Genomic DNA, 114,255 nt, shown 5'->3' with positions numbered 1-114,255 from the left:
GTGCGGGCTTTTCCGCAGCAGTTCCGCCAGGCGGCCGCCGGCCGCGGCCAGCGCGTCGAGGTCATGCCCGCGCAGCTCGATCTCCAGCGGGCTGGAAAAACTGAAGAGCGCCGGCCGGCTGAAGTCGACCTGGACGCCGGCCTGGCCCTGCATCGTCGCCCGCAGGCCTTCGGTAAGGCGTGCCTCCACCTCTTCGCTGCCGCCGCCTTCCATCACCACCGAGAGCTTGCCGATGTTCTCGCCGCTGTCGGTCGGGTTCGCATCCAGGCGGGTGCCGGTGCCGCTGACGCCGAACAGCACGGACACGCCCTCGTCACCGGCATGTGCCTGCTGCACGCGGCGCATCATCGCGTCGGTCTCGCGCAGCGGCGTGCCGGGCGGCAGCCGCATCGTCATCTCGAAGCGGTCCTGGGCGAGCTGCGGGATCAGGTCGGTACCGAGCGTTGGCACGATCGCCATGCTCAGCACGAAGGCCGCCGCGGCCACGCACAGCACGAGGCGCGGACGCGCCAGCGCGCCGGGCAGCAGGCGCAGGTAGCCGCGCTCGGCACGGTCGTAGGGCGCCATCGCGATGCGGCTGGCCATGCCCATCGGCTTGCCGACCGCCGTCGACAGCAGCCTGCCGACGCGCACCACCAGCCAGGAGATGCCGAAGGCCACGCCGCGCACGGCCGCGCCGATCCAGCGCGCGACGGCCGCGAACGGGCGCTGCCAGCGTGATGCCGGCCGCCACTGCGGATGCGGCGCTTCTTCCGGGAACGCCATCGGCGCCGGCGACTTCAGCCCGCTCAGCATCGGGATCAGCGTCATCGCCACCACCAGCGAGATGCCCACCGCCAGCGCGATGGTCAGCGCCTGGTCGCGGAACAGCTGCCCGGCGATGCCCTCGACGAAGACCAGCGGCAGGAACACCGCGATGATCGTCAGCGTGGACGCCACCACGGCCATGCCCACCTCCCGGGTGCCGGCGATGGCGGCATCGATGATGCCCAGTCCGCGCTCGCGCGCCTTGGCGATGCTTTCCAGCACCACGATCGAATCGTCGACCACCAGGCCCGTCGCCAGCGCCAGGCCGCCCAGCGACATGACGTTGAGGCTCAGCCCCAGCTGGTCCATGAAAAAGAACGTGGTGATGATCGAGACCGGCAGCGAGATGCCGACCACGAAGGTGCTCCAGCCGCTGCGCAGGAACAGGAAGATCACCAGGATCGCCAGCGTGCCGCCGAACACCGCGTCGGTGCGCACGTCGGAAATCGCGGCGCGGATGAAGCGCGCCTGGTCGTCGACCACGTCCAGGCGCACGCCAGGCGGCAGCTCCTTGCGGATCCGCTGCAGCCGCTCCTCGACCGCGGCCGCGGTGGCCACGGTGTTGGCGTCGCCTTCCTTGTAGATCGCCAGCTCCACGGCCTCGCGGCCGTCGAGGCGGATGATCGCCTCGCGCTCCTTCCAGCCCTTGCGCACTTCGGCGACGTCGCCAAGGCGCACCGCGCGGCCATCGGCCACGGCCCGGTTGGACGAGGCGGCGGCGCTCTGCGCCGACATCGCCGCGGCCATGACCGTGGCGTCGCCCGAGGCCGCGGCGATGCGCGCGACCTCGTCGGCACCGCCACTGCCGCTGCCGCCGGTCTGGGTCGCGACCAGCATCCCGCGGATCTCGTCGACGGTTTCGAACTGGTTGATCGTGCGCACCAGGTAGCGCTGGGTGCCCTGCTCCAGGCGCCCGCCGGACAGGTTGATGTTCTCCTCGCGCAGGCGCTGCACGACGGCCTCCGGCGCGAGGCCGATGCGCGCGAGCGCCTGCAGGTCGAGCTCGACCTGGATTTCGTCCTCGAGGCCGCCGCCGACCTTGATCGCGGCGACGCCGCTCACCGGCTCCAGCTTCTTCTTCAGGTCGTCGTCGGCATAGCGGCGCAGGAGGGTGAGCTGGCGCGCGGCGTCGCCCTCGCCCTCGTCCGCGCTCAGGGCGAGGCGCAGGATCGGCTCGGTGGAAGGATTGAAGCGCAGCAGCACCGGCGGCTCGACTTCCAGCGGCAGCGCCAGCGTGTCGAGCTTGTCGCGCACCTCCAGGCTGGCCTGGTCCATGTCGGTGCCCCAGGCGAATTCGAGCACGACGTCGCTCTGCCCGGTCCGCGACACCGAGCGCAGCTTGCGCACGCCCTTGACCACGCCCAGCGCCTCTTCCACGGGCTCGCTGACGAGGGTCTCGATCTCCTGCGGCGCCGCGCCGGTGTACTCGGTGCGCACGGTCAGCGTCGGATAGCTGATGTCCGGCAGCAGGTTGACCTTGAGGTTGCCCAGCGCGATCAGGCCGAACAGCAGCATGCTGACCGTCACCATCGCCACCGTCACCCGTCGCCGCACCGAAAACCCGACCAGGCCATCGGCGCGCACGGTGCCGTCGACGCCGCTGTCGTCCTGGTGCATCCCCGTCCCCTGGTGGTCGCTCATTGCCGTTCGCCGTCCGCCTTCGCGTCGGCATCGGCATCGGCGGCGGCGACCGCCACCGGCGCGTCGCCGATCACCTGCACCGCGCTGCCGTCGCGCAGCGCGACCTTGCCGGCGGTGACCACGCGCTCGCCCTCGGCCAGTCCGTCACGCACCTCGATGAAGCCGCCGTCGACGTAGCCGGTGGTGATCGCCGTGCGCACGGCCTTGCCGTCGCGGACCACGTACACCGCCGGTTCGCCGTCGTCCTCCAGCAGCGCCGTGCGCGGGATCGCCAGCGCCGCGCCGCGGCTGTCGTAGTCGATGCCGATGCGCGCGAACATGCCCGGCTGCAGGGCCCCGTCGTCCGGGTCGAAGGCGCAGACCACGCGGAAGGTGCCGCTGCCGGCATCGACCACCGGTGCGATCCGGTCGACCACGCCCTCGAAGGTCTTCCCTGCCAGCGCATCGACCTGCATGCGCACCGGCAGCCCCTCGCGCAGCGTGGTCAGGTCGCGCTCGGGCACGTTGAGCGTGGCCTCCAGGCGCGAGTTGTCGACGATGCGGATGATCGGCGTGTTGATCTGCACGAAGTTGCCGGGCTTGATCGAGCGCGAGGCGACCACGCCCGCGATCGGCGCGGTGACGCTGGTATAGGACAGTTCGAGCTGGGCCATGCGCAGCATGGCGCGGGCATTCTCGAGGTCGAAGCGCAGCTGGTCGTGGTCGCCCACGCTCACCATCTGCTGCTTGACCAGCTCGCTGGCGCGGCGGAAGTTGGCCTCGAGCTTCTTCACCTGCACGTCCGCCTGGGCGAGGTTGAGGCGCGCGCGGTCGGCGTCGATCCGCACCAGCACCTGGCCCGCGCGCACCACGTCGCCTTCCTCCACCAGCACCTGCAGCGCGACGCCGGAAGTCTTGGCCACCACCTGGGCTTCCGCACGCGCCTCCAGCGACGCGCTACCGGTGTAGCTGGCGGCCATCGACCTCGGCGTGGCGGGCACGGCCTCGACCGTCACCGGCGGCGGCGCCTCGTCCTCCTTCGCGCCTTCGTCTCCGGCGCTGCGCCCGCAGCCCGCGAGCAGGAACAGCGAGGCCAGGAACACGGTGGCGGGACCGGCGGTATGGCGTCGGGCAACAGGGCGGATAGCGTGCATGTGGAGGCGAGCCAGAATGGTGTGGTAGCAAGGTACATCACCGCCCCACCTTCGCCCATGCGCCGAAGGTCATGCCCCCCTCCCCGGGAAACCGTGGCCGGCGGTCCCGGCCGCACCCATGCACGCCACCGTTAACAGGTTCCCGGGCGCTCGCTATACTCCGGCGACGGTCTGCGACGGGGAGAGATGTCGTGGGCACCAGCCAACCACAGACACAGGAAGCGGAACCCGACATGATGCGACCGTTGCAGATCGCCGCCTGCCTTGCCCTCGCCATTGCCGCCCATTCGCCCGCCGCCTCGGCGCAGCAGGCCGCCGGCAACGCCGAGACGGGCCGCGGACTCACCTATACCTGCGTGGGCTGCCACGGCATCGAGGGCTACAAGAACGCCTACCCGCACTACCACGTGCCCAGGATCGGCGGCCAGTCGACCGAGTACCTGGTCAATGCCCTCACCGAATACCGCAACGGCACCCGCAAGCATCCGACGATGGAAGTCCAGGCGCAGAGCTTCTCCGACCAGGACATCGCCGACATCGCCGCCTTCCTTTCGGGCCTGACGAAGTGAGCCGCTCCATGAAGACGTCCGCATTCCGCCTGGCCGCGGCACTCGCCGCCGGCCTCGTCCTGTCCGCCTGCGGCGGCGCGCCCGCCGAGCCTGGCGTCGCGCGCGCGACCACGGTCAACGCGCTGCCCGAAGGCCGGCTCGCCGAGGGCGAAGCCCGCGCGAACACCAAGGGCGCGGCGACCGGTCAGTCCTGCGTCGACTGCCACGGCGCCGACGGCAACACGCCGCTCGACCCCACCTATCCGAAGATCGGCGGGCAGTACCGCGACTACCTGGCGCACGCGCTGCAGGCCTACCGCTCCGGCGACCGCGAGCACGCGCTGATGTCCAACCAGGCCGCCGACCTCGACGACCAGCAGATCGCCGACCTGGCCGCGTGGTTCGCCTCGCGTCCGACCGAGCTCCGCGACCTGCACGGCGTGCACAGCATCAACTGACGGCGCCGCCGGCGCCCGGTCGACCCACGAAGCCCGCCATGCGCGGGCTTCGTGCCGTCTGGACCCTGGACCGGTGCCGGATGCACCGCACCTGGAGGGCTCAGGATCCCGGCGGAACGCCGAGGGCGTCCTGGTCTTCCATCAGTTCGGGCTTGAACGGCAGGTCCGGCGGCTTGCGCGCGCGCGCCGGCTGTTCCTGCAGGTTGGGATCGACGATGTCGCAGGCACCGCCCAGCGCGAGCATCACCGTCACGCAGCGGATCGTCTTGGTGGTGCCGGGGATCGGAATGCGCACTTCGGTGACGCTCTTGCGCACCCACTCCTCGAGCAGCGTCTCGCTGGGCATCCAGAAGCGGTCGAACGAGGTCGGCTCGTAGTCGTACGGCGGGCGCTTGAGCCAGGTGCCGTGGCGGTCGATGTTCTCGAAGTCCTCGGTGATGGTGCCCGGCGGCAATCCGCCGCCGACCCGTCCCCCGTCGGCCAGGCGCGGTCGCCCATCGCCGTCGAACAGGCCCGATCCGCCGGGCGTGCCGGCCTGGCGCCCGGGCACCTCGCGCGTGGAGCCACCCCAATCATCGGCCGCGGTCCGTGCCGGCGGCGCGCCAGGCGGCTGGCCGGCCTGCGCTCCCGCGCCGGGCGCCGGCGTCGAAGCGCGCGCGCCGTCGTTCGCAGCGGGCTGGCCGCCGGCCGCCGGTGCCCGCGGCGCGTCCGCCCTGGCGCTGCTCGCGTCCGTCGCGGCCGCCTGCGCCGTGCCCTGGTCCGTCGGAGCCGCGCGCCCGGCGGGCATCGGCACGTCGCGGGAGGGCGCGGCGGGCGTGCGCGCCCGCACCGTGGGGCTGGCCACCGTGGGCGCGGCGGTCACGGGACGAAGGCGGACATCCGGCGCCTCCGCCAGCTCGATGGCACGTTCCTCCACCGCCACCCCGGGCGACGAGGCCGTCGGGACCGGCACGTCCACCTGTCGCGGCGCGCGCACGGCAGGCGCGGCCACTTCGACCGGATCGGCGATCTCGACCTCGCGCCTGCGCACCGCGACCTCCGTGGCCTGGAGGGACGGCGCGGTCACCTCCAGCTCGCGCGGCGGCGGCACCACGTGGCGGCTGTCGGGGACCTCGACCTCGGTGACCTGGAGTTCCTGCGGAGCGGGCAGCACAGGTGCGGGCAGCTCGGGCACCTCGATCGCCACCTCGCGGACCGGCGGCGGCGGCGTGGCGTCGGCAGGCGGCGGCGCGGCGTCCGGGTCCATGTCCACCTCCGCGCCCGGCTCCGGTTCCGCGGGCGCGGGCGTGGCCACCGCTTCCGCCGGCCGCGGCTCGCTCGCGTCCGCCGGCGCCTCGCGAGTCCCTCCGCCGGCGTCATCCGCCCGCGTGCCCTCACCGATGTACTCGACCTGCAGCACGTGCTCCTCGCCGTCGCGCGCCGCGTCTTCGCCGCTGTCCACGAAGGGCATGCGGAACACCATCAGCCAGACCAGCGCCAGCACGAACAACAGGTGCAGCAGCAGGCTGCCCGAGATCGACGCCACCCGCGTCCAGCGTTCGTCGCGGCTGGCCGGCTGCCAGTCCTGGCGCCACAGCGCGGCGAAGGCCCGCCAGCGGCCGAGCTGTTCGACGATGCCCGAAGGCGGCAGCGGCGCACGCGCGGCGACAACCGCGACCATCTCCTCCGGGCCCGCGCCGGTCACGCGTCCCGGACGCGCCGACATCATGGCGAACCAGTCACGCCATCCCGGCGGGAACTCGCCCGGGGGCGGCAGCGGGCGCAGGGACCGCCGCATGCGGCGGCGGAGGGCTTCGATCAGTTCGGCGGAAGAGAACATCCGTCGGCGTCGAAGCGGGCCGGAGGATCAGGCCGTCGCGCGCGGGATGTACGGCGCCGCACCGGTATCGTGGTCGGTGGCGTCGCGCACCGCGGTCACGCCCGGCACCTGTTCCATCAGGGTCTTCTCGATGCCCTGCTTCAGGGTGACGTCGGCCATGCCGCAGCCGTGGCAGCCACCGCCGAAGCGCAGCAGCACCACGCCCTCGGCGCTGACCTCCTCCACCGCGACGTGGCCGCCGTGCGAGGCCAGTTGCGGGTTGACCACGTGCTGGATCGTCCACCGCACGCGTTCCACCAGCGAAGCCTCGTCGTCGGGCTTCACGCCCTTGATGCGCGGCGCGCGGATCTGCAGCTGTCCACCGGTGGCGGCGGTCGCGTAGTCGATCTCCGCGCCTTCCAGGAACGGCACGCTCGCGGCGTCGAGCCACAGCGTGAAGCCGTTGCAGTCCACGGCCCATTCGTCGCCGCCGAGCTCGTCGGGCGCCGCGAACTCGAGGCGGACATCGGCCTGCGGCGTGCCGGCGTGGGTGGCGGCCAGGCGCACGCCCATGCCGGGGACGCCCTCGCGCTCCACCAGCTTGCGGAAGTGGGCCTGCGCGGAATCTGAGATCTGGATCATCCGGCTATTCTATCCATCCCGCCGGGGTTTGCCCTGCCGCAGCCGCGGCACGAACCCGAGCGACACGCAGCGTTCAGCCGCTCGCCACCAGGAGCCGACCATGTCCGACCTCGTTCCCCTCGCCCGCGCCCACTGCCTGCCGCGCCGCGGCGACGAGCATCGCCTGCCGGAAGCGCGCGTGCGCGAACTGCTGCCCGAAGTGCCCGAGTGGACCCTGGCCGAGGACGGCAAGGCGCTGGTGCGCAGCTTCCGCTTCCCGGACTACCACCACACGATGTCGTTCGTGAACGCGCTGGCGCACATGGCCAACCGCGAGGACCACCATCCCGACCTGGGCGTGCACTACGACCGCTGCGAGGTCCGCTGGTCCACCCACGACGTCGGTGGCCTGAGCGAGAACGACTTCATCTGCGCCGCGCGCACCGACGAGCTGGCGTCCTGAGCCATTCATCCCCCTGTAGGAGCAGCTATAGCTGCGACCCGTAACGGGTGGTCGCAGCTATAGCTGCTCCTACAGGAGATGATGTCCGCCCCGCAGACCCGCCTCAGGCGAGCCGGTCCAGCGCCTCGACCAGGTCCGGCGCCAGCGGCGCCGTGAGCACATAGGGCGCCCGCCCGCCGTCGAGGGCGAACTCCAGCGAGGTCGCGTGCAGGAACAGCCGGCGCAGTCCGATGCGCTCGCGCAGGCGGCGGTTGGCTTCGGCGTCCCCGTACTTGTCGTCGCCGGCGACGGCATGGCCGATGTGGCGGGCGTGGACGCGGATCTGGTGGGTGCGGCCGGTCTCGATCCGGACCTCGCAGTACGACTGCCCGCCGCGGCGCTCGAGCACGCGGAAGTGGCTGAGCGAAGGCTTGCCCGCCGGATCGACCTGCACATGGCGCTCGCCGCCCTGGCGCAGGCCGACGTGCAGCGGCGCGTCGACGCTCATCACGCCGTCGGGCATCCGCCCCAGCAGCAGGGCCAGGTAGCGCTTGCGCAGCCCGGCGCCGGCGTCCTCGCGCATCAGCGCCTGCAGCTCGGACAGCGCCGAGCGCTTCTTGGCGACCACCATCAGGCCCGAGGTGTCCCGGTCCAGGCGGTGCACCAGCTCCAGCTCCTGGTTGGGGCGGAGCGCCCGCAGGGTCTCGATCACCCCGAAGCTGATGCCGCTGCCGCCATGGCTGGCGATCCCCGAGGGCTTGTTGATGGCCAGCAGGCGGGCGTCCTCGAACACGATGCTCGCCGCCATGGCCTCGAGCAAGCCCGGCGAAGGGCTTCCCTTCGCGGCCGGGTCCTCGATCCGGACCGGCGGGATCCGGACCTCGTCGCCGCCCTCCAGGCGCCGGTCGGCGCGGACGCGGCCCCCGTTCACGCGGACCTGGCCGCTGCGCACGATCTTGTAGACCAGCGAGCGCGGGGCCCCCTTCAGGTAGCCGAGCAGGAAGTTGTCCAGCCGCTGGCCGTCGCGATCCTCGGCGATCCGGACCGTGCGTACGCCGCCACCGGCGGGAGTCTTGCCTGCATCGCTCATCGTGTACTCCTGGGGCTGCGGCGGGTGCCTTCCGGGGCATCCGACCTGAATTCTTTTTCTGCTACACTCGGCGAGCGAGATAAGGTCCTGATTTCGCTGGAAGTTCCCCGGCCAAAAGCCGGCCTTCCGCGGGTCCCTCCAGAGCGCGGCCACTGCCCCCGGGGCAGCCATGTTAGCGGCTGGGCGGCAGGTCCTGTGATCGCCCGGCGCCACGGCGCCGGCGCTGAACATGTCCCGCGCGGCGCGCAGGCCTGTCCTTCCGGACGTGCCTGCGCGGCCGCCGGCCCGAAACAGACTGCAACATGGAACAAGCGCTCCCGCGGTCCGCCGTGGTGTGCAGCGCTGGAAGCAACCAGGGCCGCCTGGCGCTCGCGCGCCGGCGGCGGGCCACATCCAGGCGAAACGCCCCGGCGTTCCGCGTGCGAGAGCGCGCGAGGACGCAACAATGAAGCGAATGCTGATCAACGCGACGCAGGCAGAGGAACTGCGCGTCGCCATCGTCGACGGCCAGAACCTGTACGACATCGACATCGAGCAACCGTCGAAGGAACAGAAGAAGTCCAACATCTACAAGGGCCGGATCATCCGCATCGAGCCCTCGCTGGAAGCCGCCTTCGTCGAATACGGCGGCGAGCGCCACGGCTTCCTGCCGCTGAAGGAAATCTCCCGCGACTACTTCGCCTCCGGCGTCGACCACAACAAGGCCGGCATCAAGGAGCTCCTGCGCGAGGGCCAGGAAGTCGTGGTCCAGGTCGACAAGGACGAGCGCGGCAACAAGGGCGCTGCCCTGACCACGTTCATCTCGCTGGCCGGCCGTTACATGGTGCTGATGCCGAACTCGCCCACCGCCGGCGGCGTCTCGCGCCGGATCGAGGGCGAGGACCGCGCCGAGCTCAAGCGCGCGATGGACGCGCTGCAGATCCCCGACGACATGGGCGTGATCATCCGCACCGCCGGCGTCGGCCGCGACGCCGAAGAGCTGCAGTGGGACCTCGACTACCTGCTGTCGGTGTGGAAGGCCGTGGCCGAGGCCGCGCTGTCGAAGCCCGCGCCGTTCCTGATCTACCAGGAGTCGCGCCTGATCATCCGCGCGCTGCGCGACTACATGCGCGCCGACATCGGCGAGATCCTGGTCGACACGCCGGAGATGTACGCCGAGGCCAAGGAGTTCGTCGAGCAGGTGATGCCGCACAACCTGCGCAAGCTCAAGCACTACACCGACGACGTCCCGCTGTTCAACCGCTTCCAGATCGAATCGCAGATCGAGAACGCCTACGAGCGCACCATCCGCCTGCCCTCGGGCGGCGCGCTGGTGATCGACCAGACCGAGGCCCTGACCGCGGTGGACGTGAACTCGGCGCGCGCCACCAAGGGCGGCGACATCGAGGAAACCGCGTTCCACACCAATCTTGAAGCGGCCGAGGAAGTGGCCCGCCAGCTGCGCCTGCGCGACCTCGGCGGCCTGGTGGTGATCGACTTCATCGACATGTCGTCGAACAAGCACCAGCGCGAGGTCGAGAACCGCCTGCAGAACGCGCTCAAGTACGACCGCGCGCGCGTGCAGCTGGGCCGCATCTCGCGCTTCGGCCTGCTGGAGATGAGCCGGCAGCGCCTGCGCGCGAGCCTGGGCGAGTCCAGCCAGATCGTCTGCCCGCGCTGCGAGGGCCATGGCCGCATGCGCAGCGTCGAGTCGCTGGCGCTGGCGATCATCCGCCTGGCCGAAGAGCACGCGATGAAGGACAACACCGGGCAGGTGCTGGTGCAGGCCCCGGTGGAGATCGCCAACTACCTGCTCAACGAGAAGCGCAGCGCCCTGCGCGAGATCGAGACCCGCCACAAGGCGCCGATCGTGATCGTGGCCGACGAGCAGCTGCACACGCCGCACTACGAAGTGACGCGCCTGCGCGCCAACGAACTCGACGAGGAGTCGGCGAAGCCGAGCTACCGCCGCGGCACGCCGCGCAAGGTGGCGACGATCGCGCTGACCAAGGCCAACCTCAACGTGCCCGCGGCCGCGGTCACCAAGGTGCAGCACGCCCGCCCGGCGCCCGTGCGCGAACCGCGCCCCGAGCCGGTGGCCGCTCCGGAACCGGCTCCCGCCCCGGCACCCGCGCCCGTCGCGGCCCCGCTGGCGGCCAGCGGCGGCATCGTCGGCTGGCTGAAGGCGCTGTTCGTCGGCCAGCCCGCCGCCGAAGCGCCGAAGCCGGCCGCCCGCACGCAGGGGCAGCGCCGGGGTGAACGTGATGGCGAGCGTGGCGACGAGCGCGGTCCCCGCCAGGAGCGCGAGGGTCGTGGCAACCGCAATGGCGGCAGTGACCGTCGCGAAGGCGGACGTCGCGACGGTCGCCGTGGAGGTTCCGAACAGGGCCAGGGCGGCAAGCAGAAGGCGTCCGGCCAGAACGGCCAGAACGGCCAGGGCGCATCCCAGGCCCCGGGTGGCCAGAACGCCGCGGCGGCGCAGAAGCCGCCCCGCGAGAAGCCGGCGCGCGACAAGCGCGAGCGCGGCGAAGGCGAGCGCAGCGCCCACGGCCGCCAGCGTCGCGGCGACCAGTCCCAGGGCAAGGCGGGCGAAACCGCCCAGCAGGATGCCGTCGACACCTCGCTGACGACCGCGACGGCGGCGACTGCGGCGACGGTGGTTCCCGCCACCGTGGCCGCGGCCGGCCAGTCCGCCGACGAGCGCGTGCGCGAGCAGCCTGCCCAGGCCGCTGCGGATTCCGTGAAGCAGGCGATCGCGCAGGCCGAGGCCGGTGACGCCAGCACGACCCCGGTCGACGCCACCGGCGTCGGCGCGGATGCGGACGGCAGCAGCGGACAGACGGGCGACATGGACGACGAGTCCGGCGATGGCGCGCAGAAGCGCCGCCGCGGCCGCCGCGGTGGCCGTCGCCGTCGCCGCGGGAACGCGGAGGGCGTCGCCGCCGACGCCGCGTCCATGGTCGAGGGCGAGTCGCCCGAAGAGGCCGCCGAAGTGCCGGTTGCACGCAGTTCGCAGCCCGAGTTCGACTTCTCCGAAGACGAAGGCGGTGCCAGGCCGTCGACGGGCGCCGCCGCCCGACACACGCCGGCCGCCACCGCGGCCGCGGCCGTGGCTACGGTCGCCGCCGCTCCGGCGCCCCAGGCGGCATCGGACGGGGCAGCCAGCGAGGTGCCGTCCAGCAGGCCGGCCGCAGCGCCGGTCGAAGAGGTCGTCGAAGCGGCGGCTACCGCGCAGGTCGAGCCCCCGCCCGCTCCGGGGCCGGCCGATGCCGCGGCGGTCGCCGACACGAAGGCGGATGGCGTCTTCGCGGACGACGTGACCGCGTCGCCTGCGGGCCAGCCGCAGCCGGTCGCGAACGCGGAGCCGGAACCGGTCCAGGCCGGGCTGCAGGCGCCCACCGGCGATGCATCGTCGATCGATGCAACGTCGGCCGAAGCACCGCGTATCAAGGCGTCGGATGCCAGCACGATGTCGCCCGACGTGGACGCCATGTCTGCCGGCACCACCGGGGCGGCAGATGCCGCGGCCCCTGCGCCCGGCTTCAGCGACGAGGCCGCCTCCGAAGTCGAGTCCACTCCGGACATCGACGCCCCGCGCGAGGCCTCTTCCGTGGACGTGCCGCCGCCTGCACCGCAGCCGCGTGGCCTGTTCGATGGCCTCGAAGCGCAGGCCCCCACGGCCAACGGCGGTGGCTCCGATGGCCACGACGTGGCGGCAGACGCGTCCGATGCAGTGGACTCGCCCACGAACGCCGCGCAGGACGACAGCGACAACAAGAACGACCAGGCGCCCACCGGCGCCTGATCCAAGGCCCCGCCCCGCGTACGCTAGATGGCGTGCGCGGGGTCGGTCATGCCGTACTGGCTGGCCAGGCGCGCGAGCGCGATGCTGTCGTGCACCTGCAGCTTTTCGAACAGCCGCGTCTTGTGCGTGTTGATGGTCTTCGCGCTCAGGCTGAGCCGGCGCGCGATTTCCTCCTGCCGCATGCCCTGGACCAGCAGCATCGCGACTTCGGTCTCGCGCGGCGAGAGCGAGTCGAACGGCGATTCGGACGCATCCAGTCCCGACAGCGCCAGCGACTGCGCCACCCTGCTGGCCAGGAACCTGCGCCCGCCCGCGACCTCGCGGACCGCACGCAGCAGCTCGCGCGCGTCCCCGCCCTTGCCGACGTAGCCCGCCGCGCCCGCCGCGATCATCCGTTTGGGCATGGGCCCGTCCTCGAGCACCGACACCACGATCACCTTCGGCCCGTACTCGCCGCGGACGATGCGCTCGGTGACCTCCAGCCCGCTGACGCCGGGCAGGTGCAGGTCGCAGAGCACGATGTCGGGCTTGAGCGCGCGGATCTCCGGCAGGGCGTCCTCGCCGCTCTCCGCTTCGCCCACCACTTCGATGTCGGCCTCGGCCGACAGGATCATGCGCATCCCTGCGCGTACCAGTGCGTGGTCATCCACCACGTAGACCCTGATGGTCATCCTTGTCCCCTCATGACGCGTTTCTGGATCCCCGGGGGCGAGGCTAACCGTGGTGCCGCGGCGTCGCAAGCGCAGTGCGTACGCCGTCGTGGATGCACTGTGACCATGTGGACATCCTGCGATCTGGGTGACCGGCGCGCTGTATCCGTGGTGGAAGAGGTGGGATTCGAACCCACGAAAGGTTGCCCTTTGCCGGTTTTCAAGACCGGTGCCTTCAACCGCTCGGCCACTCTTCCGGGAACATGCCGCGGCGTTGCCCTACGTCCTGGTGGACGTCGGTCCGACAGGCACGGGCAGCGCGGGCGCGATTGTCGCACGAGCGGCGACGTTCATCGCGCCCCGCGTCCGCCGCCGGCCGCGCGCACTGCGCGGCGCGCCCATCTGCCGTCACGCGGCCCGCGCGGGACCTTCGCCCGACTCGTCGCGCCCGCAGGACTGGCAGTCCAGGCGCGAGCCCTCGATCAGCGGCGGCAGCCTCTCGGCCAGGAAATCGATGAATACGCGCACCGCCGGCAGCAGCCCGCGGCGCGAGGCGAACACCAGGTGCGCGATGCCCTGCGGCAGGCGCCACTCGGGCAGCACGACCTCGAGCTCGCCATTGCGGACGGCCTCGGCGCACAGCGTCTCCGGCAGCATGGTGATGCCGAGTCCCTGGCGCGCCAGCGCCATCAGCATCGGGAAGTCGCCGCCGGCGACTCGTGGCTTCAGCTCGATGCGGCGCACCTCCCCGTCCGCACCCTGCAGGTCCCAGCGCTGGCGCACTTCGTCCTCGCCCATGGTCATGGTGGTGTGGTCGTTGAGCTCTTCCGGCGTCTTCGGCCGGCCCGCGCGATCAAGATAGGTCGGACTGGCGACCAACAGCTCCTGGATCTGGCCGAAGCTGCGCATCACCAGGCTGCCGTCGTCGTCGAGCTTGTTGCGCACGCGGATGGCGACGTCGAAGCCCTCGTTGATGACGTCGACGCGGCGGTTGGAGACGTGCATCTGCACGCGCACCTGCGGATAGCGCGCCAGGAACTCCGGCAGCAGCTGCGGCATCTGCTGCTGCGCGAGCCCGACGGGCACGCTGGCGCGCACGATGCCGCGCGGCTCGGCGCTGAGCCGGTCGACCACCTCGCGCGCCGCAGTGGCTTCCGCAAGCATCGACTGCGCATGCCGGTAGACGCTCTGGCCGACGTCGGTCACCGCGAAGCGGCGGGTCGAACGCTGCAGCAGGCGTACGCCGAGTTCGGTCTCCAGCTGGCTGATGCGGCGCGACAGGCGCGACTTGGGGATGCCGAGCGCGCGCTCCGCTGCTGCAAAACCGCCGTGGTCGACGACCATGGCGAAGTAGTAGAGATCGTTCAGATCCTGCATCGCACGAGCTCCCAATAGAACAATTGGGGCCTATTTGATCACCGCAGCGCACTCAATGCAACGAAATTGGACCAAATTGGTCCGATCATCGCCACCTATCGCCGGAATCGCAATGCAGGCGGGCGGTCGCCCGCCTCCGCGGAGACGTCAGGAAATCACCGCCTGGCCGCCCATGTAGGGCCGCAGCACCTCGGGCACGCTGATCGAGCCATCGGCCTGCTGGCCGTTCTCCATCACCGCCACCAGCGCACGGCCGACCGCCACGCCGGACCCGTTGAGGGTGTGCACCAGCTCCGGTTTGGCGCCGGCCTCGGCGCGCCAGCGCGCGAGCATCCGGCGCGCCTGGAAGTCGCCGCAGTTGGAGCACGAGGAGATCTCGCGATAGGTCCGCTGCGACGGCAGCCAGACCTCGAGGTCGTAGGTCTTGCGCGCGGCGAAGCCCATGTCACCGGTGCACAGCAGCATCCGCCGGTACGGCAGGCCGAGCCGTTCGAGCACGGTTTCCGCGCAGCGCGTCATCCGCTCATGCTCGGCGTCGCTGTCCTCGGGACGCGTCACCGAGACCAGCTCGACCTTCTCGAACTGGTGCTGGCGGATCATGCCGCGGGTGTCGCGGCCGTAGGCGCCGGCCTCGGCGCGGAAGCACATCGAATGCGCCGCCATGCGCATCGGCAGCTGTTCCGCATCGACGATCGAATCGGCGACCAGGTTGGTCAGCGGCACTTCGGCGGTCGGGATGAGATAGCGCTTGGACGCCGCCTCGCCCTCGCCCACCACGGTCGAGAACAGGTCGTCCTCGAACTTCGGCAGCTGCCCGGTGCCGCGCATCGCGCCGGCGTTGACCAGCACGGGAACGCTGGTTTCGGCATAGCCGTGTTCGTCCACGTGCAGGTCGAGCATGAACTGCGCGAGCGCGCGATGCAGGCGCGCGAGCTGGCCGCGCAGCACGGTGAAGCGGGCGCCGGACAGCCGGGCCGCGGCCTCGCCGTCGAGCCAGCCGTTGCGGGCGCCGAGGTCGACGTGGTCGCGCACTTCGAAGTCGAAGTCGCGCGGCGTGCCCCAGCGGTGCTGCTCGACGTTGCCGGACTCGTCCGCACCGGGCGGCACGCTGGCGTCGGGCAGGTTGGGCAGGCCCAGCGCGATCGCCTCCAGCTCGCCACGGATGCGGTCGAGCGCCGCCTCCGAGGTCTCGAGCTCCTCGCCGAACCCCGCCACTTCCGCCTTGATCCTCTCGACCTCGGCAAGATTGGCATCGGCCTGCCCCTGCTCCCCGGCCGCCCGGAGCCGGGCCACCTGGCCCATGAGCTGGCCGATCGCCTTGCTGCGGGTGTTACGCAGGTTCTGCAGCTCCTGGGTGCGGACCTGCAGCGCCTTGCGCTCCGACTCCAGGCGTCCGATCGCGTCGGCGTCGAGCGCGAAGCCGCGGGTCTCGCGCAGGCGCCCGGCGAGGGCGGCGGGGTCTTGGCGCAGCAGGATCGGATCAAGCATCGCGTGGCTTCGGCAGTGTCGGGCCGGCCATTATCGCGTGTCGCCGCGGGGTTTGCTCCGCGAGGCCGTGGCAGAATCGGGCGAACGCGATCCGAGGCCTCCCATGTCCGACACGCCCCCGCGCAGGTCCCTGCCCCTTCCGACCCACCGCGGGTGGTGGCTCGTCGCCGCGGGACTCGCCGCCGGCCTGCTGGTCTTCCTCGCGCTGTGGCTGGGCCAGCGCGACGGGACCCCCTACCGTCCCGACGAACAGCCGCCCGCCGCCGCCGCGCCGGTGTTCCGGCCGCTGCCGGCGCCCCCGGCTTCCGGCACGGCCGCCACCCCCGGCATGCCCGAAGCGCCCGCGGGCGAGGCCTGGATCGAGGAGACTGCGCCCCAGCCGGCCGTGGCCAGCGCCGCCGACGCGGACGCGGATGCGGACGCGCCTCCCGCGATCGCCCCGGTCGAGCTGTCGGCAAGTTCTCCGGTGCCCATCGAGTCCCCGAGCCCCCGCTATCCCCGCAGCGCGCTGCGCCGCGGCGAGTCGGGAGAGGTGCTGCTGCGCATCGAAGTCGACCCGCGCGGCGTGCCGTCACAGGTCGACGTGGCCGCCAGCAGCGGATCGCGTGACCTTGATCGCGCCGCCGTGTCCGCCGCCCGCCGCTGGCGCTTCAGGCCCGCGATGCGCGACGGCGTGCCGGTCTCCGGCGTGGTCAACGTCCCGATCGCGTTCAGCAGCCCGCGCTGATTCCCGGCGGCGCACACGCGCCGTCAACCCGGGCTGTGGAAGGCTCCGCGCACCGACGCAGAGCCCAGGAGAGCGCCATGGATCCGAACCCCGACATCCCGCCGCCGCCGGCTCCGCCCCCGCCGCCGCCGCAGGAGGCCCCCGAGCGCAGGACCGCGGCCCCCCTGCTCTGGATCGTGCTGCTGCTGGCGCTCCTCGCCTTCGGCTGGTTCATCTACAGCCAGCGCGCCGGCGTCGCACCCGCGCCCGAGGCGGTGCCGCCCCCGCCCGTGGCGATCGGTGATGAACAGGACGCCGCCGCCGAGCGCGAACGCGCGGCCGATGACGCCCGCCGTGCCGAACGCGCGGACCGGGAGCGCCCGTCGCCAGCGCCCGCGGCCGCAGGCCCCGACCGCGACGCGACCCCGCTGGCCCGGGTCGAGCCCGACTATCCCGTGGAGGCGTATCGCAGGCGCGAGGAAGGCACCGTCCTGGTCGGCGCGACCGTCGGCGCGGATGGCCGGCCCGCCAGGGTCGAGGTGGTCCGCCGCAGCGGCTCGCGCGACCTCGACCAGGCCGCGGTGGACGCGGTCCGCCAGTGGACCTTCGAGCCGGCGGTGCGCGGCGGCCGCCAGGTGGAGGCCGAGGTGCAGGTCCCGGTGACGTTCCGGATCGATCGCTGAGTCAGCGGGTTCGCTAGCCGGAGCCCAGCCCGAAGCCTGCGTCCAGGGCCAGCGCCTCGAAGCCGGGGAACGAGGTCGCGACGTTGGCGACGTCGTCGATCACGACCTCGCCCCCGGCCCGCTGCGCGGCCACCGCGAAGGCCATCGCGATGCGATGGTCGCCCAGGCTGTCCACGCGCCCGCCGCGTAGCGGGCCACCTTCGATCACCATGCCGTCCGCGGTCTCGCTCACCCGCACGCCCAGCGCATCCAGCCCCGTCGCCATCGCGCTGATCCGGTCGGACTCCTTGACCCTGAGTTCGCCGGCACCGGTCACGCGCGTGGTGCCGCTGGCGCAGGCCGCGGCCACCGCGAACGCCGGGAACTCGTCGATCATGTCCGCGACCAGGGCTTCGGGCAGGTCGATCCCGCGCAGCGGCGCGTGCCGCACGGCGATGTCCGCCACCGCTCCGCAGACGCCGTTGCGGCGGTCGAGCTCGCGGATGTCGGCGCCCATCGCGCGCAGGGCCTGGAGCAGGCCGGTGCGGCGCGGATCGACGCCCACCGAGCGCAGCAGCAGCTCCGAGCCCGGCACGAGGCAGGCGGCGACGATGAAGAACGCGGCCGAGGAGAAGTCGCCTGGCACTTCGATGTCGCGCGCCGACAGGCGGTGCCCGCCCGACAGCCGCGCACGGCCCGGCGCATGGTCCACCGGCCAGCCGAACGCGGCCAGCATGCGTTCGGTGTAGTCACGCGTGGGATGCGGCTCGCGGACGCCGGTTTCGCCCTGCGCATACAGTCCGGCAAGCAGCACCGCCGACTTCACCTGCGCACTGGCCACCGGCGAATCGAACCCGATGCCGTCCAGCCGGCGCCCGCCGGCGATCCGCAGCGGCGGCCGCTCGCCGTCCTCCGAGGTGATCGACGCGCCCATGCGGCGCAGCGGCGCCATCACCCGCAGCATCGGCCGCCGGGACAGCGACGCATCGCCGACGAGTACGCTATCGAACGCCTGCCCCGCCAGGAGCCCGGCGAGCAGGCGCATCGCGGTGCCCGAGTTGCCGCAGTCGAGCTCCCCGTCGGGCGCACGCAGTCCGTCGATGCCCACGCCGCGGACGATGCGGCAGGACGGCGACGGCGCTTCGATGTCCACGCCCATCCGCGCGAAGATCGCCGCGGTGGCGCGCGTGTCCTCGCCCTCGAGGAAGCCGTCGATGCGCGAGCTGCCGTCGGCCAGCGCGGCGAACATCACCGCACGGTGCGAGATCGACTTGTCGCCGGGCACCGCGAAGTCGCCCGACAGCGCGCGACCCTGCGAAGCGACCCAGGCCTCCCGCGCCGATGGCGCCGATGTTCCCTCCAGGCCGGCGCTCAAGGCACGGCCACCGGATACGAGCCCAGCACCCGCACGTCGCCCGCGAAGGCATCGATCTCGGCCAGGGCGTCCTTCAGCGGCGACTCCTCGACGTGGCCCGTGACCTCGATGAAGAACGCGTACTGCCACAGCGCCCCGTGCGCCGGCCGCGACTCGATCCGGTCCATGCTGATGCCGTGCCGCGCCAGCGGCTCGAGGATCCGATACAGCGCGCCGGGCTGGTCGTGGATCGACACCAGCAGCGAGGTGCGGTCATGGCCCGACGGCGGGAACGCGGCGCGGCCGATCACCAGGAAGCGCGTGGTGTTGTCGCCGCGGTCCTCGATCGGGCCGGCGACCACCTTCAGGCCATAGACACGGCCCGCGCTCTCGCCGGCGATGGCGGCCGCGTCGTCGGCGTTGCGTGCGCGGCGGGCGCCCTCGGCGTTGCTCGCCACCGGCAGCTTCTCCGCCAGCGGCAGGTGCTGGCGCAGCCAGTTCTTGCACTGGGCCAGCGACAGCCCGTGCGAATAGATGCGCTCGATGTCCTCGATGCGGCCGGTGCGCGACATCAGGTACTGGTGCACGCGCAGCTCGACCTCGCCGCAGATCATCAGCGGCGAGGTCAGGAACAGGTCCAGCGTGGACTGGATGGTGCCCTGGCTGGAGTTCTCAACCGGCACCACGCCGAAATCGGCGGCCCCGGACGCCACCTCGTCGAACACCTCCTCCACGCTCGCCAGCGGCAGGCCGTGGGCGGAGTGCCCGAAGTGCTTGTGCACCGCCTGCTGCGAGAAGGTGCCCTCCGGACCCAGGTAGCCGACCTTCAGCGGCTCCTGCTGCGCCAGGCAGGCCGACATGATCTCGCGGAACAGGCGCACCAGCACGTCGTCCGACAGCGGACCGTCGTTGCGGTCGACCACGCGCCGCAGCACCTGCGCCTCGCGCTCGGGCCGGTAATAGTCGATGGCCGCGGCCAGCTTGCCCTTGGCGCGCCCGACCTGGCGGGCGAACAGCGCGCGCTCGGTGATCAGCGCCTGGATCTCGCGGTCGATGCCGTCGATCTGCGCGCGCACCGCGGCGAGGTCCGGCTTCGTCGGCTTGCCCTCAGCCATGGCGGCGCTTGAACTCCTGCATGTAATCGACCAGCGCCTGCACGCCGGCCAGCGGCATCGGGTTGTAGATCGAGGCGCGCATGCCGCCGGTCACGCGGTGGCCCTTGAGGCCGATCAGCCCGGCTTCGCGCGCGCCGGCCAGGAAGGCCGCGTCAAGCGCCGCGTCGGGCAGGAAGAACGGCACGTTCATGCGCGAGCGCGCGGCGACCTCGACCTCGTTGCGGTAGAAGCCGCCGGAACCGTCGATGGCGGCGTACAGCAGCTTCGCCTTCGCGTCGCTGCGGCGCGCGAACTCCTCCACCCCGCCCTCGTCGAGCATCCAGCGGAAGGTCAGGCCGGCGACGTACCAGTTCCAGGTCGGCGGCGTGTTGAGCATCGAGTCCGCGGCCAGCTGCAGGCGGTAGTCGAAGATGTCGGCGCGCGGCTGGCCGGCGCGCTCGAGCAGGTCCCGGCGCACGATCACCACGCCGATGCCCACCGGCCCCAGGTTCTTCTGCGCGCCGGCGTAGATGGCGCCGAAGCGCGCGACGTCGATCGGCTCGGAGGCGATGCTGGAGCTGAAGTCGGCGAACAGCGGCACGTCGCCGGTGTCGGGGAACGCGTGGCCACCAGGCGCTGCCGGGCGGAACTCGACGCCGTGGATGGTCTCGTTGGCGGTGACGTGGACGTAGGCCGCATCGTCCGACAGCCGCCACGACGCCACCGGCGGGATGCTGCGGTAGCCGTCGGCCTCGCTGCTGGCGGCGACGTTGAGATCGACGTAGGGCGCCGCCTGCCGGGTCGCGGTCGCGCCCCAGTGGCCGGTGAGCACGTAGTCGGCGCGCTGGCCCGGCGCCGCGAAGTTCAGCGGCAGCAGCGCCTGCTGCGTGGTCGCGCCGCCCGGCAGGAACAACACCGCGTAGTCGTCCGGGATCGACAGCAGGGTGCGCAGGTCGGCCTCGGCGCGGGCGGCGATGTCCATGAACTCGGCGCCGCGGTGGCTGATCTCGACGATCGAGGCGCCGGCGTCGCCGTACTCCAGCAGGGTGCCGCGCGCTTCGAGCAGCACGGATTCCGGCAGCATGGCTGGGCCGGGGCTGAAATTGTAGGCGCGCGACATCTCGGATCCTCGAAATCAGGGACGATCCAGTATGCCGCAATGCAACACCGCGCATGCACGGACGCGCGCGTAGGATGGACACCCGCTTCCCCGCGAGGACTTCACGATGGCCCGATGCCGCCTGCCGCCGGTGCCAGGTTCGGAGATCACCGGCGAAACCGTCTACCGCGACCGCCGCCGGCTGCTGAAGGCCTTCGCGCTGGCGCCCGCGCTCACGGTCGCCGGTTGCCGCGGCGAGCCGCCGCCGCCCGTGGACGTACCGCGGGCTGCCGCCCGCAAGCCCGGGGCCGGTTTCGGGGCCGATGAACCACTCACCCGCTACGAGGACGCCACCTCGTACAACAACTTCTACGAGTTCGGCAGCGGCAAGGCCGACCCCTCCCGCGCCGCGAAGACGCTGGTGACCTCGCCCTGGTCGGTGGCCGTCGGCGGCGAATGCGCGAAGCCCGGCACCGTGCCGCTGGAGACCCTGCTCAGGGGCCTGGCCCCGGAGGAGCGCGTCTACCGCATGCGCTGCGTCGAAGGCTGGTCGATGGTGATCCCCTGGCTGGGCGTTCCCCTGGGCGAGGTGCTGAAGCGCTTCGAGCCGACCGCGGACGCGAAGTTCGTCGCCTTCACCACCCTCGCCGACCCGCGCCAGATGCCCGGCATCCGCGCGCCGATCCTCGACTGGCCCTATCGCGAGGGCCTGCGCATCGACGAGGCCATGCATCCCCTCGCGCTGCTGGCCACCGGCATGTACGGCAAGCCGCTGCCGCAGCAGAACGGCGCGCCGCTGCGGCTGGTGGTGCCGTGGAAGTACGGCTTCAAGGGCATCAAGTCGATCGTGGCCATCGACTTCCTGCGCAAGGCCCCGCGCACGTCGTGGAACGACATGCAGCCGCGCGAGTACGGCTTCTTCGCCAACGTGAACCCCGCGGTGGACCATCCGCGCTGGAGCCAGGCCACCGAACGCCGCATCGCCGGCGACGGCAACCGGCTGTTCGCCGACCGCATCCCTACCCGGCCTTTCAACGGCTACGCCGACCAGGTCGCCTCCCTGTACCAGGGCATGGACCTTGCGCGCTGGTACTGAGCGCAAGGCGTCCGGCGATGGCGCGGTCGTGGCGGCGAAGACGTTGTTGCACGCCGCGGCGCTGCTGCCGCTGGCGCTGCTGGGCTGGAAGGCCTGGCTGGTGGGCGGCGGCGGCGACATCGACGCGCTGGGCGCGGACCCGGTCGCGGCCATCGAACACGAACTCGGGCTCTGGGCGCTGCGCCTGCTGCTGGTGACGCTGGCAGTCACGCCGCTGCGCCAGCTGCTGGGGCAGCCGGCGCTGCTGCGCTTCCGCCGCATGCTCGGGCTCTGGGCGTTCGCCTATGCCAGCTTGCACTTCTGCGCCTGGCTGGTGCTCGACCTGCGCGGCTGGTGGAGCCAGGTCTTCGTCGAGATCGCCGAGCGGCCCTACATCACCGTGGGCTTCGTCGCCTGGCTGCTGCTGGTGCCGCTGGCAGTGACCTCGACCCGCGGCTGGATGCGGCGGCTGGGGCGGAACTGGGGCCGGCTGCACCGCCTGGTGTACGCCATCGCGGCGCTGGCGGTGCTGCACTTCTGGTGGGTGGTGAAGTCCGACGTCCGCGAGCCGCTGCTGTACGCGTCGATCCTCGCCGTCCTGCTGGGATGGCGGCTGGTGCGACGGCGCCAGCGAAGTGCGCGGGCGCCCGCCCGGGCCTCAGCCGGTGCCGAACAGCAGTAGCAGCGCCAGCAGTCCCGCCAGCACGGCCGCGGCCAGCACCAGCCATGGGAGGTGCATCACGCTGCGGCCGCGCCCGGGCACGGCCTCCCCGGCGTGGTCGCCGTCATCGCGCGCGACCCGGTCGACGATCCCCACCGGCGCCTCGAGCACGAACCGGTGGTGGGCGTCGAACACGACCTGGTCGCCCGGCTGCAGCACCGCATCGCGCACCGGCTCGCCGTTGACCAGGCTGCCGTCGGCCGAACCGAGGTCGCGCAGCACGACATCGCCGCGCAGAAGTTCAAGGCGCGCATGGCGCTCGGCGAACGCGGGCTCGTCGATGCGGATGTCGGCCTCGGGCGCGCGCCCGACCAGGCGCGGCCGCTCGAGCGTCAGGCAGCGACCGTGGTAGCGGCCGCCGACGCCGCGCAGCACGATGCGCACGTCGCCGGACTCGCCGGTGCTGTCGCCGAAGCCGCCCGCCGGCTGCGTTGGCGGACGCGACGCGACCACGCGGATGCCACTGCCGTCGACGAAGATGGAATCGCCCACGCGCAGCATCGCCATCCGCAGGACCGGCCTGCCGTTGACGTGCACGCCGCGCGTGCCCTCGGGCACCGTCAGCCACACGCCGCGCCGGTCGACGCAGAAGTTCACGAGCGGCGACGATTCGACCGGGCCGAGGCCGGCGCCGTCGCGCGGCCGCCCCACGCCGTGCACGCCGACGGTCAGCGGGTGGTCGTTGCCGGCGGAGTCGAAGCGCAGCCTGAGGGTATCCATGCGCGGTGGAATCTATCACGCACGGCCCCTTGGATCGCCGCCTGCGCGGCTCCAGAATGGAGTCCCACCTCTTGCGGACCCAGCATGGCCGGCATCGACATCCAGCACGCACACGCGCTGCCCCCTCCCCGCGCGCGCGACGCCGTGCAGCACGTGGCCGACAAGCTGGTGGAGCGTTTCGGCGTGGAGTGCCGATGGCAGGACGATGCGCTGCACTTCAGCCGGGCCGGCGTCGACGGCCGCATCGCGCTGCTGCCCGGCGCGGTGCGCGTGCAGGCCGAGCTGGGCTTCCTGCTGTCGGCGATGCAGGGACCGATCGAGTCCGAGATCCGGCGGGTGCTGGACAAGCACTTCGCCTGAGCCTCCGCGCGCGCAGGGCGCCGCCTTGCGTCTATATTCCCGGCAAGGTCCGACGACAGGGGTACGGAATGCTGCAGTGGCTGTTGGCGATCGTCGCCGCGCTGGCGGTAGGAGGCGCCGCGACCTGGTTCGCGCACGGACCGCTGCGGCGGCGACACGACACCGACGCCGGGATCGCCGCGCTGTCGGCCATGTCCTGGCGCGCCTTCATCCACCTCGTGCTCGAGGCGCTGGACCGCCGCGGATACCACCGCCTGGTGGACCGCGAGACCCCGGCCGGCGACGACGACTACACCCTGGTCCGCGACGGCGGGCACTGGCTGCTGTCGGCGAAGCACGGCAGCTCCTTCGTGCTCGGCCGGCCGGCGGTGGCGGCGCTGTCGGAGGCCATGCGGCTCGCCGGCGCCGCGGGCGGGCTGCTGGTCACCCAGGGACGCATCGACGGCGAAGCACGCAGCGCCGCGCACCGCCAGCCGATCGAGCTGCTCGACGGGGCCACCCTGTGGCCCGAGCTGCGCCCGCTGCTGCCGGCGACGGTCCTGGATCCGATCACCGAAGCTTCGGGCAGGCGCGCGCGCGAGCGCAGCCTGGCGGGATGGCTGCTGGCGCTGATCGTGGGCGTCGCCGTGTTCGCGCTGTTGCCCACGCCGGACGTCGCCTCCCGTTCAGGCCCGGCGGACACCCGGCCCCCTGCAGCCGGCCCCACTGCAGCCGGCGCGCCCGTTGACGGAGCCAGCGGCGACACCGCCACCGCCGGGCCCGTGGCCGACCCGGATGCCGCCACCCTGGAACGGCAGCGCCGCGAGCTCGCGGCGGCGATCACCACCCTGCCGATGGTGGCGACCACGCTGTGGACCACCGCCTCCACCCTGGAAGTGATCCTCGCCGACACCCGCGAGGATCCCGTGGCGAAGATCTGCCCGCTGGTCGAACGCTACCCCGCCCTGGCCGCCTCCAGGATCCAGCTGACGCCGCCGCCCGGCAGCGACCGGCCGGTGCGGTTCCGGCAGTGCCGCAGCTACTGAGGGCAGCCCGGACCGCCTGTCATGCAGGCGTCACCGGACCGACATCATCGGGTCACCGCCAGAGCGTGAAATGCCCCGCGTGGCCCGCCGGGGAGCGTTCCGGCCCGCGGCGGCCCCAGGTCATCCTCCTCGTCTCCTGACTGTAGAACGCTTCATTTTGCGGGCCCTCCGGGGCCCGTCTTTTTGCGTGCGCACGGCCGCCCGGCCCAACTGCGACACGACTCGTCATGAAGCTGTCATAAAAACATCATCCAATGTGCGCAAGCCGCTTACGGCTCCTCGCCCACAACGGAATCCGCCATGACCACCTTCCCCAAGCTGCGAATCGCTTCGCTCGCCCTCGCCTCGGCGCTGTTCGTCGCGGCCTGCCAGCCCTCGGGCGACCCTTCGGCCACGGCCGGCGCGGATGCCGCGGGCGAGCGCGTCGCCACCCAGGTGTCCGGCGCGGGCGCCTCGTTCATCTACCCGCTGGTCTCGAAGTGGTCGGCCGACTACAACGCCGCCACCGGCCGCCAGGTCAACTACCAGTCCATCGGCTCCGGCGGCGGCATCGCCCAGGTCAAGGCCGGCACCGTCGATTTCGGCTCCAGCGACAAGCCGCTGTCGAGCGAGGAGCTCGCGGAGGCCAACCTCGGCCAGTTCCCGTCGGCCATCGGCGGCGTGGTGCCCGTGGTGAACATCGAAGGCCTGGCGCCCGGTGCGCTGAAGCTCACCGGGCCACTGCTGGCCGACATCTTCCTGGGCAAGGTCACGACCTGGAACGCGCCCGAGATCGCCGGCCTGAACCCCGGTCTGGCCCTGCCCGACGGCAAGATCAGCATCGTCCACCGCTCCGACGGCTCCGGCACCAGCTTCAACTTCACCAACTACCTGTCCAAGGTCAGCGCCGACTGGAAGGCGCAGGTCGGCGAAGGCACCTCGGTGTCGTGGCCGCTTGGCGTCGGCGGCAAGGGCAACGAGGGCGTGGCCTCCTACGTGCAGCAGATCCAGGGCGCGATCGGCTACGTCGAGCTGGCCTATGCGCTGCAGAACACCATGCCCTACGCCTCGCTGCAGAACGCCGAGGGCAACTTCGTCGAACCCAGCGCCGAAAGCTTCGCCGCCGCCGCGCGCACCGCGGACTGGGCCTCGGCCAGCGACTTCAACCTCGTCATCACCAACGCCCCGGGCGCCGAGTCCTGGCCGATCACCGCGACCAACTTCATGCTGATGCCGAAGCAGCCGAAGGACCCGTCGCGCAGCAAGGCCGCGCTGGAGTTCTTCAAGTGGGCCTTCGAAGAGGGCCAGGCCCAGGCCAGCGAGCTGCACTACGTGCCGCTGCCCGCCGAGCTCGTGCAGCAGATCGAGGCGTACTGGGCCGCCGAGTTCCAGCAGGGCCAGTAAGGCGACCGTGCCCGCCGCACCCGCGGCGGGCATCCTCCAGTCCCCGGGACACCGATGAACGCCACCGCCCTGACCGCCTCCGCGCCCGGCCGCCGCGACCTCCGCGACGCACGCGCCGACCGCTGGTTCCGCTACGCCCTCTTCGGCACCGTCGTGTTCGTGCTGCTGGCCCTGGCCAGCGCCATGCTCTCGATGCTCTGGGGCGGCCGCGAGGCCCTGCAGTCGCAGGGCCTGTCGTTCTTCTTCTCCGCGGAATGGAATCCGGTGGAGAACCGGTACGGCGCGCTGGCGCCGATCTACGGCACCGTGGTCACCGCCGTCATCGCCATGTTGCTCGCGGTGCCGGTGAGCTTCGGCATCGCGGTGTTCCTGACCGAAGTGGCGCCGCGCTGGCTGCGCGGACCGGTGAGCGCGGCGATCGAGCTGCTGGCCGGCATCCCGTCGATCATCTACGGCATGTGGGGCCTGTTCGTGCTGGTGCCGGTGATGACCCGCCACGTGACGCCCTGGCTCAACGAGCACCTCGGGACGATCCCCGGCGTCGGCATCCTGTTCCAGGGCCCGCCGCTGGGCATCGGCGTGCTGACCGCCGGCCTGGTGCTGGCGATCATGGTGGTGCCCTTCATCACCTCCGTGATGCGCGAGGTCTTCCTGACCGTGCCCACGCGGCTGAAGGAATCCGCCTACGCGCTCGGCGCCACGCGCTGGGAGGTGTGCTGGGACATCGTCCTGCCCTACACCCGCTCGGCGGTCATCGGCGGCGTGTTCCTCGGCCTCGGCCGCGCGCTGGGCGAGACCATGGCCGTGGCCTTCGTGGTCGGCAACAGCGTGCGCCTGACCCCCTCGCTGCTCGAACCCGGCACCACCATCGCCGCGCTGATCGCCAACGACTTCGGCGAAGCCACCGAGACCTACCGGTCGGCGCTGCTGCTGCTCGGCTTCGTCCTCTTCATCGTGACCTTCGTGGTGCTGGCGCTGGCGCGGCTGATGCTCGCGCGGCTGGCGCGCCGGGAGGGCAACTGATGTCCGCCCTGGTCTCCGAGCGGCTGTACCTGCGCCGCCGCATCACCAATGTCCTGGCGCTCACGCTGTCCTGCGTGGCCGCGGTCGTCGGCCTGCTGTTCCTGGGCTGGATCCTGTGGACCCTGGTGTCCAAGGGCATCACCGGGATCAACTGGGAACTGTTCACGAAGGACACCCCGCCGCCGATGGCCGAAGGCGGCCTGCGCAACGCGCTGTTCGGCTCGGCGGTGATGTGCGGACTGGCGATCGTGATCGGCGCGCCGCTGGGCGTGGCAGCGGGTACCTGGCTGGCCGAGTACGGCGCGGCGAGCCGCGCGGCCACGGTCGTGCGCTTCGTCAACGACATCCTGCTGTCGGCACCCTCGATCGTACTCGGCCTGTTCGTCTACACCCTGCTGGTGATGAACACCGGCGGCAGCTTCTCCGCCTTCGCCGGCGCCGTGGCGCTCGCCTTCATCGTGCTGCCGGTGGTACTGCGCACCACCGACGAGATGCTGCGGCTGGTGCCGGCGCAGATGCGCGAGGCGGCGCTGTCGCTGGGCGTGCCGCAGTGGAAGGTGATCGTCCAGGTGCTCTACCGCAGCGCCTCGGCCGGCATCGTCACCGGCATCCTGCTGTCGCTGGCGCGCATCAGCGGCGAGACCGCGCCGCTGCTGTTCACCGCCTTCGGCAACCTGTACTGGAACAGCAACGTCATGCAGCCGATGGCCAGCGTGCCGGTGGTGATGTACCAGTTCGCCGGCAGCCCCTACGAGACCTGGCAGCAGCTGGCCTGGGCCGGCGCCCTGGTGCTCACCACCTTCGTGCTCCTCATCAGCCTCGGCGCGCGCGCCCTGCTGCTCCGCAAGCGCGTCACCCATGACTGATCCGACCCAATCCTGGACCCTTCCGATGAACGACGCTCCCGCCGCCGCCGCCACCGAATATGGACGCGCCCGGCTTGCCACGCCCACGCCGCGCAGGCCTGCGGGCGAAACCGCGCCGGTGAAGCTCTCGGTGCGCGGCCTGGACTTCCACTACGGCAGGTTCCACGCGATCAAGGGCGTGGCGATGCAGATCCCGGAGAAGCGCGTGACCGCGCTGATCGGGCCGTCGGGCTGCGGAAAGTCGACGCTGCTGCGCGTGTTCAACCGCATCTACGCCCTGTACCCGGGCCAGGTGGCCAGCGGCAGCATCCTGCTCGACGGCGAGGACATCCTGTCGCCGAAATACCCGATGAACCGCCTGCGCTCGAAGGTCGGCATGGTGTTCCAGAAGCCGGTGCCGTTCCCGATGACGATCTACGAGAACATCGCCTACGCCATCCGCCACCACGAGAAGCTGTCGAAGAGCGAGATGGACGCGCGCGTGGAATCGGCGCTGCGCCAGGGCGCGCTCTGGGATGAGGTCAAGGACAAGCTGGGCCAGAGCGCGCTGGGCCTGTCGGGCGGGCAGCAGCAGCGCCTGTGCATCGCCCGCGCGGTGGCGCTGAAGCCCGAGGTGCTGCTTCTCGACGAGCCGACCTCGGCGCTGGACCCGATCTCGACAAGCCGCATCGAGCAGCTGATCGAGGAACTCAAGGTCGACTACACGATCGTGATCGTGACCCACAACATGCAGCAGGCCGCGCGCGTCTCGGATTACACCGCCTTCATGTACCTCGGCGACCTGATCGAGCACGATACGACCGAGACCATCTTCTCCAATCCCTCGAAGCAGCAGACCGAGGACTACATCACCGGACGGTTCGGATGAACAACACCCCCAACGACCACATCGTCCGCAGCCACGACGAGGAGCGCCAGCGCCTGATCGGCGAGATCCTGCGCATGGGCGAGCTTGCCGTCGCCCAGCTCGAGGCCGCGCTGGACGTGGTGGAACGCCGCGACGACCGCGCCGCCGGCCACATCGTCGCCAACGACGAGGCGATCGACGCGCTCGAGCGCGAGGTCAGCCACGACGCCATGAAGCTCTCGCTGCGCGGGCCGCTGGCGCGCGACCTGCGCGAGATCCTGGCCGCGCTGCGCATCGTGTCCGACATCGAGCGCATCGGCGACTACGCCGCCAACATCGCCAAGCGCTCGATCGCGCTGAACCAGGCGCCGGCGCTGCCCGTTGCCAGCGGCCTGAAGCACGTCGGCGCGCTGGCCGTGCGCCAAGTGCGCGACGTGCTCGAGGCCTACGTCAACCACGATCCCGAGGCCGCGCAGGCGGTCCGCGACCGCGACGCCGCGCTCGACGCCGAGTACACGCGCCTGTTCCGCGAACTCCTGACCTACATGATGGAGGACGCGCGCGCGATCACCGGCTGCACCCACCTGCTGTTCATGGCCAAGAACCTCGAGCGCATCGGCGACCACGCCACCAACATCGCCGAGAACATCTGGTTCATGGTGCGCGGCGAGGACAACCTGCCGCCTCGCGAGAAGGCCGACGACACCAATACGACGACCTGACGGCGCTCCCTGCGGCGTCGACGCGGCGTGAACGGGGCTGCTGCATACTGGCGTCCCCGCGGCCGTCCGCCGCCCTCCGAGGAACGCCAAGATGTCGAAGTCAACCGCCAAGCCCGTTGCCCTGGCCATGGCCACCGCCCTCGGCGGCATCGCGCTGTCGGGCGCCGCGTTCTCGATGGCGCCGCTCGCGGGCGGCTACATGCTCGCCGCCCAGGATGCGCCCGTCGCGGACACGCCGGCCGTGGCCAAGGACGGGGAAGGCCGCTGCGGCATGGATCGCAGCGACAGCGACGGCGACGGCCGGATCTCGGCCGCCGAGTTCGGCGCCGCCCATCCCGAGAAGGATCCGTCCTATTTCGCCGGCATCGATGTCAACGGCGATGGGTTCATCGACAAGGCCGAGCACGACGCGCACCACGCTGCCCCCAAAGCCTCCAGCGACCAGACCGACGAGGCCGACAAGGCCGCCCACGAGGGCAAGTGCGGCGAAGGCAAGTGCGGTGGCTCCGGCGCCTGCGGCGGCGCGGCCTGAGTCCCTGATGGATCCCGGGCGCGGCGTGCCGCGCTTCGCGTGGCCATGACCGTCGCCCCGCTGCCCACCCGCGCCGTCGGCCTCGGCCTGCGGCGCGCGCTGCTGCAGGACCTGCTCGCGGCGCCCGCCGGCAGCTTCGATTTCCTCGAGGCCGCCCCGGAGAACTGGATCGGCGTCGGCGGCGCGCCGGGCGAGGCCTTCGCCCGGCTGGCATCGGAGCATCCGCTGGCCTGCCACGGCCTCTCGCTGTCGCTGGGCGGTCCCGCCCCCCTCGACGACACCTTCCTGCACACGCTGCGCCGCTTCCTCGACGCGCACCGCGCCGCGCTCTACAGCGAGCACCTCAGCGCCTGCGGCGACAGCTTCGGCCAGCTCTACGACCTGCTGCCCCTGCCCTTCAGCGACGAAGCCGTGCACCACGTGTCGGCGCGCATCCGCCGCGCGCAGGACGTGCTCGGACGCAGGATCGCGGTGGAGAACATCTCCTACTACGCGACGGTCCCGGCGACCGGCACGGACGCGAGGCCGCTGACCGAACTCGAGTTCATCAACGCCGTGCTCGCCGAGGCCGACTGCGACCTGCTGCTGGACGTCAACAACATCATCGTCAACGCCACCAATCACGGCTACGACGCCAGCGCGTTCCTGCGCGGCCTGCCGGGCGCGCGCGTGGCCTGCATCCACGTCGCCGGGCACCGCGACGAAGCCCCCGGCCTCAAGATCGACACCCACGGCGCCGCGGTGGCCGATCCGGTCTGGCAGCTGCTGGCCGAAGCCTATGCGCTGGTCGGGCCGCGCCCGACCCTGCTCGAGCGCGACTTCGACTTCCCGCCCTTCGAAGAACTGCTGGGCGAGCTCGCGGTCGTGCGCGGCCACCTCGCCGGCGCGCCGGCGCGCAGCCGGGCGGCCTGACGTGCAGGACACGCTGGCGGCCGGTAACGCCCTGCGCGCGCAGCAGGACGCGTTCAGCGCGCACATCCGCGACCCCGACCGGCATCCGCCGCCGCCCGGCATCGACCCGCGGCGCATGCAGGTCTACCGCGACCTCTTCTTCAACAACGTCTCGCGCCTGCTCGCCGGCAACTTCCCGGTGATCCGCCGCATCCGCGGCGACGCCTGGCCGGCGATGGTGCGCGCCTTCTACCGCGACCACGGCTGCCGCACGCCGCTGTTTCCCGAGCTCCCGCGCGAGTTCCTGCGCTGGGTGGAGGACAGCGACGGCCATGAGCCCTGGCTGCCCGAGCTGGCGCACTACGAATGGATCGAACTGGCGCTGCAGATCAGCGAAGCGACGGTGGACGACATCGCGCACGACCGGCTCGACGCCCCCGGCATCGACGCCGCCGCCGCGCTGCTGGACGGCCGGCCGCTGCTGTCGCCGCTGGCCTGGCCGCTGGCCTACGCCTGGCCCGTGCACCGGATCGGCCCGGGATTCCTGCCGGCTGCGCCGCCTCCGGCGCCGACCCTGCTCCTGCTGCACCGCGACGCTGGCGGCCGGGTGCGCTTCCATTCGCCCAGCCCCCTGGCCTGGCGACTGCTGCAACGCCTGGACGAAGCGCCGACCCTCGGCGGCCGTGCGCAGCTGGAGGCGCTCGCCGCCGAAGCCGGCGCAGCCGCCGATGCGGGCTTCCTCCGGGAGGGGACCGCCATGCTGCTGCGCTGGCACCACGAAGGCATCGTGGCCGGCGTCCGGTGCGACAGCGACGATGGCGGGGCCGGCGCCGTGCTCGGCTAGACTAGCGCCGGTGACCAGCCCGCTCCCGCCCCAGGCCCCCGAGGCCACGCCCGCCTTCGCGCCCATGTCCGCCCGCTTCCGCGGCTACCTGCCGGTGGTGGTGGACGTGGAGACCGGTGGCTTCGACTGGAACCGTCACGCGCTGCTGGAGATCGCGGTGCTGCCCATCGACCTCGACGCAAACGGCCGCTACGTCCCTGGCGAAGGCGCCAGCGCGCACCTGGTGCCCGCGCCGGGCACCGAGATCGACCCGAAGTCGCTGCAGGTCACCGGCATCGACCTCGACCATCCCTTCCGCTTCGCCAAGCCGGAGAAGGACGCGCTGGAGCACGTGTTTACCGCCGTGCGGGCCGCGGTGAAGAAGCACGGTTGCCAGCGCGCGATCCTGGTCGGGCACAACGCCCACTTCGACCTCAACTTCCTCAACGCCGCGGTCGCCCGCAGCGGCCACAAGCGCAACCCCTTCCATCCCTTCAGCGTGTTCGACACCGTAACCATGGCCGGCCTGGCCTACGGGCAAACGGTGCTCGCGCGCGCCGTGCAGGCGGCCGGCCTGGACTGGAACAGCGAAGACGCGCACTCGGCCGTCTACGACACCGAACGCACCGCCCAGCTCTTCTGCACCATCGCCAACGCCATGGGCCGCTTCGCGACGCCCGCAACCTGAGGGTTGTTCCGGCTCCGGGTTGGGGTGCGGGAAAAGCTTTTTGCCACGGATTACGCGGATAACGCGGATTTACACGGATAAAGCAAAGGCAGGAGAAAAAGCTTTTTTGCCACGGATTTGCGCGGATTACGCGGATCTGGCCGAGGCAAGATTGACGCCAGAAAGCCCTTCTGAATGAAGAACAGGTGCAGTGCGTGGCGCAGGCACCGGCCTCAGCCAGATCCGCGTAATCCGCGCAAATCCGTGGCTGAAGAAAGCTTTCCGCCTTTTCCGCTTTTTCTGCCTTTCCGCTCTATCCGTGTAAATCCGCGTTATCCGCGTAATCCGTGGCAAAAAAAGCTTTCCCGGCAAACCACCTAGAGCCGCTGCCGGACGGCTTCGAAGAGGCAGACCCCGGCAGCCACGGAGACGTTCAGGCTTTCGACGCCGGCATCGGCGGCGCCCGGCATCGGAAGGGCGACCAGCTGGTCGCAGTGCTCGCGGGTCAGGCGGCGCAGGCCCTCGCCCTCGCCGCCCAGCACCAGGGCGACGTTGCCGCGCAGATCGATGCCGTACAGCGACGCTTCCGATTCGCCGGCCAGTCCGTAGATCCACACGCCCTGCTTCTGCAGGTCGCGCAGGCTGCGCGAGAGGTTGGTGACGCGCACCACCGGGATCGCGTCCGCGGCGCCGGCGGACGTCTTGCGCACGGTGGCGTTGACCTGCACGGCCTTGTCCTTGGGGATCACCACCGCGGTCACGCCCGCGGCCGCGGCGCTGCGCAGGCAGGCGCCGAGATTGTGCGGGTCCTGCACGCCGTCGAGCACCAGCAGCAGCGCGCGCCCTCCAGCGGCCTCGACCAGGCCCGGCAGGTCGTCCTCGTCGTGCGTCCTTGCCGCCGCATAGCGCGCGACGGCGCCCTGGTGGCGCAGGCCTCCGGCGACGCCGTCCAGCGCCTGCTGCGCCACGCGACGCACCTCGATCCCGCGCCGGCGCGCGTCCTCCTCGATCGCCGCGATGCGCGGATTCTTCGCGCCCGCCTCCAGCAGCACTTCGCGCACGTTGTCGGCGTCGTGGTCCACGGCCGAGGCGACGGCGTTGATGCCGACGATCCACTGGTTCTGCTTGTTGCCCATCGGGCCCTCTTGGTCAGTACTGCTGCTTGGTGCGCTTCGCGGGTTTTCCGCGCGGCGGCGGTGTTGGTTCGCCCTTCCCGCGCTGGCCTTCCTCGACCAGGCGGAAGTCGATCTTCAGTTCTTCCACGCTGGCCTTGAGCACCACGATCCGCACCCGGTCGCCCAGCCGGAACTCGCGCTCGGTGCGCTGGCCGGTCAGTGTCTTGCGGATGGGGTCGAAATGATAGAAGTCGTTGGGCAGCTGGGTCACGTGCACCAGTCCGTTGACCTTGGATTCGTCGAGTTCGACGAACAGGCCGAAGCTGGTCACGCCGCTGACCACGCCCTCGAACTCGCGGCCGACGTGCTCCTCCATCCAGGCCGCGCGGTAGCGTTCGTCGACCTCGCGCTGGGCCTCGTCGGCGCGGCGCGAGCGCTCGGAGCACTGCAGCGACAGCGCCCCCATCTCGTGCGCCGAATACCGGTAGTCCGCGGCGCGGCCGCCGCCAAGCGCATGCTTGATCGCGCGGTGCACCAGCAGGTCCGCGTAGCGGCGGATCGGCGACGTGAAGTGCGCGTAGGCCTCAAGCGCGAGGCCGAAGTGGCCGATGTTGTCCGGCGCATAGACCGCCAGCGACTGGCTGCGCAGCAGCACCGACTCCAGCAGGGCCGCGTCGGGGCGATCGCGCACCGTCTCCAGCAGCCTGCGGAAATCCTTCGGCTTCACCTTCGCCCAGGGCGGCAGGCGCAGCTGGAACTCCTTCAGGAATTCCAGAAGATCCGCGTACTTGCCCTCCGGTGGACGGTCGTGGTCGCGGAACGGCGCGGGGACGCCCACTTCCAGCAGCGCGTGCGCGGCGGCCACGTTGGCCGCGATCATGCATTCCTCGATCAGCTTGTGGGCATCGTTGCGCTGGATCATGCCCGCCTGCGTGACCTCGCCCTGCGGGCCGAGCACGAAGCGCACCTCGCTGGTCTCGAAGTCGATCGCGCCGCGCGCCTTGCGCGCCTTCTCCATCACCTTGTAGAGCTGGTGCAGCTGGCGGACCTGCCCCATCTGCGGCCCGATGAAGGCCTGCGCCGCGTCGCGGTCGGCATCGGGCACGCCGTCGCCCACGGCGTTCCAGACCTGGGTGTAGGTCAGGCGCGCGTGGGAATGCATCACCGCCTCGTGGAATTCGTAGGACACCACCTGGCCACGGCGGTCGACCTGCATGTCGCAGGCGAAGCACAGCCGGTCGACCCTGGGCTTCAGCGAGCAGATGCCGTTGGACAGCGTCTCCGGCAGCATCGGCACGACGTAGCCGGGGAAATAGACCGAGGTCGCGCGCTTCTGCGCTTCGACATCGAGCGGCTCGCCCGGGCGCACGTAGTGCGAGACGTCCGCGATCGCCACGATCAGGCGGAAGCCGTCGCGGTTGGGCTCGCAGTACACCGCGTCGTCGAAGTCCTTGGCGTCCTCGCCGTCGATGGTCACCAGCGGCAGCTTGCGCAGGTCGAGGCGGCGGTTGGCGGTGGCGAAGTCGACGTCCACCGGCACTTCGGCCGCGGCGTCGAGCACCTCGGGCGGGAACTCGTGCGGGATGTCATGCCCATGGATCGCCGCCTCGACCGCGATCGAGGCGGTCAGGCGGTCGCCCAGCACCGCCAGCACGCGGCCGATCGGCGGCCGGTGGTTGTCGGGCGGGGTCACGATCTCGCAGACCACCAGCTGGCCGTCGCGCGCGTCCTGGCGCTCGTCGGCCGGGATCTGCACGTTGCGCTGGATGCGGCGGTCGTCCGGGACCACGTAGCTGATGCCGTGCTCCAGCGCGAAGCGGCCGATCAGGCGCGTCACCCGGCGCTCCAGCACCTCGACGATCACGCCCTCGCGGCGTCCGCGGCGATCGACGCCGGTGACGCTGCCGAGCACGCGATCGCCGTGCATGGCCTTGCGCATCTCGAACGGCGGCAGGAACAGGTCGTCGCCCACGCCGCTTTCCGGGCGCAGGAAACCGAAGCCCTCCGGGTTGGCGATGATCGTGCCGGGGATGAGGTCGGCGCGCGCGGCCGGCACGAAGCCGCCGCGGCGGTTCTTCAGTACCTGGCCGTCGCGCAGCATCGCCGCCAGGCGCTTCTCCAGGGCGATGGAGCGATCGATGTCATGGAGCCCCAGCACGTCCTGCAGGCGTTCGGCGTCCAGCGGGCCGTCGGCGTCGGACAGCACCTGCAGGATCGCCTCGCGACTGGGAATCGGATTCTCGTAGCGGCCGGCCTCGCGCGCGGCCTGCGGATCGACGACGCCGCCGCCGGCGCGCCGGGCTGCGGCTCGCGGAGCGGCGGACTGCGTCCCGGTCGCGGCCTTGCCGGTCGCGGTCTTGCCGGTCGTGCGTGCCTCGCCGCCGAGCGCGGGCTCCGCGCCGCGCGGCTTCATCGCGCGCAACAGTCCGGGATCGGGCATCCAGGCCGGCTGTGCGCCGCCCGCAGCCGCCTTTCGCCCCCCCGCCGCCGGCGCCTTCCTTGCAGCCTGCGGCGTGGCCGGCGTCGACGCCTTGCGGCCCTTGCCCGCAGCAGCTTTCGTCGCACCTGGCTTCGCAGGTTCCGTGTCGCGGCCGGTGCCGCGCTTGCCCGTCTTTTTCGTCATCCGACGATTGTACGCACGCGTCGTGTCGATCCCGTGCGTAAAACCCGTTGACAGACTCGCCGCCGCGCTGCACCATACGCGCCCACCTGCCCAGGTGGCGGAATTGGTAGACGCACTAGTTTCAGGTACTAGCGGGTAAAACCGTGGAGGTTCGAGTCCTCTCCTGGGCACCAGTTACAGCAGAAAACCCGCGCCCCGGCGCGGGTTTTCTGTTTTCCGGCAGGCCGCGGCCCGTCAGCGGCCGGCGCGGCGCACGAAAGGCAGCGCGTTGTGCACATGCGTGGCCGCGATCGCGGCGTGCCCCACCGCGACCGAGATCTGGTTGAGGCCACTGACCACGTCGCCGATGGCGTAGAGGCCGGGCAGGCGCGTCTGCTGGTCGCGGTCGACGATGATCTCGCCGCGCCCGTCGAGCCGGGCGCCGGCCGCGGCGGCCATGCCGGCGCAGGTCTCGAAGCCGAGATAGGCATAGACGGTGTCGAAGGCGACCGGCTCCGCTCCCGGCGGCGCGTAGGTGCAGCGCCGGCCGTCGAAGCCCAGGCGACCGGCTCCGGGCAGCCATTGCACGCCGGCCGTCCGCGACTCGCGACCCGCTTCGCCGCCGTCGCCATCGTCCAGCGGCAGGGCATGCACCGTCGACGAATACCCGCGCAGGAACAGCGCGTGGCCCCCGATGTCCGCGCTCGGCCCGAGCACGCCGATCGACAGGTCGCTGGCCTCGTAGGCATCGCAGATCGAGCAGAGGCGCAGCGCGTGGCAGGCGATCGCGGCTTCCACCCAGGGCTCGTCCGGCAGGCGATCGCTGACGCCGGTGGCGAGGATCACCGTGCGTGCCAGCCAGTGGCGCTCGCCCGCGCGCACCTCGAAGCCCTCTGCCCGCACGGCAATGGCGTCCACCCGCGCCTGCTCGACCGGCACTTCCACCGCCGCGGCCTGCTCCCGCATGCGGCGCAGCAGTCCGTCTCCGGAGACTCCATGGGGAAAGCCCGGACAGTTGTTGCTTTCCGGGATCCAGCGCGCGCGGCTGTCGCCCGCATCCAGCACCAGGCAGTCGCGGTGGAAGCGGCGCAGGTAGCAGGCCGCGGTCAGGCCCGCGGGCCCGCCGCCGACGATGATGCAGTCGATCATCCGGCGTCGTCGGGCGCGGCAGGCGGCGCCTTGCGCTGCGTTCCGCCGTCGTGGCGCGGCATCGGATCGTCGCGCGTGGGCTGGAACGCGTTGCGGTCGCCGCTTCCATGCGGGTATTCGCGCGGCTCGCGGTCGGGCGCATCGGTGCCGGGGGCGTCGGAGGCAGGGCGTTGGTCGCGGGGCATGGCGGGTCTCCACGGTTCGCGCGGCGCGCGCGGCAACGGCCGACACTGCGATCCGATCCCGCAAGGCGGCGTGAATCCCGGCCGGCGGATCCATGGGGTCGCTGGATTCATCGCGCGATCACCGCCGGCCCGTAGCGTTCGGCCATGGCCCCGACCTCCTCCAACCCGCCCCCCGACGACGCCCCACCCGGCTCGCTCGAGGCGGCCGAGGCCGGCCTTCTCTATGTGTGCGACCAGGACCCCGGCATCCGCCGGCTGCGCAGCGGCCGCGGCTTCCGCTACGTGGATCCCGCCGGCAAGGCGGTCCGCGACCCGGCGACCCTGGAGCGGATCCGCGCGCTTGCGGTTCCGCCCGCCTACCGCGACGTGTGGATCTGCACGTCGCCGCGCGGCCATCTGCAGGCCACCGGGCGCGATGCCCGCGGGCGCAAGCAGTACCGCTACCACGCCCGCTGGCGCAACTGCCGCGACGTCGGCAAGTTCGAACGCCTGCCGGCATTCGCCGACGCGCTGCCGCGGCTGCGCAGGAAGCTGCGCACGGACCTCGCCCTGCCCGGTTTCCCCCGCGAGAAAGTGCTGGCCCTGGTCGTGGCCACGATGGCGGACACCCTGCTGCGCGTGGGCAACGACAGCTATGCCCGCGAGAACCGGTCCTATGGTCTCACCACCCTGCGCAGCCGCCATGCGCGCTTCCCGGCCGGCGGCCTGCGGCTGCAGTTCACCGGCAAGGGCGGCAAGCGGCACGACGTCGAGCTCGGCGACCGCCGCCTGGTCCGGATGCTGCGTGCGATGCACCAGCTGCCCGGGCAGCGCCTGTTCCAGTACACCGGCGAGGACGGCGAGCTCCACCCGATCGACTCGAGCATGGTCAACGAATATCTGCGCGACCGGATGGGCGACGGATTCACCGCCAAGGATTTCCGCACCTGGGGCGCCACCCTCGAGGCCTTCCGGCTGCTGGCCGCGTCGCCGCCGCCGGAGGATGCCAGCGACCGCGCACTCGCCGCGATCCAGCAGTCGGTGCTGGGCGAGGTGTCGGGGCTGCTGGGCAACACCGTGGCGGTCTGCCGCAAGTCGTACGTCGACCCCTGCGTCTTCGAAGGCTGGCAGGACGGCAGCCTGTCGCGCGCGGCCGCCAAGGCGCGCGGTCCGCGCCAGTGGGAATCCGCCGCGCGCCGGTTCCTTTCACGCGCCCATGCCCGTGCGCGCGCCGCGGTCACGCGGAGGCAACGCCGCCGGCGCTAAGAAGCATGTCGCATCCACACCGCAGACCGCGAGGCGCGCCATGAGCCGGGACCGGAAAGACCTTCCAGAAGACCACGCTGCACCGCACCGGGACGAGACCCCGGGCGAGCGCGTGGTGCGCAAGCAGAAGGAGAGCGAGAACCAGGACGAGGCGCTGGAGGAAACCTTCCCGGCCAGCGATCCGGTCTCTCCCTTCGTCCCCGCGAAGACGCCCGACTGAAGGTGGCGACCGGCGCCCTGCCCGCGCTGCTGGTGATCGACATGATCGGGTTGTTCGACTTCCCGGGTGCCGACCGGCTGGCACCGTCGGCCGTGCGCGCCGCCCGCGGCGTGCGGACCCTGCGCGACCGCTTCCACCGGCGCGGCTGGCCGGTGGTGTACGCCAACGACAACTTCACGCACTGGCAATCGGACTTCCGCGAGCTGGTCGCGATGGCCTCGGCGACGCCGGGTGCGGCCAGCAGGATCGCGGGGTGGCTGGAGCCGACGCCGGATGACCACTTCGTGCTGAAGCCGAAGCATTCGGCGTTCCTCCTCACCGCCCTGCCGGTGCTGCTGGCCAAGCTGGGCGTCCGCCGGCTGCTACTGACGGGCATGGCCCTGGAAGGCTGCATCCTGGCCACCGCGATCGACGGCAACGCGCGCGAGTTCGAGGTCGCGGTGGCGCGCGAGGCCGTCGCCGGAAAGCCGGAGCTGCGGGCCGCGGCGTTCAAGGTGCTGTCCGGTTCCAATGCCGCCGCCGTGGTCGCGGTCGACCGCGCCCTGGCCTGGTGCGCCCGCCCGGCGCGCTGACCCACGCCCAGGCAGCTTCCGCGGCGCGAGCCGGCGCCGCTGGCGGCCCGGTAGAATGCCGGGTTCCCACGCCACCGCAGTCCCGATGAACGATCCCGTCCGCACCGTCTTCCACGGCTTCGAGCAGATCCCCCTGCGCGAGTACGCCGAGCGCGCCTATCTCGACTACTCCATGTACGTCGTGCTCGACCGCGCCCTGCCCTTCATCGGCGACGGGCTGAAGCCGGTGCAGCGCCGGATCATCTACGCGATGAGCGAGCTGGGGCTCGGCGCCACCTCGAAGCCGAAGAAGTCCGCGCGCACGGTCGGCGACGTCATCGGCAAGTTCCACCCCCACGGCGACAGCGCCTGCTACGAAGCCCTGGTGCTGATGGCGCAGCCCTTCAGCTACCGCTATCCGCTGATCGAGGGCCAGGGCAACTTCGGCTCGCCCGACGACCCGAAGTCCTTCGCGGCCATGCGCTACACCGAATCGAAGCTGACGCCGATCGCCGAAGTCCTGCTGGGCGAGCTCGCACATGGCACGGTGGACTGGGCGCCCAACTTCGACGGCACCCTGGAAGAGCCCACCTGGCTGCCGGCGCGCCTGCCGCACCTGCTGCTCAACGGCACCACCGGCATCGCCGTGGGCATGGCCACCGACGTGCCGCCACACAACCTCAACGAGATCGTCAGCGCCTGCGTGCGCCTGCTCGACGATCCCGATGCCACCGTCGCCGACCTGTGCGAGCACGTGCGCGGCCCGGACTATCCGACCACGGCCGAGATCATCACCCCGGCCGCCGACCTGCGCGCGATCTACGAGACCGGCCACGGCAGCGTGCGCGCGCGTGCCACCTTCGAGAAGGAAGGCACGAACATCGTGGTCACCGCGCTGCCCTACCAGGTCAGCCCGGGCAAGGTGATCGAGCAGATCGCGGCGCAGATGCGCGCGAAGAAGCTGCCGTGGCTGGAGGACATCCGCGACGAGTCCGACCATGCCAACCCGGTGCGCGTGGTGCTGGTGCCGCGCTCGAACCGCGTCGACGCCGAGCAGCTGATGGGCCATCTGTTCGCGACCACCGACCTCGAGCGCAGCTACCGGGTCAACCTCAACATCATCGGCCTCGATGGCCGCCCCCAGGTCAAGGACCTGCGCAGCCTGCTGCTGGAGTGGCTGTCGTTCCGCTCCGACACGGTCACCCGCCGCCTGCAGCACCGCCTCGACAAGGTCGAGCGCCGCCTGCACCTGCTGGAAGGCCTGCTGGTGGCCTTCCTCAACCTCGACGAGGTGATCCGCATCATCCGCACCGAGGACGAACCGCGGCCGGTGCTGCAGGCCCGCTTCGGCCTCAGCGACGACCAGGTCGACTACATCCTCGAGACCCGCTTGCGCCAGCTGGCGCGGCTGGAGGAGATGAAGATCCGCGGCGAGCAGGACGAACTCGCGCGCGAACGCGAGCAACTGGCCGCCGTCCTCGGCAGCAAGGCGAAGCTGCGCAAGCTGGTCAAGGACGAGCTGCTGGCCGACGCGAAGAAGTTCGGCGACGCGCGCCGCTCGCCGCTGGTCGCGCGCGGTGCCGCGCAGGCGCTGGCGGAGACCGACCTGGTCGCCAGCGAACCGGTCACCATCGTGCTCAGCCAGAAGGGCTGGGTGCGCGCGGCCAAGGGGCACGACGTCGATGCCTCGACGCTGTCCTACCGCGAGGGCGATGGCCTGCTCGGCGCAGTGCGCGGACGCAGCACGCAGCAGGTCGCCTTCCTCGATTCGACGGGCCGCGCCTATTCCACGCTCGCGCACGGCCTGCCTTCGGCGCGCGGCAACGGCGAGCCGCTGACCGGCCGCTTCTCGCCCGCGGCCGGCGCCAGCTTCGTGGTCATGGCCAGCGGCGACGCGGACACGCGCTACACCCTTGCGTCCTCGGCCGGCTACGGCTTCGTCACCCGCTTCGAGAACCTGACCAGCCGCCAGAAGGCCGGCAAGGCCATGCTGAGCCTGCCCGAAGGCGCGCAGGTCCTGTCGCCGTCGCCGGTGGGCAGCCTGCAGTCGGACCGCATCGTCGCGGTGACCAGCGCCGGCCACCTGCTCGCCTTTCCCATCGCCGAACTGCCCGAGCTCGACCGCGGCAAGGGCAACAAGATCATCGAGATCCCCAAGGCCAAGCGCGGCACCGAGCGCGTGGTCGCGGTGGCGGCGGTGCCCGAGGGTGGCAGCCTGCTGGTGCACTCGGGCGCGCGCACGATGACCCTGTCCTGGCGCGATCTCGAGGGTTACCTGGGTGCGCGCGGCAGCCGCGGCGGCCTGCTGCCGCGCGGCTGGCAGAAGGTCGAGGCGCTCTCGGTGGAATGATGGAACCCGGCTTCTGGCACGAGCGCTGGCGCGAGGGCCGCATCGGCTTCCACCAGCCGTCGGTCACGCCGCAGCTGGAGCGCCACTGGGACGCGCTCGGGCTGGCCACGGGCAGCACCGTGTTCGTGCCGCTGTGCGGCAAGAGCCTGGACATGCGCTGGCTGGCGGCACGTGGCCACCGGGTGCTGGGCATCGAACTGTCGGCGATCGCGGTCCGCGAGTTCTTCAGCGAACAGGGCCTGGAGCCGACGCTGCGCGAGACGGCGTACGGCCTGCACCACGAGGCCGGCCCCTTCGAGATCATCGTCGGCGATGCCTTCGGCCTCGACCGCGCGGCGCTGGCCGCCTGCGCGGGCGTGTTCGACCGGGCCGCGCTGGTCGCACTGCCACCGGACCTGCGTCGCCGCTACGCCCACTGCACCTGGGCCCCGCTGCCGCAGGGATGCCGGGGACTGGTGGTGACGCTGGAGTATCCGCAGGCGCAGAAGGCGGGACCGCCGTTCGCCGTCGCGGCCGAGGAGATGCTGGCGCTGTTCGGCGAAGACTGGGCGCCTGTCCTGCTCGAGCGCAGCGACATCCTGGCCACGGAACCGCGCTTCATCGAAGCCGGCGTCGACGCGCTGGCGTCGGCCGCCTGGCGGCTGGAGCGGCAGCCAGCGCGCTGACCGCGGCACCCGACCTCCGCTGAAACCTTTGCGCGCCAGCGCCGGCACTACAATGTCGCGGGGCTTCGGGGGGGACACCACCATGCTGCTTCGCTGGACCTTGCGGATCGCGCTGGCGCTGGCTGCGCTCGCCCTGCTGCTGTTCCTGGCCACCTGGTGGCTGCTGCGCGGCAGCCTGCCCCGGCTCGATGGCGAAACGGCGCTGCCCGGGCTGTCCGCTCCCGTCGCCATCTCCCGCGATGCGCTGGGCGTGGTGACGGTGGCGGCCTCCGGCGAAGCCGACGCCATGCGGGCGCTGGGCTACGTGCACGCGCAGGAACGTTTCTTCGAAATGGACCTGATGCGGCGCTCGCCCGCGGGCGAGCTGTCGGCGCTGTTCGGCGCGGCGGCGCTGGACACCGACCGCCGACATCGCGTGCACCGCATGCGCAGCCGCGCGCGCGAAGCGGTGGACGCCGCGCCGGCGCCCGAGCGCGAACTGCTCACCGCCTACGCGGAGGGCATCAACGCCGGACTCGGCGACATGCGCGTGCGGCCCTGGGCCTACCTGCTGCTGCGCGCCCGACCGGCGCCATGGCGGCCGGAGGACTCGGTGCTGGTGGGGCACGCGATGTACTTCGACCTGCAGGATGCCGGCAACGCGCGCGAGCTGGCGCTGTGGCGTATCCGCCCGCACCTGCCGGAGGCGCTGCATGCCCTGGTCGCGCACGCCGGCTCGGACTGGGATTCGCCGCTGCTGGGCCGTGCCATCGGCGACGCGGTGCTGCCCGGGCCGGAGGCGGTGGACCTGCGCCGGCTGCCCGCGCCCTCCGACGGCGTGGCGCTGGGAATGCCCGGCGACGATCCGGCCGCGGTGGGCAGCAACAACTTCGCCGTCGCCGGCACGCTGACGCTGCACGGCGCGGCGCTGGTGGCCGACGACATGCACCTGGGCCTGCGCGCCCCGGGCATCTGGTTCCGCGCGCGCCTGCGCTATCCGGATGCGCGCGCGCCCGGTGGCCAGGTCGACGTGTCCGGCTTCACCCTGCCCGGGCTGCCGGCGGTGATCGTGGGCAGCAACGGGCACGTGGCCTGGGGATTCACCAACAGCTACGGCGACTACCTGGACTGGGCGCTGGAAGCGCCGTGCGCAGAGTCCGTCACCGCCGTTGCCGACGATGGCGGTGCGGCGGCCGGCGACTGCACGCCACTCGTCGTCCACCGCGAGCCGATCGAAGTGGCGGGCGGCGAGCCCGAGGTGCTGGAGGTCGAAGAGTCGGCGTGGGGTCCGGTCCTGCACCGCACCGGTGACGGCCGCGTGCTGACGCTGCGCTGGACCGCGCACCTGCCGGGCGCGATCAATCTCGGGCTGGCCGGCATGGCGCGCGTGCCGGACGTCGAACGCGCGCTGGTGCTGGCACGCGACATCGCGCTGCCCAACCAGAACCTCGTGGTCGGCGACCGCGCCGGCCGCATCGCATGGCGCCTGCTCGGCCCAGTGCCCCGGCGCGGCGCGGGCTGCGAGCCGACGGCCCCCGTCGACCCGGCCACCACCGGCTGCACGCCGTGGCCGATGAGCACCCGGCACGGTCCGGCCGTGGCCTCGCCGACCGCCGACCGCATCTGGACCGCGAACGCGCGCGTGGTGGACGGTACCGCGCTGGCCACCATCGGCGACGGCGGCTACGCGCTGGGCGCGCGCGGCGCGCAGATCCGCGACGCCCTGCGGGCGCGCGATCGCTTCGACGAACGCGACCTGCTGACCATCCAGCTCGATGACCGCGCCCTGTTCCTCGAGCGCTGGCACGCGCTGCTGCTGGAGCGCGCGCGCGTGCAGGACGCCCCCGCCCTCCGGGCACTGGCCGATGCCAGCGCCGACTGGGATGGACGCGCCTCGGTCGACTCGACCGGCTACCGGCTGGTGCGGGCGTGGCGCAACGCGGTCAACGAACGCGTTTCGCTCGGACTGCTGGCGCCCGCGCGCGCCGCGCTTGGCGATGCGTTCGAGATGCCGGCGCTGCCCCAGCTGGAGGGCGTGGCCTGGCCGCTGGTGACGCAGCGTCCGCCGCACCTGCTGCCGTCGCAGTACGCGGACTGGGACGCGCTGTTCGAGGAATCTGCAGCCGCGGTGCGCGACGAGCTCGCGCCGGCCGGTCCGCTGGCGGAGCGCAGCTGGGGCGAGGCCAACACCGCACGCATCTGCCATCCGCTGGCCCAGGCCCTGCCGGGACCATTGCGCCAGACGCTGTGCATGCCGGCCGACCCGCTGCCCGGCGACAGCCACATGCCGCGCGTGCAGGCACCGGCGATGGGCGCCTCGCAGCGCATGGTGGTCGCACCGGGCCGTGAAGCCGAGGGCATCATCCACCAGCCCGGGGGCCAGAGCGGACACCCGCTGTCGCCGTTCTGGGGCGCCGGGCACCAGGACTGGGTGTCGGGACGGCCGTCGCCGTTCCTGCCCGGCCCGGCACGCCATTCCCTCGTGCTGGAGGGGCGCTGAGGGCGCCCGCCGGGGACGATCACCGCGGATTCATCGCCCGTGCGCAAAGTGTTTCCGCATCGTCTCGACCACTCGAAGGAGCCCACCATGGCGATCCGCAGACTCGACATCCTGGCGCTTGCGCTCGGCGTCGGCCTTGCCAGCACGGCGACGACCGCCGCGGCGCAGACCATCGGCTACAACGTCCGCACCGGCGACGTCTGGGTCGACGCGCGCCTGGGCGAGATCAACGACTATGGCCGACGCTACCGCGATCCGTTCATCGACGAAATGCACGGCTACTACGGTGCCCCGCGCCCCTTGCTGGTCGACCTGCTCGACCGTCGTGGCTGGGCGCCTGGCGATGTCTACTACGCCTGCGCCATCGCGCATGCACTCGGGGTGCCCTGCCTGGACGTCGTGCACGAATACGATCGCCATCCGGGCCAGGGCTGGGGCGCGGTGGCGCAGCGCATGGGCATCAAGCCCGGGTCCGCGGCCTTCCACGCGCTGAAGCGCGGCCAGGTCGACACCTATGGCCGCTGGGGCCAGACCGTGGTGATCGATCGCCCGGTGCGGGTCGACTGGTCGCGCCCGGGTCCCGATCGCGGCCATGGCCACAAGGGCAACGGCAACGGCGGCAACAACCGTGGCAACAGCGGCAACAATGGCCGCGGGAACAGTGGCAACGGCAACAAGGGTCGCGGCAACAACGGCAACGGCAATAACGGCAAGGGCCACGGCAAGGACTGAGTCACCATCGCCGATCCGACGACGGCCACCGCCCGCGGTGGCCGTCTGCGTTCCGGGCCCCGCGCCGGTCACCAGCGTCAAGGGCGACCGCATCGTGGCGGAGCCCGAGGGCGGCAGCCTGCTGGTGCATTCCGCGCAGCGACCGCGGCAACATCGCGAAGCAAGGCGCTATCGCGCGGCCGCGTGCACCCCGGCCACCGCCCGCCCCGAAGGATCGGCCGCAGCGGCGAAGGCCGCGTCCCAGGCGATCGCCGCGGGCGACGAGCAGGCGATCGACGGCCCGCCCGGCACCGTCCGCGCGCAGGCTTCGCTCGGGAACGCGGCTTCGAACAGGCTGCGGTACCAGTAGGCCTCGCGCGTGACCGGCGGGTCGTGCGGGAAACGCTTCGCGGCATCGGCGAAGGCGGCATCGCCCACGACCTCCGCGGCCCGCACCTTCAGCGCATCGATCCAGCCATAGCCGACGCCGTCGCTGAACTGTTCCTTCTGCCGCCACAGGATCGACGCCGGCAGCACGCCTTCGAAGGCCTCGCGCAACACCGCCTTCTCGATCGGCGGGCGGCCGTTAGGGCGCGGCGCGACCATCTTCGCCTCCGCGTCCATGCCCATCGCCAGCTCCAGGAACTCCAGGTCCAGGAACGGAACGCGCGCCTCCACGCCCCAGGCCATCATCGACTTGTTGGCGCGCAGGCAGTCGTACTGGTGCAGGGCGTCGAGCTTGCGCACGGTTTCCTCGTGGAAAGCGTCGGCGTCGGGCGCGCGGTGGAAGTAGAGGTAGCCGCCGAAGACCTCGTCGCTGCCCTCGCCGGACAGCACCATCTTCACGCCCATGGCCTTGATCCGGCGCGCCAGCAGGTACATCGGCGTCGACGCGCGCACGGTGGTGACGTCGAAGCTTTCGATGTGGCGGATCACCTCCGGCAGGGCGTCGATGCCCTCCTCCACCGTGTAGGTGAAGCCGTGGTGCACCGTGCCCAGCGCTTTCGCCGCGATCTCGGCCGCGGCAAGGTCGGGTGAACCTTCCAGGCCGATGGCGAAGGAATGCAGGCGCGGCCACCAGGCTTCGGAGGCATCGTCGTCCTCGATGCGGCGACGTGCGAAACGCGCGGCGCAGGCCGCGACCAGCGAGGAATCGAGACCGCCGGAAAGCAGGACACCGTAGGGCACGTCGGCCATCATCTGCCGGTGCACGGCGGCTTCGAAGGCCTCGCGCAGCGCCGCCGGTTCGACGCGGCGGCCCAGCGTGGCTCCGCGCTCGCGCCAGGGACGCTCGTAGTAGCGGCGAAGTTCGCCGGTGGCGGTGTCGTACCAGTGCCCCGGCGGGAAGACCTCGACGTCGGCGCAGCTGCGGGCCAGCGCCTTCATCTCGGAAGCCACCCACAGCCGGCCATCGCCGTCATGACCCCAGTACAGCGGGCAGACGCCGATCGGGTCGCGGGCGATGATCGCTCGGCCGCGGTCGCGATCCCACAGGGCGAAGGCGAAGATGCCGTTGAGGCGCGACAGCCATGCGCCCATGTCCTCGCAGGCAGCCCGTCGACGGCCCTCCACGCCGTCCATCGTTGCGGCGTAGAGCGCATTGATCACCTCGCAGTCGGAGCCGCTCTGGAAGTCATAGCCGTCGCCGGTCGCGTCCTCCAGCTCGCGGTGGTTGTAGATCTCGCCGTTGACCGCCAGCACCAGCTGGCCATCGGCCGAGCGCAGCGGCTGCGCACCGCCCAGCGGATCGACGATGGCCAGGCGCTCGTGCACCAGCAGCGCGTTGGCGTCGGCGTGCACGCCGCTCCAGTCGGGGCCGCGGTGGCGCTGCAGCGCGGACAGCGACAGCGCGAGGGGACGCAGCACCGAGACATCGGCGCCGGGGCGGAGGTCGAAGATCCCGAGGATCGAACACATGGTGGGGCTCCTTGTGCCGGACGGCCGGCGATGGATGCTCCCTGCGCGGAAAAAGCGAAACCCGCGCCGGGCGCGGGTTTCGGGGGGTATCGCGGTTGCCGCCGCCTAGCCTCCCGCCCACGCCGGGCGCGCACGATTGTTCGAGCCGCGGTTGTTGGCGCGGTCGTTGCGGGCAATGGCGGGGGTGGCGGGGCGGTGCATGGGGCGAACGTAGCAGGGGGATCCGGTGGCGCGCAAGAAGAACGCTTTCCGCGGGATTGCCCGCGTCCGCCCTTCGGGCAACTTCCCCAATTCCGCCGCCCTCACCCCTCCAGAAGCTTCTCCACCAGTGCCAGATAGAGGCCCGGCAGCGCTTCAAGATCCGCCACCGACACGTGCTCGTCGACCTTGTGGATGCTGGCGTTCACCGGGCCGACTTCGATGCACTGCGCGCCCAGCGGCGCGATGAAGCGTGCGTCGGAGGTGCCGCCACCGGTGCTTTCCTCGGGCGCCGCCCCTGCCACCTCCGACAGCACCTCGCGCGCCGCCGCGCGCAGCGGGCCTTCCGGCGTGAAGAACGGCTCGCCGCTGCGGTGCCAGCGCAGTTCGAAGTCCAGGCCATGCCGGGCCAGCATCGCCTCGATCTCCGACTCCAGCCGCGGCGCATCCCAGTGCGGGTTGTAGCGGAGGTTGAAGTCCACGCGGAGCGCGCCGGGAATGACGTTCGTAGCGCCGGTGCCGGCGGCGACGTTGCTCACCTGCAGGCTGGTCGGCGGGAAGCTCTCGTAGCCCTCGTCCCAGCGGCGGCCGGTCAGCTCGGCGAGCGCGGCAAGCGCTTCGTGCACGGGATTGCGCGCCTGCTCGGGATAGGCGACATGCCCCTGCACGCCGCGCACTCTGAGTGCGCCGCTGAGCGATCCACGCCGGCCCACGCGCAGCAGGTCACCCAGGCGCGCGGTCGAGGACGGCTCGCCGGTGATGCACCAGTCGATGCGCTGGCCACGCTCCCGGAAGGTTTCGGCGACGCGGCGCACGCCGTCGATCGCATCGCCCTCCTCGTCCGAGGTCAGCAGTAGGGCCACCGTGCCTGGATGCGCAGGGTGTGCAGCTACGAAACGCTCCAGCGCGACCACGAATGCGGCCACGCTGCCCTTCATGTCGGCGGCGCCCCGGCCGTACAGCATGCCGTCGCGGATCTCCGGCACGAAGGGATCGCTGCCCCAGGCCTCGCGCGGCCCGGGCGGCACCACGTCGGTGTGGCCGAGCAGCACCAGCACCGGGCCACCGTTGCCGTGCGTCGCCCAGAGGTTGTCGACCGCGCCGTGGCGCATCGACTCGCAGGCGAAGCCGGCGCGCTGCAGCCGCCCGGCGACCAGCGCCTGGCAGCCGGCGTCGTCGGGGGTGACCGACGGCCGCGCGATCAGCTCGCAGGCCAGCGCCAGCACCTCGCTCATCCTGCGATCCCGAAGCGCTGCTTGAAGCCGTTGTCGCTGAAGCCCTGGGTGACGCGGCCATCGGCGGTCACCACCACCGGGCGCCGGACCAGCTGCGGATACTCGCGCAGCAGCAGCTTCCATTCCGCCTCCGAGCCCGGCGCCTTGCGGTGGGCGGGCAGCTCGCGCCAGGTCGTGGAGGACTTGTTGACCATCGCCTCGAAGCCGCCGAGCGTCCCGGCCCATTCCACCAGCGTGTCCGGCGACGGCTTCTCGTCGCGGTAGTCCACGAAGGCGTGCGCGACGCCGAAGCGGTCCAGCCACTTCCGCGCCTTGCGGCAGGTGTCGCAGTTCTTCAGTCCGTACAGCGTGGCCGGCGTCGCTTCTGCGCCGCTCACAGCGCGTGCCCGCGCAGCAGGTCGTTGACAGAGGTCTTGGCGCGGGTCTTCGCGTCGACCTGCTTCACGATCACCGCGCAGTACAGCGAGTGCGAGCCGTCGGCGGCCGGCAGCGAGCCCGCCACTACCACGCTGCCCGGCGGCACCGTGCCGTAGCCCACTTCGCCGGTCATGCGGTTGTAGATGCGGGTGGACTGGCCCAGGAAGACGCCCATGCCGATCACGCTGTGGTGGCCGACGATGACGCCTTCGACCACCTCCGAGCGCGCGCCGATGAAGACGTGGTCCTCGATGATCGTCGGCGAGGCCTGCAGCGGCTCCAGCACGCCGCCGATGCCGGCGCCGCCGGAGATGTGGCAGTGCCTGCCGACCTGCGCGCAGGAACCGACGGTGGCCCAGGTGTCGACCATCGTGCCCTCGCCGATCCAAGCGCCGATGTTGACGAACGAGGGCATCAGCACCACGTCGCGGCCGACGTGGGCGCCGCGGCGCGCGATCGCACCCGGCAGCACGCGCGCGCCGACCTTGCGGAAGGCGGCCTCGTCGAAATCCTCGAAGCGCATCGGGATCTTGTCCCAGTACGGCGCCGGGTACTGCTCGCCCAGCTCCATCTCCTGCACGCGGAAGTAGAGCAGCACCGCCTTCTTCAGCCATTCGTTGACGTGCCAGCCGCCATTGCCGTCTGGTTCGGCCACGCGCAGGCGGCCGGCTTCGAGGCCCTCGATCGCGCGGTCGACGAGCAGGCGCGTCGAGCCCTCGATCTCCTCCGGCGTCAACATCGAGCGGCGCGCCCAGGCGCTGTCGATCATGAAGGCGAGCTCGCGGTCGGCATCGCCCACGCGGGGAGCGGCGGGGACGCGCGCCGGCGCCGCGATGGCGGCGTCCCGGGCCGCAGCCGCGGGCTTCGCCTTCGCGCGGGCCACCGGAGCGGCCGCCCTCGAAGCCGCCTTGCGGGGAGCCGCCGCTTTCCCGGCCGCGACCTTCTTGGCCGGGGGCTTCTTCGCCGGCGCCTTCTTCACCGGCGCCTTCTTCGCGACGGGCTTTTTCACCGCGGACCGCTTCGCGCCGGCCGTCTTCGCATCCGCGGCGGCGGCCGTCGCGGCGGCCTTCTTCGCCGCCCCGGACGCCTTCTTCGCCGTGGACTTCTTCGCACTGCTCATTTCAGTTCCTCTCCGTCGATCCTCGCCAGCAGGGCCTCGCGCAGACGCGCGCACGCCTCCCCGCCCAGCGGTTGCTTGTCTTCACCGGTCACCCGGAACACGTCCTCGGCGCGGGCGCCGAAGGTCGCGATGCGCGCGTCGTGCACGCGCAGTCCCTGGCTGCGCAGCACGTGCGCCACGTCGGCCAGCAGGCCCGGGCGATCGGTGCACACCAGGCTCAGCACCGTGGCGGTGCCGTCGGCGCTGGTGGCGAACTCCACCTGCGACGCGATGCGGAAATGCCTCAGGTGTCGCGGCTGTGTGCGCTGCGCCGGGCGCACCCGGTCCAGCGGACCGGCGAGCACCGCGCCCAGCTTGCGCGCCACCACCTGCGGGTCGGCGTCAGCGCGTGCGTCCCCGGGCAGCACCTGGAAACTGTCGAACACCGTGCCGCCCGGGCCGTCGAGCGCACGCGCCTGCTGGATCGCCAGCCCCAGCCGGTCGAGCGTGACCACGATCGCCGCGAACAGGCCGTCGCGGTCGGCGCCGTGCACGAACACTTCCATCGCCGGGCTTGCGGGCGCGACCAGCCGCACCTTGACCACCGCGCGCTCCGGATCTTCTCCGGCGGCCTCGTGCAGCGCTTGCGCCTGCCAGGCGATCTGCTCCGCGCGCGCGCGCAGGAAACCGGAGGCGGGGAAGCGATCGAGCAGCGCCGCCGCATCGGCGGCGCCGATGCCGGACTCCTCCAGCAGCGTCGCTGCCGCTGCGCGGGTCTCGGCGATGCGCTCCGCCGCGGCCACCGGATGCTCCAGGCCGCGCCGGAGCGCGAGCCGGGTGGCATCGCGCAGGTCGGCGAGCAGGCGGTCCTTCCAGGCGTTCCAGAGCTTGGGCGAGGTGCCGGCGATGTCGGCGCAGGTCAGGAGATACAGGTAGTCCAGGCGCTCGCGGTCGGCGACCTCGGTGGCGAAGCGGTGGATCACCGCCGGGTCGGCGATGTCCTGCTTCTGCGCGGTGACCGACATCAGCAGGTGGCGCAGCACCAGCCATTCCACCAGCGCCGTGTCGGCCTCGCCGAGGCCGTGGGCCGTGCAGAACGCGCGCGCGTCGACCGCGCCGAGTTCGGAATGGTCGCCGCCGCGGCCCTTGGCGATGTCGTGGAACAGGCCGGCCAGCAGCAGCAGTTCGGGCTTGCGCAGTCCCGGCCAGACCTCGTGGGCGCGCGAAAAGCGCTCGTCGGCCTCCCCGCTGGCGAAGCCGGCCAGGTTGCGCAGCACCGCCAGCGTGTGCTGGTCGACGGTATAGACGTGGAACAGGTCGAACTGCATGCGCCCCGAGACCTGGGCGAACGCCGGGATCCAGCGCCCGAGCACGCCCAGCCGCGCCACGCGTTCGAGGCTGCGCACCGGCGTCGGCCCGCGCAGCAGGCCGAGGAAGGCGTCGCGCTGCGCGGCGGTGGCCGCGGTGTACGGCGCCAGCCCGTCCAGCGCTTCGGCCAGCGCGCGTGCGGTGTGGGTGTGCAGCCCGCGCAGTTCGCCCAGTCGCGCCCAGCTTGCGAACAGTTCGAACACCTCGCCGATGTCGCCGTGCGGCCAGCCGTGGTCGCGGGCGGCGAGGTAGCCACGGCGCAGCTCGAAGCGCGCGTCCACCGCCTCGGGTTCGGCGGCGCCGTCGAAGTGCTCCTCGAAGCGCTGGTGCAGGCGGTCACCGATGCGGCGCACCACCGCCGCGCTGCGATAGAAGCCCTGCATCATCTGCTCGACGCCGAGGTTGCGCGCATCGTCGGCGAAGCCCAGGCGCTCGGCCAGCGCCTTCTGGTGGTCGAAGCGAAGCCGCTCCTCGGCGCGCCCGGCCACCAGGTGCAGCCCGTAGCGCAGCCGCGCCAGCGCCTGGCCTTCGCGTTCGAGGGCGGCGGACTCGTCGGCACCGACGTGGCCCAGCGCCACCAGCGGCTCCAGCTCGTGGGTGCCGAAGGCGCGGCGCGCGATCCAGCCCAGCGTCTGCAGGTCGCGCAGCCCGCCGGGGCCTTCCTTGAGGTTGGGCTCGAGGTTGTCGGAGGTGTCGCCGAAGCGTGCATGGCGCCGCGCCTGCTCCTGCACCTTGGCGACGAAGAAGTCGCGCGCCGGCCAGGCCCGGTCCGGCGCGATCGCACGCGCCAGCGCCGCGCGCGCGGCGGCGTCGGCAACGAGCGGCCGCGCCTCGATCAGGGCGGTCATCACGCTGATGTCGGCTGCGGCCGCGGTGCACTGCGCGGGCGTGCGCACGGCGTGGCTCGCGGGCAGGCCCGCGTCCCAGAGCAGCGCGAAGAAGCGCGCCAGCACCGCCTCCGCCGCGCCGTCGGGCTCGCGTGCTGCCAGCACCAGCAGGTCGATGTCGGAATGCGGGAACAGGCCGCCGCGGCCGTAGCCCCCGACCGCGAACAGCGACAGAGCGGACTCCTGCGGCACGCAGCGCTGCCAGGCCTCGGCCACCACCGCGTCCACCGCGCGCGCGCGCTCGGCGGCCAGGCGCGTGGCGTCGGTGCCGGCATCGAAGCGGGCCGCCAGTGCGGCCGCGCCTGCGGCCAGCGCCTCGCGGCGGGCCTGTGCCCAGCCGGCGTCGGCGGAGGCGTGGCTGCGGCCCTGCGCGTCGGAGGGCGCGGCCGCGTCCACGTCAGAGATAGCTGTCGTTGTCGTCGCCAGGCACGCGCGTCAGGACATCGGCGCCGTCGGCGGTGACCGCGATCATGTGCTCCCACTGCGCCGAGAGCTTGCGGTCCTTGGTGACCACGGTCCAGCCGTCCGGCAGCAGGCGGGTGTGGCGCGTGCCCTCGTTGATCATCGGCTCGATGGTGAAGGTCATGCCCTCCTCCAGCACCACGCCCTCGCCGGGACGGCCGTAGTGCAGCACCTGCGGCTCCTCGTGGTACACGCGGCCGATGCCGTGGCCGCAGTACTCGCGTACCACGCTGAAGCGCTCGGCCTCGGCGTACTGCTGGATGGCGTGGCCGACGTCGCCCAGCGTCGCGCCCGGCTTCACCGCGCGGATGCCGCGGAACATGGCCTCGCGGGTCACCTCCACCAGGCGCTTCGCCATCACCGAAGGCGTGCCGGCGAAGTACATGCGGCTGGTGTCGCCGTGCCAGCCGTCCTTGATCACGGTGACGTCGATATTGACGATGTCGCCGTCCTTGAGGACCTTGGCCTCGTTCGGGATGCCGTGGCAGATGACGTTGTTGACCGAAATGCAGGTCGCCTTGGGGTAGCCCTTGTAGCCGACATTGGCCGGCGTGGCCTGCTGCACGTTGACGATGTGCTCGTGGCAGAGGCGGTCGAGCTCCTCGGTGCTGACGCCGGGCTTCACGTGCGGGGCGATCATCTGCAGCACCTCGGCGGCCAGGCGGCCGGCGACGCGCATCTTCTCGATCTCTTCGGGGGTCTTGGTGGTAATGGCCATCGGGACATTATCGCTCATCCACCGGCCTCCGGGCTCCGGTCTTGCCCGGAAGGCCCGTCGCGGCTAGAATTCGCGGGTTCCGCAGCCGGATCCCGGCCCGGAGCCGCCCACGACGGGCGACACCGTCGAATACACACCTGACGCCACAGCCCGCCCCCGGGGTGTCCAGCGCAGCAGGGCCGGCCAGGCCCCGCGACGCCGGATTCGGAGGCGGAAGCGCCAGGGAGGCCCAACCCCGGAACCCATCGCAGGCCCCGCGCCTGCACGCCGCCCCTACCCTTTCCGGCGGCCGGGTTCCATGCCAGGAGTTTCTGCAATGCCCCAGATCACCATGCGCCAGATGCTGGAAGCCGGCGTCCACTTCGGCCACCAGACCCGCTACTGGAACCCCAAGATGTCGCCGTACATCTTCGGTGCCCGCGGCAAGATCCACATCATCAACCTCGAGAAGACCGTCCCGCTGTTCTCGGACGCGATGAACTTCATCTCGGGCATCGCCCAGAAGCGCGGCATGATCCTGTTCGTCGGCACCAAGCGCAGCGCGCGCGAGGCGATCAAGGAAGAGGCCGAGCGCTGCGGCATGCCGTACATGACCCAGCGCTGGCTGGGCGGCACCCTGACCAACTTCCGCACCGTCAAGGGCTCGGTCTCGCGCCTGAAGACGCTGGAAACCGGCGAAACCGACGGCACCTTCGAGAAGCTGGTCAAGCACGAAGTGCTGGGCCTGCGCCGCGAGCGCGAGAAGCTCGAGGCCTCGCTCGGCGGCATCAAGGACATGAACCGCCTGCCCGACGCCCTGTTCGTGATCGACATCGGCCACGAGGACATCGCGATCAAGGAAGCCAAGAAGCTCGGCATCCCGGTGATCGCGGTGGTCGACACCAACTACGACCCGTCGCTGGTCGACTACGCCATCCCCGGCAACGACGACGCCATCCGCGCCGTGCAGCTGTACGCCCGCGCCGCGGCTGACGCCGTGCTCGAGGGCAAGGCCGCCGCGCCGAGCGCCGCGACCGTGCGCGAAGAGGAATTCAGCGAAGGCGGCGAAGGCGAGAAGTCGCGCCGCGCGCCGCGCAAGAAGGCTGAAGCCGAGGCGGCGAAGGACGAGGCCCCGGCCGCCGAGTAAGGCGCCCGGCCCCGCACGCCTGACACGCGGCCGCGCCACCATGCGCGGCCGCGCACTTTGAAACATCCACAGATCCCGAGGTCCCCAATGGAAATCACCGCTTCCCTGGTCAAGGAACTGCGCGAGCGCACCGGCGCCGGCATGATGGAGTGCAAGAAGGCGCTCACCGAGGCCGGCGGCAACATCGACGCCGCCGCCGAGGCGCTGCGCAAGTCCGGCCTGGCCAAGGCCGACAAGAAGGCCGACCGCGTCACCGCCGAGGGCCGCGTCGCCTTCGCGCAGGCCGGCAACCGCGCCGCCATCGTCGAAGTCAACTCCGAGACCGACTTCGTCGCCAAGGACGAGAACTTCGTGAACTTCTGCGAGACCGTGGCCCAGGCCGCCGTCGGCGTCGACGACGTCGAAGCGCTCAAGGCCGCGACCGTCGGCGGCCAGACCGTCGAGGAAGCCCGCGCCGCCCTGATCGCCAAGGTCGGCGAGAACGTGCAGGTGCGCCGCATGATCTCGGTGCAGAGCGAGGACAACGTCGCCGGCTACGTCCATGGCGGCCGCATCGGCGTGCTGGTCGAACTCAAGGGTGGCGACGCCGACCTGGCGCGCGGCCTGGCCATGCACGTGGCGGCGATGAACCCGCCCTACAACAAGGCCGCCGACGTCCCGGCCGACTTCGTCGCCAAGGAGAAGGAGATCGAGCTGGCGAAGATGAGCGAAAAGGACAAGGCCAAGCCGGCCGACATCCTGGAGAAGATCATCGGCGGCAAGATCGCCAAGATCGTCAACGAGGTCACCCTGTACGGCCAGCCCTACGTGCTCGACACCAACCAGTCGGTGGAGCAGGTGCTGAAGGCGGCCGGCGCCGAGGTCGTGCGCTTCCAGCGCCTGGCCGTCGGCGAGGGCATCGAGAAGGTGGTGGAGGACTACGCCGCCGAAGTGATGAAGCAGGCCGGCCTGGCGTAAGCCCGGCGACCGCCGCAAATGGAACCGGCCCCTCGCGGGGCCGGTTTTTTTGTGCCCGCGACTGGACTCAGAAGCGGTAGGCCGCCGAGAACATCACGTAGCGCGGCGTCTGCCGTGAGATCGGCAACAGGTAGGTGTTCGACACGGTGTAGGGAGCATCCGTGCCGGAGGTGACATCCACCTGCAGCGTCTCGTTCTGGTTGAACACGTTCAGCACCTGCATGCCGAGGGTGAGCCGCTGATCGAAGGCCTCGGGGCTCCAGGTCAGGCCGAGGTCGAGGGTCTTCACCCAGGACGTGCGCTCGTCACCCGGCTTGGCCACCTCGCCGAAACAGGTGTGGTAGCTCGCGCCATAGCCCACCGGATCGGCCTCGGACGTGTTCTCGTCGATGCTGCCGTCCGGGTTGTAGAGACCCAGGCAGCTGATCGGCATCCCCGATTCGACCCGCAGGTTGCCCGAGAGCAGCCACTCGGGCGTGATCGCGTAGCTGCCCCGGACCTTGAGCTGGTGCCGCCGGTCGTTGGCCAGGTAGCCGGAGGCATAGCGCATCAGCTCCGCGACGTCCCAGTCCTGGGTCTTGGAGATGTTGCTCTGGCCGAACTCGGACTTGACCTGGCCTTCGTTGTTGCCCTCGCTGAAGCTCAGGGTGTAGTCCACCCGCGCCTCCCACTTGCCGTCGAAGGGGCGCTCGAAATAGAGGTCCAGCGCCTTGTACGTGCGCTTCATGCCCTCCTCGAAGCGCCAGTCCTGCGGCCCCATGGTGACGTCGACGCGGCTTCCGGTGTGGTTGCCGGCATCGTCGACGTTCGCGAGGCTGAAGGTGTTGGTGCCCCCGGGGTTGAACATGTAGCAGTACGCGACTTCCACCTGGCCCAGCTCGGGACTGCTGGCGAGGTACTTGCCATCCTGCTCACCGTAGATCTCCAGGCCCGCCGCATCCATCAGCGAATACGGATCGCAGACGTCGTCGATCGAGGACTTGAGGTCGCGGTAGGTCAGCTTCGCGCCGGCCATCCACCTCTCGCCGAGCATCTTCTCGAAACCGATGATGTACTCGTCCTGGTACATGTTCTTCAGGTCGGACGGTGCGAAGGCCAGCACGTCGACCGGCGCGCCGGTCTCGCCGTTGGACGACACCGGACCCGGTGCGGGTGCGCCATCGACGCCGGGCACCGGCACCAGGCCGGTCGGGCGGCCGTCGGCATCGATGCCGCTGTAGGTGAAGTACTCGAACGTATAGGTCGATGCCGAGGCGCCGCGGATCGCGACGTTGTTGGGCATCGCGAGGAAGTACCTGCCGGCATTCGCGAACAGCTTGGCCGAGGCGTCGCCGAAGACGTCCCACGACAGGCCCAGGCGCGGTGCCCACTGGTCCTTGGCGTCCATGTACGTTTCACCGAAGTTGTTCTTGTTGGTGAACTGGTCGTTGCGCACGCCGATCGACAGCAGCAGGTTGTCGGTCACGCTCCAGCGATCCTCGATGTACCAGGCCTTCTGGTCGAGCGACATGCTGGTGTTGGTGAAGTAACGCAGCTCGCGGACGTAGTAGTTGCTGCCCGGGGCGCCGACGCCCAGCGCGGGGGCCAGGTTGCTGTTCGGATCGGCCACGCGCGCGTACTGCCAGTATTCCGCTTCCTGCGACGTCCCCTCGTTCGTGGCTTCGAACTTGATGTTGTCGATGCCGAAGGTCAGCGCATGGTCGCCCACCACCCATTCGAGATCGGCCCGCAGCGCCCTCGTCTCGCTCATGCCGTCGCGGCCCTGGTAGGCCGGCTGGCGGTTCTGGATCGGACTGGTCCCCACGATCGCCGGATCCTGGTTGGTGGCGCCCACGATATAGGGCACGCCAGGCAGGATGCCGCCGTTGATCTGCCGGTTGGCGAACTCGCTTTCGCCGTAGACCGCGCTGAGGGTCAGGGCATCGTTGAGGAAGCCGGTGTACTTCAGGATCTTGTACTCGTTCTCCTGCTCGACGGGCGTGGGCGAGATCGCCAGGCGCTCGCCGACGGCCCCCGTGTCGAAGTCGTAAGCGTGGAACGCACCTTCGCGGTCGATCTTCTCCCGCAGGTAGGTGAGTTCCAGCAGGTGGTCGTCGGTCACGTTCCAGTCGAGCTTGCTGTAGAGCTTGGGGCTGTCCTGCTCACGGGATTCCCTGCGCGGGCTTCCGATCGCAGTCGGCGAATAGGTGCTCTCGGTGCTGGCGTACTCGGCGCCCACGAAGAAGAACAGGCGGTCGCGGATGATCGGGCCACCCACGTAGGCGCTGTACACCAGGTTCTCCGAGCCGGCGTCGCGCCCCCTGGAGTAGAGCGTCCCGGGCAGGCTCGGATCCTCGTAGGCCCACTGGCAGAGGTCGCTCGGCACGGCCGGTCCGTCCGGGCCGTCCGGATCCGGACCGCAGGTGCTGGGCAGGTTCGGGTTCGCATTGGGGCCGCCCAGGTCGATCGAAGGGAAGTACAGGTCGTCGTTGTCCTCGCGCAGCGACTTCGGCGAGAACACCACCTGTCCGCCGAACGTCCACTCGTTGGTGCCCCGCTTGCCGATCTGGCTGATGACGCCGCCCGCGGAGCGTCCGTACTTGGCGCTGTAGCCGCCGATATAGGTTTCCTGCTGGTCGATGGTGCCGAAGGGCAGGCTGAAACCGCCAAGGTTCGACAGCGGCTCGCCGCTGAAATAGCCGTTGATGTAGTACGCGTTTTCAGAGACGCCCGAACCGCCGAACGAGACGAGATTGCCGAAATAGCCACCGGCGCCGGAGATGGCGCCCGGCGCGAGCAGCGCGATGGCTTCGGCGGACCGGCGCAACGGCAGCCGCTCGATCTGCTCCGCGGTGATCACGCTGCGGGTATCGGTGGCGGAGATGTCGATGGGGGGCACGAAGGAGCCGGTCACCGTGACCGCTTCCATCGTCGTGGCGCCGCCCGACCCCACGAAGGAGACATCGACGCCCGAGCCGGCGCGTACCACCACCGGGCGGCTGCCCAGCACGTCGGCGCCGCGCTGCACGGTCAGCGTGTACTCGCCCACCGGCAGGGTGCTGAAGTTGTACCTGCCCGCGGCGTCCACCTCGACCGTCCGGCTGAAGCCGCTGTTGTTGCTGGCCACCACGCTGACCCCCTCGCCCGCCGGCACCGTGCCGTAGACACTGCCGGTGGTGCTCTGGGCCTGGACCGTCCCGGCGAAGCAGACTCCCAGTGCAACGCAGAGCGCGGTCCGGCGGATGCCGGCCAAGCCGTTCCTGACACGCGAAATTTCTTCCTGCACGTTCGACCCTCCCCGAATGAACCTTTCTAGGTATGGAAATTTCCGCGACGTCCCCTGCCTCAGGTCATGCTTTCCACCCGCCCGTCGCCGGAGTTCATAAACTTTTCATAAACGCGCCGCCCGAAGTGTGACTGCAGTCACATATCAAAATTTCCGGGCCGAGGTTGCCCGGCGAGCGCGGCGCACAGCCGGGGCATGCCACGTCTGCTAACATTCCCCCGGTTTAGTCATCGGAATCCGCACATGTCCCAGCTCGCCTACCGCCGCGTCCTGCTCAAACTCTCCGGCGAGGCGCTGATGGGCGACGAGGACTACGGCATCGACCCCAAGGTCATCCAGCGCCTGGCGGCCGAGGTCATCGAGGCGCAGGCCGCGGGCGCGGAAGTCGCGCTGGTGATCGGCGGCGGCAACATCTTCCGCGGCGCGGGCCTGGCGGCGGGCGGCATGGACCGGGTCACCGGCGACCAGATGGGCATGCTGGCCACGGTGATCAACGCGCTGGCGATGCAGGACGCGCTCGAGAAGCTCGGCGCCAAGGTGCGCGTGATGAGCGCGATCAAGATCAACGACGTCTGCGAGGACTACATCCGCCGGCGCGCGATCCGCCATCTCGAGAAGGGCCGGATCACCATCTTCGCCGCCGGCACCGGCAACCCCTTCTTCACCACCGACTCCGGCGCGGCGCTGCGCGCGATCGAGATCGGCGCCGACCTGCTGCTCAAGGCCACCAAGGTCGACGGCGTCTACGATTCGGACCCGAAGAAGAACCCGGGCGCCACGCGCTTCGACCGCCTGTCCTACGACGAGGTCCTGGGCCGCGACCTGCAGGTCATGGACACCGCGGCGTTCGCCCTCGCCCGCGACAGCGACCTGCCGCTGCGCATCTTCGACATGGAGCAGCCGGGCCAGCTGCTGCGCATCCTCAAGGGCGAGCCGATCGGCACCCTGGTCCAGGGCCGGGGCTGACGCCCGGAGCGCCCGCCGGCACCCGCTTCGCCTATAATCCCGCGATTGCGAACAGGAGCGGGCAGCCGATGCTCAACGAGATCAAGAAAGACGCGCAGACGCGCATGGCCAAGAGCGTGGATGCGCTGCGCCACGACCTGACCAAGGTCCGCACCGGCCGCGCGTCCACCGCGCTGGTCGACCACCTGAAGGTGAACTACTACGGTTCCGACATGCCCCTGACCCAGGTGGCCTCGGTGACCGTCAGCGACGCCCGTTCGCTCACCATCACGCCGTGGGAGAAGCCCATGGTCGCCGCGGTCGAGAAGGCGATCCTCGCCTCCGACCTGGGCCTGACCCCGAACACCGCCGGCACCACGATCCGCATCAACCTGCCCGCGCTCACCGAGGAGCGTCGCCGCGAGCTGAGCAAACTGGTGCACTCCGAGGGAGAGTCGACCAAGGTCGCCATCCGCAACATCCGCCGCGACGCCAACCAGCAGGCGAAGGACCTCCTGAAGGAGAAGGCGATCAGCGAGGACGACGAGCGCCGCTTCGAGACCGAAGTGCAGAAGCTCACCGACGACGCCATCAAGGACGTCGACGAGGTGGTGAAGGCCAAGGAGCAGGAGCTGATGGCGGTCTGAGGGCGACTCGATGAGCGCCCCGCCCGCCACCATCGCAGGCATCCCGCGACACGTCGCCATCATCATGGATGGCAACGGGCGCTGGGCCGCGCGCCGCCGCCGCCCGCGCATGATCGGCCACCGCGCCGGCGCGCGCGCGGTGAACCTGTGCATCGACTTCTGCCTCGAGCGCGGCGTCGCGGCGCTGACCCTGTTCGCGTTCTCCAGCGAGAACTGGGGCCGCCCGGCCGACGAGGTCGGTGCGCTGATGAAGCTGTTCCTCAACGCGCTCGACCGCGAGGTCGCCGAGCTGCACCGCCGGGGCGTGCGCGTGCGCTTCATCGGTGAGCGCAGCCGCTTCGACGCCGGCATCGTCGCGCGCATGGATGCCGCCGAGGCACTCACCGCCGGCAACCGGAGGCTCACGCTCGCCATCGCCGCCAGCTACGGCGGACGCCAGGACATCGCGGCCGCCGCGCGCGCGCTGGCGGTCGAAGTGGCCGAAGGGCGCCTGCGCCCCGATGACATCGACGAGGCGGCGATCGGTCGCCACGTCTCCCTGTCGGACCTGCCGCCGCCCGACCTGTTCATCCGCACCGGCGGCGACGTGCGGATCAGCAACTTCCTGCTCTGGCAGCTGGCCTATACCGAACTCTGGTTCACCGAGGTCCTGTGGCCGGACCTCGACAGGGCGACCCTCCAGCAGGCGCTGGACGACTACGCCAGCCGCGAGCGCCGCTTCGGCCTGACCGGCGACCAGGTGGCCGCGGCCACGCCCACGGAGACGCCATGACCCGTACCCGCATCCTCGCCGCGCTCGTCATGGCCCCGGTGGCCATCGCCTCCGTGCTGCTCCTGCCCACGCCCTGGATGATGCTGGCGGCCGCGATCGTGTTCCTGGCCGCGCTGTGGGAGTGGTTCGGCCTGGCCGAGATCGACGACTCGCTCGCCCGCGGCGCGCTGCTGGTGCTGAACCTGATGCTGATGGTGGCCCTGGTCTGGGGCACCGGAGGCACGGCGGCGACCCTGGTGCTGTTCAAGCTCGCGGTGGTGCTGGGCGTGGTCTGGTGGCTGCTGGCGATGCTCTGGCTGGTCCACTACGACTTCGCGTCCGACCACGACACCCATGCCCGCGTGTTCAAGCTCGCGGCGGCGACCCTCGCGGTGGTGCCGGCCTGGTGCGGCCTCGCCCTGCTGCACAACGACGGCCCGGGCTGGCTGCTGCTGGCACTGATGATCGTCTGGGCCACGGACACCGGCGCGTACTTCGCCGGGCGCGCCTTCGGCAAGCGCAAGCTGGCCCCGCGGATCAGCCCCAACAAGACCGTCGCCGGCCTGGTCGGCGGCGCGCTGCTGGGCGTGGTGGTGGCGATGGCCGGTGCCTGGATGCTCGGCACCGGTCTGGCGCAGCTGCCGCTGGTCGCCCTGGTGGCCCTGCTGACGGTGCTGTTCTCGGTCGTCGGCGACCTGCTCGAAAGCCTGCTCAAGCGCCACGTCGGCGTGAAGGACTCGGGCAACCTGATCCCCGGCCACGGCGGCGTCATGGACCGCATCGACAGCGTGCTGGCCGCGCTGCCCGTGTTCGCGCTGGGCAAGATCTGGCTGGGCTTCTGATGCAGCGCGTCGCCGTCCTTGGCGCCACGGGCTCGATCGGAACCTCGGCGCTCGACGTCATCGCCCGGCATCCGGAGACGATGCGCGCCTCCGTGCTGGCGGCCGGCCGCCAGGTCGAGGCGCTGCTCGAGGCCTGCCGCCGCCATCGCCCCGACGACGCCGCCATCGCCGACGAGGCGGCGCTGCCGCGCCTGCGCGAGGGCCTGCGCGAAGCCGGCCTCCCGACCCGCGCCCACGCGGGCATGGAGGCCATCGCCGCGCTGGCCGGTGACGGCGGCAGCGACACCGTGGTCGCCGCGATCGTCGGCGCCGCGGGACTGGATTCGACGCTGTCGGCGGCCAATGCCGGAAAGCGCCTGCTGCTGGCGAACAAGGAATCGCTGGTGCTCGCCGGCGAGCTGGTGATGGCGGCCGCCCGCGACCGCGGCGCGCGCATCATCCCGATCGACAGCGAGCACAACGCCATCTTCCAGTGCCTGCCGGCGGACGGCGACTGCGCCGACGTGCGCCGGCTGGTGCTCACCGCCTCGGGCGGCCCGTTCCGCGGCCGCGACCGCGCGTCGCTGGCGGAGGTGACGCCTGCGCAGGCGGTGGCGCATCCGAAGTGGTCGATGGGCCCGAAGATCTCGGTCGACTCCGCCACCCTGATGAACAAGGGCCTGGAGGTGATCGAGGCCCACCACCTGTTCGGCCTGCCCGCCGACCGCATCGACGTGCTGGTGCACCCGCAGAGCCTGGTGCATTCGCTGGTGGAGTTCATCGACGGCTCCACCCTCGCCCAGCTCGGCCTGCCGGACATGCGCACGGCGCTCGCGGTCGGACTCGGCTGGCCGCGGCGCATCGCCTCCGGGGTCGGCGGACTCGACCTGCTGGCCCAGGGCCGGCTGGACTTCGAGGCCCCCGATACCGACGCCTTCCCGTGCCTGCGCTTGGCATTCGACGCCCTGCGCGCGGGCGGAACGGCACCGGCGGTGCTCAACGCCGCCAACGAGGAGGCGGTTTCAGCCTTCCTTCAGGGCCGGATCGGTTTCCTTGCGATTCCCGCCCTGGTCGAAGACGCGCTGGCCGCGCTGCCGGCCCGGCCCGCCGCGTCCCTCGGGGCGCTGCGCGAAGCCGACGCCCTCGCCCGCGCATCGACCCGGGCCGCCCTCGCCCGCCACGCCCCCTGACGAGCACGCCATGACTACGTTCCTCGGTTCGGTGTGGTGGATGATCGTCAGCCTCGGCGTGCTGGTGACATTCCACGAGTTCGGGCACTTCTGGGTCGCCCGCCGCAACGGCGTCAAGGTGCTGCGGTTCTCGGTCGGCTTCGGCCGCCCGCTGTGGAAGCGCCTGGGCCGGGACGGCACCGAATACGTGGTCGCCGCGCTGCCGCTGGGGGGCTACGTGCGGATGCTCGACGAGCGCGAGGGCGACGTCGCCGAGCACGAACGCGACGCGGCGTTCAACCGCAAGTCGGTCTGGCAGCGCATCGCGATCGTGGCCGCCGGCCCCGTCGCCAACCTGCTGCTGTGCGTGGCCCTGCTGTGGGCGATGTTCGTGATCGGGCGGCCCGACTACCAGCCGCTGCTGGGCCAGGTGCAGGGCGTCGCCGCGGAGTCCGGCCTGTCGCCGGGCGACACCCTGCTCGCCGTCGGCGACCGCGCCACGCCCACCTGGAGCGAGGCCTCGATGGCCCTGGTGACCGCGGCCATCGACCGTCGCGACGTCGAGATCCGGCTGCGCACCGCCGCCGGCCAGGACGCCTCGCGCACCCTGCGCCTCTCCACGCTCCCGGCGGACCTGGACCAGCGCCGCGCGATGCAGGCCATCGGCCTGCTCCCGCAGGCCTTCGTCCTGCCGGCCGAGGTCGGCCGCGTGGTCGAGGGCAGCGCCGCCTGGGGCGTGCTCGCCGAGGGCGACCGCATCACCGCCATCGATGGCGCGCCGGTGCACGCCTTCGCCGACATCCGGCCCCTGGTCCAGGCGCTGGGCGGCCAGGGCGGCGGCGGCATGGTCGAGGTCGAACGCGACGGCGAGCGCATGGCGCTCGAGATCACCCCCACGCTGGCGACGCCGGCGGGCGGCGAGGCCCCGTTCTGGGCGCTGGGCATCGAACCGGACGCCGGCACCGGCGCCCTGCACGACGCCACCCTGCGCCACGGGCCGCTCGCGGCCATTCCCGCCGCGTTCGGCGAGACCTGGCGACTGGCCCGCGACACCGTCGGCATGGTCTGGCGCATGGCCAGCGGCCGGGCCTCGGTCGAGAACGTCTCCGGGCCGATCACCATCGCCCGCTACGCCAACGCCTCGGCGAACCGCGGTGCGGCCTGGTTCCTGAACTTCCTCGCCCTGCTTTCGCTGAGCCTGGCGATCATCAACCTGCTGCCGATCCCGATCTTGGACGGCGGTCACCTGTTGTATTACCTTATCGAGTTGGTCAAGGGCAGCCCCTTGAGCGAGCGCGCCATGATCGCCGGGCAGTACATCGGCCTCGCGATGCTCGCGGGCCTCATGGGCCTGGCGTTCTACAACGACATCCTGCAACTGGTGCGATGACGCCGCATGCATGACCGCCGGACCCACCGCCCCACCCCCACGCAACGCCAGACCCGGACGCCATTGATGACGCGATTCCCGAACCGCCGCCTGCTCGCCATCGCCCTCGCCTCGACGCTCGCAGCGCCGGCCTGGGCCCAGCAGCCGGTCGACCCCCAGGCCGCCTTCGGCGTCGCACCCCAGCCGGCCACGGCCCCCGTGCCTGGCGCGTTCACGGTGTCCGACATCCGCGTCGACGGCCTGCAGCGCATCGGCGCCGGCACCGTCTTCACCTACCTGCCGATCGAGCGCGGCGACACGGTCGACGGCAGCCGCATCGGCGACGCCATCCGCGCGCTGTACGCGACCGGCTTCTTCGAGGACATCAGCGCCGGCCGCCAGGGCGACATCCTGGTGATCCAGGTGAAGGAGCGCCCGGCGATCAACAAGCTGACGCTGACCGGCAACAAGGACATCAAGACCGAGGACCTGACCAAGGGCCTGACCGACATCGGCCTGGCCGAGGGCGAGACCTTCGACCGGCTGGCGCTGGACCGCGTCACCCAGGAACTCACCCGCCAGTACAACAACCGCGGCAAGTACAACGTGGTGGTCACGCCCACGGTGTCGCCGCTGGACCGCAACCGCGTCGACATCGGCATCAAGGTCGACGAAGGCAAGGCGGCGAAGATCCGCCACATCAACCTCGTCGGCAACGAGGTCTTCGACGACGAGACGCTCACCGACACCTGGGAATCCGGCACCAGCAACTGGCTGAGCTGGTACCGCCGCGACGACCAGTACTCGCGCGAGAAGCTCGAGGGCGACCGCGAGAAGCTGCGCAACTTCTACCTCGACCGCGGCTACGTCGACTTCAGCGAGGACAACATCCAGGTCTCCATCAGCCCCGACAAGCGCGACATGTACATCACCGCCGGCCTCACCGAGGGCGAGGTGTACACGGTCGACTCGGTGGAGGTCACCGGCGACACGATCCTGCCGAAGGAGGACATCGAGCGCCTGGTGCTGCTGAAGCCCGAGATGACCTTCTCGCGCGCCCTGCTCGAGTTCAGCTCCGAGCAGATCTCCGCGACCCTCAGCAACATCGGCTACACCTTCGCCCAGGTGAACGTGGTGCCCGAGATCGACCGCGAGAACCGTCTGGTCGACATCAACCTGCAGGTCGTGCCGGGCCCGCGCGTGAGCGTCCGACGCATCGTGTTCAAGGGCAACAGCCGCACCGCCGACGAGGTGATGCGCCGCGAGATGCGCCAGTTCGAGGGCGCGTGGTATTCGCAGGCCGCCATCGACCGCTCGAAGGTGCGCCTGCAGCGCCTGGGCTTCTTCGAGTCCGGCAGCGTCAACGTCGAGACGAAGCCGGTCCCCGGCAGCAACGACCAGGTGGACGTGGAGTTCAGCGTCGCCGAGACCACGTCCGGCAGCTTCATGTTCGGCCTGGGCTACTCCCAGCTCAGCGGCATGACCACCTCGGTGCAGCTGTCGCAGAACAACTTCCTCGGCAGCGGCAACCGGATCTCGATCGAGGCGCAGCGCAACGTCTACCTGCAGCGCTACTCGTTCTCGTACATGAACCCGTACTTCAACGACAGCGGCCTGTCGCTGGGCTACAACCTGTGGTGGCGCGAGTTCGACAACTCCGAGTTCAACACCGCGCAATATTCGTCGACCAGCCGCGCCGCCCAGATGGTGCTGGGCGTGCCGATCACCGAGCACGACACCGTCTCGGCGATGTTCGGCATCGACAGCAACCAGATCTTCGCGTGGCGCGGCAGCTCGCCGCAGTCGATCGTCGACTACATCGACGTCATCGGCCAGCGCACCTTCCACGCCTGGCGCGGCGAGGTGAGCTGGGCGCGCGACACCCGCAACGACTTCCTGCAGCCCACCCGCGGCACCCTGCAGCGCGTCTCGGCGGAAGTGACCCTGCCCGGCTCCACGGCCGAGTACTTCAAGCTCAACTACGAGTTCTCCAAGTACTGGCCGATCTCGCGGGCGATGGTGCTCAACACGCGCCTCGAGCTCGGCTACGGCGACAGCTACGGCGACGCCCGCTACGGCATCGTCTACGACCCCTACATCCCCGCCGACGAGGACGCGCCGCCCACCGGCGATCCCATCCCGCGCGAGGCGGTGGCCGACGGCCTGCCGTTCTTCGAGAACTTCTACGCCGGTGGCGCACGCTCGGTGCGCGGCTTCCGCGACAACACGCTGGGTCCGCGCGAGGCCGCCTGGAACAGCAGCTACCAGCAGGTCATCGGCGGCGCGGTGAAGACGATCGGCTCGCTGGAGATGTTCTTCCCGACCCTGCTCGACTCTCCGGCCGCGCGCGTCTCGGCCTTCGTCGACTTCGGCAACGTGTTCAAGGACGCCGACGCGTTCGACGCCGGCGAGCTGCGCGCCTCGGCCGGCGTGGCCCTGATGTGGCGCGCGCCGGTGGGTCCGATCTCGATCAGCTACGCGATGCCGCTCCGCAAGGAGGACGGCGACGAGCTGGAGCGCCTGCAGTTCACCTTCGGCGGCGCGTTCTAGCCGCCGGGGGCTCGCGGGATGCAGTCCACGACGTACACGGCGGCGGCCCTGGCCGAACGCTTCGGCCTGTCGCTGCGCGGCGATGGCGACGCCGTGGTCGAGTCCGTGGCCACCCTGGCCGGCGCCGGGCCGCGGCAGCTGTCCTTCCTGTCCAATCCCCGCTACCGCAGCCAGCTGGCCGATTCCACCGCCGGCGTCGTGGTGGTGCGCGGGGAGGATGCCGGGGGCCTGGAGCGCACCCTGCTGGTCGCACGCGACCCCTACGTCGCCTTCGCGAAGATCGCGGCGCTGTTCGACCCGGTGCCGGCGGCGAACCCCGGCGTGCATCCCTCGGCCGTGGTCGACGGATCCGCCGTGGTCGATCCCGGCGCCGAGATCGGCCCGCTGGCCTGCGTGGGCGCGCGATCGCGGATCGGGCCCGGCGCGATCGTCGGCCCGGGCTGCGTCATCGGCGAGGACTGCACGATCGGCGCCGGCAGCCGCCTGGTCGCACGCGTGACCCTGGTGCGCCGCGTGCGCCTGGGCGAGCGCGTGCTGGTCCATCCCGGCGCCGTCCTGGGCGCCGATGGCTTCGGCCTGGCCATGGACGCCGGGCGCTGGATCAAGGTCCCGCAGCAGGGCGGCGTGGTGGTCGGCGACGACTGCGAGATCGGCGCCAACACCACCATCGACCGCGGCGCCATCGAGGACACGGTGCTCGGCGAGGACGTGCGCCTCGACAACCAGATCCAGATCGCCCACAACGTCCGCATCGGCGCGCACACGGCAATGGCCGGCTGCGTCGCGGTGGCGGGCAGCACCACGATCGGCCGCTACTGCCTGATCGGCGGCGCCGCCGGCATCGTCGGCCACATCAGCATCTGCGACCGGGTCACCATCACCGCGATGGCCCTGGTCACCGCATCGATCGACGCGCCCGGCGAATACTCGTCCGGCACGCCGCTCATGGACAACCGGAGCTGGCGCAGGAGCGCGGCCCGTTTCAGGCAACTCGACGCGCTCGCCCGCCAGGTGCAGGCGCTCGGCAAGGAGAAGACATGACCGCCGGCAAGTTCACGTTCCCGATCGGCGTGGAAGGCATCCGCACCATGCTGCCCCACCGCTACCCGTTCCTGCTGATCGACCGCGTGGTGGAGTTCGACGCCGAAGCGAAGCGCGTGCTCGCCTACAAGAACGTCACCTCCAACGAGGCCTATTTCCAGGGCCACTTCCCCGACCGCCCGGTGATGCCCGGCGTGCTGGTGATCGAGGCCATGGCCCAGGGCGGCGGCCTGCTGACCCAACTCGCGCGCGGCGGCGCCAGCCACGTCGGCCGGCTGTCCTACCTGGTCAAGGTGGACAACGCCCGCTTCGCCAACATGGTGGTGCCCGGCGACCGGCTCGACATCGAGGTCACGGTCAAGCGCGAGATCCGCAACATGACGCTCTACTGCGGCGTCGCCAGCGTGGATGGCAAGCAGGTCGCCAGCGCCGACATCCTGTGCGCCGAGGTCGATGCCTGAGATGGCCGCCGCGGCCATCCACGCCAGCGCGATCGTCGATCCCTCGGCCGTGATCGGCGAGGGCGCCAGCATCGGCGCCTTCACGATCATCGGCGCCGGGGTCGAGATCGGCGCCGGCACGCGCATCGGGCCGCACTGCAGCGTCCTGGGTCCGACGCGCATCGGCCGCGACAACCACGTCCACGGCCACGCCGCGATCGGCGGCGAACCGCAGGACAAGAAGTTCCGCGGCGAGACCGTGCGCCTGGAGATCGGCGACCGCAACGTCATCCGCGAGTTCGCCACGATCAACCGCGGCACCGGCGACGGCGGCGGCGTGACCCGCATCGGCAGCGACAACTGGCTGCTGGCGTACACGCACGTCGCCCATGACTGCGTCGTCGGCGACCACTGCATCTTCTCCAACAACGCCACGCTCGCCGGCCACGTCGTGGTGGGCGACCACGTGATCCTCAGCGGCTTCGCCGGCGTGCACCAGTTCTGCCGCATCGGCGACCACGCCTTCATCGGCATGGGCGCCTTCGTCAACGGCGACGTGGCGCCCTTCCTGATGGTCGCGCAGGACGGCTACGGCCGGCCGCGCGGGATCAACGCCGAAGGCCTGAAGCGCCGCGGCTTCGACGCCGACCGCATCGCCGCGATCAGGCGTGCCTACCGTGCCGTCTACATGTCCGGCGAGGCGCTGGACGAGGCGCGCGCGAAGCTCGCCGAGCTCGCCGCAGGCAGCGACGACGTGCGCCTGATGCTGGACTTCATCGAGGGCGGCGACAGGCCGCTGCTGCGGTGACCGGCGGCGGGCCGCGCTTCGCGCTGGTCGCCGGCGAAGCCTCCGGCGACCTGCTTGGCGCCGGCCTGGTCGACGGGCTGCGCGAACGCTTCCCCGACGCGGAGTTCGCCGGGATCGGCGGCGACGCCATGCGCGCGGCCGGCATGGAGACCTGGCACGACGCCGGCGAGCTCGCCGTGATGGGGCTGTCCGAAGTGCTGGCGCACCTGCCGCGACTGCTGCGGCTGCGCCGCGGCCTGCGGCGGCGCATCCTGGACTGGAGGCCCGACGCCTTCATCGGCATCGACGCGCCCGACTTCAACCTTGGCCTCGAGCGCCAGCTCAAGGCCCGCGGCGTGTGCACCGTGCACTACGTCAGCCCTTCGGTCTGGGCCTGGCGCCAGGGCCGCGCGGCGAAGATCGGCCGCAGCGCCGACCGCGTGCTCTGCCTGTTCCCGATGGAGCCGGCGATCTATGCCCGCCACGGCGTCGACGCGCGCTTCGTGGGCCACCCCATGGCCGATGCGATGCCGCTCAACCCGGACCGGCGCGGCGCGCGCGCGACGCTGGGCGTGGACCAGGACGTTCCCGCGCTGGCGGTGTTGCCGGGTTCGCGCCTGGGCGAGATCGAGCGTCTGGCGCCGACCTTCCTGCAGGCGGCCGCGCTGGTCGCCGAACGCGTCCCGGGGCTGCAGGTGCTGGTGCCGGCCGCCAACGCCGCCTGCCGCGCAGCGCTGGAGAAGCTGCTGCCGGTGCCCGGCGCCACGGCGCCGCGGGTCCGGCTGCTCGACGGCTCCGCGCGCGCGGCGATGGTGGCCTCCGACGTGGTGCTGCTGGCCTCGGGCACGGCCACGCTGGAGGCGATGCTGGCCAAGCGCCCGATGGTGGTCGGCTACCGGATCTCGCCGACGACGCACGCCATCGTGAAGGGCCTCGGTCTGCTGAAGGTCGACCGCTACGCCCTGCCCAACGTGCTCGCGGGCGAGACCATCGCGCCCGAGCTGATGCAGGACGACTGCACGCCGGTCGCGCTGGCCGACGCGGTGCTGGCCTGGTTCTCGCAGCCGGAGGCGATCGAGGCGCTCGAACCGCGCTACCGCGACCTGCACCTGCAGCTGCGTCGCGACGCCTCGCGCGAGGCCGCGACCGCGGTGGCCGAACTGCTCGATCCACGCCACGTGTCCGCGCCGGCGGACGCGGCGTCGTGAGGCAGCGCGCACCGCTGGCCGGCGTCCGCGCGCGCCCCGCGCCGGCCGGTGCGGCGGCGGTGTCCGCGCTGGTCGCGGGCATCGACGAGGCCGGCCGTGGACCGCTCGCCGGGCCGGTGGTCGTCGCGGCCGTGGTGTTCGACCCGGTCCGTCCCCGGATCAACGGCCTCGACGACTCCAAGCAGCTCGCGCACGCGCGCCGCGAAGAGCTGTACGCGCGCATCGTCGACCGCGCCCTGGCCTGGCACGTGGTGGCGATCGACGCCGCCGAGATCGACCGCATCAACATCTACCAGGCCACCATGCTCGGCATGCGCCGCGCCATGGAGGCGGTGGCGCACGTGGCCGGGCTGGCCCGGATCGACGGCAACGCGATCCCGCCCGGACTGCCCTGCGCCGCCGAGGCCTGGGTCGGCGGCGATGCCCGCGACCGCAGCATCGCCGCCGCGTCCATCCTGGCCAAGGTGACGCGCGATCGCGCCATGCTGGCCCTGCACGGCGAGTTCCCGGCCTACGGCTTCGACGGCCACAAGGGCTACGGCACGCCCGCGCACCTGGCCGCGCTGCGCGCGCACGGCCCCTGCCCGCAGCATCGCAGGAGCTTCGCGCCCGTGCGCGAGGCCGGTGCGCGCGACCTGTTCGCCGCCGGCTGAGCCGGCCGGCAGGTGCTAGCGGGTCACCGGCCCCCCGCTCTTGGGCCGCCGGCGCAAGGTGCCCGCCTTGGCCTGGCGGTCGTCGGCGGCGCCCGGAAGGGGCGCTTCCACCTTCTTCGGGGAATCCCTGCCGGTTGCCGGCACCTGCGCCTTGCCCGGAAGGTCCGGATGTTTCCTGCTGACCATGGCGATGCCTCCTGGTGGTCGAGTGCTACGGGCCGGTCAACGCGCCCCGCCGGCCCTTTCGGGGATGCCTCCGCGCGGCCACGGCGACCGCACGGCCTCACTGCCCCAGCACCGGGCTGGCACGGATCCGCGCCTCCGCCATGCCGGATGTCCTCGCGCGCGCCAGCTCGCGTTCCGAGGCCGCGGCGTCGCCGAGCAGCGACAGCGTCTCGGCGTTGTACAGCGCGATCTCGGCAGGGTCGCCATGTTCGGCGACGCGCGCACGCGCCACCATCGACAGGGCTTCCTCGCGCCGTCCCAGATTGGCGCTGTACCAGCCCAGCGCTGCCATCGCATAGCCGCTGCCGGCGTCCAGCGCCAGGTAGCGGCGCACGCGCCGCTCCGCCTCGGCATAGGCCGCCGCCACCTCGCTGGCCGGCGCCCCGCTGGCCGCCAGGCCGTCGGCCAGGTTGCCCCAGTTGAGATAGTCCTCCGGGTCGAGCTCGAGCGCCCGGCGGTACAGCGCCAGCGCCGCGTCGTGCTCGCCGGCCTGGCTGCGCAGGGTGGCGAAGTTCGCCAGCACGTCGGCGCTGGGCTCGATCGCGATCGAGCGTTCGAAGGCACGCGCCGCCTCCGCGGCGTTGCCCTGCAGCAGCCACAGGAACCCGTAGGTGTTCCAGTAGCCGGCATTGTCCGGCGCAAGCTCGAGCGCCCGCCTGTAACTGGCGGTCGCGTCCTCGAGGCGACCGTCGCGGTACGCCTGGAACCCGACCTCGGCCCGGACCTGGGCGTCATCCGGCGCGACGTCCAGCGCGGCCTGGAAGTGCGACCGGGCGCGGTCGGGCTGGCCGCGCGCGGCCTCGACCTTGCCCATGCCGACCTCGGCCAGTGCCGCGCTGGCGGGGTCGGCGGCGGCCAGGCGGAACCTGCGCAGCGCCTCGGCGAACCGGCCATCGACGCGGTCGAGGTTGCCCAGGGCCAGCGCGGCCTCGGCCGGCAGGGGATCCGCGTCCTGCACGCGCGCGCAGGCCAGGCGCGCGCGCATGGGCCCCGGTGTCGTTCCAGTACTCGAAGCGTCGCACCTCGGTAGCGCACAGTGCCGATTGCGCGAGGACGAAGCCCGAATCCTCGGCCAGCGCCGCGCGGAAGGCCTCGGCCGCCTCCTGCTGGCGGGCGCGGTCCGGCGCCGCACGCTGCAGGTGGCGCCCGCGCAGGTAGGCATCGAACGCCGCCACGCTGCGCGTGGGCGCCAGTCGCGTCCGCAGCGACTCGCGCGCGGCCGGCATGGCGCCCAACATGGACTCCACGACCTCGCCGGCGATCGCGCCCTGGGTGGCGAACAGCTCGGACATCGAGTGTTCGTAGGAGCGGCTCCACAGGACGTAGCCGGTGGCGGTGTCGCTCAGGCGCGCGCTGATCCGCACCCGGTCGCCGTCGCGGCGGATGCTGGCGTCCAGCACCGCATCGACGCCCAGCGCGCGCCCCAGTTCGCGCACGTCGCCATCGCGGCGCGGATCGGTTTCCGCCATCAGCGCCGCCACCCGCAGTCCCGGCACCGACGCGAGGGCATCGTGCATTTCCACCGCGAGGCCCTCGGCGAACCAGGCGTCGTCCTCGGTGCCTCCGCCCAGGGTCGTGAACGGCCGAAGCGCAATCGCCGCGCCGCCGCCGGCCGGCAGGCCGTCCAGCCGCTGCCACCAGGCCAGCGCCAGCACGATGGCCACGACCACCACCGCGTGCGGAAGCCAGTCGCGCAGCGCGACCACGGGCGTCCGGCCCGTCGCGGACCTGCCGGGGAACGGGAAAATTTCAGCGGCGGGCGCAGCGGAAATTTCCGGGGTGACGTCGTCGGGCACGATCACCTCGGGCACCGCCATGAAGCGGTATCCGACCGCGTGCAGCGTCTGGATGTAGCGCGGATGCTCGGCTTCGTCGCCCAGCGCCTTGCGCAGCTGCGCGACCACGCGGTTCAGCACGCCCGGCGTGACGTGGCGGTGGCCCCACACCTGGTCCAGCAGGTCGTCGCGCTCGATGGCGTGCCCCGGCCGGGCCAGCAGCGCCAGCAGCACCGCATAGGCCTTGGGTTCGAGCGCCACCTCGCGGCCCATGCGCGTGACGCGATGGGCCCCGGGATCCACTTCGATGTCGCCGAAGCGGTAGATGCGCTCCTCGTCATGCACTGCGTGCCCCTGGCGGACGCGAATGGCAGGGTGATCGGGTAAGAACGCGGGGATCGCGGAAAACCGGCTTCCATCGCGATTCCATCACCGCTTCCCCGGGTTTCCATCAAGCTTCGCGGCGCGCGCCGCGCGAACCTGCATCCGCGCCGATCCGGTGCCTACGCGGAGACCGCCATGCACGCCATCCTCGACATCCTGCCCCTGCCCGCCAGCCAGCCCGCGAGGGCCCGGCGCCATCGCATCGCCGGCTTCGAACCGGGCGAGCGGAGCCTCGCGCGCTTCCGGTCGGTCGCGCGTGCGCTGGCCAGCTCCGACGAGATCCCCACCCTCGACGGCATCGCCAGCGCATCGCGCAGCCTCGCCAGGGCCTACGCCGGCCATCCGCTGGCCCCCTGCATCCGCCAGCGCAGCCGCTGCCTGCGGGCGGTGCGCATGCTGGCCCGCGAGCCTGGATGGCGCCTGGCGCCCGCGCAGGTGGAGCGCATCGCACTGCTCACGGACTACGCCCGCGGCCACGAGCGCCTGGTGCCCGACGCCGTTCCGGTGGTCGGCGGGCTGGACACCGCCGTGCTGTTCGACATCGCATGGCCCGCGCTGGCCGCCGACGTCGAGGCCTACTTCGACTTCCGGCGGCTGCGCACCGAAGAGGCGCTGCTGCGCGGCGAGCGGCCACGCAGCTTCCCGTTCGGCCGCGACGAGTGGCTGGAGGCCCGGTGCGCCGAGATCGCGCTGCGCGCGCACGTCGCCATGCGCGGCGCCGAAACCTATGTCCATCCGGGTGCCGCCCCGCTGTTCCGCGTGCACTGAGGGCCGCCCGCGCGGACGCGGCTGTCAAGCCTTGTCCGCGCGGGGGCGGGACCCTACCCTGCGTGCTGCACCTGCGGTCCCGCGATGTCCCGACGCTTCGTCCACCTTGCCCTCCACAGCGAGTACTCGCTCGCCGACTCGACGATCCGGATCCCGGAACTCGTCAAGCGCTGCGTGGCCCTGGGCCAGCCTTCGGTGGCGGTGACCGACCGCAACAACCTGTTTTCGCTGGTCAAATTCTTCCGCGCCGCCGAAGGCGCCGGCATCAAGCCGATCGCCGGCGCCGACATCAGCCTGGCCGAAGGCGACGAGGCGCCCGCCACGCTCACCCTGCTCTGTCGCGACCACGACGGCTACCTGTCGCTGTCGCGCCTGCTGACCCGGGCGTGGATGGAAGGGCAGCGGCACGACGGCGTGGTGGTGCGGCCGGACTGGCTGCGCGACGACCACGCCGGCCTGTTCGCGCTCGCCGGCCGGCACTCCCCGGCCGGACGCCTGGTCTCGGCCGGCCGACACGACCAGGCCGAGGCCTGGCTGCGCGACTGGGGCGGCGTGTTCGGCGACGGCCTGCACCTGGCGCTGGCGCGCTGCGGCTTCGCCGACGAGGCCGCCTTCAACGATTTCGCCCTGCAGGCCTCCTCGCTGTGCGCGCTGCCGGTGGTCGCCGGCAACGAGGTGCGCTTCATCGACCGCGAGGGATTCGAGGCCCACGAGGCGCGGGTCTGCATCGCCTCGGGCCGCGTGCTCGACGACCCGCGCCGCCCGCGCGACTACACCGCCGAGCAGTTCCTGAAGTCCGGCGACGAGATGGCGGAGCTGTTCGCCGACGCGCCCGACGCGATCGACAACGCCGTTTCGCTGGCGCAGCGCTGCAACCTCGAGTTGCGCCTGGGCACCTACTACCTGCCCGCCTTCCCGGTCCCGGAAGACCACACCCTCGACTCATGGATCCGCAGCGAGGCCCGCGACGGCCTGGCACGGCGGCTGGAGCACGCGCCGCTGGCGGCCGGCCACGATCGCGCCAGCTACGAAGCGCGGCTCGAGACCGAGCTGGACGTGATCATCCGGATGGGCTTCCCGGGCTACTTCCTGATCGTTTCGGACTTCATCCGCTGGGGCAAGGAACAGGGCATCCCGGTGGGCCCGGGCCGCGGTTCGGGCGCGGGTTCGCTGGTGGCCTGGGCGCTGGAGATCACCGACCTCGATCCCCTGCCCTACGACCTGCTGTTCGAGCGCTTCCTGAATCCCGAACGCGTGTCGATGCCCGACTTCGACATCGACTTCTGCATGGACCGCCGCGACGAGGTCATCGACTACGTCGCGCGCAAGTACGGCCGCGACCGGGTCAGCCAGATCATCACCTACGGCACCATGGCCGCGAAGGCGGTGGTGCGCGATGCCGGGCGCGCGCTGGGCTATCCCTTCGGCCTGGTCGACGGCATCGCCAAGCTGGTGCCGATGACGCTGGGCGTGTCGCTGCCCGACGCGCTCGGCCGCACCGAAAAGGGAAAGAAGGACGACGCCTGGCGCTCGGACGAGCTGATCGCGCGCTACCACGACGAGGACGACGTCCGCGAGCTGATCGACCTCGCCCTGCAGCTCGAGGACCTGACCCGCAACGCCGGCAAGCACGCCGGCGGCGTGGTGATCGCGCCCTCGCCGCTGTCCGACTTCTGCCCGCTGTTCGCCGAACACGACGGCGAGGGCGCCGGCCGCAACCCGGTGACCCAGTTCGACAAGGACGACGTCGAGGCCATCGGCCTGGTGAAGTTCGACTTCCTCGGCCTGCGCACGCTGACGATCATCGACTGGGCGGTGAAGGCGATCAACCGGCGCCACGCCGGCGGCGACGCGCCCCCGCTCGACATCGCGGCGCTGCCGCTGACCGACGCGAAGACCTACGAGCTGTTCGCGCGCGGCGATACCGTGGCGGTGTTCCAGTTCGAATCGCGCGGCATGCGCGAGCTGCTCAAGCGCGCGAAGCCCGACCGCTTCGAGGACCTGATCGCGCTGGTGTCGCTGTACCGCCCGGGCCCGATGGACCTGATCCCGGACTTCATCGAGCGCAAGCACGGCCGCGCCGAGGTGGTCTACCCGCATCCCCTGCTGGAGCCCGTGCTGGCGCCGACCTACGGCGTGGTGGTGTACCAGGAGCAGGTGATGCAGACCGCGCAGATCCTGGGCGGCTACTCGCTGGGCGGCGCCGACCTGCTGCGCCGCGCGATGGGCAAGAAGAAGGTCGAGGAAATGGCGCGCGAACGCGCCAAGTTCGAGGCCGGCGCGCAGGAGACGCACGGCATCGAGCCGAAAGTCTCGGGCCCGATCTTCGACCTGCTGGAGAAGTTCGCCGGCTACGGCTTCAACAAGTCGCACGCCGCCGCCTACGCGCTGGTGTCCTACCAGACCGCCTGGCTCAAGGCCCACCATCCGGCCGAGTTCATGGCCGCGGTGCTGTCGAGCGACATGGACAGCACCGACAAGGTCGTGGGCTTCCTCGCCGAGGCGCGTGCGCTGGGGCTGGAGGTGCTGCCGCCGGACGTGAACCATTCGTCCTACATGTTCGAGGCGATCGACCCGCGCACGCTGCGCTACGGCCTGGGCGCGGTGAAGGGCGTGGGCCAGGGCGCCTGCGAGGCGATCGCCGACGAGCGCACGCGCGGTGGCGCCTACGTCGACCTGCTCGACTTCTGCCGCCGCAACGAATCGGCGCGCCTCAACCGCCGCACGCTCGAGGCGCTGGTCAATGCCGGCGCGCTCGACGCGCTGGGCTGCAACCGCGCCTCGCTCATGCTGCAGCTCCCGGAGGTGCTCAAGGCCACCGAACAGCTGGCGCGCGAGCGCGAGGCCGGCCAGGCCTCGCTGTTCGGCGGTTTCGCGGAGCCCGCGGCCGCCGCGGCGCAGATCACCCTGCCGGAGGTGCCGGAGTGGCCGCTGGCGCAGAAGCTCGCCGGCGAGCGGGACACGCTCGGCCACTACCTCAGCGGCCACCCGCTGGACCCCTACCGCAGCGAGCTCACGGCCCTGGTGGGGACCGACCTCGGGCAGCTCGACGCCCTGTGGGAGTCGGGCAGCAGCGCGCGCAAGGGCGGCAACGGCAACGGTGAAGGCGGACGCGGCGGCTGGCGCCCGGACGTTCCCGCGATCGTCGCCGGACAGGTCACCGGCATCCGCAAGCGCGGCGAGAGCCAGGCCTTCGTGGTGCTGGAGGACGGCCGCGGACGCCTCGAGTGCGCCTTCTTCTCCGAGGCCTGGATGGAGCATGCGCCGCTGCTGACCACGGGCCGCATCGTGATCGTCGAGGGCGGCCTGCGCGAAGACGAGTTCAGCGGCGGCTTCTCGCTGCGCGCGCGACGCGCCTGGGACTTCCACGAAGTCTGCCAGCAGTCCGCGCGGCGGCTGTCGCTGCGCCTGGACCTGTCGGTGGCGGGCACCCTGGAGCGCGTGGACGCCCTGCTGGCAACGCACCGCCCGGGCCAGACGCCGCTGCGACTGGACCTGCTGCTGCCCGCGGGCAGCGCCGGCTCGCTCGACCTCGACGGCGCCCATGCCGTGCGCGTGGACCCCGACCTGGTCGACCGCCTGCGCGGCGAGGACGGCGTGCGCGTCGTCCATGTCGCCATGGGCAGCCGTCCCTGGGCCGCCGGCTGAGCCTCCGCCACACCCCGACGTACGGCCCCCCGCGGCCGAACCCGCTAGACTCACCCCTTTTCCGACCGAAGCCGTCGATGAATCCGAACTACCTCGACTTCGAGCAGCCCATCGCCGACCTGGAAGCCAGGATCCAGGACCTGCGCCAGGCCAGCTCCGGCCCCGCCGTCAACATCGACGCCGAACTGCGGACGCTGCAGGACAAGCTGCGCCTGCGCACCGCGCAGATCTTCCGCGACCTGACGCCGTGGCAGGTGTCACAGCTCGCCCGCCACCCGGCGCGTCCCTACACCAACGATTACATCCGCCATATCTGCGACGAGTTCCAGGAGCTCGCCGGCGACCGCGCCTATGCCGACGACGCCGCGATCGTCGGCGGCATCGGCCGCATCAACGGCCGCAGCGTGATGATCATCGGCCACCAGAAGGGCCGCGACACCAAGGCCAAGGTGCGCCGCAACTTCGGCATGCCGCGCCCCGAGGGCTATCGCAAGGCGCTGCGCCTGATGAAGATGGCCGAGCGCTTCAAGCTGCCGCTGCTGACCTTCATCGACACGCCCGGCGCCTATCCCGGCATCGGCGCCGAGGAGCGCGGCCAGTCCGAGGCCATCGCCCGCAACCTGATGGAAATGGCCGAGCTGAAGATCCCGATCGTGTGCACGGTGATCGGCGAAGGCGGCTCGGGCGGCGCGCTGGCGATCGGCGTCGGCGACCGCACGGTGATGCTGGAATACAGCACCTATTCGGTGATCTCGCCCGAAGGCTGCGCCTCGATCCTGTGGAAGGACGCGGGCAAGGCCAAGGACGCCGCCGAGCAGCTGGGCCTCACCGCCAAGCGGCTGCTGGGCCTGGGCCTGGTCGACAAGCTGGTGCGCGAGCCGATCGGCGGCGCGCACCGCAACCCGCGCCAGACCGCGCTGCGCCTGAAGGCGGTGCTGCTGAACCAGCTCGACGAACTCGAGGCGCTGCCCGCCGACGTGCTGGTGGACAAGCGCTACCGGCGCCTGCGCGGCTACGGAGCCTACGAGGCGGCCTGAGCCGCCTCGTCGTCGCGCAGCCGCCCGGGCGCGCTACCGGCGCCATGGACCTGACGCTTCCCGATCCCGTGTTCGCCCTTCCCGGGGACGCGGACGCGGCCGGGGTGGCGGTGGCGTTCAGCGGCGGCCTCGACTCCACCGTATTGCTGCACCGGCTCGCGGCCCTGCCCGGGATTCGCGAGCGTGGCCTGCGCGCCCTGCACGTGCACCACGGCCTGCACGACCACGCCGATGCCTGGGCCCGCCGCTGCGAGGCCGCCTGCGCGGCGCTGGGCGTGCCGCTGCAGGTGCTACGGGTCGACGTGGCACGCGACAGCGGCCTCGGGCTGGAAGCGGCGGCGCGGACGGCGCGGCACCAGGCGTTCGCCGGCGCGCTCGGCGCCGGCGAGGTGCTGGCGCTCGCGCACCACCTCGACGACCAGGCGGAAACCTTCCTGATGCGCGCGCTGCGTGCGTCCGGGCCGGACGGCCTCGCGGCGATGCGGCCGTGGCGGCGCTTCGCGTCCGGCTGGATGTGGCGGCCGCTGCTGGCGCAGCCGCGCGCGGCGCTCGAAGCCTGGGCGCGCGCGAACGGACTGGACTGGATCGAGGACCCGGCGAACGCCGATCCCACCCACGCGCGCAGCCTGCTGCGCCATCAGGTCCTGCCGCTGCTGCGGCAGCGCTGGCCCGAGGCCTCCGCCGCCCTCGCGCGCAGCGCCGCGCTGTGCGCGGAGGCCGCGGACCTGCTGGCCGACGCCGACGCCGCGGCGCTGGACGCGCTGCTCGAGGACGGGGTGCCGGATGCGGGGGACCGGCTGCCGATCGCCGCGCTCGCCGCGCTTCCCGCAGCGCGACGCGCGCGCCTGCTGCGCGCGTGGACGGCACGCCTCGGACTGCCGCCGCTGCCCGCGGCGGGCGTCGCCGGCCTTGATGCGATGCTCGGCGCGCGCGCCGATGGCGCCGCCGCATTCCGCTGGGCCGGCGCCCAGATCCGCGCGTGGCGCGGCCATCTCCATGCGGTGCCCGACGCCCCGCCGTTGCCCGCGGCGTGGTCGCAGCTCTGGGACGGCCGCGCGCCGCTGGCCCTGTCCGGCGGTGGCCGGCTCGTGCTGGAGGGCGCGGAGGCTTTCGACACACCGCTGCTCGCGCACCCGCGGCGCGGCGGAGAGCGCATGCGGCTGCCCGGTCGCCGCCATTCGCACGCGCTCAAGCATCTGCTCCAGGACAGCGGCTGCCCGCCCTGGCAGCGCGCGCGCATGCCGCTGCTGTCCGACGCTGAAGGTCGACTGCTTGCCGCCGGCGACCTGCTCGTCTCCGCAACGCTGGACGACTGGCTGCGCGCCCGCGGTGCGCGCCTGCGCTGGCATGACTTGGCGTAAACTCGAGGCCATGTCCGCCAAGCCCGACGCCGCCAACGCCACCTCCCCGGTCGCCGACTTCGAAGCCTCCCTCGACGCGCTCGAGCAGCTGGTCGGCAGGATGGAACACGGGGACATGGGACTCGAGGATTCGCTCGCCGCCTACGAGCGCGGCGTGGCCCTCTACCGACGCTGCCAGCAGGCACTGGAAGCCGCCGAGCTGCGCGTGCGCCTGCTCACCGATCCGCAGCAGCCCGACGCCGGCACGCCGTTCCCGGGCCTCGGCGACGATGCCTGACGCGCCCGGCGGCGGCGAGGTTGCCGCGCGCCTGGACGCCTGGCGCCGCCGCATCGACGGCGTGCTCGAAGACGCCCTCGCGCAACATCCGGCCGCCGAAGCCCGCCTCGGCGAAGCCATGCGCCACGCCGTGCTGCTCGGGGGCAAGCGCATGCGCCCGCTGCTGGCCTATGCCACCGGCACCGCGTTCGGCGCCGACGAGCCAGCGCTGGACGCCGCCGCCGCCGCGATCGAACTGGTGCACGCCTATTCCCTCGTCCACGACGACCTGCCCGCGATGGACGACGACGCGCTGCGCCGCGGCCAGCCGACGGTACATGTGGCCTTCGACGAAGCCACCGCGATCCTGGCCGGCGACGCGCTGCAGTCGCTGGCCTTCGCGGTCCTAGCCGAGGCGCGCTGCAGCGACTCCGCGCGCGTCGGGATGCTGCGCGAGCTCGCCGTCGCCTCCGGCGCCGCGGGCATGTGCGGCGGGCAGGCGCTGGACCTCGCCGCCACCGGGCGCGGCGCCGAAGCCGGCATCGACGCACTGGAATACCTGCACGCGCTCAAGACCGGCGCCCTGATCCGCGCCGCGGTGCGCATGGGCGCGATCGCCGCCGATGCGGGCGAGGCCGACCGCGCCCGCCTCGACGCGTTCGCCGACGCACTCGGCCTCGCCTTCCAGATCCGCGACGACCTGCTCGACGTCGAGGGCGAAAGCGCCACGCTCGGCAAGACCGCGGGCAAGGACGCCGAGCAGGACAAGGCCACCTTCCCCGCGCTGATCGGCATCGAGGCCTCGCGCGCCCGGCTCGACGGCCTGGCACGGACGATGGACGCGATGCTCGGGCCGCTGGGCCCGCGCGGCGACGCGCTGGCCGCGCTAGGACGGCTGGCGATCAGCCGCTCGTACTGACCCCGGCGGGCCTCAGAACAGGCGGAGGGTCAGCGGATAGCGGTAGGCCTCGCCGTTCCAGGCGCGGAGCACCGCGATCACGCTGCAGACCAACCACATCAGCGCGATCACGACGAAGACCGCGAGCAGCAGCAGGCCCGCGGGCAGGGTCACGATCGCGCCGATGCCGAGCGTGAGCACGGTCGCGCCGACCAGCACGACGGCGATCGCGCAGGCCACCGCGGCGTAGATGAACATGCTGAGGTTGAAGTTCAGCGCCTCGCGCGCGTGCGCGGCCACGAAGGCGGAATCTTCGCGCTTGAACATGTAGACCGCGCCGGCGCCGAGCACGCCGGCGATCCCGGCCATCCAGCTGGTGCACAGCGCCAGCACCAGCGCGGCGAGGTGGGCGCACGCGGCCCACTGGCGCTCGCTGGGCGTAGTGGTGCCAATCACGTCGCGGGTCTCGTTCATCGCAGGTGTCCTCGCCGGAAATGCCGTGCATCCATAGTTGGGGACGCCATGGACCACGCGCAACCCAACCGATGGCAGGGCGGGCCCGGCCCGCGCGCTGCACCGGCGGGCCGTCAGGCCGCGCCGGCCACCGTCATCCCGCCGACCAGGATCGAGCCGGTGCGGATGTGCGAGCGCGGGTCGACGTCGTGGCCGACGGCCTCGATCGCGAGGAACATGTCGCGCAGGTTCCCGGCGATGGTGATGCCGTCGACGGGATGCGCGATCGCGCCGTTCTCGACGCGGAAGCCCGAGGCACCGCGCGAGTAGTCGCCGGTGACGGTGTTGACGCCCTGTCCCATCAGGCTGGTGACCAGCAGGCCATCGCCCATGCCGCGCACCAGGTCCTCGAGACTGCCGGCGTTGGCGGCGACGTCCAGGTTGTGCACGCCGCCGGCGTTGGCCGTGCTCTCCAGCCCCAGCCGCCGCGCGGAATAGCTGCCGAGCACGTAGCGCCGGAGCACGCCGGCCTCGACCAGCGGCGACTCGCGCGTGGCCACGCCTTCGGCATCGAAGGACGCCGAGCGCAGGCCGCGCTGCAGGAAGGGCCGCTCGTGGATCGAGAACCAGTCGGGGAACAGCCGCGTGCCGGCGCTGTCGACCAGGAAGCTGGCCCCGCGGTAGAGCGCACCGCCGGACACCGCGCCCAGCAGGTGCCCGACCAGCGAACGCGCGATCTCGGCCGAGAACAACACCGGGTAGCGGCCGGTGGCCAGCGGGCGCGGATCCAGGCGCTCGACGGTGCGCCGCGCGGCGCTGCGGCCGACGGCGGCGGCGGGTTCGAGATCGCCCGGCGCCAGCGCGTGGCTGTACCAGCCGTCGCGCTGCATGGCGTCGCCCTGGCCCGCGATCAGGGCGCAGGACAGGCTGTGGTGGCTGCCGCGCTCGGCGCCGACGAAACCGTGGGAGTTGGCATACACCGACAGCGTGGTGCCGCTGCCGACGCCCGCGCCGTCCGAGTTGCTGATGCGCGGGTCGGCGTCGCGACCGGCCTGCTCGGCCGCCAGCGCAAGCTCCACCGCCTGCTGCGCGTCCAGGTCCCAGGGGTGCCAAGCGTCGAATTCACGCAGGTCGCGCGCCATCAGCGCCGGGTCGGCGAGTCCGGAGGCGGGATCGTCCTCGGTGTGGCGGGCGATCGCGCAGGCCTGCGCCACGGTCGCGGCCAGGCTCTCCTCGCGCAGGTCGGCGGTGCTGGCACTGCCCTTGCGCTGGCCGAAGTAGACGGTGACGCCGATGCCGCGGTCGCGCGTGGACTCGATCGACTCCACCTCGCCCATGCGCACGTTGACTTCGAGCCCGCGGTCCTCGCTGCAGGAGACCTCGGCCTGGGTGGCGCCGGCGGCGCGGCAGCGGTCGAGCAGCTGGGCGGCGATGCCCTCGAGGCGCGCCAGGCGCTGGCGGCTGTCGTCCACGGCGGGCGTGGCGTCGGTGATGGCGGTGGTCAATGCCTTATCCTTCGTGGTTCTTGAATGGCTGGACGGCGGGCTGGAACGACATGCGCGGCAAGGACGACGACACCGGAGAATTCCTCGGCCCCAGCCGCAGCGCGCAGCGTCGCGAGGCGCTGGACGTGCTGGAGCTGGCGAAGCAGCTCGTGGACCTGGACCCGGGCCGGCTGGCGAAGCTGCCGCTGGGGGAACACCTGCTGCCCTTCATCGCCCAGGCGCGCCGCATCACCTCCAACATCGCGCGCAAGCGCGAGATCGCCTTCCTGGCCAAACAGCTGCGCCGCGAGGACGAGGAGGCGCTGGACGCGCTGCGCGACGCCCTGGACACCGACGGCGAAGCCGCGCGCCTGGACACCGCGCGCCTGCACCGCGCCGAGGAATGGCGCGAGCGCCTGCTGGGCGAGGACGGCGCAGCCGCGCTCTCGGCGCTGATGCACGAGTTCCCCGGCGCCGACAGCCAGCGCATCCGCCAGCTGGTGCGCAACGCGCTGGCCGAGCGCAAGGCCGGCAAGCCGCCGCGCGCCTTCCGCGAGCTGTACCGCGAAGTGCGCGCGCTGCTGGACGCCGACACGCCCGCCGACGACGGCACCGTGTAGGAGCGGCTGCAGCCCCGACTGCGCCGTGGGGGCCTGGCAATCGCGGCTATAGCCGCTCCCACAGGAATCGCCGCGGCAGCCCCTCCCTGCAGGAAGCGGCGTCACGCCCGCGTGCCACCGACGGTGATCGCCTCGACCAGCAGCGACGGCTGGCCCACGCCCACCGGCACGCTCTGGCCGTCCTTGCCGCAGGTGCCGACGCCGTCGTCGAGCGCCATGTCGTGGCCGACCATGCGCACCTTCTGCATCGTTTCCGGACCGCTGCCGATCAGGGTCGCGCCCTTCAACGGCGCGGTCACCCTGCCGTCCTCGATCAGATAGGCCTCGGTGGCCGAGAACACGTACTTGCCGCTGGTGATGTCGACCTGGCCGCCGCCGAAGTTGACCGCGTACAGGCCTTTCTTCACCGAACGGATCATGTCCGCGGGATCGTCCTTGCCGGCCAGCATGTAGGTGTTGGTCATGCGCGGCATCACCAGGTGCGCGAAGGATTCGCGGCGACCGTTGCCGGTCGGGGCCACGCCCATCAGCCGCGCGTTGAGCGTGTCCTGCATGTAGCCGGTGAGCACGCCGTCCTCGATCAGGGTGGTGCACCGGGTGGGCGTGCCCTCGTCGTCGACGTTGAGCGAGCCGCGGCGGCCATCGAGCGTGCCGTCGTCGACGATGGTCACGCCCGGCGCGGCCACGCGCTGGCCGATGCGGCCGGCGTAGGTGCTGGTGCCCTTGCGGTTGAAGTCGCCCTCCAGGCCGTGGCCGACCGCCTCGTGCAGCAGCACGCCGGGCCAGCCGGCGCCGAGCACCACCGGCATCACCCCGGCCGGCGCATCCACCGCCTCGAGGTTCACCAGCGCCTGCCGCAGCGCCTCGCGCGCGAACTTCTCCGGCTGCCCGTCGCCCAGCAGTTCGGCGTAGGAATAGCGCCCGCCATAGCCCGCGTATCCGCTCTCGCGGCGGCCGCCCTGCTCGACGATCACCTGCACGTTGAGGCGCACCAGCGGGCGCACGTCGCCGGCGACCACGCCGTCGGAACGCGCGACGAAGATCGTGTCGACGCCGCCCGAGAGGCTCACCATCACCTGCTTCACGCGCGGATCGGCGGCGCGCAGCAGGCGGTCGACGCGGCGCAGCGCCTCGACCTTGGCGTCGTTGTCCATGCCGTCCACGGGATCCTCGGCCGGATACAGCGACCGCGCACCCGCCGGCACCAGCGACCGGACCCGCTGCTCGGCGCCACTGCGCGCGATGGCCCGCGCCGAACCCGCGGCCGACAACAGCGCCTCGGCGTTGATGTCGTCGGCATAGGCGAAGCCGGTCTTCTCGCCGCTGATCGCGCGCACGCCCACGCCCTGCTCGATCGAATGCGCGCCGTCACGCACGATCCCGTCCTCCACCGTCCAGCTCTCGCGCCGCGCGTGCTGGAAATAGAGGTCGCCGAAGTCGACGCCGGGCCCCAGCAGGGTGCCGAACGCGCGCTCCAGCCCGGCACCGTCCAGCCCCGCGGGCAGCAGCAGGCGTGACTGGGCGATCTCGAGGGCTTGGGTCATGTCGGGGTCCGGCGTGGGGTCATGCGTGGATACGTGCGGGCGCGGGGCGCCCGGATCAAGGCGGCGTCCCGTTTCCGGGCGCGGGGACGGACGGCCTGGCGTCCGGGGATGGCGGCGACGCATCCCGGCCTTCGACCACCACCTTCGGATCCTTCCAGGGCCCGGTGACGTGGTAGGTGCGCGCGCCCATGCGTCCCAGCGGCTTCTCGAACACCGCGTTCGCCACCGCGCCCACGGCTGCGCCCACGGGCCCCGCGGTGATCGCCCCGACCGCGGTCAGCAGGCCACCGGTGCGCGGTTGCACCTCGATCACCTGGTCGTAGGTCTGCGCGCGCAGGTCGGCGCTGCCGCCGATGTGGATCTCCGCCGCGGCGCCGTCGATCACCAGCGAGTCGCTGTGCGCCAGGCCATCGCCGAAGCGGAGCGTGCCGTCGATGCGGTTGAAGGCAAAGCCGCGCGAGAACAGGTCGCGGAAGTCGAGCATCAGCCGCCGCGGCAGCTCGGCCACGCTGAGCAGCCCGAGGAAGCGGCCGGCCCCGGGCTCGACCTCGACCAGCTGGCCGTCCTTCACCGCCAGCGCCAGGCTGCCCTCGAGCCCGGCCAGCCGGAAGCCCGCGGGCGAACCCGGCCAGCCGGCGTCGAAGCGCGCCGTGCCGTGGCCACCCTTGAGGCGTTCGCCGAGGCCGAGCCCGCCCAGCAACGTGCCGAAATCGTGGCTGTCCACCTCGACCTGCATGCGCGTGCGCGCGCCGTCGCCGCGTCCGGTCCATGCGCCCTGCACGTCGATGGACTGGCGCGGCGCGCGCAGCTGCAGGCGCTCCACGCGCAGGCCGCCGTCCACGGGCCGGGTGCGCAGGTCGAGCCGGCCGAGGGCCGCGTCGGCCACGCGCAGGTCTTCGACCACGATCGCCAGCGGCGGGATCGCGGCGGGATCGATGCCGGTGTCGGCGCGCGCGGCGGCGCCCGCATCAACGTCGCTGCCAGTGGCGTCGGTGGCGGCACCGGCACCGGCGCTGCGCCAGTGCAGGCGATCGACGTGCGCCGCGACGGTAGCGCCTTCGCCCCGCGGGATGTCCAGGCTTCCCGCCAGCGCCGCGCCGTCGAAGCGGATGTTCGTACCCGGGCGCTCCGGACGGGCCACCACCCGCGTCGCCGGGAACACGCCGCCGAGCAGCTGCAGCCGGTCGGCGAGGAGATCGATCCCGCGCAGCTCGAGGCCGTCGCCACCTGCCGCGCGGTCGCCGCCGAACAGTCCCGCCCATTCGATCGCATCCAGCACCGGCGTGCGCCCGGTGATGCGGATGCCGGACGCGGGGGGCGCGGCGTCGACGCGGTCGCGGCCGAGCACGGCCAGCACGCCGGTGCGTCCGCCGCGGCTGCGCGCGCGCAGCGCCACCCGGTTGCCCAGCACCACGTCGATGTCGTCCTCGCCCATGGGCAGCCGGAGGTCGATGCGGGCCGCCAGCGCCTCGCCCGGCGGCTTGCCCAGCGGCGCGGGCAGCGACAGCCGCGTGCCCACCAGGTCCGACCGCAGCTGCAGCTGCCCGCCCGCGCCGTCGGCACCCGCGTCCTGCGGCAGGCCCAGCGCCATGGTCCAGTCCGAGCGGCCGTCGAGACGCTCGCCCAGCCAGGCCAGCTGCGGCGCGCGCGCCGCCAGCTCCGCCGACGCCAGGCTGGCCTCGAGCTCGGCCTCGAACCCCATGCCGCGCGACTGCACGTGGCCCTCGCCCGCGCGCAGCGACAGCCGGCCGGGCACGCCGTCCCGCCGCACCCGCAGGCCTTCGGCCGTGAACCCCGCCTGGTCGTAGCGCGCCTCGCCATGCACCGCGTCGAAGGCCAGGTCCCAGCGTTTTTCCGCCAGGTGCGCGCCGCTGAGCGCGACGCGACCCCTGATCCGCGCACCCGTATCGCCGGCGTGGCCGCCCAGCGGCAGCACCAGGCCGAAGGTCGAACGCAGCGGCCCCGACGCCGACAGCGCGTCGAGGATGTCCTCGCGGCCTTCGCGCAGCGGGCTGGCGCGCAGCACCTCGAGCACCGGCGCAGCATCGGCGGCCAAGGTGGCCTCGACCCGGAGCGGCTGGTCGCCGAAGTCCGCGATGCCGGCGCGCAGGGACTCGACCGGCACCTCGCCTAGCCGGGCGCGGCCCTCGAGGCTGAAGCCGGCCGCGACGAAATCGACCTGGCCATCGAGCGCCGTCGCCGCGGGCCAGCCAGGGTCGAAGCGGACCTCGGCGTCCTCGAGCCTCGCCGAGGCGTGGAACAGGCCCTTTCCGGCACCGTCCGCGCCGGCCGTGAACGGCCAGTCGTCGAGATCGCCCGACACCACCGCGCGCCCGTCGAGCACGCGGCCACCGACCAGCGCCGTGTCCAGCCAGTGCACCGCCGCCTCCGGCATCAGGTGGCGGATCCAGAAGCGCCTGGCGACCGGCACCTGCGCCGCGTCGACCTCGGCCACCAGGTCGATGCCCGGTCGCGCGCCGTCGCCGGTGAACACCAGTCCGCCACGGACATCGGCGCCGTAACCCTGCCCGTCGACGCGCAGGGCCGGCGTGCGCGCCTGCCAGCCGGCGTCGTCGCGCCAGAGCACCACGTCGCCGCCCAGCTTGACCTCGTGCGCGGGCGGACCGAAGCCCGCCGGCCAGTCGACGACCACCGTGGCCGCCGGATCAGGCGTGAACACCAGGCCCGCGGCGTCGCCGAGCAGGCGCCCGGAGAGGCCGGACACGCCGGGCGCATCGCCCTGCACGGCGAACCCGAGGTCGTCCACCCGCGCGCTGGCGCGCAGCGCGCCGCCGGCATCACCCGCCACTTCGACGTCGCGCAGCACGCCGCCGGGACGCGCGTCGCGCAGCCAGGCCGCGAGTCCGTCCGGCAGGCCCGGCGCCAGCGGCGCCAGTGCCAGCAGCGCGCCGGCGTCGATGCGTTCGGCCACCAGCGCGCGGCGCGCGCCGCCCGCCACCAGCAGTCCGTCCAGACGCTGCGCGTCTTCGCCCGCGCCGATGCCCAGGCGCCGGGCATCGAACCGCCAGCCACCCGCCACCGCCGTCCAGCGCCCGTCGACGCCGACGTCGCCGAGATCGACCTCGCGCGCCGCGCCGCTTTCCCCGCCGCCCTGCAGCCGCAGCCCTTCGACATCGCCGCGGATGGCCACCGCCGACACCCGGTCGCCATCCAGCTCGACCCAGGCCTCGACGCGGCCGGTGCCGGCCATCGGCCCGATGCCGCCCGCGCGCAGCGCGGTCCAGGCCGACAGGTCGGCGTTCCGCAGCGCGAGCCAGGCCCGGGCATCGCCGCTGTCGCGGTGCAGTTCGGCGGTGATGTCCAACGGCGAAACGCCCGGCACCATCCACGCCCGCGCGGCCGCGCGCACGCGCGCGCCGTCCACGCGCAGGCGCAGGTCGACCTCGCCGAGACGCGCTGCGATCCCGAGTCCGGGCGCATCCACGACCAGCACCCCGTCGATCACCTGCAGCTCGCCCAGGCCTTCGAGCGCCTCGAAGGGATCGCCATCCGACTGCGCCTCGCCGGGCAGGCCGCGGATCTGCCAGCGGCCGTCGTCGCCGCGCTCAAGCGCGAGCTCCAGCCCGCGCAGGCGCAGCTCGGTGAACGACCGGCCCGGCAGCAGGCCGGCGTACTGCGCCACCAGCACTTCGGCCGCACCGATCGGGATGGCCTGGTCGCCTTCGCCAATGCGCAGGCCGTCCAGCCGCAGCAGCGGGCCGCGCCGGGTCCAGGCGGTTTCAAGATGGTCGAACGACACCGGGCGCCCGGCGCGCTGGCCCAGCCACTCGGCGACGCGGTCGGGATGGCGCTCGGCCAGCGGCAGCAGCTGGCTGGTGATGCCCGCGCCCAGCGCCATCAGCACCAGGCCGATCGCGAGCACGTACCAGGCGCCGCGCCGCGCACGGCGCAGGGCGCGGCGCAGCGGGCCGGCCATCACCGGCCCGCGCGCCGGGCGCGGGGCTCAGAGCAGGACGACATCGAACTGTTCCTGCAGGTACTGCGCGTCGGCCTGGAAGCGGATGGTCTTGCCGAGGAACTCCTCCAGCTCCGCCACCGCCGCCGACTCCTCCTCGGTGATCCGCGCCACGACCTTGGGCGAGGCGATCACCAGCAGGCGCTCGGCGTCGAACTGGCGCACCGCGCGCACGACTTCGCGGAACACCTCGTAGGTCACCGTCTCGGCGGTCTTGAGCATGCCGCGGCCGCCGCACTCGTGGCAGGTCTCGCTGAGCTGGCGCTCGAGGCTTTCGACCGTGCGCTTGCGCGTCATCTCCACCAGCCCCAGCGGCGAGAAGTCGTAGACCGTGGTCTTGGCATGGTCGCGCAGCAGCGACTTCTCCAGCGTCCGCAGTACCTGGCGGCGGTGTTCGGGATCGGTCATGTCGATGAAGTCGATGATGATGATGCCGCCCAGGTTGCGCAGCCGCAGCTGGCGCGCCACCGCCTGCGCGGCCTCGAGGTTGGTGCGGTACACCGTCTCCTCGAGGTTGCGCTGGCCGAGGAAGGAGCCGGTGTTGACGTCGACCGTGGTCATGGCCTCGGTCTGGTCGATCACGAGGTAGCCGCCCGATTTCAGCGGCACCTCCTTCTCCAGCGCACGGCCGATCTCGTCCTCGACGCCGTACAGGTCGAACACCGGGCGGACCCCGGTGTAATGCTCGATCTTCTCGTCCAGCCCGGGCATGTACTGCGCGGCGAAGGTCTTCAGCCGTTCGCAGGTCTCGCGTGAATCGACCTTGACCTTCTCGACGTCGCGGCGCATCAGGTCGCGCACCGCGCGCATCGGCAGGGTCAGGTCCTCGTAGATGCAGCTGCCCACGCGGGCCGTGGCGGCATTGCGCTCCACCAGCGCCCACACCCGCGCCAGGTAGGCGACGTCCTCGGCCAGCGCTTCGGCCGGCTGGCCCTCGGCGTTGGTGCGCACGATGTAGCCGTGGCCGCTGGCCGCGGCCAGCTCGCCGACCAGCGCCTTGAGTCGCGCGCGCTCGGCCTCGTCCTCGATGCGCGCCGACACCCCGATCACCTTCGACTGCGGCAGCAGCACCAGGTAGCGCGACGGGATGCTGATCTGCGTGGTCAGGCGCGCGCCCTTGGTCCCGATCGGGTCCTTGACCACCTGGACCACGATGTCCTGTCCGTCGCGCAGCAGCTCGCCGATCGGCGGAGTGGCCTGCGTCGGCGCCGGCGGGACGGGCCGCGCCGACACGGCCGGCGCGCCGGGCTCCTCGACCGCCAGGTCCTCCACCCGGCCCGGGCGCAGCACGTCGTTGGCATGCAGGAACGCGGCACGCTCGAGGCCGACCTCGACGAAGGCCGCCTGCATGCCGGGCATGACCCGCTGCACCTTGCCCTTGTAGATGTTGCCGACCACCCCGCGGCTCCAGCCGCGCTCGATGTGCAGCTCCTGGAGCATGCCGTTCTCGACCACTGCCACGCGCGTCTCGCGCGGGGTGACGTTGACCAGGATCTCCTCGCTCATGCCTTCCCGCCCGGCCGCGGCGTGCTGGCCTGGATGCCGAAGCCGCGCAGCAGGCCCGCGGTTTCGTGCAGCGGCAGGCCCATCACGCCGGAGTAGCTGCCCGCCAGGCGGCGGATGAAGCGCTCGGCACCGCCCTGGATGGCGTAGGCGCCGGCGCGGCCCATCGGTTCGCCGCTGGCGACGTACTCGGCGATGTCGGCGTCCGACAGCCCGGCGAAGGACACCTCGCTCTCGACCAGCACCGAGGCCTCGCGGCCTGCGGATACCAGCGACACCGCGGTCAGCACCCGGTGGGTTCGACCGGACAGTCGGCGCAGCATGGCCCCGGCGTCGGCGGCGTCGGCGGGCTTGCCGAAGACCTCGTCGCCGAGCACCACCTCGGTGTCCGAGCCCAGCACCACCGCGCCCGGCACCGCGACCACGCGCAGCAGGCCGGCGCCGGCCTTTTCGCGGGCGACGCGCGCGACGTAGGCATCGGGGGATTCACCGGGCGCGCGCTCCTCGACCACCTCGATGTCGAGGACGCCGAAGTCGAGGCCGAGGCGCGCCAGCAGCTCGCGCCGGCGCGGGGATTTCGAGGCAAGGTGCAGCATCGTGGAAGGATACCGTGCCCGCGCCGGGCCGGCCGTGCGCCACGGCCTCAACCCCGTTCCGGCTCACGACCCGTTCACTCCATCGGCACAACCCTTCCCTTGCCCCTTCCCGGAGACCACGATGACCCTGATCCTCCAGCGTACGGCGTCCGCCGCCGCACTCACCCTCCTCCTCGCCTTCGGGACGCCCGCCATGACCGCAGCCGCGCAGACCCCCGCCCTTGCCTCCAGCGATGGCACGCTGCTCTCCGTCTCGGCCAGCGGCGAGGCGAGCCGCGCGCCCGACGTCGCCACCGCATCGGCCGGGGTGGTCACCCAGGCCGCCGACGCCAATGCCGCGATGCGCGCCAACGCCGCGCAGATGACCAGGGTGATCGCGGCCATCCGCGCGGCCGGCGTCGCCGAGCGCGACATCCAGACCACGGGCATCAACATCCACCCCACCTACCGCCACGTCGAGAACGAGGAGCCGCGCATCTCCGGCTACAGCGCGAACAATTCGGTGAGCCTCAAGGTGCGCGACATCGCGAAGCTCGGCGAGGTGCTCGACGCGCTGGTCGCCAGCGGCGCCAACAATGTCAGCGGCCCGAGCTTCGGCATCGACCAGCCGGAGGCCGTGTACGACGAGGCGCGCCGCAAGGCGCTGGAGCAGGGCCGCGCGCGCGCGGACATGTATGCCGAGGCGCTGGGCCTGCGCGTGCGCCGCATCGTCAGCATCAGCGAGGGCGGCCGGCTGTCGCCGCCGCAGCCGATGTACGCCATGCGCGCGATGGCCATGGACGCGTCCGAGTCGACCCCGGTGGCGCCGGGCGAGAACACGCTGGCGGCCAACCTGGAGATCGTGTTCGAACTGGGACGCTGACCCCGCGGCCGCCGGTCGCGCGTTGGCATCCACGCATCCGGCACCACGCCGGCCAACGAGGAGGTGGTCCATGGTCCTGCAGCACGCTGTCCGCAGTCCGCTCCCCGCCCTGCCCGCCCGCCACGCCGGCGACGACCCGCGGCGGCCCGACCCCGTCCGCATCGCCGGCATCGCCGGTGCCCTGCTGCTCAACGGCGCCGCGCTGATGCTGATGCTCGCCCCGCTGGGGAGCCCCGGGACCGCGCCCGCGCCGCAAAAGGGCCTGGAGGGCGAGTGGTTCGAGCCCAGGCCGCTGCCGCCCCCGCCGCCGCCGCCCATCGTTCCCGTGCAGCGCGTCCCGACCCCGGCGGCGCCGACGGCGGAGCCGCGACGGGCGGTGGTCCCGCGGCCCGAACCGGCGACGCCACCCCTGGTCGAAGGAGGCACGCTCCCCGCGGATCCCCTGCCTCCGCTCGAAGCGGGCACGGGCGATGTCGATGTCGCCCCGGCGCCGGGCCCCGCCACCGGCATGCAGCTGGCCTATGCCGAGGCCAGCTCGCCGCCCTACCCGCGCGACGCGCTGCGTTCGGGCCACCAGGGCACGGTGGTGCTGCAGGTGCTGGTCGGCGTCGACGGGCGTCCGCTGGAAGTGGTGATCGAGACCGGCAGCGGCTACCGCGAGCTCGACGAAGCAGCCCGGCGGCACGTGCTGCGTCGCTGGCGCTTCCAGCCGGCCATGCGCGACGGCCGTCCGGTGCAGGCCATCGGCCTGGTGCCGATCGAGTTCAGCCTCGACCGCGGATGAACCGCGCTCAGGCGCGGTGGTAGGGATGGTTGGCGAGCAGCGCCGCGGCGCGGTAGAGCTGCTCGGCCAGCACCAGCCGCACCAGCATGTGCGGCAGGGTGAGCGGGCCCAGCGACCAGGTTTCATCGGCGCGGGCCAGCACCTCGTCGGGGGGGGCCGCGGGCCCGCCGACGAGGAAGGCCAGGTCGCGGCCCTGGCCGCGCCAGTGCTCCAGCCGCTTCGACAGCGCTTCCGAATCCCAGGCCCGGCCGCGTCCGTCCAGCGCGACCACGTGCAGGTCGCGCGGCAGCGCCGCCAGCACGCGCTGGCCTTCATCGAAAGTCGCGCGCGCGGCGTCGCGGCCCTTGCCGCGCAGGCCGGGCGTGATTTCGACCAGTTCCAGCGGCAGCCAGTGCGACAGCCGCTTGCGGTACTCGCCGAAGCCCTCGGCAACCCAGCCCGGCGGGCGCTCGCCCACGGCGACCAGGCGTGCCTTCACCGCAGCGCTCAGTCGGCGTGGCGCATGTCGTCGCCGTCGACGCCCTCGTCGTGTCCGAACGAGCGGCTGGCGTCGCGGGCATCCGGCGGCTGGTCGCCCACCGTCCACAGCCGCTCCAGCGCATAGAACTCGCGCACGCGCGGCAACATGACGTGGACCACGACGTCGCCCAGGTCGACCAGCACCCATTCGGCTTCGCGCTCGCCCTCGACGCCCAGCGGCTGGCAGTCCAGGCGCTTGGCGAACTTCACCACCTCGTCCGCGATCGACTTCACGTGGCGGGTGGACGTGCCCGACGCGATCACCATGAAGTCGCAGACGCTGGTCTTGCCGCGGACGTCGATGTCGACCACGTCCACCGCCTTGATCTCGGCGACGGCCTCCAGCACGGTCGAAAGCAGCACGTCGACCGACGGCGGCGGGGTGGGCAGGCTGGTCTTGATGACTTGGGCTTGGCTGGTCAAGGGCTGTGGCTCGTTGGCGGGGCGGCGGATTATAGCGAAGGGCCTGTCGCGGGCCCGTATCCGTACAGCCGGCGTTCGCGGATGAATCCGGCCACCGCCGGCGGCAGCATCGATTCCCAGCCGTCGTCGGCGGCGATCCGGCGACGCACTTCGGTGGAGGATTCCGCGCGCAGCCTGGGGAGCTCCAGGACCGCGAAGCCGCCGGCCGGCGCCTCCGCCAGCGCGTCCGGCGGCCTGCGCCGGGCGCCGAGCTCGCGCTCCACGGCCGGGGCGCGCGCGGCGATGTCGTCCGGAGCGACCGGCGAGCCCGGCCGCGCCACCGCCAGCACGTGGCCATGCGCGAACAGCTCGCGCCAGCGGTACCAAGTGTCGAGCCGCAGCAGCGAGTCGCCGCCGACCACCCAGGCGATCGGACGGTACGGCCCCTGCTTCGCCCGCACCAGGCGCAGGCTGTCGATGCTGTACGACGGACCCGCGCGCTCGAGCTCCAGCGGATCCACGCGCAGGCCCGGCTCGCCGGCGATGGCCAGCTCCAGCATGCGGGTGCGCGCGATCGCGCCGGCGTGGGTCGCATCCTTGTGCGGCGGATCCGCCGCCGGCAGCAGCGCGACCTCGGCGTCGAGCGCGTCGCGCACCGCCAGCGCCACCGCCATGTGCCCCAGGTGGACCGGGTCGAAGCTGCCGCCGTAGCAGGCCAGCAGGCTCACGCGGCCAGCAGCGGCACCGCGCGGGCGTCGGCCACCGCCAGCAGCAGGCGCTCCAGCAGCAGCCATTCGTCGCCGGCCCCGCGCCCCTTGGCCACGCGGTCGACCTCACCGGCCGCGGCCACGAAGCGCTCCCAGCGCGCCACGGGATGGCGCTCCAGCGCGCGCCGGTAGGCCGCCTCCTTCGCGTCCCAGATCCGCTGCGCCTTGAACTCGGCGCCGAGGTTGCCGCCGCGCGCCTTGACCCGCGCCAGCGCGGCGGTGCGCTGCAGCTCCATCACCACCATGCCCATGAGCGCGGGCACGGCCTCGCCCTCGGCGCGCAGCCCGGCGAGCATGCGCACCGCCTGGGCGCCCTGGCCGTTCAGCGCGGCGTCGACCAGGTGGAAGACGTCGTAGCGCGCGGCGTCGGCCACCAGCGCCTGCATCCGCGCCGCATCGAGGGTCCCGTCGGTGGCGAGCAGCGCCAGCTTGTCGATCTCCTGCGCGGCGGCGAGCAGGTTGCCCTCCACCCGCTCCACCAGCAGCTGCACGGCCCCGGCGTCGGCGCGCACGCCGCGGCGGCGCAGGCGCCCCTCGACCCAGCCCTGCAGCTCATGCGGCTTCACCGGCCAGGCGACCGCGATGGCGCCCACCGCGGCGATCGCCTCGCTCCACTTGCCGCCGTGCTTCCGGCTCCACTCGCCGCCTGTGACCAGCAGGCAGATGTCCGGCGGCGGATCGGCGCAGAAGCCCGCGATCACCTCCGCGCCCTGCTTGCCCGGCTTGGAGGTCGGCAGCCGGACCTCGATCAGCCGCCGCGCCGCGAACAGGCTGGGCGCGCGCAGGCTGGCCTCGAGACCGTCCCAGTCGACGTCGCGGCCCTCCACCTCGAACACCTCGCGTTCCGCATAGCCCTGTTCGCGGGCCGCGGCGCGGATGGCGTCGGCGCATTCCAGCACCCTCAGCGTCTCGGCGCCGGCCACCAGATAGACCGGCGCCAGGACCCCGCGGGCGACGCTGCCGGCCAGCTGCTCCGGGCTCAGCTCACGCGCCATCGCCGGCCGCTTCGCCCTCCGGCGTCCCGTCGTCGTCCCCGTCATCGGACGCGGGAACGGGTACGTCATCGGTTCCGTCGGCGTCGGTTCCGGTCGCCCCGGCATCCGGCGCCAGGGCGGCTTCGGCGCGATTCGCGGCCGCGATCCGGCGCAGCACCGCCGCCGCCATGTCGCGCTCGAGCTCGCGGGCCAGCATCTCGCGCTCGCTCTCCGAACCCGTCGAGTTGTTGGGCAGGGACACGTAGTCGCGCGAGAGTTCGATCACCTGCTCCGGCACCAGCTCCCGTCCTTCCGGATCCTGCAGCATGAACACCGCCGCGTAGCGCAGGCTGTATTCCTGGCCGCGGCCGAACTGGTCGACGCTGATCGCCTGCGAGTCCCAGCGCTCCGACAGGATGCGCAGCACCGCCATGCCTTCACCCGCGCGCTCGGGGACCTCGAAGCCAGCGCGTTCCAGCGAGCGCGTCAGCGACTGCGCGAGCGGGCTGTAGGGATTGCGCGCGACGACCTGCACGCCGGCCAGGTCGGGCGGCAGCTCCAGTGGATCACGGAGATGGAAGCCGCACGCCGGCAGCGACAGGATGATGGCGGCAAGCAGCAGCGGCAGGAGTCGGCTCATGGCGCGCAGTGTGACGAGGCGGCGGCGCGCCGGCAACCGGGACGGGCGGGCTGTGCACGCCGCCGGCCGCTCCGACCGCCCTCCATGACAAAATGATGACACGGCCGCGGGCCGGTCGGACCAGCCAGTCGCGTGGAAGATGTCGTGGAGTCAAGGAGATCGCAGATCGCTCCCCGGATGCCATGGAGGGCCGGCCTCAGGTGGTCCCTGACCGTCCTGCTCCCGCTGTTGTTCGCCTTCGCGACCTGGAACCTCGACAGGATCTCCATCGGCGTGGCCACGGATGCCTACCGCGTGCCGGCCACCGTCGCCGCCAACGCCGTGCCCGGGTTGCTCGTCTGCCTGGCCCTGTTCGTGGCGACGCGGCGGCTGCTGCTCTCGTTCCTGGTGGGGTTCTCGCTGCAGGCGCTGGTCTACGAAGCATCCCGCATCAAGCTGCGGACGATCGAAACGCCGGTGGCACTCGAGGACGTGTACTTCCTGACGGGCATCGACCTCGCGGGCATCAGGCTCTTCTGGGCGTATGTCGAGGAGCCCGGGCGGCTGCTGGCCATGCTGTGCGTGGGGCTGGGGCTGCTGGCCCTGGTGGCGTGGCGCGAGAAGCCCTGGTTCCGCCACCTCGGCCCGGGCCGGCTGGCGCTCCTGGCGCTGACCGTCGCCGCGGCCGCGTCGCTTGCCCAGGCACGATGGCCGTGGCCGCGCCTCTACCAGGACGAGGCCGCCGGACCCACCCGGTTCACCACCATGCCCGCCATCCTCCATTCCGGGCTGATGGCCGACCTGGTGGACAAGCACCTGGAGCGGAAGACGCGCAGCTTCGACGTCGACGAAACGGCACTGCGCGACGCGGCACGCCGGCTGGCGGCGTCCCCCGCCGGGGAGGCCGGACCGCGCCCCCTGGCCGGCATGCGACCGGACATCGTCGTGGTGCTGAGTGAGTCCTTCTTCGACCCGCGGATCATGCGCGGGCTGGAGGACGTCGAGGACTACATTCCCAACGTCCGGCAGTGGATCGAAGCTGGGCATGGCGGCACGATGTCGGTGCCGGCCTACGGCGGCGGCACGATCAGGACCGAGTTCGAGATCCTGACCGGACTGCCGTACCGGGCCTTCCCCGACGTCGGCTTCCCCTACCTGGCGCTGGACATGCGCGCCACGCCCACCCTGCCCCGGCTGCTCCGGCGCGAGGCCGGCTACCGCACCGTGGCGATCCATGGCAACCATGGATCGTTCTACAACCGCTCGGCGGTGTATGGGCCGATGGGGTTCCAGAAGTTCATCACCGCAAGGGAGTTCGGCAAGGCCGGGGTCAGGGATGGCCTCTGGTACTCCGACGAGTCCATGACCGACCTGCTGGTCGCCGAGCTCGAGTCGGATGAAACCCCGCTGTTCGCCTTCGCGATCAGCATGCAGAACCACGGTCCCTATGACGCGAACAGGGCCCGCCATGCCGACGCGTGGCAGCGGATCCGCCTTCCCGACGGACTTGGCGAGGCGGCCGGCATGGAGCTGCGCAACCTCCTCTACCACCTGGGCAGCGCCGACGCGCAGTTCGCGCGCCTGCTCGACGTCATGCAGCGTCGCAACCGCCCCTACCTGCTGCTGTTCTTCGGCGACCACCTGCCCGGGCTGCACGCCACCTATCCCGAGCTCGGCTTCGTCGACGGCGCGCCCGCCCGCAGCCAGCAACCGCCGTGGGTGCTGGTACGCGGAAAGGGGGCCGACACCTGGCCGGCCGCGCGGAGGATCTCCTTCCCCTGGCAGCTGCCGGCCGAAGTCGCCCACGAGGCCGGCATCGACAGCGCCTATTTCGACTTCAGCAGGAAGATGGGAGCCATGATGGGCCGGGACTACGAGAAGAAGCCCGATTCGCCGGGGGCGAAAGCCATGACGGCGGCCGCACGTGCCCAGCTCGCCGGCGGCTTCGAGGCGCGGGTCCGATGACCGGCCGTCACGTCCGCGCGCTCGCCGCCGGTCTCGTTGTGCTGTCCGCGTCGGCCTGTTCACCGCGCGGGGCGGACCTGGAGATCGTCGCCGACACCTCTTCCTGCACGATCCCGAAGGTGGTGACGGTCCGCTGGAGCATCCCGGAGGACGAACCCATCCCCGCGCTGCTGCGGATCAACGGTCCCGGACGCCCGATGAAGGACTGGCGCCAGGCCTCGGTCCGCGAGGGCGAGGCACCCACGGGCCCCTGGGCCGGTGACGGGCTGACCGTGACCCTGGTGTCGAAGTCGGGGCGCCCGCTGGCCAGGCGCACGCTGACGCAGGGGCCGTGCGACGCCGGCTGAGCTCAGCCGGCCACCACGTTCACGATCTTGCCGGGGACCACGATGACCTTGCGCACCGCAAGGCCTTCCAGGACCCGCGCCACGCCCGGCTCGGCCAGCGCCGCCGCCTCGATGGCCTCGCGCGCGGCGTCCGCGGCGACCTCGATGGTGCCGCGCAGCTTGCCGTTCACCTGCACCGCCAGGGTCACCGCGTCGCGCACCAGCGCCGCCGGGTCGACCGACGGGAACGGCACCTCGTCCACGACCTGCTCGGCGTGGCCCAACACCTGCCACAGCGCGTGGCAGGTGTGCGGGGTCACCGGGTTGAGCATCAGCACCATGGCCTCCAGGGCCTCGTGGCGCACGGCGCGATCGCCTTCGCTGGCATCACCGGCCTTCACCACGTGGTTCAGCAGCTCCATCAGCGCGGCGATGGCGGTGTTGAAGCTGTGGCGGCGGCCGTAGTCGTCGCCGACCTTCTGGATCGTTTCGTGCAGGTGGCGACGCAGCGTCTTCTGCGGCGCCGTCAGGGCCGCGGCGTCGATGGCCGGACGGCCGCCGGCCTGCAGCGAAGCGGCGTGGTCGTGCACCAGGCGCCAGACCCGGCGCAGGAAGCGCGCCATGCCTTCCACGCCGGCCTCGTTCCACTCCAGCGACAGCGTCGGCGGCGAGGCGAACATCGAGAACAGGCGCACGGTGTCGGCGCCGTAGCGGTCGACCATGGCCTGCGGGTCGACGCCGTTGTTCTTGGACTTCGACATCTTCTCGGTGCCGCCGACGCGCACCGGCTGGCCGTCCGACGCCAGGCGCGCGCCGGTGACGCGGCCGCGCTCGTCGCGCTCGATCTCGACGTCGGCGGGGTTGAACCATTCCTTCGCGCCGTTCGCGTCCTCGCGGTAGTAGGTGTCGGCGATGACCATGCCCTGGGTGAGCAGGTTCACCGCCGGCTCGTCGCTGTCCACCAGCCCCTGGTCGCGCAGGAGCTTGTGGTAGAAGCGGAAGTACAGCAGGTGCAGGATCGCGTGCTCGATGCCGCCGATGTACTGGTCGACCGGCGTCCAGTACTTCGCGCGGCCGTCGACCATGTCCGCCGCGCCCGGCGAGGTGTAGCGCGCGTAGTACCAGCTCGACTCCATGAAGGTGTCGAAGGTGTCGGTCTCGCGCTCGGCCGCGCCGCCGCACTGCGGGCAGGTGGTCCGGCGCCACTCGGGGTCGGCCTTGATCGGCGACTGCACCACGCCCGAGGCGAAGGCGTCGGCCACGTCCTCGGGCAGGACCACCGGCAGCTGGTCCTCGGGCACCGGCAGCGCGCCGCAGTCGGCGCAGTAGATCACCGGGATCGGGCAGCCCCAGTAGCGCTGGCGGCTCACGCCCCAGTCGCGCAGGCGGAAGTTGACCTTGCGCCGGCCGGCCCCTTCGCCTTCCAGGCGCGCGGCCAGGGCGTCGAAGGCGGCGTCGAAGTCGAGGCCGTTGTACTCGCCGGAATTGATCAGGAAGCCGCGCTCGGTATGCGCCTCGCGCTGCTCGATGCCGTCGAGGTAGTCGCGCACCACCGCCACCGCGGCCGCGGTGTCGTAGGCATCCACGCTGCCGCCCGCGAGCGCGGCCTGGAACGGATCGGCATCGTGCGCGACGTCGCCGATCACCTCGGCCAGCGCGTCGCGCACGGCCGGCGGCACGATCACCGGGCGCACCGGCAGGCCGTGCGTCTTGGCGAACTCCCAGTCGCGCTGGTCGTGCGCCGGCACCGCCATCACCGCGCCCGTGCCGTAGCCCATCAGCACGAAGTTGGCGACGTAGACCGGGACGTCCTCGCCGGTGACCGGGTGGATCGCCCACAGGCCGGTGGCCATGCCGCGCTTTTCCTGCGTTTCCAGCTCGGCCTCGGAGACACCGCCCTGGCGCAGCTCGTCGATGAAGGCGGCCAGCTTCAGGTTCTCCTGCGCGGCCTTCAGCGCCAGCGGATGCTCGGCGGCGATGGAGATGAAGGTCACGCCCATCAGCGTGTCCGGGCGCGTGGTGAAGACGCTCAGCGGCTCATCTTCACCATCGACGCGGAACCGGATTTCCAGGCCCTCGCTGCGGCCGATCCAGTTGCGCTGCATGGTCTTGACCGGATCCGGCCAGCCCGGCAGCGCGTCGAGGCCGTCGAGCAGCTCCTGGGCGTAGTCGGTGATGCGCAGGAACCACTGCGGGATCTCACGCTTCTCCACCAGCGCGCCGGAGCGCCAGCCGCGGCCGTCGATCACCTGCTCGTTGGCGAGCACGGTCTGGTCGACCGGGTCCCAGTTCACCACCGCGTTGCGGCGGTAGGCCAGGCCCTTCTTCATCAGCCGGGTGAACATGCGCTGTTCGTGGACGTAGTAGTCCGGGGAACAGGTGGCGAACTCGCGCGACCAGTCGATCGCGTAACCGAGCATCTGCAGCTGGCCGCGCATGTGCTCGATGTTCGAATACGTCCACTTCGCAGGCGCCGTGCGGTTCCTGATCGCGGCGTTCTCCGCCGGCAGGCCGAAGGCGTCCCAGCCCATCGGCTGCAGCACGTTGTGCCCGGTCATGCGCTTGTGGCGGCTGATGACGTCGCCGATGGTGTAGTTGCGCACGTGCCCCATGTGCAGCGCGCCGGACGGGTACGGCAGCATCGACAGGCAGAAGTACTTCGGCCGCGGATCGTCCTCGGCAACCTCCCAGGCGCGGGTCCGGGCCCAGTAGCCCTGGGCCGCGCGCTCGACGTCGGCGGGTCGGTAGGAGGTCGGTTCGGGCGCTGCGCTGGGGTCTGGCACGTCGTGGTTGCCGCGGAAAGTGGGGCCGCCAAGCCTACCCCAGTGGCCACCGCCCCCGCCACGCGACGGTGCGCCCTATCATGGCGCCATGACGCCGACGTCCCGACTCCGGCCGTACCGCTTCGCCGCCTCCGTCGCGGCCCTGCTGTTGCTGGTGGCGGTGGCCGCGGCGACCGTGTTCTGGGTGCGGCTGCTGGCCGAGAGCAACCGGTGGGTCGAACACAGCCACCAGGTCATCGAGAAGCTCGAAGTCAGCCAGTCGCGGCTGGCCGCCACCCAGGCCGCGGGCCGGGGCTACCGCCTCACCGGTCACCCATCGCTGCGCAGCGAGTTCGACCGCTCGGCCCCGCAGGCGCTGGAGGCGGCCGGCGAACTGGTCCGGATCACCAGCGACAACCCGAAGCAGAACGCGCGCGCCCAGGCCCTGCTCCGACAGTCGACCCAGCAGATCGAGCGCATGCAGGAACTGGCCGATATCCAGGACCGGGATGGCAAGGAGGCGGCGATCGCGGCCATGCGCGCGGACGAACTGGTCGCGCGCATGCACGGCGTCAACGCGGCCAGCCAGGCGATGCGCACCGACGAGCTCGACCTGCTGGCCAAGCGCCAGGCGACCAACGTCCGCAATGCCAACCTGCTCCTCGGATTCGTGCTGCTGAGCCTGGCGGTGTCCCTGGCGACGTTCTGGGCCCTGCTGGTGAGCCTGTCGCGCGAGAACAGCCGCAACCGCGGGCTGGAGCGCGAAGCCCGCGGGGCGCTGGCGGAGTTGCAGCGGGCCCAGACCATGACCGAGCGCCTGTCCGCGCAGCGTTGGGCGATCAGCGAATACACCGGCCTGCTGCAGAGCGCGCAGAACCTTGACGAGGCCATGGAGCTCACCTCCAGCACCTTCGAGCGCCTGCTGCCGCACCTCGGCGGGCAGTGCTACCTCGCGCGCGCATCCCGGGACTTCCTCGAAAGCCGCGCCAGCTTCGGCACGCCGGCCATCGCCAGCAGCGATGCCTTCCCGCCCGACGACTGCTGGGCACTGCGCCGCGGCCAGCCGCACCACAACCGCGCCGGCGGCAGCGTCCGCTGCGCGCACCTCGAGCACGGCGCGTCGCTGGGCGCGATCTCGACGCTGTGCATCCCCCTCTCCGCGCAGGGCGAGACCCTGGGCATGCTCCACGCCAGCGGTCCCGTCGACGGCGGCGAGGACGACAACGACGCCACCATCATCGAGCTGATGGGCGAACAGCTGGCGTTGGCGATCGCCAACCTGCGGCTGCGCGAGACCCTGCGCCAGCAGTCGCTGCGCGACCCGCTGACCGGCCTCTTCAACCGGCGCTACTTCGAGGAGAGCCTGCGCCGCGAAATGCTGCGCTGCGAGCGCCGGCGCCTGCCGCTGGCGCTGCTGGTGCTGGACATCGACCACTTCAAGAGCTTCAACGACAGCCAGGGCCACAGCGCGGGCGATGCGGTGCTGGCCCACGTGGGCCGCTGCGTCGCCTCGCTGGTACGCGCCGAAGACATGGCCTGCCGCTACGGCGGCGAGGAATTCACCATCGTGATGCCGGAGACCGACGCCGCCAGCGCGGTCGCGCGCGCCGAAGCGATCCGCCGCGCCGTGTCACAGCAGACGATCTCGCACAACGGCCGCACGCTGGGGCCGGTCACGGTCTCGATCGGGGTGGCGGCGCTCCCGCACGACGGCGTGACGCCGGAGCTGCTGTTCGAGGTCGCCGACGCGGCGCTGTACCAGGCCAAGGCCGAAGGCCGCAACCGGGTCCTGCACGCCGCAGCCGGCATCGCCTGAGGGCGACCACGCGCGCCTCAACGCGCCGGCCGGCCCCTGGGCACGCAGGCCACCCACGCGAGCCAGGCGGCGAAGGCCAGGCGCTGGGCCAGCGGTGCCGGCATGGCGTCGGCCGGGAGCCAGCCCAGCGCGAACACCAGCCCGCCAGCGCACAGGTGCCCGAGCGCCGCCGGCAGCCGGCGGCCACGCGCCGCGGCCACCGCCAGCAACGCCGAGGCCGCGACGAACGCGAGGCCCCACAGCGACCACGCGACGCCATGCAGTCGGCCGCGTCCGGCGTCCGGCGCCGAGGCATCCAGCGGCAGCAGCCCCTGGGCCGCGAAGGCCAGCGCCGCCAGCAGTGCCAGCGACCAGCCCAGGCGCGCTGCCAGGCCGCTCCCGCGCGGCAGCGCCGCGCGCCCGTGCAGGGCCACGAACCCGGCGAGCAGGCCAGGCACCAGGTAGCCCAGCAGGTTGAATCCGGCCGCGCGCGGAACCCCGGCCGCGCCCAGCACGGCCACCGGCCAGTCCGCGTGGCCATAGCCGTCCAGCGCCGCACCGAACCCCGCCAGCGCCAGCGCGAAGCAGGCCGCGGCGGCGGCGCCGGCGATGCGCGCCGCACGATCCTTCAAGTCCGGAAATGCTGCCGCCATGCGTCGCGATGCCCGTGCAGGAAGGGCGCATCCTCGCCCTGGCGGCTTGCAATCGGCAAGCACTGGCACAATCTCGTGCATATCGCATTCCGGATCGGACCATGTCCCACGCACACGCCGCCACGCACGCCTTCGACGCCACCGCCGACAACTTCGAGGCCGACGTCCTCGACCGTTCGCTCCAGGTCCCGGTCCTGCTCGATTTCTGGGCCGAATGGTGCGGGCCCTGCAAGACCGTCGGCCCGATCCTCGAGAAGCTCGCGGCGGAATACAACGGCGCGTTCGTGCTCGCGAAGGTCGACGTCGACCGCGAGCAGCAGCTGGCGGGCGCGTTCCAGATCCGCTCGATCCCGACCATCATCCTGGTCAGGGACGGCCAGCCGGTGGACGGCTTCCCCGGCGCGATGCCCGAAGGCCAGCTGCGCGAGTTCCTGGCCGGCCACGGCATCGTGCCCGCCGATGCGCCTGCCGACGACGCGGACGTCGCCGAAGCCGCGCCGGCGGATCCGCACGCGGAAGTCGAGCGCCTGCGCGCCGAATCCGCCGCCGCGCCGGACGACGACGCACTGAGGCTCGACCTCGCCCTCGCCCTGCTCGCCACCGGCGCCACCGACGAGGCCGGCCGCCTGCTCGACGCCCTGCCCGCCAACCTCGCCACCGACGACCGCGCCCTGCGTGCTCGCGCCGCACTCGGCTTCGCGGCGCTGCTGCGCGACGCACCGCCGGCGGCCAGCCTCGAGTCGGCGCTTGCTGCCGACCCGTCCGACCTCCGTGCCCGCCACCTGCTCGGCGCCCGGCACATGGTCGAGGGCCGCCACGAGGCGGCGCTGGAGCAGTTCATGGAGATGCTGCGGCGCGACCGCGGCTTCGACGACGGATTGCCGCGCAAGGCCCTGATCGAGGCCTTCCGCGTCGTCGAGGACGCCGGCCTGGTCTCCCGCTACCGCCGGCAGATGTCCGCGCTGCTGCTCTCCTGACCGGTGCGCGCGGCGATCCTGCGCCACGGCATGAACGCGTGGCCGCCGTTCCTGTTCTCGGGGATCCACATCACCGCGCTGGCGGATGACTACCGCCACGCCCGCGTGGAGCTGCGCCGACGCTGGTACAACCGCAACTACGTCGGCACGCACTTCGGCGGCAGCCTGTTCGCCATGACCGATCCGTTCTGGATGCTGCTGACCATGCATGCGCTCGGCCGCGACTACTACGTCTGGGACCAGGCCGCGGACATCCGCTTCCTCAAGCCCGGACGCGGCACGGTGCACGCGCGCTTCGACCTCGGCGACGACGTGCTCGGCACCATGCGCGAGGCGACCGCGGACGGCGGGAAGTACCTGCACTGGTTCGAGAACGACATCGTCGACGGCGAGGGCGACGTGGTGGCCACGGTGCGCAAGCAGGTCTACGTGCGCCGCAAGCCGGACCGGAGGAATGGAAGCCCCGGCGCGTGACCGTCGTCGCAATGGCATTCATCACATCCGGGGCCGGGGCCGCTATCCTCGACGTCGCCTCAGGGGGGCCCGGATGACGCAGGACAATGCAGGCAGTATCGACGAACCGATGCCGGAGATCCGCGGCTACCGGCTCGCGCGCGTCGTCGGCGCCGGTGGCATGTCGACGATCTACCTGGGCGAGCAGCTGTCGCTGGGACGCGAGGTCGCGATCAAGGTGATGCTGCCCGAAGCGCTGTCCGACGAGGTCGGCCGCCGGCGCTTCGAGAACGAGGCGCGCACCATCGCCCGCCTCGACCATCCCAACATCGTCGGCATCCACGACGTCGGCCGGACCACCGAGGGCCTGCCCTACTACGCCATGCCCTACCTGCCGCGCGGCCACCTCGGCCAGCGCGACCTGCGCGGCAACGAGGACGCGGTGCGCGGGATCCTGCGCAGCCTGCTGTCGGCGCTGCAGTACGCGCACGCGCGCGGCGTCGTGCATCGCGACGTCAAGGCCGAGAACGTGCTGTTCGACGAGAGCGGCCGGCCGCTGCTGGCCGACTTCGGCATCGCGCTGCGCCGCGGCTACGGCTCGCGCGTGACCACCGCCGGCCTGGCCGTGGGCAGCACCGCCTACATGCCGCCCGAGCAGGCCCGCGGCGAAGGCGTGGACGCGCGCGCCGACCTCTACAGCGTCGGCGTGCTGGCCTGGGAGATGCTGGTCGGCAGCCTGCCGTACAACGCCGCCGACGCGCTGTCGATGGCGGTGATGCACGTGCAGGACCCGATCCCGCGCCTGCCCCCGGCGCTGCGCCACTGGCAGCCCTTCATCGACCGGGCGCTGGCCAAGGCGCCCGGCCGCCGCTTTGCCGACGCCACGCAGATGCTCGAGGCGCTGGAGCACATCCCGGCGCGCGGCCACGGCGGACTGCGCGGCGCCGTCACCGGCCTGGGCGAACGCCTGCGCGGGCTGCCGGCCCCGGCCTGGGCCGGCGTCGGCCTCGTCGCGGTCGTCGCCATCGCCGCGGGCACCTGGCTGCACGGCCGCGACGGGACGCAGGCCTTCTACCGTGCCGCCGACGACGCCGGCCAGCCGGGAACGGGCGGCCCGGACGGCTCCGCCGGACCGTCGCTGGCGCCGCTGCCGGCCGCGGTGGCCGGCAGCCCCGACGACGCCATGCTGCGCGCGGCGCCCGCCTCGGACGCCGAGCGCTGGCTGGTGACGGCCGAGCGCCAGATGCGCGCGGGCCGCCTGTCGGCGCCTGCCGGCGACAATGCCTATACCAGCCTGCTCAACGCCTGGCAGGCCGACGCCGGCCACCTCAGGCTCGGCCCCGCGATCGACACCCTGATCGCCGCGCTCGGCGCCAGGGCCGAGCGCGCCTTCGCCCGCGGCGACACCGATGACGCGCGTACCGCCGTCATGCAGGCCAGCCAGCTGGCCTCGCGTACCTCGCGCGCCGATGGCGACGCGCTGCGCGCACTGATGGCGGGCGTGGAGAAGGTGGTCTCCGCGCGCGTGGAGCGGGCGGCCGCGGACTACGACCGCGCCGACGCGCTCGACGCCATCGGGGCGGCGCGCCGGATGGGGCTGGACGCACCGGCACTGGCGAAGCTCGAGCAGCGCGCACGCGCCATTCCCCTGCCCGGCGAACGCCTCGGCGGCAAGGGCGTGGACATGGTGCTGGTGCAGCAGGGCGGGATCCGCCTGGGCACGATGCGCCGGCCGGTCAGCCGCGACGAGTTCGCGGCCTTCGCCGACGCGACCGGCCGCGCACCCGCGCGCTGCCGCGAGCGGGCTTCCCTGCTGCGGGTGGTGGCGCCGCGCAACTGGCGCAGCCCCGGCTTCGAACAGAAGGGCGGCGACCCCGCGGTCTGCGTGTCATGGGATGACGCGCGCGCCTACGCCCAGTGGCTGGGCCAGCGGGACGGAATCGCGTATCGCCTGGCCACGTCCACCGAGTGGTCGCGCCTGCCGGCGGCCGGCGGGTCGCGCCGGATCGCCGAATGGAACGTCGACTGCAGCGGCAGCTGCGAGCAGCGCGTGGCCAGCGGGGCCAGCTGGCGCGACGAATCCGCCACGACCGACGGCCGCGAAGCCGACCGTGGCTTCGACGACGTCGGCTTCCGGCTGGTCCGCGACCTCGGCGGCGGCTGAGCGCGCTCAGCTCCCCGTCGAACGTCCCCGGCCGCCACGCCCGCGGCTACCACGGCCACGCGCACCCGGCGCCTTCGGCCCGGCGTGCGCCTGCGCCGCCGGCGGCTGGGCCTTGCCGTGCCCGCCCTGGCGATGCGCCGGCTTGCCCGCACGGCTCGGACGCTGTTCGCCGGCGCGCTGGTCGCCAGCGGCCTGCGGCGGGCCACGACGCTGGCCGCCGGCACGCTGGCCCGCAGGCCTCTGGCCGCGACCACCCTGCGGCGGCATCGGCGCATCCAGGCGGATCGGGCGGCTCGGCTCGTAGCCGGCCACCACGTCCATGCGGATTTCGGCCTTCAGCATCTTCTGGATCTGGTTGAGCAGCGCGCCCTCTTCCGGCGACACCAGCGACAGCGCCTCGCCCGTCGCGCCCGCGCGGCCGGTGCGGCCGATGCGGTGCACGTAGTCCTCGGCCACCATCGGCAGGTCGTGGTTGATCACCAGCGGCAGGTTGGGGATGTCCAGGCCGCGCGCGGCGACGTCGGTCGCGACCAGGATCCGGGCGCGCCCGGCCTTGAACGCGTCCAGCGCCTTCTGCCGCTGCGCCTGGCTCTTGTTGCCGTGGATGGCGACCGCCGGCAGGCCGGACTTCTCCAGCTGTTCGGCCAGGCGGTTGCAGCCGTGCTTGGTCTTGCCGAACACCAGCACCTGGTCGGTGTGGCGCGCGGACAGGATGTCGACCAGCAGGTCGCGCTTGCTGGCCGAATCGACCGGGTGCGCGCGGTGGACGATGGTCTCGGCGATGGTGTTCTGCGCCGCGACCTCGACCTGCTTGGGCGACTGCATGTACTCCAGCGCCAGCGCCTTGATGCGCGCCTCGAACGTGGCCGAGAACAGCAGCGTCTGCCGCTGCTTCGGCACCCGGCCCATGATCCGCTTCATCTGCGGCAGGAAGCCCATGTCGAGCATGCGGTCGGCCTCGTCCAGCACCAGGACCTCGACGGCGTCGAGCTTGGCGTGGCCCGCGTCCATGTGGTCGAGCAGGCGCCCCGGGCAGGCCACCAGGATGTCGACGCCGCGGCGCAGGTTGTCGATCTGCGGCTGCATGCCGGCGCCGCCGAAGATGGTGGTGACGTTCATGCGCAGGTGGCGGCCGTACTCCTTGAGGCTGTCGGCGACCTGCACCGCCAGCTCGCGGGTCGGCACCAGCACCAGGGCGCGCGGCTTGCGCGGGCCCTTGGGCGGCGTCTCCTTCGACAGGCGCTGCAGCATCGGCAGGCCGAAGGCGGCGGTCTTGCCGGTGCCGGTCTGGGCGGCGCCCAGCACGTCGTGGCCGGCCAGCACCAGCGGGATCGCCTGGGCCTGAATCGGGGTGGGAACGGTGTAACCGCTCGTTTCGAGCGTGCGCAGCAGCGCGGACGAGAGCCCGAGGGCCTCGAAGGTCCGGGATTCGGACATGGATACAACTCCTGGTTCGCGGCTTGCCCGGCGCTTTCCGTGATCCGCGCGGCGGGCAATGGATTTGACGGCTGCCGGAGAGGTCCGGGCCGTGTCTGCGCGACGAGAGACGTGCGGGAGTTAAAGGGCCGGGGCGCCGTGCGGGGCCGCGGCTGGGCAATGACCGGATAACGGACTGCCGTGCGCCAACCGGTGCATCATACGTGAACATGGCCGCCGCCGATACGTCCCAGCTGTTCCACGTGGTCGTCCTGCTCGCGGCGGCGGTGGTCGCCGTGCCGCTGTTCAGGCGACTGGGGCTGGGCTCGGTGCTGGGCTACCTGGCCGCGGGCGTGGCGGTGGGGCCCTTCGGCTTCGCCCTGTTCGCGCGTCCCGAGGCCATCCTGCACGTGGCCGAGCTGGGCGTGGTCCTCTTCCTGTTCGTGGTCGGCATGGAAATGCGGCCCTCGCACCTGTGGGCGCTGCGCCGGCAGATCTTCGGCCTCGGCCCGCTGCAGATCGGCGCCTGCGCGCTGGTGCTGAGCGGCTGCGGCCTGCTGCTGGGGCTGCGCCCCGCGGTGGCCTTCATCGCCGCGTCGGGCTTCGTGCTCACCTCGACCGCGATCGTGATGCAGATGCTGGCCGAGCGCGGCGACATCGCCACGCCGCGCGGCCAGAAGATGGTCTCGATCCTGCTGTTCGAGGACCTGCTGATCGTGCCGCTGCTGGCGCTGGTCGCCTTCATGGCCCCGGCCCAGGTCGCCGGGGACGGCGGCTCGCGCCTGCTGTCGATCGCGATCGCCGCCGCGTCGCTGGCGGCGCTGGTCGCCGCCGGCCTGTTCCTGCTCAATCCGCTGTTCCGGCTGCTGGCCACCGCGCGGGCGCGCGAAGTGATGACCGCCGCTGCCCTGCTGGTGGTGCTGGGCGCGGCGCTGCTGATGGAGATGGGCGGGCTGTCGATGGCGATGGGCGCCTTCATCGCCGGCGTGCTGCTGTCGGAGTCGACCTTCCGCCACCAGATCGAGGCCGACATCGAGCCGTTCCGCGGCCTGCTGCTGGGGCTGTTCTTCCTCGCCGTGGGCATGTCGCTGGACCTCGCCGTGGTCGCGGCCGACTGGCGCTTCGTGCTGCTCGCGGTGCCGCTGATGATGTGCGCGAAGGCCGCCTGCATCTACGCGGTGGCGAGGGCGCTGCGCGCCGGCCATGCCGACGCGATGGACCGCGCGGTGCTGATGGCCCAGGGCGGCGAGTTCGCGTTCGTGCTGTACTCCGCGGCGCAGTCGGCGGGCGTGATCCCCGGCGAAGTCAACAACGCGATGACCGCGGTGGTGGTGCTGTCGATGGCGCTGACGCCGCTGGCGATCCTCGTGACCCGCGGCGCAAGGCGCCGGCGCGCGGCGTCGATGGACGGGGTCGAGCCGGCCTCCGGACAGTCCGGCAGCGTGCTGATCATCGGTTTCGGCCGCTTCGGCCAGGTCATGAGCCAGTCGCTGCTGGCGCGCGACGTCGACGTCACCATCATCGACAGCGACGTCGACATGATCCGCAGCGCGGCCTCGTTCGGCTTCAAGGTGTACTACGGCGACGGCACCCGGCTGGACGTGCTGCATGCGTCCGGCGCCGGCAGCGCGCGCGCGATCGCGGTCTGCGTCGACGACGCCGGCGCGGCCGACCGCATCGTCGAGCTGGCGAAGGGCGCGTTCCCGCAGGCCCGGCTGCTGGTACGCGCATACGATCGCGCGCACAAGCTGAAGCTGGTCGCGGCCGGCGTCGACGTCGCCATCCGCGAGACCTTCGCCGCCGCCCTGCAGTTCGGCGAGGCGGCGCTGCGCGAACTCGACGTCGATCCCGGCGAGGCCGCACGGGTCACCGCCGAGGTGCGCAAGCTCGAGGTCGAGCGCTTCGAGCTCGAACGCATGGCGGGGTTCGGCGCCGGCGCCGGGATGATGCGCACCAATACCGGGCCGAAGCCCACCCCGCTGACCACGCCCCGGCGCCAGGCGCGCGTCCTAGGCCCCGACGGCGAGCCGGGCGACGACCCCGCCGGCCCGCCCGCACCCGGCGCATGACCTTCTGCACCCTGCGCGCCCCGCGGCACGGGCGTACATTCGACCCCCGGCCGCCCCCTCGGGGACGGCCGTTCCCTATTGCCATGCCCGCAAGGGCGGAGTCCGCATGAGCCACGCTTCCAAGTCCGCACCGAAGTTCCTGCTGCTGTCCCTGGCGATCGCCGGCGTCGTCGCCGGCTGCCAGCGCGACGCCACGCCCGCCACCACCGTGGCCGAGGGCGCCGCGCCGGAAGTCCCCGGCTTCACCCTCGACGAGTCGACGCTCCCGGGCGTGAACAGCTTCAAGGCCGCCGACTTCGACGCCAACGGCAACGCCTGCACCGACTTCGGCGCCTACGTCAACGGCACCTGGCTGGCCGCGAACCCGGTGCCGGGCGACCGCACCTCCTGGGGCGCGTTCGAGATGCTCGACGAGCGTTCGCAGGCGATCCAGCGCCAGCTGGCCGAGCACGCCGCGGCGATCGAAGGCGCCACCGGCGTCGAGAAGATCGTCGGCGACCTGTGGGCCACCGGCACCGACGCCGAGGCCATCAACGCCCAGGGCATCGCGCCGCTCGAGCCGGAGCTGGCCACCATCGCCGGCCTGGACGCGCCGGAGAAGATCGCCGACTACCTGCGCGCCAGCGCCGCCAAGGGCCAGTTCACGCTGTTCGGCTTCGGCCCGGAGGCCGACTTCATGGACTCGTCCATGAACATCGCCTACGCCTTCCCGGCCGGCCTGGGCCTGCCCGACAAGACCTATTACTTCGACGCCGACAAGAAGGACAAGCTCGAGGCCTACCAGGCGCACGTCGCCAAGGTGCTCGAACTGTCGGGCGTGCCGGCCGCCGACGCCGCCACCCAGGCCACCGACGTGGTCGCGTTCGAGACCCGCCTGGCCCGTGTATCGAAGTCGAGCGAGGAGATGTCGCGCGACGTCGGCCTGTTCTACAACCCGGTCAGCCTGGCCGATGCCGACACGCTGGCCCCCAACTTCACCTGGACGAAGTTCTTCGAGTCGCAGGGCCTGGCCGCGCCCGAGAAGTTCTCGCTCGCGATCCCGGAATTCCACGCCGAGGTCAGCAGCATGCTCGGCGACGTCGCGCCCGCGACCTGGCAGTCCTACCTGCGCTTCCACACCGTCGACAGCGCCTCGCCCTACCTTGCCGACGCCTTCGCCGAGGAGAACTTCAACTTCTACTCGCGCACCCTGCGTGGCCAGAAGGAGATGAAGGAGCGCGGCAAGCGCGTGCTCGACACCATCACCGGCCAGACCGGCGAAGCCCTGGGCCAGATGTACGTCGATGTCGCCTTCTCGCCCGAGGCCAAGGAGCGCATGGAGACCCTGGTCGCCAACCTCGGCCAGGCGCTGAAGACGCGCATCGAGAACCTGGAGTGGATGTCCGGCGAGACCAAGGCCAAGGCCTTGGAGAAGTGGGCCAGCTTCACGCCCAAGATCGGCTACCCGGACAAGTGGCGCGACTGGTCGGGCCTGGCCACCTCGCGCGACAGCTACATCGGCAACCTGCTGGCCGCCAACGAGTTCAACTACAAGTGGTCGCTGGGCAAGATCGGCAAGCCGGTGGACAAGACCGAATGGGCAATGCCGCCGCAGATGGTCAATGCCTACTACAACCCGCTGGCCAACGAGATCGTGTTCCCCGCCGCGATCCTGCAGCCGCCGTTCTTCGACGCCAACGCCGACGACCCGCTCAACTACGGCGGCATCGGCGCGGTGATCGGCCATGAGATGACCCACGGCTACGACGACCAGGGCAGCCGCTTCGACGCCACCGGCAAGTTCCGGAACTGGTGGTCGGACGCGGACGCCAAGGGCTTCGCCGGCCGCACCGACAAGCTGGTCAACCAGTTCAACGCCTACGAGGCCGCGCCCGGCCTGCACGTCAACGGCAAGCTGACCCTGGGCGAGAACATCGCCGACCTCGGCGGCCTGGCCACGGCCTACGACGCGATGAAGAAGGCCACCGAGGGCAGCGAGGACCCGATGATCGAGGGACTTTCGCGTGACCAGCGTTTCTTCGCCAACTGGGCCACGGTGTGGCGCCGCAACTTCACCGACGAGGAGCTGAAGGTGCGCATCGCCACCGATCCGCACGCGCCGGCGAACTTCCGCGCGATCGGCGCGCCCTCGAACCTGCCGGCGTTCGCGGCGGCGTTCCAGTGCAAGGCCGGCGACGCGATGGTGCGCGAAGGCGACGCGAAGGTCGTCATCTGGTAATCCCGCGTCATTGGCGTCACGAAAAGGCCCGGCAACCGCCGGGCCTTTTTTCTGGTTCTTCGCCCCATCGGGTGAATGCTCGCGTTGGTGTTTTCGGGCTGCGGCGGCCCGGCGCGGGCGCAGGGGGGATTCGGGAAGCTGCGGCGGCCCGGCGCGGACGCAGGGGGGATGCCCAGCCGGAATCTGCGCTGTCCTGCTCCCACTTCCGGCCGCCGGCCATCCATGGCCGGCTCTGGGCATCCCCCCTGCGCCCGCACCGGGCACCACCTTTCCCGCGGTCTGGAAAGACGTTG

The 114,255-nt window shown here is 72.0% G+C and carries 97 protein-coding genes and 2 tRNA genes (1 of these 99 only partly in view); 58 read left to right on the top strand and 41 right to left on the bottom strand.

The annotated features are described in order from the left end of the window. A protein-coding gene (locus H9645_RS00495) for an efflux RND transporter permease subunit (RefSeq protein ID WP_225217944.1) crosses the window boundary here: on the bottom strand, positions 1–2,424 show its 5' portion. The gene continues 1,056 nt to the left of window position 1, outside the view; the window shows 2,424 of its 3,480 coding nt (coding positions 1–2,424); the start codon lies at positions 2,422–2,424; its stop codon lies beyond the left edge, outside the window. 20 nt (positions 2,425–2,444) lie between these two features. Next, complete coding sequence (locus H9645_RS00490; RefSeq protein WP_191727788.1) at positions 2,445–3,581, bottom strand: efflux RND transporter periplasmic adaptor subunit; 1,137 nt, start codon at positions 3,579–3,581, stop codon at positions 2,445–2,447. 236 nt (positions 3,582–3,817) lie between these two features. Here H9645_RS00490 and H9645_RS00485 point away from each other — a divergent pair, with 236 nt between their 5' ends. Then, positions 3,818–4,150 carry a c-type cytochrome gene (locus H9645_RS00485; protein ID WP_191728427.1) on the top strand — a complete coding sequence of 111 codons (333 nt, stop codon included), beginning with the start codon at positions 3,818–3,820 and terminating at the stop codon, positions 4,148–4,150. 8 nt (positions 4,151–4,158) lie between these two features. After that, the gene (locus H9645_RS00480) at positions 4,159–4,587 is read left to right on the top strand and encodes a c-type cytochrome (protein ID WP_191727787.1); all 429 of its coding nucleotides are present in this window, start codon (positions 4,159–4,161) and stop codon (positions 4,585–4,587) included. Positions 4,588–4,687: 100 nt separating this feature from the next. On the opposite strand, the gene H9645_RS00475 is transcribed toward H9645_RS00480, so the two are convergent. Continuing rightward, on the bottom strand, positions 4,688–6,406 hold the full coding sequence (locus H9645_RS00475) for a hypothetical protein (protein WP_191727786.1): 1,719 nt from the start codon (positions 6,404–6,406) through the stop codon (positions 4,688–4,690). A gap of 27 nt (positions 6,407–6,433) precedes the next feature. Beyond that, the gene (locus H9645_RS00470; RefSeq protein WP_191727785.1) at positions 6,434–7,027 is read right to left on the bottom strand and encodes an NfuA family Fe-S biogenesis protein; all 594 of its coding nucleotides are present in this window, start codon (positions 7,025–7,027) and stop codon (positions 6,434–6,436) included. Between the two features lie 100 nt (positions 7,028–7,127). Between H9645_RS00470 and H9645_RS00465 the strand changes: the two genes are divergently transcribed. Further along, a complete protein-coding gene (locus H9645_RS00465; protein WP_191727784.1) occupies positions 7,128–7,469 on the top strand; it encodes a 4a-hydroxytetrahydrobiopterin dehydratase in 342 nt (113 codons plus the stop codon). A gap of 103 nt (positions 7,470–7,572) precedes the next feature. Here H9645_RS00465 and H9645_RS00460 read toward each other — a convergent pair whose 3' ends face one another. After that, complete coding sequence (locus H9645_RS00460; protein WP_191727783.1) at positions 7,573–8,538, bottom strand: RluA family pseudouridine synthase; 966 nt, start codon at positions 8,536–8,538, stop codon at positions 7,573–7,575. A gap of 454 nt (positions 8,539–8,992) precedes the next feature. Here H9645_RS00460 and H9645_RS00455 point away from each other — a divergent pair, with 454 nt between their 5' ends. Further along, positions 8,993–12,322 carry an Rne/Rng family ribonuclease gene (locus tag H9645_RS00455; protein ID WP_191728426.1) on the top strand — a complete coding sequence of 1,110 codons (3,330 nt, stop codon included), beginning with the start codon at positions 8,993–8,995 and terminating at the stop codon, positions 12,320–12,322. Positions 12,323–12,345: 23 nt separating this feature from the next. Here H9645_RS00455 and H9645_RS00450 read toward each other — a convergent pair whose 3' ends face one another. The 4 genes from H9645_RS00450 to serS all read right to left on the bottom strand — a co-directional run bounded on the left by H9645_RS00450 (position 12,346) and on the right by serS (position 15,837). Beyond that, positions 12,346–12,993 (bottom strand): response regulator, encoded by a 648-nt coding sequence (locus tag H9645_RS00450; RefSeq protein ID WP_191727782.1) that lies wholly within the window; start codon positions 12,991–12,993, stop codon positions 12,346–12,348. Positions 12,994–13,141: 148 nt separating this feature from the next. After that, positions 13,142–13,229: transfer RNA gene (locus H9645_RS00445), tRNA-Ser, on the bottom strand. A 151-nt stretch (positions 13,230–13,380) separates the two neighbouring features. Beyond that, entirely contained in the window at positions 13,381–14,349 is a 969-nt protein-coding gene (locus tag H9645_RS00440) for a LysR family transcriptional regulator (RefSeq protein ID WP_425490180.1), read from the bottom strand. Between the two features lie 147 nt (positions 14,350–14,496). Beyond that, positions 14,497–15,837 carry a serine--tRNA ligase gene (gene serS / locus H9645_RS00435; RefSeq protein ID WP_191727780.1) on the bottom strand — a complete coding sequence of 447 codons (1,341 nt, stop codon included), beginning with the start codon at positions 15,835–15,837 and terminating at the stop codon, positions 14,497–14,499. A 103-nt stretch (positions 15,838–15,940) separates the two neighbouring features. Between serS and H9645_RS00430 the strand changes: the two genes are divergently transcribed. Then, positions 15,941–16,564 carry an energy transducer TonB gene (locus H9645_RS00430; RefSeq protein WP_191727779.1) on the top strand — a complete coding sequence of 208 codons (624 nt, stop codon included), beginning with the start codon at positions 15,941–15,943 and terminating at the stop codon, positions 16,562–16,564. 77 nt (positions 16,565–16,641) lie between these two features. Next, complete coding sequence (locus H9645_RS00425; RefSeq protein WP_191727778.1) at positions 16,642–17,226, top strand: energy transducer TonB; 585 nt, start codon at positions 16,642–16,644, stop codon at positions 17,224–17,226. Positions 17,227–17,239: 13 nt separating this feature from the next. On the opposite strand, the gene aroA is transcribed toward H9645_RS00425, so the two are convergent. The 3 genes from aroA to serC are packed head-to-tail and all read right to left on the bottom strand — an operon-like array spanning position 17,240 to position 20,773. Beyond that, positions 17,240–18,580 carry a 3-phosphoshikimate 1-carboxyvinyltransferase gene (gene aroA, locus H9645_RS00420; RefSeq protein ID WP_225217897.1) on the bottom strand — a complete coding sequence of 447 codons (1,341 nt, stop codon included), beginning with the start codon at positions 18,578–18,580 and terminating at the stop codon, positions 17,240–17,242. Continuing rightward, positions 18,577–19,674 (bottom strand): prephenate dehydratase, encoded by a 1,098-nt coding sequence (gene pheA, locus H9645_RS00415; RefSeq protein ID WP_191727777.1) that lies wholly within the window; start codon positions 19,672–19,674, stop codon positions 18,577–18,579. The genes aroA and pheA overlap by 4 nt, the downstream gene beginning before the upstream one ends. Further along, the gene (gene serC / locus H9645_RS00410; protein WP_191727776.1) at positions 19,667–20,773 is read right to left on the bottom strand and encodes a 3-phosphoserine/phosphohydroxythreonine transaminase; all 1,107 of its coding nucleotides are present in this window, start codon (positions 20,771–20,773) and stop codon (positions 19,667–19,669) included. The genes pheA and serC overlap by 8 nt, the downstream gene beginning before the upstream one ends. Positions 20,774–20,879: 106 nt before the next feature. On the opposite strand from serC, the gene msrP reads away from it, so the two are divergent. Both msrP and H9645_RS00400 read left to right on the top strand, forming a co-directional pair. Further along, complete coding sequence (gene msrP / locus H9645_RS00405; protein ID WP_191727775.1) at positions 20,880–21,848, top strand: protein-methionine-sulfoxide reductase catalytic subunit MsrP; 969 nt, start codon at positions 20,880–20,882, stop codon at positions 21,846–21,848. Then, positions 21,832–22,509 (top strand): protein-methionine-sulfoxide reductase heme-binding subunit MsrQ, encoded by a 678-nt coding sequence (locus H9645_RS00400; protein ID WP_191727774.1) that lies wholly within the window; start codon positions 21,832–21,834, stop codon positions 22,507–22,509. The genes msrP and H9645_RS00400 overlap by 17 nt, the downstream gene beginning before the upstream one ends. On the opposite strand, the gene H9645_RS00395 is transcribed toward H9645_RS00400, so the two are convergent. Further along, on the bottom strand, positions 22,486–23,268 hold the full coding sequence (locus H9645_RS00395) for an FHA domain-containing protein (RefSeq protein WP_191727773.1): 783 nt from the start codon (positions 23,266–23,268) through the stop codon (positions 22,486–22,488). The genes H9645_RS00400 and H9645_RS00395 overlap by 24 nt on opposite strands. 84 nt (positions 23,269–23,352) lie before the next feature. On the opposite strand from H9645_RS00395, the gene H9645_RS00390 reads away from it, so the two are divergent. From H9645_RS00390 to rnt, 11 genes are all read left to right on the top strand, one after another. After that, positions 23,353–23,628 carry a polyhydroxyalkanoic acid system family protein gene (locus H9645_RS00390; protein ID WP_191727772.1) on the top strand — a complete coding sequence of 92 codons (276 nt, stop codon included), beginning with the start codon at positions 23,353–23,355 and terminating at the stop codon, positions 23,626–23,628. Between the two features lie 68 nt (positions 23,629–23,696). Further along, on the top strand, positions 23,697–24,653 hold the full coding sequence (locus tag H9645_RS00385; RefSeq protein ID WP_191727771.1) for a restriction endonuclease: 957 nt from the start codon (positions 23,697–23,699) through the stop codon (positions 24,651–24,653). Between the two features lie 300 nt (positions 24,654–24,953). After that, positions 24,954–26,036 carry a phosphate ABC transporter substrate-binding protein PstS gene (gene pstS, locus H9645_RS00380; protein ID WP_191727770.1) on the top strand — a complete coding sequence of 361 codons (1,083 nt, stop codon included), beginning with the start codon at positions 24,954–24,956 and terminating at the stop codon, positions 26,034–26,036. A 54-nt stretch (positions 26,037–26,090) separates the two neighbouring features. Continuing rightward, positions 26,091–27,059 carry a phosphate ABC transporter permease subunit PstC gene (gene pstC / locus H9645_RS00375; protein ID WP_191727769.1) on the top strand — a complete coding sequence of 323 codons (969 nt, stop codon included), beginning with the start codon at positions 26,091–26,093 and terminating at the stop codon, positions 27,057–27,059. Beyond that, positions 27,056–27,925, top strand: a complete 870-nt coding sequence (gene pstA, locus H9645_RS00370) for a phosphate ABC transporter permease PstA (RefSeq protein WP_191728424.1) — start codon at positions 27,056–27,058, stop codon at positions 27,923–27,925. The genes pstC and pstA overlap by 4 nt, the downstream gene beginning before the upstream one ends. 25 nt (positions 27,926–27,950) lie before the next feature. After that, the gene (pstB, locus tag H9645_RS00365; protein WP_425490179.1) at positions 27,951–28,793 is read left to right on the top strand and encodes a phosphate ABC transporter ATP-binding protein PstB; all 843 of its coding nucleotides are present in this window, start codon (positions 27,951–27,953) and stop codon (positions 28,791–28,793) included. Further along, positions 28,790–29,494, top strand: a complete 705-nt coding sequence (gene phoU, locus H9645_RS00360) for a phosphate signaling complex protein PhoU (protein ID WP_191727767.1) — start codon at positions 28,790–28,792, stop codon at positions 29,492–29,494. The genes pstB and phoU overlap by 4 nt, the downstream gene beginning before the upstream one ends. 91 nt (positions 29,495–29,585) lie before the next feature. Then, positions 29,586–30,026, top strand: coding sequence for an HvfA family oxazolone/thioamide-modified RiPP metallophore (locus H9645_RS00355; RefSeq protein ID WP_191727766.1), 441 nt, complete (start codon positions 29,586–29,588; stop codon positions 30,024–30,026). 45 nt (positions 30,027–30,071) lie between these two features. After that, on the top strand, positions 30,072–30,938 hold the full coding sequence (locus H9645_RS00350; protein ID WP_191727765.1) for an HvfB family MNIO-type RiPP peptide maturase: 867 nt from the start codon (positions 30,072–30,074) through the stop codon (positions 30,936–30,938). Between the two features lies 1 nt (position 30,939). Next, positions 30,940–31,761 carry an HvfC family RiPP maturation protein gene (locus H9645_RS00345; RefSeq protein ID WP_191728483.1) on the top strand — a complete coding sequence of 274 codons (822 nt, stop codon included), beginning with the start codon at positions 30,940–30,942 and terminating at the stop codon, positions 31,759–31,761. A 64-nt stretch (positions 31,762–31,825) separates the two neighbouring features. Next, entirely contained in the window at positions 31,826–32,428 is a 603-nt protein-coding gene (rnt, locus tag H9645_RS00340; RefSeq protein WP_191728423.1) for a ribonuclease T, read from the top strand. Positions 32,429–32,784: 356 nt separating this feature from the next. Here the strand turns inward: rnt and rlmB are convergent, their stop codons facing one another. Further along, the gene (gene rlmB, locus H9645_RS00335) at positions 32,785–33,543 is read right to left on the bottom strand and encodes a 23S rRNA (guanosine(2251)-2'-O)-methyltransferase RlmB (RefSeq protein WP_191727764.1); all 759 of its coding nucleotides are present in this window, start codon (positions 33,541–33,543) and stop codon (positions 32,785–32,787) included. Between the two features lie 13 nt (positions 33,544–33,556). After that, on the bottom strand, positions 33,557–35,962 hold the full coding sequence (rnr, locus tag H9645_RS00330; protein WP_225217896.1) for a ribonuclease R: 2,406 nt from the start codon (positions 35,960–35,962) through the stop codon (positions 33,557–33,559). 271 nt (positions 35,963–36,233) lie between these two features. Between rnr and H9645_RS00325 the strand changes: the two genes are divergently transcribed. After that, a tRNA-Leu gene (locus H9645_RS00325) sits at positions 36,234–36,318 on the top strand. A 61-nt stretch (positions 36,319–36,379) separates the two neighbouring features. On the opposite strand, the gene H9645_RS00320 is transcribed toward H9645_RS00325, so the two are convergent. Together H9645_RS00320 and H9645_RS00315 are read right to left on the bottom strand one after the other, a co-directional pair. After that, complete coding sequence (locus H9645_RS00320; RefSeq protein WP_191727762.1) at positions 36,380–37,273, bottom strand: NAD(P)/FAD-dependent oxidoreductase; 894 nt, start codon at positions 37,271–37,273, stop codon at positions 36,380–36,382. Beyond that, positions 37,270–37,458 carry a hypothetical protein gene (locus H9645_RS00315; RefSeq protein ID WP_191727761.1) on the bottom strand — a complete coding sequence of 63 codons (189 nt, stop codon included), beginning with the start codon at positions 37,456–37,458 and terminating at the stop codon, positions 37,270–37,272. Before H9645_RS00315 ends, H9645_RS00320 begins: the two co-directional genes overlap by 4 nt. 144 nt (positions 37,459–37,602) lie before the next feature. On the opposite strand from H9645_RS00315, the gene H9645_RS00310 reads away from it, so the two are divergent. From H9645_RS00310 to H9645_RS00280, 7 genes are all read left to right on the top strand, one after another. Further along, positions 37,603–38,703, top strand: a complete 1,101-nt coding sequence (locus H9645_RS00310; protein ID WP_191727760.1) for a DNA topoisomerase IB — start codon at positions 37,603–37,605, stop codon at positions 38,701–38,703. A 40-nt stretch (positions 38,704–38,743) separates the two neighbouring features. Further along, complete coding sequence (locus H9645_RS00305; protein ID WP_191728482.1) at positions 38,744–38,923, top strand: hypothetical protein; 180 nt, start codon at positions 38,744–38,746, stop codon at positions 38,921–38,923. 2 nt (positions 38,924–38,925) lie between these two features. Then, complete coding sequence (locus H9645_RS00300) at positions 38,926–39,495, top strand: cysteine hydrolase family protein (protein ID WP_318240461.1); 570 nt, start codon at positions 38,926–38,928, stop codon at positions 39,493–39,495. 85 nt (positions 39,496–39,580) lie between these two features. Continuing rightward, a complete protein-coding gene (gene parC / locus H9645_RS00295; protein WP_191727759.1) occupies positions 39,581–41,824 on the top strand; it encodes a DNA topoisomerase IV subunit A in 2,244 nt (747 codons plus the stop codon). Next, positions 41,824–42,489, top strand: a complete 666-nt coding sequence (locus tag H9645_RS00290; RefSeq protein ID WP_191728421.1) for a thiopurine S-methyltransferase — start codon at positions 41,824–41,826, stop codon at positions 42,487–42,489. Before parC ends, H9645_RS00290 begins: the two co-directional genes overlap by 1 nt. An 82-nt stretch (positions 42,490–42,571) precedes the next feature. Further along, entirely contained in the window at positions 42,572–44,968 is a 2,397-nt protein-coding gene (locus H9645_RS00285; RefSeq protein WP_191727758.1) for a penicillin acylase family protein, read from the top strand. Between the two features lie 87 nt (positions 44,969–45,055). After that, a complete protein-coding gene (locus H9645_RS00280) occupies positions 45,056–45,700 on the top strand; it encodes a hypothetical protein (protein ID WP_191727757.1) in 645 nt (214 codons plus the stop codon). Positions 45,701–45,868: 168 nt separating this feature from the next. Here the strand turns inward: H9645_RS00280 and asnB are convergent, their stop codons facing one another. The 6 genes from asnB to map all read right to left on the bottom strand — a co-directional run bounded on the left by asnB (position 45,869) and on the right by map (position 53,980). Continuing rightward, positions 45,869–47,596, bottom strand: a complete 1,728-nt coding sequence (gene asnB / locus H9645_RS00275; protein WP_191727756.1) for an asparagine synthase B — start codon at positions 47,594–47,596, stop codon at positions 45,869–45,871. A gap of 302 nt (positions 47,597–47,898) precedes the next feature. Beyond that, on the bottom strand, positions 47,899–49,029 hold the full coding sequence (dapE, locus tag H9645_RS00270; RefSeq protein ID WP_191727755.1) for a succinyl-diaminopimelate desuccinylase: 1,131 nt from the start codon (positions 49,027–49,029) through the stop codon (positions 47,899–47,901). Continuing rightward, positions 49,026–49,406, bottom strand: coding sequence for a Spx/MgsR family RNA polymerase-binding regulatory protein (locus tag H9645_RS00265; RefSeq protein WP_191727754.1), 381 nt, complete (start codon positions 49,404–49,406; stop codon positions 49,026–49,028). Before H9645_RS00265 ends, dapE begins: the two co-directional genes overlap by 4 nt. Further along, on the bottom strand, positions 49,403–50,566 hold the full coding sequence (gene dapD / locus H9645_RS00260; protein ID WP_191727753.1) for a 2,3,4,5-tetrahydropyridine-2,6-dicarboxylate N-succinyltransferase: 1,164 nt from the start codon (positions 50,564–50,566) through the stop codon (positions 49,403–49,405). Before dapD ends, H9645_RS00265 begins: the two co-directional genes overlap by 4 nt. Next, positions 50,563–53,196: a [protein-PII] uridylyltransferase gene (gene glnD / locus H9645_RS00255; protein WP_318240460.1), complete on the bottom strand. Its 2,634-nt coding sequence runs from the start codon at positions 53,194–53,196 to the stop codon at positions 50,563–50,565. The genes dapD and glnD overlap by 4 nt, the downstream gene beginning before the upstream one ends. A 1-nt stretch (position 53,197) precedes the next feature. Continuing rightward, positions 53,198–53,980 (bottom strand): type I methionyl aminopeptidase, encoded by a 783-nt coding sequence (gene map, locus H9645_RS00250; protein ID WP_191728420.1) that lies wholly within the window; start codon positions 53,978–53,980, stop codon positions 53,198–53,200. 316 nt (positions 53,981–54,296) lie between these two features. Between map and rpsB the strand changes: the two genes are divergently transcribed. Further along, complete coding sequence (gene rpsB, locus H9645_RS00245; RefSeq protein ID WP_191727752.1) at positions 54,297–55,106, top strand: 30S ribosomal protein S2; 810 nt, start codon at positions 54,297–54,299, stop codon at positions 55,104–55,106. Between the two features lie 87 nt (positions 55,107–55,193). Next, a complete protein-coding gene (gene tsf / locus H9645_RS00240) occupies positions 55,194–56,063 on the top strand; it encodes a translation elongation factor Ts (protein ID WP_191727751.1) in 870 nt (289 codons plus the stop codon). A gap of 67 nt (positions 56,064–56,130) precedes the next feature. On the opposite strand, the gene H9645_RS00235 is transcribed toward tsf, so the two are convergent. Next, positions 56,131–59,295: a TonB-dependent receptor gene (locus H9645_RS00235; RefSeq protein WP_191727750.1), complete on the bottom strand. Its 3,165-nt coding sequence runs from the start codon at positions 59,293–59,295 to the stop codon at positions 56,131–56,133. Positions 59,296–59,571: 276 nt separating this feature from the next. On the opposite strand from H9645_RS00235, the gene pyrH reads away from it, so the two are divergent. The 12 genes from pyrH (at position 59,572) to H9645_RS00175 (ending at position 71,709) form a co-directional block, all read left to right on the top strand. Further along, positions 59,572–60,294 carry a UMP kinase gene (gene pyrH, locus H9645_RS00230; protein ID WP_191727749.1) on the top strand — a complete coding sequence of 241 codons (723 nt, stop codon included), beginning with the start codon at positions 59,572–59,574 and terminating at the stop codon, positions 60,292–60,294. A 68-nt stretch (positions 60,295–60,362) separates the two neighbouring features. Further along, positions 60,363–60,920, top strand: a complete 558-nt coding sequence (gene frr, locus H9645_RS00225; RefSeq protein ID WP_191727748.1) for a ribosome recycling factor — start codon at positions 60,363–60,365, stop codon at positions 60,918–60,920. A gap of 10 nt (positions 60,921–60,930) precedes the next feature. Continuing rightward, positions 60,931–61,692 carry a polyprenyl diphosphate synthase gene (uppS, locus tag H9645_RS00220; RefSeq protein ID WP_191727747.1) on the top strand — a complete coding sequence of 254 codons (762 nt, stop codon included), beginning with the start codon at positions 60,931–60,933 and terminating at the stop codon, positions 61,690–61,692. Beyond that, positions 61,689–62,513 carry a phosphatidate cytidylyltransferase gene (locus tag H9645_RS00215; RefSeq protein WP_191727746.1) on the top strand — a complete coding sequence of 275 codons (825 nt, stop codon included), beginning with the start codon at positions 61,689–61,691 and terminating at the stop codon, positions 62,511–62,513. Before uppS ends, H9645_RS00215 begins: the two co-directional genes overlap by 4 nt. After that, entirely contained in the window at positions 62,513–63,682 is a 1,170-nt protein-coding gene (locus H9645_RS00210) for a 1-deoxy-D-xylulose-5-phosphate reductoisomerase (protein WP_425490178.1), read from the top strand. Before H9645_RS00215 ends, H9645_RS00210 begins: the two co-directional genes overlap by 1 nt. 10 nt (positions 63,683–63,692) lie before the next feature. Then, a complete protein-coding gene (rseP, locus tag H9645_RS00205) occupies positions 63,693–65,051 on the top strand; it encodes an RIP metalloprotease RseP (protein ID WP_191727745.1) in 1,359 nt (452 codons plus the stop codon). A 66-nt stretch (positions 65,052–65,117) separates the two neighbouring features. Next, positions 65,118–67,580 carry an outer membrane protein assembly factor BamA gene (bamA, locus tag H9645_RS00200; protein ID WP_191727744.1) on the top strand — a complete coding sequence of 821 codons (2,463 nt, stop codon included), beginning with the start codon at positions 65,118–65,120 and terminating at the stop codon, positions 67,578–67,580. Positions 67,581–67,598: 18 nt separating this feature from the next. Next, positions 67,599–68,621 carry a UDP-3-O-(3-hydroxymyristoyl)glucosamine N-acyltransferase gene (gene lpxD, locus H9645_RS00195; RefSeq protein ID WP_191727743.1) on the top strand — a complete coding sequence of 341 codons (1,023 nt, stop codon included), beginning with the start codon at positions 67,599–67,601 and terminating at the stop codon, positions 68,619–68,621. Next, entirely contained in the window at positions 68,618–69,082 is a 465-nt protein-coding gene (fabZ, locus tag H9645_RS00190) for a 3-hydroxyacyl-ACP dehydratase FabZ (protein ID WP_191727742.1), read from the top strand. The genes lpxD and fabZ overlap by 4 nt, the downstream gene beginning before the upstream one ends. A 1-nt stretch (position 69,083) precedes the next feature. Next, positions 69,084–69,869 carry an acyl-ACP--UDP-N-acetylglucosamine O-acyltransferase gene (gene lpxA, locus H9645_RS00185; protein ID WP_191728417.1) on the top strand — a complete coding sequence of 262 codons (786 nt, stop codon included), beginning with the start codon at positions 69,084–69,086 and terminating at the stop codon, positions 69,867–69,869. After that, entirely contained in the window at positions 69,866–71,056 is a 1,191-nt protein-coding gene (gene lpxB, locus H9645_RS00180) for a lipid-A-disaccharide synthase (protein ID WP_191727741.1), read from the top strand. The genes lpxA and lpxB overlap by 4 nt, the downstream gene beginning before the upstream one ends. Positions 71,057–71,070: 14 nt before the next feature. Next, positions 71,071–71,709 (top strand): ribonuclease HII, encoded by a 639-nt coding sequence (locus H9645_RS00175; RefSeq protein ID WP_225217938.1) that lies wholly within the window; start codon positions 71,071–71,073, stop codon positions 71,707–71,709. A gap of 15 nt (positions 71,710–71,724) precedes the next feature. Here the strand turns inward: H9645_RS00175 and H9645_RS00170 are convergent, their stop codons facing one another. The 3 genes from H9645_RS00170 to H9645_RS14375 all read right to left on the bottom strand — a co-directional run bounded on the left by H9645_RS00170 (position 71,725) and on the right by H9645_RS14375 (position 74,054). Then, positions 71,725–71,895, bottom strand: a complete 171-nt coding sequence (locus H9645_RS00170) for a hypothetical protein (RefSeq protein ID WP_191727739.1) — start codon at positions 71,893–71,895, stop codon at positions 71,725–71,727. A 97-nt stretch (positions 71,896–71,992) separates the two neighbouring features. Beyond that, positions 71,993–72,748, bottom strand: coding sequence for a tetratricopeptide repeat protein (locus tag H9645_RS00165; RefSeq protein ID WP_191728481.1), 756 nt, complete (start codon positions 72,746–72,748; stop codon positions 71,993–71,995). After that, the gene (locus H9645_RS14375) at positions 72,666–74,054 is read right to left on the bottom strand and encodes a winged helix-turn-helix domain-containing protein (RefSeq protein WP_191727738.1); all 1,389 of its coding nucleotides are present in this window, start codon (positions 74,052–74,054) and stop codon (positions 72,666–72,668) included. The genes H9645_RS00165 and H9645_RS14375 overlap by 83 nt, the downstream gene beginning before the upstream one ends. A 174-nt stretch (positions 74,055–74,228) precedes the next feature. Between H9645_RS14375 and H9645_RS00155 the strand changes: the two genes are divergently transcribed. From H9645_RS00155 to H9645_RS00130, 6 genes are all read left to right on the top strand, one after another. Beyond that, positions 74,229–74,861, top strand: coding sequence for a hypothetical protein (locus H9645_RS00155; protein ID WP_191727737.1), 633 nt, complete (start codon positions 74,229–74,231; stop codon positions 74,859–74,861). A gap of 84 nt (positions 74,862–74,945) precedes the next feature. Then, positions 74,946–78,509: a DNA polymerase III subunit alpha gene (gene dnaE, locus H9645_RS00150; RefSeq protein ID WP_191727736.1), complete on the top strand. Its 3,564-nt coding sequence runs from the start codon at positions 74,946–74,948 to the stop codon at positions 78,507–78,509. 77 nt (positions 78,510–78,586) lie between these two features. Then, on the top strand, positions 78,587–79,546 hold the full coding sequence (locus H9645_RS00145; protein WP_191727735.1) for an acetyl-CoA carboxylase carboxyltransferase subunit alpha: 960 nt from the start codon (positions 78,587–78,589) through the stop codon (positions 79,544–79,546). 44 nt (positions 79,547–79,590) lie between these two features. After that, a complete protein-coding gene (gene tilS / locus H9645_RS00140; protein WP_191727734.1) occupies positions 79,591–80,907 on the top strand; it encodes a tRNA lysidine(34) synthetase TilS in 1,317 nt (438 codons plus the stop codon). Positions 80,908–80,917: 10 nt separating this feature from the next. After that, entirely contained in the window at positions 80,918–81,184 is a 267-nt protein-coding gene (locus H9645_RS00135; RefSeq protein ID WP_191728416.1) for an exodeoxyribonuclease VII small subunit, read from the top strand. Continuing rightward, complete coding sequence (locus H9645_RS00130) at positions 81,177–82,082, top strand: farnesyl diphosphate synthase (protein WP_191727733.1); 906 nt, start codon at positions 81,177–81,179, stop codon at positions 82,080–82,082. Before H9645_RS00135 ends, H9645_RS00130 begins: the two co-directional genes overlap by 8 nt. Positions 82,083–82,094: 12 nt before the next feature. Here the strand turns inward: H9645_RS00130 and H9645_RS00125 are convergent, their stop codons facing one another. Together H9645_RS00125 and pmbA are read right to left on the bottom strand one after the other, a co-directional pair. Continuing rightward, positions 82,095–82,535, bottom strand: a complete 441-nt coding sequence (locus H9645_RS00125) for a DUF4870 domain-containing protein (RefSeq protein WP_191727732.1) — start codon at positions 82,533–82,535, stop codon at positions 82,095–82,097. A gap of 113 nt (positions 82,536–82,648) precedes the next feature. Next, positions 82,649–84,007 carry a metalloprotease PmbA gene (gene pmbA / locus H9645_RS00120; RefSeq protein ID WP_191728415.1) on the bottom strand — a complete coding sequence of 453 codons (1,359 nt, stop codon included), beginning with the start codon at positions 84,005–84,007 and terminating at the stop codon, positions 82,649–82,651. Positions 84,008–84,018: 11 nt separating this feature from the next. Between pmbA and yjgA the strand changes: the two genes are divergently transcribed. Beyond that, a complete protein-coding gene (yjgA, locus tag H9645_RS00115; RefSeq protein ID WP_225217894.1) occupies positions 84,019–84,618 on the top strand; it encodes a ribosome biogenesis factor YjgA in 600 nt (199 codons plus the stop codon). A 101-nt stretch (positions 84,619–84,719) separates the two neighbouring features. On the opposite strand, the gene tldD is transcribed toward yjgA, so the two are convergent. The 4 genes from tldD to H9645_RS00095 are packed head-to-tail and all read right to left on the bottom strand — an operon-like array spanning position 84,720 to position 92,237. Next, the gene (gene tldD / locus H9645_RS00110; protein ID WP_191727731.1) at positions 84,720–86,162 is read right to left on the bottom strand and encodes a metalloprotease TldD; all 1,443 of its coding nucleotides are present in this window, start codon (positions 86,160–86,162) and stop codon (positions 84,720–84,722) included. A 55-nt stretch (positions 86,163–86,217) separates the two neighbouring features. Continuing rightward, positions 86,218–90,099, bottom strand: a complete 3,882-nt coding sequence (locus H9645_RS00105) for a YhdP family protein (protein WP_191727730.1) — start codon at positions 90,097–90,099, stop codon at positions 86,218–86,220. A gap of 27 nt (positions 90,100–90,126) precedes the next feature. Beyond that, positions 90,127–91,644: a ribonuclease G gene (rng, locus tag H9645_RS00100; RefSeq protein WP_191727729.1), complete on the bottom strand. Its 1,518-nt coding sequence runs from the start codon at positions 91,642–91,644 to the stop codon at positions 90,127–90,129. Continuing rightward, positions 91,641–92,237, bottom strand: a complete 597-nt coding sequence (locus H9645_RS00095) for a Maf family protein (RefSeq protein WP_191727728.1) — start codon at positions 92,235–92,237, stop codon at positions 91,641–91,643. The genes rng and H9645_RS00095 overlap by 4 nt, the downstream gene beginning before the upstream one ends. Positions 92,238–92,358: 121 nt before the next feature. Here H9645_RS00095 and H9645_RS00090 point away from each other — a divergent pair, with 121 nt between their 5' ends. Continuing rightward, positions 92,359–93,099 (top strand): SIMPL domain-containing protein, encoded by a 741-nt coding sequence (locus H9645_RS00090; protein ID WP_191727727.1) that lies wholly within the window; start codon positions 92,359–92,361, stop codon positions 93,097–93,099. A gap of 70 nt (positions 93,100–93,169) precedes the next feature. Continuing rightward, entirely contained in the window at positions 93,170–93,883 is a 714-nt protein-coding gene (locus H9645_RS00085) for an energy transducer TonB (RefSeq protein WP_191727726.1), read from the top strand. Positions 93,884–93,890: 7 nt separating this feature from the next. Here H9645_RS00085 and rlmH read toward each other — a convergent pair whose 3' ends face one another. Genes rlmH through H9645_RS00060 form a run of 5 tightly spaced genes read right to left on the bottom strand, consistent with a single transcriptional unit; the run spans position 93,891 to position 97,185 of the window. Next, positions 93,891–94,361: a 23S rRNA (pseudouridine(1915)-N(3))-methyltransferase RlmH gene (gene rlmH / locus H9645_RS00080; protein ID WP_191727725.1), complete on the bottom strand. Its 471-nt coding sequence runs from the start codon at positions 94,359–94,361 to the stop codon at positions 93,891–93,893. An 8-nt stretch (positions 94,362–94,369) separates the two neighbouring features. Next, the gene (rsfS, locus tag H9645_RS00075; RefSeq protein WP_191727724.1) at positions 94,370–94,825 is read right to left on the bottom strand and encodes a ribosome silencing factor; all 456 of its coding nucleotides are present in this window, start codon (positions 94,823–94,825) and stop codon (positions 94,370–94,372) included. Positions 94,826–94,854: 29 nt separating this feature from the next. Then, positions 94,855–95,532: a nicotinate-nucleotide adenylyltransferase gene (gene nadD, locus H9645_RS00070; RefSeq protein ID WP_318240459.1), complete on the bottom strand. Its 678-nt coding sequence runs from the start codon at positions 95,530–95,532 to the stop codon at positions 94,855–94,857. Continuing rightward, the gene (gene holA, locus H9645_RS00065) at positions 95,529–96,566 is read right to left on the bottom strand and encodes a DNA polymerase III subunit delta (protein ID WP_191727722.1); all 1,038 of its coding nucleotides are present in this window, start codon (positions 96,564–96,566) and stop codon (positions 95,529–95,531) included. Before holA ends, nadD begins: the two co-directional genes overlap by 4 nt. After that, positions 96,556–97,185, bottom strand: coding sequence for an LPS-assembly lipoprotein LptE (locus tag H9645_RS00060; RefSeq protein WP_191727721.1), 630 nt, complete (start codon positions 97,183–97,185; stop codon positions 96,556–96,558). The genes holA and H9645_RS00060 overlap by 11 nt, the downstream gene beginning before the upstream one ends. A 228-nt stretch (positions 97,186–97,413) precedes the next feature. Between H9645_RS00060 and H9645_RS00055 the strand changes: the two genes are divergently transcribed. Together H9645_RS00055 and H9645_RS00050 are read left to right on the top strand one after the other, a co-directional pair. Further along, positions 97,414–99,129 carry an LTA synthase family protein gene (locus H9645_RS00055; RefSeq protein ID WP_191727720.1) on the top strand — a complete coding sequence of 572 codons (1,716 nt, stop codon included), beginning with the start codon at positions 97,414–97,416 and terminating at the stop codon, positions 99,127–99,129. Then, on the top strand, positions 99,126–99,476 hold the full coding sequence (locus H9645_RS00050) for a hypothetical protein (protein ID WP_191727719.1): 351 nt from the start codon (positions 99,126–99,128) through the stop codon (positions 99,474–99,476). Before H9645_RS00055 ends, H9645_RS00050 begins: the two co-directional genes overlap by 4 nt. Positions 99,477–99,478: 2 nt before the next feature. Here the strand turns inward: H9645_RS00050 and leuS are convergent, their stop codons facing one another. Next, positions 99,479–102,238, bottom strand: a complete 2,760-nt coding sequence (leuS, locus tag H9645_RS00045; RefSeq protein ID WP_191727718.1) for a leucine--tRNA ligase — start codon at positions 102,236–102,238, stop codon at positions 99,479–99,481. An 88-nt stretch (positions 102,239–102,326) separates the two neighbouring features. Here leuS and H9645_RS00040 point away from each other — a divergent pair, with 88 nt between their 5' ends. Beyond that, a complete protein-coding gene (locus H9645_RS00040) occupies positions 102,327–104,033 on the top strand; it encodes a sensor domain-containing diguanylate cyclase (protein ID WP_191727717.1) in 1,707 nt (568 codons plus the stop codon). A 17-nt stretch (positions 104,034–104,050) separates the two neighbouring features. On the opposite strand, the gene H9645_RS00035 is transcribed toward H9645_RS00040, so the two are convergent. Beyond that, a complete protein-coding gene (locus tag H9645_RS00035) occupies positions 104,051–104,644 on the bottom strand; it encodes a DUF998 domain-containing protein (protein ID WP_225217893.1) in 594 nt (197 codons plus the stop codon). A 122-nt stretch (positions 104,645–104,766) separates the two neighbouring features. Here H9645_RS00035 and trxA point away from each other — a divergent pair, with 122 nt between their 5' ends. The 3 genes from trxA to H9645_RS00020 all read left to right on the top strand — a co-directional run bounded on the left by trxA (position 104,767) and on the right by H9645_RS00020 (position 108,259). Then, positions 104,767–105,642, top strand: a complete 876-nt coding sequence (gene trxA / locus H9645_RS00030; protein ID WP_191727715.1) for a thioredoxin — start codon at positions 104,767–104,769, stop codon at positions 105,640–105,642. A 30-nt stretch (positions 105,643–105,672) separates the two neighbouring features. Then, complete coding sequence (locus H9645_RS00025) at positions 105,673–106,116, top strand: DUF4442 domain-containing protein (protein WP_225217892.1); 444 nt, start codon at positions 105,673–105,675, stop codon at positions 106,114–106,116. A 73-nt stretch (positions 106,117–106,189) separates the two neighbouring features. Then, a complete protein-coding gene (locus tag H9645_RS00020) occupies positions 106,190–108,259 on the top strand; it encodes a bifunctional serine/threonine-protein kinase/formylglycine-generating enzyme family protein (protein ID WP_191727713.1) in 2,070 nt (689 codons plus the stop codon). Between the two features lie 6 nt (positions 108,260–108,265). On the opposite strand, the gene H9645_RS00015 is transcribed toward H9645_RS00020, so the two are convergent. Beyond that, a complete protein-coding gene (locus tag H9645_RS00015; protein WP_191727712.1) occupies positions 108,266–109,696 on the bottom strand; it encodes a DEAD/DEAH box helicase in 1,431 nt (476 codons plus the stop codon). A 209-nt stretch (positions 109,697–109,905) separates the two neighbouring features. Here H9645_RS00015 and H9645_RS00010 point away from each other — a divergent pair, with 209 nt between their 5' ends. After that, a complete protein-coding gene (locus tag H9645_RS00010; RefSeq protein WP_191727711.1) occupies positions 109,906–111,744 on the top strand; it encodes a monovalent cation:proton antiporter-2 (CPA2) family protein in 1,839 nt (612 codons plus the stop codon). Positions 111,745–111,883: 139 nt separating this feature from the next. After that, positions 111,884–113,962: a M13 family metallopeptidase gene (locus tag H9645_RS00005; RefSeq protein WP_191728414.1), complete on the top strand. Its 2,079-nt coding sequence runs from the start codon at positions 111,884–111,886 to the stop codon at positions 113,960–113,962. Positions 113,963–114,255: the final 293 nt, after the last annotated feature.

Source organism: Luteimonas colneyensis (genome assembly GCF_014836665.1).
In the GTDB taxonomy this organism is placed as follows: Bacteria; Pseudomonadota; Gammaproteobacteria; order Xanthomonadales; family Xanthomonadaceae; genus Luteimonas; species Luteimonas colneyensis.
Note: the sequence above shows the minus strand (reverse complement) of the source record. Positions and strands in the feature narration are given on the sequence as shown.

Bases quoted from the DNA above. Each gene is read 5' to 3' on its own strand.
- H9645_RS00490 (WP_191727788.1), bottom strand. From the start codon at position 3,581: ATGCACGCTATCCGCCCTGTTGCCCGACGCCATACCGCCGGTCCCGCC.
- H9645_RS00485 (WP_191728427.1), top strand. From the start codon at position 3,818: ATGCGACCGTTGCAGATCGCCGCCTGCCTTGCCCTCGCCATTGCCGCC.
- H9645_RS00480 (WP_191727787.1), top strand. From the start codon at position 4,159: ATGAAGACGTCCGCATTCCGCCTGGCCGCGGCACTCGCCGCCGGCCTC.
- H9645_RS00475 (WP_191727786.1), bottom strand. From the start codon at position 6,406: ATGTTCTCTTCCGCCGAACTGATCGAAGCCCTCCGCCGCCGCATGCGG.
- H9645_RS00470 (WP_191727785.1), bottom strand. From the start codon at position 7,027: ATGATCCAGATCTCAGATTCCGCGCAGGCCCACTTCCGCAAGCTGGTG.
- H9645_RS00465 (WP_191727784.1), top strand. From the start codon at position 7,128: ATGTCCGACCTCGTTCCCCTCGCCCGCGCCCACTGCCTGCCGCGCCGC.
- H9645_RS00460 (WP_191727783.1), bottom strand. From the start codon at position 8,538: ATGAGCGATGCAGGCAAGACTCCCGCCGGTGGCGGCGTACGCACGGTC.
- H9645_RS00455 (WP_191728426.1), top strand. From the start codon at position 8,993: ATGCTGATCAACGCGACGCAGGCAGAGGAACTGCGCGTCGCCATCGTC.
- H9645_RS00450 (WP_191727782.1), bottom strand. From the start codon at position 12,993: ATGACCATCAGGGTCTACGTGGTGGATGACCACGCACTGGTACGCGCA.
- H9645_RS00440 (WP_425490180.1), bottom strand. From the start codon at position 14,349: ATGCAGGATCTGAACGATCTCTACTACTTCGCCATGGTCGTCGACCAC.
- serS (WP_191727780.1), bottom strand. From the start codon at position 15,837: ATGCTTGATCCGATCCTGCTGCGCCAAGACCCCGCCGCCCTCGCCGGG.
- H9645_RS00430 (WP_191727779.1), top strand. From the start codon at position 15,941: ATGTCCGACACGCCCCCGCGCAGGTCCCTGCCCCTTCCGACCCACCGC.
- H9645_RS00425 (WP_191727778.1), top strand. From the start codon at position 16,642: ATGGATCCGAACCCCGACATCCCGCCGCCGCCGGCTCCGCCCCCGCCG.
- pheA (WP_191727777.1), bottom strand. From the start codon at position 19,674: ATGGCTGAGGGCAAGCCGACGAAGCCGGACCTCGCCGCGGTGCGCGCG.
- serC (WP_191727776.1), bottom strand. From the start codon at position 20,773: ATGTCGCGCGCCTACAATTTCAGCCCCGGCCCAGCCATGCTGCCGGAA.
- msrP (WP_191727775.1), top strand. From the start codon at position 20,880: ATGGCCCGATGCCGCCTGCCGCCGGTGCCAGGTTCGGAGATCACCGGC.
- H9645_RS00395 (WP_191727773.1), bottom strand. From the start codon at position 23,268: ATGGATACCCTCAGGCTGCGCTTCGACTCCGCCGGCAACGACCACCCG.
- H9645_RS00390 (WP_191727772.1), top strand. From the start codon at position 23,353: ATGGCCGGCATCGACATCCAGCACGCACACGCGCTGCCCCCTCCCCGC.
- H9645_RS00385 (WP_191727771.1), top strand. From the start codon at position 23,697: ATGCTGCAGTGGCTGTTGGCGATCGTCGCCGCGCTGGCGGTAGGAGGC.
- pstS (WP_191727770.1), top strand. From the start codon at position 24,954: ATGACCACCTTCCCCAAGCTGCGAATCGCTTCGCTCGCCCTCGCCTCG.
- pstC (WP_191727769.1), top strand. From the start codon at position 26,091: ATGAACGCCACCGCCCTGACCGCCTCCGCGCCCGGCCGCCGCGACCTC.
- pstB (WP_425490179.1), top strand. From the start codon at position 27,951: ATGAACGACGCTCCCGCCGCCGCCGCCACCGAATATGGACGCGCCCGG.
- phoU (WP_191727767.1), top strand. From the start codon at position 28,790: ATGAACAACACCCCCAACGACCACATCGTCCGCAGCCACGACGAGGAG.
- H9645_RS00355 (WP_191727766.1), top strand. From the start codon at position 29,586: ATGTCGAAGTCAACCGCCAAGCCCGTTGCCCTGGCCATGGCCACCGCC.
- H9645_RS00350 (WP_191727765.1), top strand. From the start codon at position 30,072: ATGACCGTCGCCCCGCTGCCCACCCGCGCCGTCGGCCTCGGCCTGCGG.
- rnt (WP_191728423.1), top strand. From the start codon at position 31,826: ATGTCCGCCCGCTTCCGCGGCTACCTGCCGGTGGTGGTGGACGTGGAG.
- rlmB (WP_191727764.1), bottom strand. From the start codon at position 33,543: ATGGGCAACAAGCAGAACCAGTGGATCGTCGGCATCAACGCCGTCGCC.
- rnr (WP_225217896.1), bottom strand. From the start codon at position 35,962: ATGCCCGATCCCGGACTGTTGCGCGCGATGAAGCCGCGCGGCGCGGAG.
- H9645_RS00320 (WP_191727762.1), bottom strand. From the start codon at position 37,273: ATGATCGACTGCATCATCGTCGGCGGCGGGCCCGCGGGCCTGACCGCG.
- H9645_RS00315 (WP_191727761.1), bottom strand. From the start codon at position 37,458: ATGCCCCGCGACCAACGCCCTGCCTCCGACGCCCCCGGCACCGATGCG.
- H9645_RS00310 (WP_191727760.1), top strand. From the start codon at position 37,603: ATGGCCCCGACCTCCTCCAACCCGCCCCCCGACGACGCCCCACCCGGC.
- H9645_RS00305 (WP_191728482.1), top strand. From the start codon at position 38,744: ATGAGCCGGGACCGGAAAGACCTTCCAGAAGACCACGCTGCACCGCAC.
- parC (WP_191727759.1), top strand. From the start codon at position 39,581: ATGAACGATCCCGTCCGCACCGTCTTCCACGGCTTCGAGCAGATCCCC.
- H9645_RS00290 (WP_191728421.1), top strand. From the start codon at position 41,824: ATGGAACCCGGCTTCTGGCACGAGCGCTGGCGCGAGGGCCGCATCGGC.
- H9645_RS00285 (WP_191727758.1), top strand. From the start codon at position 42,572: ATGCTGCTTCGCTGGACCTTGCGGATCGCGCTGGCGCTGGCTGCGCTC.
- H9645_RS00280 (WP_191727757.1), top strand. From the start codon at position 45,056: ATGGCGATCCGCAGACTCGACATCCTGGCGCTTGCGCTCGGCGTCGGC.
- asnB (WP_191727756.1), bottom strand. From the start codon at position 47,596: ATGTGTTCGATCCTCGGGATCTTCGACCTCCGCCCCGGCGCCGATGTC.
- dapE (WP_191727755.1), bottom strand. From the start codon at position 49,029: ATGAGCGAGGTGCTGGCGCTGGCCTGCGAGCTGATCGCGCGGCCGTCG.
- dapD (WP_191727753.1), bottom strand. From the start codon at position 50,566: ATGAGCAGTGCGAAGAAGTCCACGGCGAAGAAGGCGTCCGGGGCGGCG.
- map (WP_191728420.1), bottom strand. From the start codon at position 53,980: ATGGCCATTACCACCAAGACCCCCGAAGAGATCGAGAAGATGCGCGTC.
- rpsB (WP_191727752.1), top strand. From the start codon at position 54,297: ATGCCCCAGATCACCATGCGCCAGATGCTGGAAGCCGGCGTCCACTTC.
- tsf (WP_191727751.1), top strand. From the start codon at position 55,194: ATGGAAATCACCGCTTCCCTGGTCAAGGAACTGCGCGAGCGCACCGGC.
- pyrH (WP_191727749.1), top strand. From the start codon at position 59,572: ATGTCCCAGCTCGCCTACCGCCGCGTCCTGCTCAAACTCTCCGGCGAG.
- frr (WP_191727748.1), top strand. From the start codon at position 60,363: ATGCTCAACGAGATCAAGAAAGACGCGCAGACGCGCATGGCCAAGAGC.
- uppS (WP_191727747.1), top strand. From the start codon at position 60,931: ATGAGCGCCCCGCCCGCCACCATCGCAGGCATCCCGCGACACGTCGCC.
- H9645_RS00215 (WP_191727746.1), top strand. From the start codon at position 61,689: ATGACCCGTACCCGCATCCTCGCCGCGCTCGTCATGGCCCCGGTGGCC.
- H9645_RS00210 (WP_425490178.1), top strand. From the start codon at position 62,513: ATGCAGCGCGTCGCCGTCCTTGGCGCCACGGGCTCGATCGGAACCTCG.
- rseP (WP_191727745.1), top strand. From the start codon at position 63,693: ATGACTACGTTCCTCGGTTCGGTGTGGTGGATGATCGTCAGCCTCGGC.
- bamA (WP_191727744.1), top strand. From the start codon at position 65,118: ATGACGCGATTCCCGAACCGCCGCCTGCTCGCCATCGCCCTCGCCTCG.
- lpxD (WP_191727743.1), top strand. From the start codon at position 67,599: ATGCAGTCCACGACGTACACGGCGGCGGCCCTGGCCGAACGCTTCGGC.
- fabZ (WP_191727742.1), top strand. From the start codon at position 68,618: ATGACCGCCGGCAAGTTCACGTTCCCGATCGGCGTGGAAGGCATCCGC.
- lpxA (WP_191728417.1), top strand. From the start codon at position 69,084: ATGGCCGCCGCGGCCATCCACGCCAGCGCGATCGTCGATCCCTCGGCC.
- H9645_RS00170 (WP_191727739.1), bottom strand. From the start codon at position 71,895: ATGGTCAGCAGGAAACATCCGGACCTTCCGGGCAAGGCGCAGGTGCCG.
- H9645_RS00165 (WP_191728481.1), bottom strand. From the start codon at position 72,748: ATGGGCAAGGTCGAGGCCGCGCGCGGCCAGCCCGACCGCGCCCGGTCG.
- H9645_RS00155 (WP_191727737.1), top strand. From the start codon at position 74,229: ATGCACGCCATCCTCGACATCCTGCCCCTGCCCGCCAGCCAGCCCGCG.
- dnaE (WP_191727736.1), top strand. From the start codon at position 74,946: ATGTCCCGACGCTTCGTCCACCTTGCCCTCCACAGCGAGTACTCGCTC.
- H9645_RS00145 (WP_191727735.1), top strand. From the start codon at position 78,587: ATGAATCCGAACTACCTCGACTTCGAGCAGCCCATCGCCGACCTGGAA.
- tilS (WP_191727734.1), top strand. From the start codon at position 79,591: ATGGACCTGACGCTTCCCGATCCCGTGTTCGCCCTTCCCGGGGACGCG.
- H9645_RS00135 (WP_191728416.1), top strand. From the start codon at position 80,918: ATGTCCGCCAAGCCCGACGCCGCCAACGCCACCTCCCCGGTCGCCGAC.
- H9645_RS00130 (WP_191727733.1), top strand. From the start codon at position 81,177: ATGCCTGACGCGCCCGGCGGCGGCGAGGTTGCCGCGCGCCTGGACGCC.
- H9645_RS00125 (WP_191727732.1), bottom strand. From the start codon at position 82,535: ATGAACGAGACCCGCGACGTGATTGGCACCACTACGCCCAGCGAGCGC.
- yjgA (WP_225217894.1), top strand. From the start codon at position 84,019: ATGCCTTATCCTTCGTGGTTCTTGAATGGCTGGACGGCGGGCTGGAAC.
- tldD (WP_191727731.1), bottom strand. From the start codon at position 86,162: ATGACCCAAGCCCTCGAGATCGCCCAGTCACGCCTGCTGCTGCCCGCG.
- H9645_RS00105 (WP_191727730.1), bottom strand. From the start codon at position 90,099: ATGGCCGGCCCGCTGCGCCGCGCCCTGCGCCGTGCGCGGCGCGGCGCC.
- rng (WP_191727729.1), bottom strand. From the start codon at position 91,644: ATGAGCGAGGAGATCCTGGTCAACGTCACCCCGCGCGAGACGCGCGTG.
- H9645_RS00095 (WP_191727728.1), bottom strand. From the start codon at position 92,237: ATGCTGCACCTTGCCTCGAAATCCCCGCGCCGGCGCGAGCTGCTGGCG.
- H9645_RS00090 (WP_191727727.1), top strand. From the start codon at position 92,359: ATGACCCTGATCCTCCAGCGTACGGCGTCCGCCGCCGCACTCACCCTC.
- H9645_RS00085 (WP_191727726.1), top strand. From the start codon at position 93,170: ATGGTCCTGCAGCACGCTGTCCGCAGTCCGCTCCCCGCCCTGCCCGCC.
- holA (WP_191727722.1), bottom strand. From the start codon at position 96,566: ATGGCGCGTGAGCTGAGCCCGGAGCAGCTGGCCGGCAGCGTCGCCCGC.
- H9645_RS00060 (WP_191727721.1), bottom strand. From the start codon at position 97,185: ATGAGCCGACTCCTGCCGCTGCTGCTTGCCGCCATCATCCTGTCGCTG.
- H9645_RS00050 (WP_191727719.1), top strand. From the start codon at position 99,126: ATGACCGGCCGTCACGTCCGCGCGCTCGCCGCCGGTCTCGTTGTGCTG.
- H9645_RS00040 (WP_191727717.1), top strand. From the start codon at position 102,327: ATGACGCCGACGTCCCGACTCCGGCCGTACCGCTTCGCCGCCTCCGTC.
- trxA (WP_191727715.1), top strand. From the start codon at position 104,767: ATGTCCCACGCACACGCCGCCACGCACGCCTTCGACGCCACCGCCGAC.
- H9645_RS00025 (WP_225217892.1), top strand. From the start codon at position 105,673: ATGAACGCGTGGCCGCCGTTCCTGTTCTCGGGGATCCACATCACCGCG.
- H9645_RS00020 (WP_191727713.1), top strand. From the start codon at position 106,190: ATGACGCAGGACAATGCAGGCAGTATCGACGAACCGATGCCGGAGATC.
- H9645_RS00015 (WP_191727712.1), bottom strand. From the start codon at position 109,696: ATGTCCGAATCCCGGACCTTCGAGGCCCTCGGGCTCTCGTCCGCGCTG.
- H9645_RS00010 (WP_191727711.1), top strand. From the start codon at position 109,906: ATGGCCGCCGCCGATACGTCCCAGCTGTTCCACGTGGTCGTCCTGCTC.